The organism is Aeromonas sp. s10, from assembly GCF_040907975.1.
GTDB lineage: Bacteria > Pseudomonadota > Gammaproteobacteria > Enterobacterales > Aeromonadaceae > Aeromonas > Aeromonas caviae.
In genome coordinates, this window is sequence record NZ_JBFOCV010000043.1 from 55,529 (window position 1) to 169,483 (window position 113,955).

Consider the following 113,955-nt stretch of genomic DNA (forward strand, 5'->3'; position numbering starts at 1 on the left):
TGGCCAGGGCAGTGCCGAGGCGATAGTCGGAGACCTGGTGTTGCAGCAGCCAGGCTTTGGCTTCCGGCACGTCCAGGGTTTCCGCCAGCAGATTGGTCAGGAGGAAGACTTCGACATTCTGATCGCGCAGTACCTGAGCGAATTTGTCGTGCTCCTGACCGGCACGTTCCACGGACAGGACGTCGTCAAACAGCAGATCCTGGCAGTTGGAAGGGGTCAGACGCTTCAGACTGAGGTTGGGGCGGTGCAACATGACACGGCGCAACTGGCCAACTTCAGAACCTACATAAAATTTGCTCATGATGATATTCCGTCTAGCAGTGGTCCCTGCGAGTGATTGAATAGATTCCTTCTATTCAGGCTCGTGGCTAAGGCGGGATATTCTTTATGTAGGGTACTCGGCTTGTGTTCTATCCTGCCCTTGCCTTTCGACGCAGAGATTAGGTCTGGCAACTCCACCAAACTTGGACATTGATCACATTCACCCGAGACTGCATAAATTCAGAAGTTAATTTATGATGGAGTTTACATATCTGACATTTCCCTCACCCTCCATCCGGCATAAATACGCAATAAAGCCCCAATATATTCCACAAAGAACGCAATTTCATTCATCCATGATATCCATAAATGGATAGCCATAAATAAAAAACATCAAACAAATCATTACATTAAAATCAAAACGCTCATTTTTTGAATAAAGTTCACCCACCTTTGAATTTATCCTCGCTTATCATCCCGTTTGCTCTCACATAAATAATCACCTGCTCCTTTATCGCTGAATAATCCATCTCTTGTCCCAGATCATGGCGGCCCGTCCGGGCCAGATGGCGAGCCTCATCGCCAAGTCGTGTGCACTATCTCTTTTATATGGATATGCATTTTGCACGCATCCTGATGGCGACTTTTTCACCGACCGGAGTGCAACCGGGATTCAAAGTTTTTTCATTAGTTGAATTTTTTCAGTCACCTTGCGCCGATTTCGGGTTCGCCTTAACTCAAAAAGTGATGCTTGTCACATTCGTTCCCGTCACCAAGGAGATAACCATGAAGATCCCGTCGCTGTTTCTGCTCGTCGCCCTGGTCCTGCCCATGACACCGGCTCTAGTGCATGCCCAGGGAGCCCCCGCCATGCCGCTGGTGGTCTGTCACGTTGACCAGGCACCCCAGATGCTGGTACCCGCCTACCTATGCCAATGGCACGGTGGCAGCCAGCATCCCTGACCCTCTCGCCCAAGGGGAGGCGAGCTCCTCTTGGGTCATCCCCGCTTTACCTCCTTTATCTCCTGAATGGGATCCGGACCACGCCACCAGCATCATGCCCATTGCCCTCCTCCACCCTCATCTGCGATCGACACTGACCGGCCTCCCCGGATTCTGAACCGCAGTTAAACGCCTTGTGAGACATTCGCCATCGACTGCGTAAGCAAAGCACCAATAAAATTCTCGCCATAGTCGGAAGATGCGCGTGAAAAAACAGCATGAGAGATCATTAAAACCATGATTTTAAAAAAGATAACTTCACTATCCTTTCGCGGGAAACCAGTTTGAAAAAAACGTTTTTCAGCATGTCATTGTCGCCCTGCGCGAAATCCTTATAGTTACTCCTGCACGGACGCAATGAAGTCGGTCAGGAAGACTGGCTGCCAGGGTTGGGCAAATGGACTCACCACAGGATGTGGTAAAGGACACCTCCCAGGACGGAGAAAGTGCGACGGGAACGGATGACTCGTCAGGCCATGATGGCTAAAGGACACCCCAAAGGATTGGGAAGGGGAAACCTAAAGGAAGAGGTATAGTCAGGGATTGCAGGGAGCAACTTCGTTCAAGGATATGAGCGATAAGACTATCGGGGGCGACGCAAGTCGCCCCCATCTTTTTTGGGCCTTTTTCACGTCTGCCCGCTGATGGGTCACCCCGGCCACGATATTGCTGGCCAGGGTACCCGGGACTCGCCCAGCCGGCGCTATTCCAGCCGGAAGTGCCCCACTATCTCCCGCAGCCTGTCATAGGTGCGCTGCATGGCGTTCGAGCTGTCCACGGTGCGCTCGCCATTCCCCTTGAGCTGGGTGATCACCTCGGCGATGGCACTCATGTTGCGATTGATCTCCTCGGCAACGGCACTCTGCTCCTCCGCGGCCGTGGCGATATGGCTGATGAGATCGTTGATCTCCACCACTTCTCCTGCCATCAGATCCAGTGACGCATTCACCTTGCTGGTGTTTTCCGCCGCATCCTGGCAACTCTGCCGGGTGTTGCCCATGGCGGCCACCACGGTCTGGGTGCCCCGTTGCAGCCGGGTCAGCATGGTCTGGATCTCGGCAGTGCTCTTCTGGGTGCGTCCCGCCAGAGAGCGCACTTCGTCCGCCACCACCGCAAACCCCCGCCCCTGCTCACCAGCCCGGGCCGCCTCGATGGCGGCGTTGAGGGCCAGCAAGTTGGTCTGCTCTGCGATGCCACCGATGACCCCGAGAATCGAGCCTATCTGCTGCACATCCTGCTGCATGGCTTCGATGGAGTGTGCCGTGGTCTCCACCTCCGTCACCAGCGCAGTGACGCTGGCCATGGCCTGATCCACCACCTGACGCGACTGGTTGGCCAGTTGCTGGCTCTGGCCGGTCAGCTGGGCAGTATTGGCCGCGCTCTCCGATACCGAGACGGCAGTACGGCTCATCTCGTTGATGGCGGTGACCACCTGTTCGGTCTCCCGCACATGCTCCGCCAGCAGGCCCTGGGCTGACCCCGTCTGCCTCGCCAATGCCGATATCCCTTCATTGAGCTGGCCACTCGCTTGTCTCACCTCCCCCATCATGCCCTGCAACTGCTCGATGAAACGGTTGATGCCCGCCGAGATCTGGCCGAGATCATCCTTGCTGGTTACCGTGAGCCGGCGGGTCAGATCCCCATTGCCCTGGGAGAGCTCCTGCACCAGGTCGCGCAGGGAGAGGATGGGTCTATAGGCCAGGTTGAGGGCCACCATGGAGAGGGCCAGTACCAGCGCCGCCACCCCGAGCAGGGCCAGGGTGATCTTGCCGTTGAGCGCCTGGGTCATGGCCCGGATATAGTCGAGATCCACATAACCGGTCAGGGTCCACTCGCTGCCGCGAATATCCAGCTTGTTGGGGCGGCTCTCGCTCTCTCCCTGGGGCTTGCTGCTGTAGAGCACCTGTCCCTGACTGTCGGTGAGGGAGAAGTAACGCCCTTCCCCGCTTACCTTGGTCAGCAGCGTCTTGAACTCGCTCATGTCGAGGTAGTAGAGGTAGGCGGAGTCGGCACCGCGCGGCACCAGGATGGAGATGACGGGTTTGCCGTCCAGCTGCTCCAGCGGGCTGACGGTGATCTGGTTGTTGGCGGCGGGGATCAGCTTGCGCAGGGCGTCAACCCTGGCCTTGTCGTCGATGACCCCGTTCGCGTCGAATGCCATGTCGCCAATGAGCTTGACGATGTTGTGAAAGCCGGTCTCCTGCAGCGCCTTCTTGACGCTGGTCACCCCGAGGTTGAGGTTGGCGGCCAGCAGCACCTTCTGGTTGATGTCACCCGCCAGCTTCTCCCTGACCAGGGTGATCTGCTCGTTGATGTTCTGGGTGGCCTGGGTGCGGATGTAGCCGCTGATGAAGTGGTTGACGCTGAACCAGGCGGTACCGATGGTGACCAGAATGGCGAGCAGCAGCAGCACGTTGATTTTGACTTTGAATGCCATGGTATGGGTCCCTCCAAAGAGAAAGGGCCGGGATGACCCGGCCCTCCCTGCCAATGCTTACTTCTTCTTGGCGTACTTCATGGAGTCCAGGGCTACCGCCAGGATGATGATGCCGCCCTTGATGATGAACTGCCAGTAAGGGCTGACACCGATGTAGGTCAAACCATAGTTGATCAGCGTGAAGATAAGTACGCCGGTGATCACACCCGCGACAGTTCCCACACCGCCGGCAAACGAAACGCCCCCCACCACGCAGGCCGCGATGGCATCCAGCTCATACATGAAGCCGAGGTTGTTGGTGGCACTGCCGATCCGCCCCGCTTCCAGCATGCCGCCGAAGGCGTAGAAGACACCGGCCAGGGCATAGATGACCACCAGGTTGACAGCGACGTTGACGCCGGACACCTTGGCCGCTTCCGGGTTGCCGCCGATGGCGAAGATGTTCTTGCCAAAGCGGGTCTTGTTCCACAGCACCCAGACGAAGACGCTGGCGATGGCCGCATAGAAGGTCAGGTACGAGAGCTTGAACCCGCCAATCCGGATGAAGCCCTGCGCAAAGTTGGAGAAGCGAGGATCAAACCCGGCTACCGGGGAAGCCCCCACGGAGTCGAAATAGAGGGAGTTGATGCCGTAGACGATGATCATGGTGCCCAGGGTGGTGATGAAGGGCGTCACGTTCAGGTAGGCGACGATCAGGCCGTTGACCAGACCAATCAGGGCCCCCACCACGCACACCAGCAGGATCACCGCCGGAATGGGCACCTCCCCCAGGGTGGGGAAGACCTTGTTGACGTTGGTCAGGGCCTGCAGCATGGTGGCCGCGATCAGCGCTGCCAGGCCGACCTGGCGACCGGCCGACAGGTCAGTACCCTGGGTTATGATGATGCCCGCCACCCCGAGGGCGATGATGACCCGTACCGAGGACTGGGTCAGGATGTTGCTGAGGTTGGTGAGGCTGAGGAAGGAGGGCTCCTTGATCACGATGATCATGAGCAACACCAGCAACACCACATAGATGCCGTTCTCTTTGAGCGCCTGCATCAGATTGAAATTTTTAGCCGACTCCATAATGTCTTCCTGTCTTTATAGGTACAGAGATGCCAGGCGCAGGATCTCGCTCTGGTCAGTTTCTTTGGTGTTGACGATCCCCGCGACCCGGCCATTGCTCATGACCATGATGCGGTCCGTGATGCCGAGCAGTTCGGGCATTTCGGAGGAGATGATGACGATGCCCTTGTCCTTCTTCGCCAGCTCCAGGATGAGCTGGTAGATCTCGAACTTGGCGCCGACGTCGATACCCCGGGTCGGTTCATCCAGCATCAGGATCTCGGGCTGGGTCAGCAGCCAGCGACCGATGATCACCTTCTGCTGGTTGCCACCGGAGAGGGAGCCGATCTGGGTCTGCTGGGTCGGTGTCTTGACCCGCATGGAGTCGATGACCCACTGGGTATCGCTCTTCATCTTGTTGTCGCTGAGCAGCCCCATGGATCCCTTGTAGTTGTCCATGTTGGCGATCAGGGAGTTGAAGGCGATGTCGAGGCGTGAATAGATCCCGGTGGAGCGGCGCTCCTCGGTCACCAGGGCGAAGCCGTTCTGGATCGCCTCGTGGGCGTTGTGGTTCGCCACCTCTTTGCCGTGCAGCTTGATGGTCCCTTCGCTGCGATCGCGGATGCCGAACAGGGTCTCCACGATGTCGGTGCGCTTGGCCCCCACCAGACCGGCGATGCCGAGGATCTCCCCCTTGTGCAGGTTGAAGGTCACGTCCTTGATGGAAGGCTGGTTCTTGGCCGTCAGGTGCTCGACCTCGAGGATCACCTCTTTGGGCTGGTTGGTTTTTTCCGGGAAGCGCTGGGTGAGCTCGCGGCCGACCATCATGCCGATGATCTGATCCATGGTCATGCCCTTGAGGGGCTGGGTCGCCACCCACTGGCCATCCCGCAATATGGTGATCTCGTCACAGAGCTGGAAGATCTCTTCCATCTTGTGGGAGATGTAGACGATGCCGCACCCCTTCTCCTTGAGCTTGTTGATGATCTTGAAGAGGTGGTTGACCTCTTTCTCGGTCAGGGAGGAGGTGGGTTCGTCCATGATGACGATCTTGGCGTCATAGGAGAATGCCTTGGCAATCTCGATCATCTGCATCTGGGAAACCGACAGGGTGCCGACCTTGACCCTGGGGTCGATGTCGATGTCCAGCTCCTCGAAGATATGCTTGGTGTCCTGATACATCTTGCCGTGGTCGACAAACAGTCCCTTGGTGGGATAGCGGCCGAGCCACATGTTGTCCATCACGGTGCGTTGCAGTACCAGGTTCAGCTCCTGATGCACCATGGAAACGCCATTCTCCAGCGCCTCTTTGGACGAGGTGAAGTTGATCTCCTGTCCCTTGAAGAAGATCTTGCCCTGATCCTTCTCGTAGATGCCGAACAGGCACTTGAGCAGCGTGGACTTCCCTGCGCCATTCTCGCCCATCAACGCATGCACAGAATGAGGACGGACCCGTAAATTGACATTATCGAGTGCCTTGACGCCAGGAAAGCTCTTACTGACGTCAATCATCTCCAACAGCCATTCTGATTGTTGCCGTGTTGTCATATCAGCCATCACATCTGGTTGAAAAGAGGGCAAGGGGATCTCCCTTGCCCTGAGGGGAGGAATTACTCGAATTGGGACAGGTTGTCTTTGTCTACGCCCACGTAGGCAACGCGGACGACCTTGTTGTCGATCTTCCAGTTGGTGCCTTCACCGGCCGGCTTGCCTTCGGCCAGGTTCTTGGTCAGCTCGAAGGTGGCCTTGGCCTGGTTGGCCGCATCGTTCAGCACGGTACCAGCCATGGCACCGCTCTTGACCATGGCCAGGGCTTCCGGCAGGGCGTCAACACCGAACACCGGGATGGCGGTCTTGCCCTGGGCCTTCAGGGATTCCACGGCGCCCATCGCCATGCCGTCGTTGTTGGCGATGACCACTTCGATCTTGTTGGCGTTCGGACCGGAGATCCAGGCGTCCATCTTGTCCTTGGCCATGGCGGTATCCCACATACCGGTATCCATGTGCAGCTGCTCGGTCTTGATGCCGCCATCGTTCAAGGTCTTGACGACGTAGGTGGTGCGGGCTTCCGCATCCGGGTGACCAGGCTCACCCTTGAGCAGCACGAACTGGATGACGCCATCCTTGTTCAGATCCCACTCGGGGTGCGCTTTCCAGTGCTTGGCGATCAGCTGGCCCTGAATGATTCCGGACTCCTTGGAGTCGGTGCCAACGTAGTAGGCCTTGTCATAGCTGGCCAGGTCAGCCGCGCTCGGTTCCTTGTTGTAGAAGACCACGGGGATCTCGTCCGCACGGGCTTTCTCAATCACGACAGGGGCCGCCGCCGGGTCAACCAGGTTGATGGCCAGGGCCTTCACGCCCTTGGCCAGCAGCACGTCGATCTGGTCGTTCTGCTTGGACTGGTCGTTCTGGGAGTCGTTCATCAGCAGTTCCACACCCGGGGTGGCCGCCGCTTCTTTCTCGATGGCCTTGCGCACCACGGCCATGAAGTTGTCGTCGTACTTGTAGACGGTGACCCCGATACGGGTATCGGCCTGGGCTTGGGCTCCCGCCATCAGTCCCATCAGCAAGGTGGCAACTGTCGTGAGTTTTTTCATTGTTATGCTCCGATCTCTATCTGTTTTTTTGTAGGGAATGCTGTACACCGTTTGAGCTGGCGCCAGCCTAATGTAATCAGTTTGTTGTGAGGCGGTCTGTGATCCTGGCAACAAAATGAAAACGTTTACACTCTGTTACATAGCCGTAATATTGTTAAAAATTAAATAGTTACGTGAGAAACCGCCTTTGAGTCTCGCCATCTCGCGACGGCGGGTCCGGCTAGCTCAGACGGCAGTGCCAGTGATAACGCCCCGGCAACAGCCAGAACTCGGGCCGCACGCTCTGGCTCCAGGAGTCGTCGCCTCCTACCCCCATGTGGAAGCCATCGAGGCACAGGTGCGTGCCCCCCAGAGCCACCAGATCGGTCTGGTGACGGGCTTCGGCCAGCTGCTGCTGACTGTAGCGGCTGACGCTGAAGTGGAAGCGCCCCTCCACCGCCAGATCCCCCAGTTGCAGTGCGCGGGTATCGCAGCGCAGTCCGTTGTCGGTGGGGAAGACATAAGGGGTGTGCAACGCCTCGATGGGCAATTGCCAGCGACCGAGATCGGCGGCGAGCCGTCGATCCGGGTAATTCTCGTGGGGGCCAAGCCCCAGCCAGCTCACCGGGGCACCTTCGGCCGGTTCATCAGCCAGCCAGAGCCGGGCACCGATGCGCGGCAGGGAGGGCATGTCGGCGGCCACCTCCACCTCGATGGCGAGGTGCATGGCGCCCTCCCCGTCCACCCTGTGATGCCAGCGGGTCAGGATCTTCGGTTCGTCACCCACGAAGTAGCCGTGGTGCGCCGTGATGAGACCCAGCTCCGGACTCGCCTCCAGGCCGAGACAGCAGTGCTGCAGATCATTGAGTCCGGCCTCCTGCCAGCGGGCAATCCAGGCGTTGGGATCGGCGTGATCCGCCTCGCTGGTGCCGATATCGTTGTCGAGCGGCGCCCGATAGAAGTGATCGGCGATGGCGTCGCGAAGCCGTTCCCGGCCCTGCTTCTGCCAGCTGACGATGCGACCACTGGCCTTGTCGAGCTGCCACAGGGAATCTGCGGCGCCAAGCACCCAGTGATCGCGCTGCTCGGTCAGGCTGACCGCCGGGCAGGCCGACGGCAGCGCCAGGGGCGCGGGCAACAGGCATTGCTGGCGAGCCACCTCGTGACCCGCTCCGGCCCAGGCCGTGGCGGTGGGCTGCACGATGGCGAGATCCAGCCAGGCGAGCGCCCCCGGCGCAAAGGCCGGCAGTTGCTCCAGCAGGGTCAGCGTCACGCTCCCCCGGGGGGCCAGCTCGAGCGGGCATTCACCCTGGCTCACCACCACGCCGTCTTCACACAGACGCCACAGCAGGCGTTCGTTGTCCGTCTCGCGGAACAGGTATTCGCTGCGGATCTCCACCGTCAGCGGCTGGCGACCCTGCAGGGTCAGAACGAAGGGCTGCTGGGCACGCCGGGCTTCAAACAAGGAGGGATGGGGGGTGCGATCGGGGAACAGCAGGCCGTTGCAGCAGAACTGGCGATCGTTCGGAGTGTCGCCGAAGTCGCCACCATAGGCCCAGAAATGGCGGCCATCGTCGGTCTGCTTGTCCAGCCCCTGATCGACCCAATCCCAGACAAACCCACCCTGCAGCCGCGGATGATCGCGAAATGCCTGCCAGTAATGGGCATAGCCCCCCAGGCTGTTGCCCATGGCGTGGGCGTATTCGCACAGGATCAGCGGCCGGGTCTCTTCCGGCAGGCCGATCCACTTGGTCAGTGCCCACTTGGGCACCGCCGGGAAGGGTTGATCCTGATGGGTACGGGCATACATGGGGCAGATGATGTCGGTGGCCGGGGTGTCGGCCCCGCCCCCTTCGTACTGCACCGGGCGGCTGGGATCAGCCCCCTTCACCCAGCGATACATAGCGTCGTGGGCCGGGCCATAACCTGATTCGTTCCCCAGGGACCAGATGATGATGCAGGGGTGGTTGAAGTCCCGGGCCACCATACGGGTGACCCGCTCCAGGAAGGCGTTGCTCCAGGCGGGATCCCGCGCCAGCCGCCCCATGGGGGTCATGCCGTGGGTCTCCAGGTTCGCCTCGTCCACCACATAGAGGCCGAGCCGGTCGCACAGGCGATAGAGCTCGGGTTGATTGGGATAGTGGGAGCAGCGCACCGCGTTGAAGTTGTGCCGCTTCATCAGCAGCAGATCCTGCTCCATGTCGGCCGGGGTCACCACGTGACCCGTGGCGGGATGGTGTTCATGGCGATTGGCACCACGAATCAGCAGGGGCTGGCCGTTGACCCGCAGCAGGCCGCCACGGATCTCCACCGCCCGAAAGCCCACGTCATGGGCCTCGCTCTCGAGAGCGCTTCCCTGCTCGTCCAGCAGAGTCAAGGTCAGGCGATAGAGGTGCGGGGTCTCGGCGCTCCACTTGTGTGGCGCCGTTACCGTCAGCCACAACTCGGCGCGATCGTCATACACCCCTTTCTCGTCGATGGCCTGGGTGCCGATCCGCTGGCGCAGGGTCGCAACCCGCTCGTCGCCATCATAGAGGTTGGCCTCCACCGACAGACCGGCCCCGTTGGCCGCCTGCAATTCAACCTTGAGGCGGGCATCCCGGTAGCAGGCGTCGAGCTCGGGCGTCACCCGGATATCCATCAGATGACGGGCCGGTTTGTGCAGCAGGCTGACGGAGCGGAAGATGCCGCTCATGCGCCACATGTCCTGATCTTCCAGATAGGAGCCGTCAGACCAGCGCAGCACCAGGACGGCGAGGCGGTTGGCCCCGGCCTGAAGGAAGGGGGTCAGATCGAATTCCGCCGGCAGCCGGCTGTCCTGGGAGTAACCGACCCAGCGGCCGTTGCAGAAGAGGTGAAACGCGCTGTCCACCCCGTCGAAGATGATCCGGGTCTGCCCCTCGGCCAGCCAGTCCGCAGCAACGGTGAACTCGCGGGAGTAGCAACCGGTGGGATTCTCGGCAGGCACCCGGGGCGGGTCGCAGGGAAAGGGGTATTTGATGTTGGTGTAGATGGGCACATCCGTGACGGGCCGCGCCCCCGGATAGGCCGCAGCCAGTTGCCAGTTGCCCGGCACCTTGATGGGGCAGGCATCCGGCAGATCCTCCACCAGCCACTGCTCCGGCACCCGCTCAGGGGCCTCGAACCAGGAGAACTGCCACTCGCCGTCCAGCAGCAGGCGGGAAGGTGACAACCCCCCCATCCTGGCTTCCCCTTCACTGCGCCAACTGGACAAGGGGGTATGGGCTGGCAACCGGTTCACGGCGGTGATCCCCTGGGTCTGCCAATCCTGACGGGCCACTATCTCCCTGAGCATGCTTCACTTCTCCCTGCATTCACGCTGAAAACCACTGCAGTGTAGGAGAGTTTTGCCCGGTGATCGGCGATCCCGCTCACACAGATGTAAACGATTACACTCATTTTGTTAAGTAAAACGGAGTAAAAATCGGATAAATCCGGGTAAATGACCCCATGGGGGAAAAAGCGGACCTTCGGAAGGGCAGAAGATGCCCGGGAGTGTGAAACCGGGAGGCAATGGCCGAACCAGCGGAGCAAGCCATGGCAAAGACCCGACATCGCGCCCCCCTCGCCTCATTAGGTGCTGGAGCGCCTCAACCCGGTTCCGGGCACGCACGCAGCCCGGCCTCTCGAAGGAGTGTGCAGAGGCCACGAGAACCCCTGCCCGGCGCAGAGAAAAGCCATGGCGAGCGTCTGGCAGGATCTGGCTGGAAGTGAGGCTCGGCAGGCCGGGGGAGAGGGGCTCGTGATAGACGAGCGGGAAGAACTGGCGAGTTCGGCAGGCAGGGAGCGTGAGGGGACGGTTATCACTCCTCAGGCAACCCTCTGTGGTCTGCGCTAGCCATGCTCTGAGCTATCTATCGTCTGAGCTATGGGGGCGCTTTATATGCTGCAGCCCGGGTTCGCCAGGTGCAGCGCTTGCGCCGACGGGGCGCAAGCGCTGCGATCAGGACCTGACGGGAGCGACCGAATGGCGGTTGATCAGGGTGGGGGTATAAATGCGACTCTGCACCGATTCGCTCTCCCCTGCGGCGAGTTGCAGCGCCAGCTTGGCCGCCTGGGCCGCCATCAGCTCGATGGGATAGCGCATGGTGGAGAGCTTGGGTCTCAGGTATCTGGCGTAGATGATGTCATCGAAGCCCACCACCGAGACCTCTTCCGGCACCTTGAGGCCGTTGTCCGCCAGCACAGAGATGGCCCCTGCCGCCATGGCGTCGTTGTAGGCCACCACCGCCGTGATGGGCAACCCCTTGGCCAGCAGGTTGAGCATGGCGCGCTCGCCCCCCTCTTCATTGGGCATGCCGCTCTCCACCAGCTCGGGATCGGCGAAGACCTCCGCCTCCGCCAGGGCATCCTGATAGCCCTGGTGGCGCAACAGCGCATCCTCGATGGCGTGATCCGAGCTCAGGAAGGCGATATGGCGGTGGCCGAGATCCAGCAGATGACGGGTGGCGGTCGCCGCACCCTGGCGGTTGTTGAGGGCGATGCAGCGCCCCCTCAGACTCGGAATGTCGCGGTTGATCAGCACCATGCCGGGGGCGCGCAGGGCGTAGTCGACCAGCTCCTCGTCGCCGAGCGCTTTGCTGTGCACCACCAGTGCCTCGCAGCGTTTGCCGATGAGCAGCTCGATGGCCTCCCGCTCCTGCTGGGCGCGGTGAAAACCATTACCCATCAACAGGTGCAAGCCCTGCTCCACCGCCACCGCAGCGACCCCTTTGACCAGGGCGCCGAAGAAAGGATCCGCCACGTCACCCACCACCACTCCCATGGTGTCACAGGTCTGGCTGACCAGGGCCCGCGCGTTGGCGTTGGGGGTATAGCCCAGCTCGGCCATGGCCTTCAGCACCACCTCGCGGGAGGCGGCACTGGCCTTGGGTGAGTTGTTCATCACCCGTGAAACCGTTGCCACTGACACATTGGCCAAACGGGCGACATCCTTGATGGTGCTCATGCTGTTTTCACTTATTTCACGCTGCAACTGGCCGCATTATACCGTTCAATGTCACTGATAACAGGGGGAAAAATCAGAACTTGCCACATTGGTCGATGAAAACAAGTGTAATCGTTTACACGTATTTGTTAAGCAGCTCACAGTTTGCCCGTCAGCCCCTCGGCTAGACTCCTGCTCAGGCTTTCCTGATGCGAGGAGTTGAGGGTGGAACAACGGATGAAAGTACTGGTCACCGGCGGTTGCGGCTACATCGGCAGCCACACCTGTCTGGCCTTGCAGGCCGCAGGCATGGAGCCCGTGGTGGTGGACAACCTCTGCAACAGCAAGGCGGGCGTCCTGACCCGTGTCGCCGCCATCAGCGGGCGCGAGCCCCGCTTCTACGAAGGGGACATCCGTGACCCGGCCCTGCTGGATCGCATCTTCAGCGAGCAGCACATCGACGCCGTGATCCACTTCGCCGCCCTCAAGGCGGTCGGCGAGTCGACCCGCATCCCGCTGGACTACTACGAGAACAACCTGAGCGGCACCCTGGTATTGCTGCAGGCGATGAAACGGGCCGGGGTACGCAATCTGGTGTTCAGCTCGTCGGCCACCGTCTACGGCGATCCCGCCAGCACCCCGATCCGGGAAGATTTTCCCCGCAGCGCCACCAACCCCTACGGCCGATCCAAGCTGATCATCGAGGAGATCCTCGAGGATCTGCAGCGGGCCGAGCCCCACTGGAGCATGACCCTGCTGCGCTATTTCAACCCCGTCGGCGCCCACGAGTCCGGCACTCTGGGGGAGGATCCCCAGGGCATCCCCAACAATCTGATGCCGTTTTTGACCCAGGTAGCCATCGGCCGGCGCGACTGCCTCTCGGTCTTTGGTAACGATTACCCAACCATCGACGGCACCGGGGTGCGCGACTACATCCATGTGATGGATCTCGCCGAAGGGCACGTCAAGGCTCTGGAACACTGCGCCGGACGGGGCGGTGTCCACGCCTACAACCTGGGCACGGGCCAGGGCCAGAGCGTGTTGCAGATGGTCGCGGCGTTCGAGGCCGCCTGCGGTCGGCCCCTTCCCTACCGGATCGAGCCACGGCGCCCCGGCGACATCGCCGAGTGCTGGGCCGATCCCGCCAAGGCCGCTCGGGAACTGGACTGGCACGCCAGCCGGGATCTCGCCGCCATGTGCGCCGACAGCTGGCGCTGGCAGTCCGCCAACCCCAATGGTTACGAGGCGTAGGCCCTGTCCTGCGCCTTCGGATGTATTCAACTCACACACTGGAGTGATGATGTTCAACCCCGTTGATCACCCCCACCGCCGCTTCAACCCGCTCACCGGCCAGTACGTGCTGGTCTCCCCTCACAGGGCCAAGCGCCCCTGGCAAGGCCAGGTCGAGAAGGTGAGCCTGGCGCCGAGCCAGGCCCATGATCCCGACTGCTTCCTCTGTGCGGGCAACACCCGGGTGACCGGCGATATCAACCCCGACTATCAGGGCACCTTCGTCTTTACCAATGACTTCGCCGCCCTGATGCAGGACACCCCGGCCGCCGACGCGGCGCCGGATCCCCTGCTGAAGCTGGAAGCCGCCCGGGGCACCAGCCGGGTCATCTGCTTCTCGCCGGATCACGGCAAGACCCTGCCCGAGCTGCCCCTGCCCGCCATCGAAGGGGTGATCACCACCTGGATGGACCAGGTGGCCGAGCTCTCTGACCAGTGGGAATGGGTGCAAGTCTTTGAAAACAAGGGCGCCGTCATGGGCTGCTCCAACCCGCACCCTCACGGCCAGCTCTGGGGCAGCGACTTCCTGCCCAACGAGATTGCCCGGGAAGAGGCGCACCAGCGCGCCTGGCTGGCCGAACACGGCCGTCCCCTGCTGCTGGACTATGTGGAGCGGGAGCTGGCGGATCGCTCCCGCATCGTGGTGGAGACCGCCCACTGGCTGGCGGTGGTGCCCTTCTGGGCGGCCTGGCCGTTCGAGACCCTGCTGCTGCCCAAGGCCCATGTCCCCTCCATGCTGGATCTCACCCGGGAACAGCAACAGGACCTGGCCATCGCGCTCAAGGAGCTCACCAGCCGCTACGACAACCTGTTCCAGTGCAGCTTCCCCTACTCCATGGGCTGGCACTTCGCCCCGCCCCGTTCCGACTGCCCCGAGGCGTGGCAACTGCACGCCCACTTCTATCCGCCCCTGCTGCGCTCCGCCACGGTGCGCAAATTCATGGTGGGCTTCGAGATGCTGGCCGAGACCCAGCGCGATCTCACCCCGGAACAGGCGGCGGAACGGCTGCGCGCCCTCAGTCCCATCCACTACAACGACCAGAACCAGGCCAACGAGGAGGCCCTATGACCCCGAGCCAGCGCGTCAGCGCCGTGTTTGCCGAGCAGTTTGAGCAACAACCCGACCTGCTGGTACGGGCTCCAGGCCGCGTCAACCTCATCGGCGAGCACACCGACTACAACGACGGCTTCGTGCTGCCCTGCGCCATCGACTACGAGACCTGCGTCGCCATCGGCCTGCGCGGCGACAACCTGGTCGAAGTGATCGCCGCCGACTACGACAACCAGCGCGACCGGTTCAGTCTCGATCAACCCATCGAGCACCACCCCAGCCAGCGCTGGAGCGACTACATCCGCGGCGTGGTGAAACACCTGCAGGCACGGGGCCACGCCCTGAGCGGCCTCAATCTGGTGGTCTCCGGCAACGTGCCCCAGGGGACGGGTCTCTCCTCCTCCGCTTCCCTGGAAGTGGCCATCGGCCAGGCCTTCAAGGAGGCCCAGGGGCTGGCCATCAGCCAGGCGGAAATCGCCCTCAACGGCCAGCAGGCGGAGAACCAGTTCGTCGGCTGCAACTGCGGCATCATGGATCAGATGATCTCCGCGAGCGGCAAGCAGGATCACGCCCTGCTGCTCGATTGCCGTTCCCTGGAGACCCGGCTCATCCCCATGCCCACCGATCTGGCGGTGCTCATCGTCAACTCCAACGTGCGCCGCGGCCTGGTGGACAGCGAATACAACACCCGTCGCCAGCAGTGCGAAACCGCCGCCCGTCACTACGGGGTCAAGGCCCTGCGCGACCTGGATCTGGCGACCCTGGAAGCGGGCAAGGCCGGGCTGGACGAGGCCTGCTATCGCCGCGCCCGCCACGTGGTCGGCGAGAACGCCCGCACCCTGGCGGCGGCTGATGCACTGGCACAGGGCGATCTGGTGCGCCTCGGTGAGCTGATGGGCCAGTCCCACGCCGCCATGCGCGATGACTTCGAGATTACCGTGCCCCCCATCGACGGCCTGGTGGAGATCATCAAGGCCCGGATCGGCAGCGAAGGCGGTGTGCGCATGACCGGCGGCGGTTTTGGCGGCTGCGTGGTCGCCCTGCTGCGCCCCGAGAAGGTGGCCGAGGTGATCGCCGTGGTGGAGGCGGAATACCCGGCCCGTTTCGGCCTCAAGGCGGACTGTTACGTCTGCCGTGCCAGCGCAGGGGCCGGCAGACTGTAACGCACGCCTGACAACGGGTGACGCCCCCTGCCCGGCACTCGCGACGCCAGCAGGGGGCGACGGGATCACGACGGGGAACCGCAAACCATGATGAGATTCGAACTGGAAAACGAGGAGGGACTGCGGCTGCGCGGTCTCGCATACGGGGCCACCCTCACCTCCCTCACCCTGCCGGTGGCGGGAGAGCGGCGGGAGGTGCTGCTGGGTTGCGCCGACGAGGCCTACCTCACCCAGCAGGTATGGCTGGGGGCCGTGGCGGGGCGCTTTGCCAACCGTATCGGCGGCGCCCGCCTTGAGCGGGAAGGCCAGTGCTGGACGCTGGACGCCAACCAGGGGGCCAACTGCCTGCACGGCGGGCGCGACGGGTTCCATCGCCGCACCTGGCAGATCAAGGAGCAGGAGGCGGACAGGGTCAAGCTGGCGCTCCTCTCCCGGGCGGGGGATCAGGGCTTTCCCGGCAATCTGAGGGTGAGCCTGGAGTATCGGCTGGAGCAGTGCGATCTGGTGGTCGACTTCTGCGCCAGCACGGACGCCCCCAGTCCGGTCAGCCTCACCAGCCACGCCTACTTCAACCTGGATGGCGGTGGCGACATCCGCCACCACACCATCAGCCTCGACGCCGACCGCTACCTGCCCACGGATGACCAGAGCCTGCCGCTGGCCATCGCTCCAGTGGAAGGCCCCTTCGATCTGCGCGCCCCGCGCCCCATCGGCCAGGCGTGGCTGGACCACCCCCAGCAGCAGTTGGCCAAGGGGTACGATCACGCATTTCTGCTCAACAACAGCGATTTTGAGCCTTCTGATGAGCCGTTTGGTGGGTTCAATCAGCCATGGGCCGCCCGGGTGATCTCGGGGGATGGCAAGCTGACCATGGAGGTCTACACCAATCAGCCCTCCCTGCAGTTCTACAGCGGCAACTGGCTGACCGGCACGCCGGATCGTCAGGGCCGACCCTACCGGGATTACGACGGCTTCTGCCTGGAGGCCCAGCAATTGCCCGACAGCCCGAACCGGCCCGCCTTCGGCGATCCCTGGTTGCTGCCGGGGCAGCGTTATCGCCACCAGACCCGTTATCGCTTTATTCCTGCCCCCTGACAGCCCTGCTCGGGCAGACGAAGGGGCCCGGGCGCGCCGCCACGTCATGGCGGCCCCGGCCCCGATGGCACCGCCGAATCAGCCGGGGTGAGGCCCGCCGCAGGGCCCGTCGCTCCTCATTGCACACCAGCCCAAGGAACCGCACCGTGATGGATGACAACTACCTCGCCGCCCCCGACCGCTACCAGCGCCAGCCCTACCGACCGGCGGGCCGCCACGGCCTGCGCCTGCCCGGCATCGGTCTGGGCCTTTGGCACAACTTCGGCGCCGGGAGCGATCCCGCCACCGCGAAGGCCATGGTGCATCAGGCGTTCGATCTGGGGATCACCCACTTCGATCTCGCCAACAACTACGGGCCGCCGCCGGGATCTGCCGAACTGACCTTCGGCACGCTGCTGAAGAGGAGCCTGGCTCCCTATCGGGACGAGCTCATCATCGCCAGCAAGGCGGGCTACGTGATGTGGGACGGCCCCTACGGCGATGGCGGCAGTGCCAAGTACCTCTTCGCCAGCCTGCACCAGAGCCTGCGCCGTCTGGGCCTCGACTACGTGGACATCTTCTATCACCACAGGCCGGATCCCCGCACCCCGCTCGAGGAGACCTGCCAGGCCCTGGCCCTGATGGTGCGCCAGGGCAAGGCGCTCTACATCGGCCTCTCCAACTACCCGGCCCCGCTCGCGGCCAAGGCTGCCGCCCGGCTGGCGGAGCTCGGCACCCCCTGCCTGGTCAACCAGCTCAAATACTCCCTGTTCCAGCGCGATGTTGAGCCCGACACCCTGCCGGCCTGCCGGGAGCACGGCATGGGGGTGGTCGCCTTCTCGCCCCTGGCGGGGGGGCTGCTGAGCGATCGCTACCTGGCGGGCATTCCCGCGGATTCCCGCGCCGCCAGTGCCAGCCCCTTCCTCACGGCGGACCAGATCACCGAGGAGAAGCTCGCCACCGTCCGCGCCCTGCATGCACTGGCCCTGCAACGGGGTCAGTCCCTGTCGCAACTCGCACTGCAATGGGTGCTGCGCGACCCCGTGGTGAGCTGCGCCCTGATCGGCGCCAGCCATCCCCAACAGATAAGGAGCGCCGTCGACGCCCTGGGGCAGCCCCCCCTGGACGATGATCTTCAACAGAAAATCCTGTCCATACTGGCCTGACAGCACAAAGAGATCATAAAACAGAGCTCAACATGCGTGACTGACCTGTCAGAACGTGACGGGACAGTCATGGCTTCTGACAGCATGCGGCAAGCCGCGCCCTGCATGGTCCGCCAGCGCCCTTTCCCGACCGGAACAGGGCGCTGAAATCCCCAATATTCACTGGTTGCCCGCGCGATTTTCCGCCATCATTGGCCGCCCCGACCCGTTCGGGGTTGATTTTATCCAGACCCCATAACCAAGAGATCTGCACCATGACCGAATCCTACGCCCTGTTCGTCGCCTTTGTGCTGGGCATAGTGGAAGGCCTGACCGAGTTCCTCCCCGTCTCCTCCACCGGCCACATGATCATCGTCGGCCACCTCCTCGGGTTTGAAGGACCCAAGGCCGCCACCTTCGAGGTGGTGATCCAGCTCGGCTCCATCCTGGCAGTGGTCGTCATGTTCTGGCGCCGCCTGTTCGGACTCATCGGCATTCACTTCGGTCAGAAACCGACCCCGGGCCACGCGACCCTCTCCCTGGTGCACGTCATCCTCGGCATGCTGCCCGCCGTGGTCGTCGGGCTGGCTATCCACAGCTGGATCAAGGCCAATCTGTTCGGGCCGGAAACCGTGATGTATGCCCTGGTGGCCGGTGGCATCCTGCTCATCATCGCCGAAAAGTTCCGCCCCGCCGTGACCGCGGAGACCCTGGACGACATCAGCTACAAGCAGGCCTTCGGCATCGGCCTGTTCCAGTGCCTGGCACTCTGGCCCGGTTTCTCCCGCTCCGGCGCCACCATCAGCGGCGGCATGCTGATGGGCATCAGCCGCCACGCGGCAGCGGAATTCTCCTTCATCATGGCGGTACCCATGATGATCGCGGCCAGCGGCCTGGATCTCTACAAGAGCCGCGATTTCCTCTCCATGGCGGACTTCCCCATGTTTGCGGTGGGCTTCGTCACCGCCTTCGTGGTGGCCATGGTCGCCATCAAGACCTTCCTGGCGCTGATCCGTCGTCTCGACTTCATCCCGTTCGCCATCTACCGCTTCCTGCTGGCCTTCGTCGTCTACCTGGTCTTCGTGGCCTGATGGGCTTCGCCGCCAAGCAACACAAAAGGGACCCGAGGGTCCCTTTTTTCATGCCGTGATACCGCCTCAGTCGCGCGGCAGCCCGCTATCGCCGAGCAGCCGTGAGCCCAACTCAATAGAGGTGCTGACTGATGCCGTTGAGCAACCGTGACAACCCCTTGGTGAACTGCACGGGGGCATCTTGCACCGTGTAGCAGAGGCAGCCGTCCGGGGTGTGGGGGCTGTGGGCGTGGCTGGCGTCGCGCCAGATGAAATCCCCCGCCTGATAGCGGGTGTCGCCATCCTCGATGGTGCCCGCCAGCAGCAGGGTCAGCTCATATCCCTTGTGGGTGTGCTCGGGGATCCGGCCCCCCGCCTCGATGTGGAGCAGGTTGGCCCGCGCCCCCATCTCGTCCAGCGGCAGGCTGACCTGACGGATGGCCCCGAGATGACGCCACCTGGGGGCATGATGCCGTGCCAATGCCCGCGGCAGCCGGTAACTGTGACCCGCCACCCTGAGCTCTGGCCTCGGGCTCTCGGCAAGGGCGAGCGCCGCCTCCGTCGCCACCGGCTGTTGCAGTATGCCCGCCAGCATGGCATCGAATCCGGCGGGCAGCGCCTCGTCCGGCGCGTCAGGGGCGAGATGCTGGCACGCCAGCGCCTCTTCAAATTCCTTCACCCGGGCGGCGCACTCGGGGCAGAACTCGCAATGGGCGGAGACACCGACGGCCAGCGGCAGAGGCAGCTCGTCGGCGGCGAAGGCGCGCAGCATGGGTTCAGTCGGATGGGTCTTAATCATGGCCTTGCTCCACTTGTTCCTTCAGTTTCTGTAGTGCCAGCCGCAGCCGGGACTTGATGGTGCCAAGGGGCACGCCGAGCCGGTCGGCCAGCTCCTGCTGGGAGAGCTCCTGCAGGTAGATGCCGCGCACCACCTGCTGCTGCGGCTCCGGCAGCGTGGCGACATAGTGGGCCATCTGGCGGGTCAGCACCGCGTCTTCACCGCCGCTCAGGTGCTCCTCTTCGGCCCGGAACTCCAGCAACGGCCAGATCTCCTCGGCGCAGAGCTCCTCCTTGCTGGCGCGGCGGCGGCGCAGCATGTCAAAGCTCTGGTTGCGCATCACTGTGTAGATCCAGGTGGTGGCGGCGCCCTTGTCGGGGTGATAGAGCCGTGCCTTCTGCCAGACCAGCAGCATGGTCTCCTGCACCAGTTCCATGGCGTTGGCCTCGCTGCCGAGGTGGCGCAGCCCGTAGCTGCGGATGCGCGGCGCGAAGTGGTGGAACAGGGTGGCAAAGGCAGCCTTGTCGGCACGCTCGGCCACCCGGACCAGCAAAGATGTGAGGTCGCCGTCTGGGTTGTCCATGGGGGGCGATGTCCTGCGTGGAGCCGATTGTGGTTGGCCAGTATATGCCATTGCGCCATCCCTCGCGTGTGGTGTTCACCCCCAATACGGTGAGCGAGGAAAAAGGATCACCGGGAAGGGGAATTCAATGGCTCGCGACCAGTAGACCGCTCAGCAGGGAGAGAGTGGGCTGGTTGTCCTTGGCCGCCACCAGCCACTGTTTTTGCTCCACCGGGATGGGCAGCACCTCCAGCCAGCGCTGGGCGACCCAGCTCGCATCCTCCCAGTCCGGCTCCGGATAGAGGGCCGCGTACTCCGGATAGTCGTTGAACACATCCTGCAACGCCTTGGCCAGGGAGTGCTGATCCGCCTGGAGCCTGCCGCTCTGCCAGGGGGGCAGGGGCTCCACCTCGCCGACCCGCAGACCGTCCTCTTCCTGCCAGAGATCCGTGATGCGCACCCGCTCTACCCCGAGCACCGTGATGCCGAGCAGACCATCGGGCAGCAGATCGAAATCGATGATGCGCACCCGGGTGGCGATGGGGTACATGTTTCGCAGCGCGTCGGGCTGGCGGGGGTCCAGCATGCAGAGCGCGAACTCCCGCTCCCGGGACTCGGCGATCATGCGCTGGTATCTGGGCTCGAAGATGCGCAGCGGCATAATGCCGCCCGGCAGCAGGTGAGCGGAGAGTGGAAACAGTACCAGTGTCATGGGAATCATCCTCCAACGGCGTCCTCAAAGGATACGACCGCCACGGGAAGCGGGATCATTCAGATCGAATCGGTATAAATAACCCTGTCATAATCAGGGGAAAATAGCCTGGACAAGCCGTTTCGTTATGCAGTAGAAATGGATAACCACCACTTACCCAAATCAATATCCTGCAATGTGGTGGAAAACGCAGTGAAATATCCGCCACGCCCACGGGTGCGGGCCGTTCCTATAGTTTTCTCGGCCCGATGCGGGTAAAATTCACGCCCTTATCCAGTCAGTCACTTTTCGACGCGCAACCTCGGTGGTCAGTTATGAAAGAGCATATTCATCATCTACTTGAACAAACGGTAGCCAATCTCAAGTCCGCAGGCGTCCTGCCCGCCGACCTGGAAGCCCGGGTGCAAGTAGACCGATGCAAGGAGAAGGCTCACGGCGACCTGGCCACCAACCTGGCCATGCTGCTGGCCAAACCGGCCCGCAAGAATCCCCGCGAGCTGGCCGCTGCCATCATCGAGCACCTGCCCGCCTCCGATCTGATCGCCAAGGTCGAGATCGCCGGCCCCGGCTTCATCAACTTCTTCTTCGACCCGAGCTGGCTGACCGGTCAGGTGGAAGCCATGGTGACCTCCGACAACGCCAACGTGAAGCTGCCGGCGCCGCAGACCGTGGTGGTGGACTACTCCGCCCCCAACGTGGCCAAGGAGATGGCGGTGCACCACATCCGCTCCACCGTGCTCGGTGACGTGGCCGCCCGCGCCCTCGAATTCCTGGGCCACAAGGTGGTGCGAGCCAACCACATCGGCGACTGGGGCACCCAGTTCGGCATGCTGATCGCCTATCTGGAGAAGATGGCCAACGAGCACGCCTCCGACATGGAGCTCAAGGACCTGGAAGCCTTCTACACCCAAGCCAAGCGTCACTACGACGAAGACGAAGCCTTCGCCGAGCGCGCCCGCAACTACGTGGTGAAACTGCAGGGTGGCGATGAGTACTGCCGCACCATGTGGAAGAAGCTGGTCGACATGACCATGGAGCAGAACCAGCGCAACTACGACCGTCTGAACATCTCCCTGTCCAACAAGGACATCATGGGCGAGTCCATGTACAACGACATGCTGCCGCAGATCGTTGCCGACCTGAAAGCCAAGGGGCTGGCAGTCGAGAGCGAAGGGGCCACCGTGGTCTTCCTGGACGAGTTCAAGAACAAGGATGGCGAGCCCATGGGCGTCATCATCCAGAAGAGCGACGGCGGTTTCCTCTACACCACCACCGACATCGCCTGCGCCAAATACCGTTACGAGAACCTGGGCGCCGACCGGGTCATGTACTTCATCGACTCCCGTCAGCACCAGCACCTGATGCAGGCCTGGACCATCACTCGCAAGGCCGGCTATGTGCCGGAGTCCGTGCCCCTCGAGCACCACGCCTTCGGCATGATGCTGGGCAAGGACGGCCGTCCCTACAAGACCCGCTCCGGCGGCACCGTCAAGCTGGTCGACCTGCTGAACGAAGCGGAAGAGCGCGCCAGCGCCCTGCTGGAGAGCCGCAACAGCGACCTCTCTGCCGAAGAGAAGGCCCAGGTGGTACACGCCATCGCCATGGGTGCGGTCAAGTATGCGGATCTCTCCAAGAACCGCACCACCGACTACATCTTCGACTGGGATCTGATGCTGTCGTTTGAAGGCAACACCGCCCCCTACCTGCAATACGCCTACACCCGTATCCAGTCCATCTTCCGCAAGGCCGGCGTCGATGCCGATACCCTGAGCGGCAAGGTGGTCCTGAGCGAAGACGCCGAAGAGACCCTGGCCCAGAAGCTGATCCAGTTCTCCGACGCGGTCAACGGCGTGGCGGACAAGGGGATGCCGCACCTGCTCTGTACCTATCTGTACGAGCTCTCCGGCAACTTCATGACCTTCTACGAAGCCTGCCCGATCAACAAGGACGGCGTGGACGAGGCGACCCGCCAGAGCCGTCTGCTGCTGTGCGCCGCCACCGCCAAGGTGCTCAAGCTGGGCCTGGGCGTGCTGGGCATCCACACCCTGGAGCGCATGTAATAGATGGCGACCCGGGATTACGTCGGCAACAGCCCGAGACGACGGGCGGGTGGCCGTAACATCAAGAAAGCGGCCCCTCGCCGCTTTCCTGTTATCCCGGCACTGCTGGCCGGGGCCCTGGTCGTCGGTTTCGGCGCCTTCCTCTACCTCATCAACGGCAAGGGCGCCGATGCCCCCACCATCGAAGAGCAGGTGAAGGCCAACAAACCCAAGGCACAGGGCAATACCCTGCCCCAAGAGAAGTGGAGCTACATCGAGCGGCTGGAGAACAAGCAGGTGGACATCATAGAGCCGCCGCCCCAGCCGGGCGTGCTGCCGCCCCCGCCCGCCGAGACCATGACCCTGCAACCGGAGGCACTGCCCAAGCCGGTTGCGACCGACATCCCCCAGCCGGGAACCCCCATCGGTCAGGTGAAGCCCTATCAGCCGCAACCGGTGCAACCGGCCAAGCCGGCCACCGGTGCCCCGGTCGCCAGCGCCCGGGAGCAGGTGATCGACCAGAAGGCCGAGCGTGAGCGGATGGAGCGGGAGATCCGCGCCGAACTGGAGCGGGAGCGTGCCGAGGCCGCCAGGGCCAAGGCGGCGACCCAGACTGCACAGACCGCAGCCGCCGACGGCGGTCGCTACATGATGCAGTGTGCCGCCCTGCGCTCCCAGGATTCCGCAGAATCCCTCAAGGCGCGCATCGCCTTCACCGCCGGGCTCTCCTCCAGCCTGCAGGTAGTGAACGGGGCCGGTGGCGCCGTCTACAAGGTGATGGTGGGCCCCTTCAACGGCAAGGCGGCGGCCGACGCGGCCAACCGCAAGCTGCAGGGCTCGGGCATCAGCGGCTGCATCCCCAAGAAGGGGTGATCGCCGCGTCCATGCACAGGGCCGGGTGGCAACACCCGGCCCTGTTTCTTTTGGCGCCATCCCGCGCCCACCCGATCCCTCCTCCGCGATCCGTGCTCGGCACAGGCTTGAAAAGCCGTTTTGCCATCCCCATCTTTTCCTCCATGCACAGTCAGGCCGTCATTCGGCTCAAGCGAGGTAAGTAAAGTGACTACCATAGTTTCAGTTCGCCGCAACGGTCAGGTCGTCATCGGTGGCGATGGCCAGGTTTCTCTTGGCAACACCGTCATGAAGGGCAACGCCCGCAAGGTTCATCGCCTCTACAACGGCAAGGTACTGGCTGGTTTCGCCGGCGGCACCGCCGACGCCTTCACCCTGCTCGAGCGCTTCGAAGCCAAACTGCAGGCCCATCAGGGCAATCTGGAGCGCGCCGCCGTGGCGCTGGCCAAGGACTGGCGCACCGATCGCGCACTGCGCCGCCTCGAGGCGCTGCTGGCCGTCGCCGACGAGCACAAATCCTTCATCATCACCGGCAACGGTGACGTGGTGCAGCCGGAGCACGATCTCATCGCCATCGGCAGCGGCGGCAACTTCGCCCAGTCCGCCGCCATCGCCCTGCTGGAGAACACCGAGCTCGACGCCAAGAGCATTGTCGAGAAGTCCCTCAAGATTGCGGGCGACATCTGCGTCTTCACCAACGGCAACCACACCATCGAAGTGCTGGATTATTCAGCCAAATAAGCCGGCGAAATAGGGCTGCCAAATAAGGCCGCCAGCCAAACCCCATTTTCCAAGGGGTGGGCCCTGCCCGCCCCGGATACAGGAACGCCATCATGTCCGAGATGACCCCGAGAGAAATCGTCCACGAGCTGGACAGACACATCATTGGTCAGGCCGACGCCAAGCGCGCGGTCGCCGTCGCCCTGCGCAACCGCTGGCGCCGGATGCAGCTCTCCGAGGAGATGCGCCACGAGGTGACCCCTAAGAACATCCTGATGATAGGCCCCACCGGCGTCGGCAAGACCGAGATCGCCCGTCGCCTGGCCAAGCTGGCCAACGCCCCCTTCATCAAGGTGGAAGCGACCAAGTTCACCGAAGTGGGCTATGTGGGCAAGGAAGTGGACAGCATCATCCGCGATCTGACCGATGTCGCCATCAAGCTGGTGCGCGAGACCGAGATGGAGAAGATGAAATTCCGCGCCGAGGAAGCTGCCGAAGAGCGCATCCTCGACGCCCTGCTGCCCAACCCGCGCAACAGCTGGGGTGAGGAAGAGAAAGCCGACAACTCCAACACCCGCCAGATTTTCCGCAAGAAACTGCGGGAAGGTCAGCTGGATGACAAGGAGATCGAGCTGGATCTGGCCGCCTCCCCCATGGGTGTCGAAATCATGACCCCGCCGGGCATGGAAGAGATGGCCAACCAGTTGCAGGGGCTGTTCCAGAACCTGGGCCAGAACCAGAAGAAGAAGCGCAAGATCAAGGTCAAGGAGGCCATGAAGGCGCTGATCGAAGAGGAAGCGGCCCGCCTGGTCAACCCGGAAGAGCTGAAGCAGAAGGCCATCGCCTCCGTCGAGAACAACGGCATCGTCTTCCTCGACGAGATCGACAAGATCTGCAAGCGCGGCGAGAGCTCGGGCCCGGACGTTTCCCGTGAAGGGGTTCAGCGCGACCTGCTGCCGCTGGTCGAGGGCTGCACCGTCAACACCAAGCATGGCATGGTCAAGACCGATCACATCCTGTTTGTCGCCTCCGGTGCCTTCCAGATCGCCAAGCCGTCCGACCTCATCCCCGAGCTGCAGGGCCGTCTGCCGATCCGGGTCGAGCTGACCGCCCTGACCACCGAAGACTTCGAGCGCATCCTGACCGAGCCGAACGCCTCCCTGACCGATCAGTACAAGGCGCTGATGGCCACCGAAGGGGTCAACATCGAGTTCACCCAGGATGGTATCCGCCGTCTGGCCGAAGCGGCCTGGCAGGTCAACGAGCGCACCGAGAACATCGGCGCCCGTCGTCTGCACACCGTGATGGAGCGGCTGATGGAAGACATCTCCTATGACGCCTCCGAGAAGTCAGGCGAGACCTTCGTCATCAACACCGACTACGTCAACGCCCACCTCGGCAAGCTGATTGAAGACGAGGATCTGAGCCGCTTCATTCTGTAACAGGTTGATCGATAACGAGGATCCGAGCGGTTTACTATCCTGCTCAATCCCATAGCAAGACGCCTCCTCTGTGGAGGCGTCTTCGTTTTCAGCGTTCTCCCGACTCGCAGCCGTCCCGGGCCACATCACCCTGCACGGCACGCTCCTCCCTTCCCGCCAACCAGAGCACACTCATCAGCAACAAGGCCGTCAGGGCGAAGGTGACCCGGGTGGCAAACGCCAGCTCGTCCGCCGTCGCGAGGGCGAGATCGGGCCGCCCTACCAGGGCGGCGAACAGGCCCCCCAGCCCCGCCGCCCCCGTGAGCTGGCCCAGGTTGCGCGACAGGGTCAGCAGCCCGGCCACGGCGCCACGGCTCGCCCCCTCCGCCTCCCCCACCACGGCGCTGTTGTTGGCGGTCTGGAACAGGGCATAACCGGCGGTGAGCAGCAGGATGGGCAGCAGGTAGCCGAGGGACCCGAGCGCCCTGTCCAGCAGGGCCAGCAAGACGGCGGCCACCACCATGAGCCCCAGGCCGAGGCGCACCACAGGGGTTGCCCCCACCCTGTCCACCAACCAGCCAGCGGGCATGCCGGACAGCGCCGCCAGCAGGGGGCCCATGGAGATCATCAGCCCCACCGTCCCCATGTCGAGGGCAAAGGCGCCGTGCAGGTAGAAAGGACCGATCAGCAGCGTCGCCACCATGACGCTGGCCACCAGCGCACTGGCGATGATCCCGCCTCTTCGCCTGGACGCCCCCAACAGCGCCAAGGGCAGCAGGGGGCGACGGGCGCCCGAGTCGGCACGCACGAAGAGCGCTATGGCGACGAGCGCCCCTGTCCCCGGCCAGACCCCGAGCGGGCTGCCCCGGGTCAGTGCCAGCCCGTAGCAGAGCAGCGCCGTCACCAGCAGCAACAGACTGGTGAGCGGGAGGCCTCCCTCGGCAGAGCCCGCCTCATCCCGGGGCAGATCCCGCCAGGCACACCCCAGCGCAAGCAACGTCAGGGGGAGCAGCAGCAGGAAGGGAGCCTGCCAGCCAAATCCGCCGATCAACAGGCCGCCAAAGGAGGGGCCGAGCGCCGTGCCGCAGGCCGACAGGGTGCCGAGCAATCCCATGCTCCAGCCCCGTCGGGCTGGCGGCACCAGCTCTCCTGCCATGGCCAGCGAGAGCACCAGCATGCAGGCCGCACCCGCCCCTTGCAGGGTGCGAGCGGCAATGAGCCAGCCGATGGAAGGGGCCAGGGCGCACAGCAGGGAAGCCAGCGCAAAGACCCCGGTCCCCCAGAGCAGCAGGCGACGCCGCCCCAGACGATCCCCGAGCCGGCCCGCCACCACCGTCAGACTGGTGATCCCAAGCAGGTAGGCCACCAGCACCCATTGCAGGCTGGCGAAGGGCACGCCGAAGTCCTGCCCCAGGGCAGGCAGCACCAGGTTGGCCATGCTGCCCGCCAGCATGGGCAGCAGGGTGGCGAGCCCGAGCCCCGCGAGACCGAGACGGCGCGTCACGGGAGGGGAAACAAGAAGTGGTGTGGACATGGCAGTCTCTCCGGCAAGTGATGATGCACCCAGGCTAGCGGGGGGGATGACAAGGCGGAAGACGCACGGATTGCAGCTTATAGTTGCACCAGACGCCATATGAAGAGACGGCAACTCGCGTATCATGAAGGAGTCGGCCCGTCAGGCGCCGCCTGCGAGGAGACGACCATGACCCCGGATTTCAACCTGCTGATCACCCTGGATGCCCTGCTGGAAGAGTGCAGTGTGGCGGGCGCTGCCAAACGGCTAGGCCTGAGTGCTTCCGCCATGAGCCGGGCCCTGGCAAGGCTGCGGGAGACCACGGGGGATCCGCTGCTCGTGCGGGCGGGACGCGGCCTGATCCCCACCCCCCGGGCGCAGATCCTGCGGGATGAGGTCGCCCGCCTGGTTCAGGAGACCCGGGCCGTGCTGCGCCCCCAGCAGGAAGTAGACCCGGCGAGCCTGGAGCGCACCTTCCGCCTGCGATCCAGTGACGGCTTCGTGGAGGCGGTAGGCCCCGCCCTGCTGGCGCGCCTTGCCGTCGAGGCCCCCGGGGTGCGGCTGCACTTTCTGGCCAAACCCGACAAGGAGAGCGGCCCCCTGCGCCGTGGCGAGCTGGACTTCGAGACCGGGGTCATCGGCGCCACCACGGCCCCCGAGCTGCGCACCCAGGCCCTGTTCCAGGACCACTTCGTCGCCGTGGTGCACCCGGACCACCCCCTCTGCGACGGCACCCTGACCGTGGCGCGCTATGCCGCCGCACGCCACGTGCTGGTCTCCCGCCGGGGCCAGCCTCACAGCCCCATCGACGAGATCCTCGCAGGCCAGGGGAGGCGGCGCACCATCACTACCCTGGTCCCCGGGTTTGCGACGGCGCTGGCCCTGGTCAGGGAGAGCAATCTGGTGGCGACGGTGCCGCACCTGCACTGCGCCAGCCTGCTCGGCGATCTGGTCACCCTGCCCCTGCCCTTCGCTCTGCCAGGGATCCGGGTCGCCCTGCTCTGGCACCCCAGTCAGGATGCCGATCCGGCCCACCGCTGGCTGCGCGCCCTGATACGGGACACCTGTGCCCGGCCCCCCTATCACACCGAGGCCACCGACACCCCCTGATCCGGGTCAGGCAGCTCCCGGCTCCATCACCAGCCTCTTGTGGCCCGGGCACCCGCACCCGGGACCAGAAGCGCCTGTCACCACCCCGTCACACCGACATGCCCGTGGCTTGGGCACAAGCGATGGATCCTTCCCCCTGCCGGACGGGGATCACGGCCCCTCAGAGCGGGGCGGATCACATTGCGAGCAAAAAGATCCTGTCGCCCGCTTCCGCATTTTTTATACGGACGTATAATTGCGTACAAAATGCATACACCAGGAGCACCAGCCAGATGCACCCCACCCGTCAGAAACTGCTCGATACCGGCCTCGCCATCGCCACCGAGAAGGGGCTGCGCGGCCTGACGGTGCGCGAGCTGGCGGCGGCGGCCGAGGTGAACCTCGGCTCCTTCGTCTACCACTTCGGCAACCGCGACGCCTTTATCGACGAGTTGGTCGAGCTCTGGTACGCCCCCCTCTATGACGAGCTCAAGGCGGTGGCAGCCAAAGGCTCCTACTCCTCTGCCATCGCCATGTTCGAGGCGACCATGGAGGCGCTGATCGGGCTGGTGGCCCGCCAGCGCGGCTTCATCAACCACCTGTTTGGCGATGCCCTGGCGGGTGAAGGGGCGGCCCAGCGCTTTCTGCTCAGCCTGCCGCGCCGTCACCCCCTGCTGCTGATCGAACAGGTACGGATGGCACAGGCGGAAGGGTCGCTGGTCGCGGGTCACCCGCTCCAGCTGATGATCTTCATCATGGGGTCGGTCGGCCTGCCGCTGGTGATCGCCGGCAGCGGTCGCCAGCTCGGCTGGCTGCCCGAACAGGCCGCCCCTTTTCTCAGCCAGATAGACAACCCCGAGGCCGCCAGACAGCGGCTGGTATGGGCCCTGCGCGGCCTGCTCCCCACCGACATCAAGGAAGGAGAAACGGCATGAAACAACGCATTGCAATCCTGGCCCTGCTGCTAACCGTTATCGGTGGCTACCTCTGGTGGCAGGGGCGCCCGGCCGACGGCTCCATCCTCTACGGCAACGTCGATATTCGCGACGTCAATCTGGCCTTTCGGGTCGGCGGCCGCGTCGATCAGGTGCAGGTCGATGAGGGAGATAGCGTAAAAGCCGGTCAACTGCTGGCACGCCTGGATCCGGCTCCCCTCACCCACAGCCGCGACAGCGCTCGCGCCAATCTGGCTGCACTCACTGCCGCCAACGCCCTGATCCACAAAGGCTATCGCAGCGAAGAGACCGACCGCGCCCGGGCCGCACTGGCCGCAGCCGAGGCCGCTGCGCTGGAAGCCGACCAGCAGTGGCGCCGCCAGAGCGCATTGGCAGCCACCGGCGCCATCTCCCGCGGTCAGCTCGATACCGCCCGCTCCCAGCGAGACCAAACCCAGGCGCAGGTACGCTCCGCCCGCGAACAGCTCGCCCAGCTCGAAACCGGCTATCGCCCGGAAGAAATTGCCCAATCCGATGCCCAGCTGGAAGGGGCCAAAGCGGCGCTCGCCAGTGCCGAGCTGGCGCTGGCAGATGCCAACCTGACCGCCCCCAGCGACGGCATCATCATCAGCCGCGCCATCGAGAACGGCAGCATGGTGCAGAGCGGAGCGACCGCCTTCAACCTCTCCCTGACCGCACCGGTCTGGGTGCGCGCCTATGTGGAGGAGCCCTGGCTCGGCCACTTCCCGAGCGGCGCCAAAGTGACCCTCACCACCGACTCGCGGCCGGACAAGCCCTATCACGGGGTGGTGGGATTTGTCTCGCCGACCGCCGAGTTCACCCCGAAATCGGTGGAGACGCCGGATCTTCGCACCCACCTCGTCTACCGGCTGCGCATCGTGGTGCAGGATCCCGACCCGGCCCTGCGCCAGGGGATGCCGGTCACCGTCAGGTTGGCGCCATGAGCTGCGCCATCTCCCTCGAGGGGCTCACCAAACGCTTTGGCGAGCGGGTCGCCCTCAACGCCATCTCGGCCACCATTCCGGCTGGTGGCATCACCGGGCTGGTCGGCCCCGACGGCGCGGGCAAGAGCACTTTGCTGCGCCTGCTGGCCGGTCTGCTGATCCCCGAAGCGGGCACCATCCGGGTGCTGGGGCTGGATCCGGTGAACGAGGGGGATCTGCTGCGCCAGCGCCTCGGTTACATGCCCCAGCAGTTCGGCCTCTACGAGGATCTCAGCGTGCTGGAGAACCTCACCCTCTACGCTGACTTGCGCGGCGTACTGGAGCCCGAACGCACGCCCACCTTCGCGCGGCTGCTCGCCTTCACCGATCTCGCCCGCTTCACCGCAAGGCCGGCAGGCAAGCTCTCTGGCGGGATGAAGCAGAAACTCGGGCTGGCCTGCGCCCTGCTCGGCACCCCGGATGTGCTGCTGCTCGACGAACCTGGGGTCGGGGTTGATCCCATCTCCCGCCGCGCCCTCTGGCAGATGGTGCGCGAGCTGGCCAAAGGGGGGATGACGGTGCTCTGGAGTACCGCCTATCTCGATGAGGCGGAGCTGTGCGACCACGTGCTGCTGATGGCGGATGGCGAGGTGCGCACCAGCGGCACGCCGGCCGATCTGATGGGGGCCATGGCCAGCCGCTGCTGGCTGCTGGAGGCGGGGCAGCTGGATGGCCGCGAGCGACGCGCCCTGCTGCGCCGGGCACTGGCTCACCGGGCGGTGATGGATGGCGCGGTGGCGGGGGAGCGGGTTCGCCTGCTGCTGCACCCGGGCATGACGCCCCCGCCGCTCCCGGAGCTGCAGTTGGCCAACGGCGCCTTTCAACCGGCCCAGCCCCGGCTGGAGGATGCCTTTATCGATCTGCTGGGGGGCAGCCCCGGCGGTGAGTCGAGTCTGGCAGCCGGGATGCGGGAAGCGGAACTGCCGCAGGGGGTCTCCCCCGAGGCGGTGATCGAGGCGCGCCACCTCACCAAGCGCTTCGGCGATTTTGCCGCCACCGATGACGTCAGCTTTGCGGTGCGCCGCGGCGAGATCTTCGGCCTGCTCGGCCCCAACGGGGCGGGCAAGTCCACCACCTTCAAGATGGAGTGCGGCCTGCTGCGCCCGAGCGAGGGGCAGGCGCTGGTGACCGGCATCGATCTGGCCCACAGCCCCTCGGCGGCACGCCAGCGCCTCGGCTACATGGCGCAGAAGTTCTCCCTCTACAAGCAGCTCACCGTGGCCCAGAACCTCTCCTTCTTCGCCGGTATCTACGGCCTGTTCGGCCGCCACCAGCAGACGCGGATCGATGCCATGGTGACTGCCTTTGCCCTCGCCCCCTGGCTCGATCAGAAGGCGGAATCCCTGCCCCTCGGCCTGCGCCAGCGCTTATCGCTCGCCTGCGCCCTGCTGCACGAGCCGCCGCTGCTGTTCCTCGACGAGCCCACCTCCGGGGTCGATCCGGTGACCCGGCGCGAGTTCTGGTCGCACATCAACGCGCTGGCCGACCACGGCGTCACCGTGCTGGTCACCACCCACTTTATGGATGAGGCGGAGTATTGCGACCGCATTGCCCTCATCTATCGCGGCAAGCTGCTGGCCCTCGGCACCCCGGACGATCTCAAGGGGCTGGCCGCCAAAGAGGCGGCGACCTCTTTGCCAACCGGCTCCTTGCCGACCTGTTCTTTGCCAACAATGGAAGAGGCCTTTATCACCCTGGTCGAGCGGGCCAGCGAGGAGGACGCATGAGCATCAACCGTCGGCGACTGCTGGCCCTGTGTCGCAAGGAGATGCTGCAAATCGTCCGTGACCCGAGCAGCATCCTCATCGCCTTCATCATGCCGGTGGTGCTGCTGGTGGTGATGGGTTACGCCATCAATCTGGATGTGGACCATCTGCGCCTCGGCATCTGGCGCACCGACAGCGGCGCCCCGGCAGTGCGGCTGGAGCAGGCCCTGCGCGGCTCTACCGCGCTGGAGATCCACAGCGGGCCGAGCAAGGAGTCCCTGCTCGCCAGTCTGGCCCGTGGCGAGATCCGCGGCCTTCTGGTGATCGATGACGGCTTCTCCCGCGCGCTGGCCGGTCAGGGCAATGGCACGCCGCAGGCGCTGCTGCTGACCGACGGCTCCGAGCCCAACACCGCCAACTTCGTCACCAACTATGTGCAGGGGATCTGGCAGGGGTGGCTCGCTGGCGAGGGGGTCGCCATGCCGGTGTCGATAGAGAGCCGCGCCTGGTTCAACCCGGCGCTGGTGAGCCGCAACTTTCTGGTGCCTGGCTCCATTGCGGTGGTAATGACCATCATAGGCGCCCTGCTCACCTCGCTGGTGGTGGCGCGGGAGTGGGAGCGCGGCACCATGGAGGCGCTGCTCGCCACCCCGGTCACCAAGGGGGAGCTGCTGCTCTCCAAGCTGCTGCCCTACTATGGCCTTGGCATCATCGCCATGCTGCTCTGCCTGCTCTTCTCGGTGGCGGTGATGGCGGTGCCGTGGCGCGGCTCCCTGCTGCTGCTCTTTCTGGTCACCAGCGTCTTTCTCGGCAGCGCCCTCGGGCTCGGGTTGTTTCTCTCCACCGTGATGCGCAGCCAGTTCAACGCCGCGCAGGCGGCGCTGATCGCTGCGTTTCTGCCCGCGGTGATGCTGTCGGGCTTCGTGTTCGAGATCGCCAGCATGCCGCCTTGGCTTCGGGCCATCACCCACCTCATTCCGGCCCGCTATTTCGCGAGCTCCTTGCAGACCCTCTATCAGGCGGGCAGCGTATTCTCGATCCTGCTGGTCAACGGTTTCTGTCTGCTGCTGCTGGCCGGTTTCTGGCTGGCCCTGACCGCCCGCAAGACGCGGCGCACTCTGGAGTAACCCATGCTGATCCGACTCTGGTGGCTGATCCGAAAAGAGCTGCAGGCCCTGATGGGCAATACCCAGGGGCGCTTTCTGCTCATCATGCCGGTGCTGCTGCAAACCGCCCTCTTCCCGTTCGCCGCCACTCTGGAGGTTACCGGCAACACGCTGGCCATTTACAACCAGGATGGCGGCGCCCAGAGCCGCGAGCTGCTGGAGCGCCTCACCCATATGCCCGCCTTCACCACCATCATTCCGGTGCAGGGCGAGGCGGGCATGACCGAGGCCATCACCGGGCAACGGGCGCTGCTCGGGCTGATTATTCCGGGGGATTTCTCGCGCCGGCTGGCGCGGGGCGAACCGGCCAAGGTGCAGTTGATCATCGACGGACGCCGCTCCAACGGCGGTCAGGTAGCGGCGGGCTACATCAGTCAGGTGATCGCCCGCTGGCAAAGTGAGGGCAAGGGGCAACCCGAGCTGGCGGTACGCAACCTCTACAACCCCAACGTCGAGTTCCACTGGCATATCCTGCCGGCCCTGGTGGCCATCATCACCACCACCGGCTGTCTGATTGTCACCGCCCTCTCGGTGGCGCGGGAGCGGGAAGAGGGCACCTTCGATCAGCTGCTGGTCTCGCCCCTCACCGCAGGCTGGATCATGGCGGGCAAGGCGGTGCCCGGCATCATGGTGGCGGTGGGACAAGGGTGCATAGTCGCGCTGGCCGCCCGTTTTGTCTTTCACCTCCCCTTTGCCGGCAGCCTCAGCCTGCTGATGGCGGGCATGGTCTGCTACGGGCTGGCACTGGCCGGGATCGGGCTCTTCATCTCGTCGTTCTGCTCAACCCAGCAGCAGGCGTTTCTCGGGGTCTTCTCCTTCACCGTCCCGGCGGTGATCCTCTCGGGCTACATCTCACCGGTGGAGAATATGCCGCAGGTGTTCCAGTGGCTGGCGGCCATCGACCCCCTCACCCACTTCATCGTGCTGCTCAAGGGGGTCTTTCTCAAGGGGTTCGGCTGGTCGGCGGCCTGGCCCCTGATCTGGCCCCTGCTCGCCATCGCCGGCGTCACCCTGTCGCTGGCGCTCGCCATGTTCCGCCGCCATATCGTCTGACTCGCCACCTTGCTCAGCTGATGCCCATTGATACCGGTCTCGCCAGTGCGAGACCGGTCTTTTTCCGACAGAAGTTTTCACTCCCCGGCAGTTGGTAAACCGGGCTTTCCCTCCACCATTCCTCACCCCGAGCCAGCCCAGAAATAATCAACTGGCATACCTATTTTTGTATAGTATTGAATTTTCTCGAATTACCCCTGAGGAGATATATAAATAGACACTTGATTTGCATCAATCGCCCACCCCTGCCGACTGGGTAGCCTAGCCCCAGAATGATGTTTTATTACTCCAAACTTGAGGCAACTATGAGCAAAGTCAGACTGGTCGTTGTGGGCAACGGCATGGTGGGGCACCGCTTCATCGAAGAGCTGATCGAGCGGGCCGATCCGGGCCGCTACGAGATCACCGTCTTCGGTGCAGAACCCCGTCCCGCCTACGATCGCGTCCATCTCTCCTCCTACTTCTCCCATCACACCAGCGAAGATCTCTCCCTCGTCAAACCCGGCTTCTACGACAAGCACGGCATCCGCCTGCTGCTCGGCGAAGCGGTGAAAAAAATCGACAGGGCCAACCGCGAAGTGCACTCCAACAAGGGCACTGTGGTCGAGTACGACAAGCTGGTGCTGGCCACCGGTTCCTACCCCTGGGTGCCGCCCATCCAGGGCAGCCAGCACCATGAGTGCTTCGTCTATCGCACCATCGAGGATCTGAAAGCCATCCGCAGCGCCGCCAAGAGCGGCAAGAGCGGGGTGGTGATCGGGGGCGGTCTGCTTGGCCTCGAAGCCGCCGGTGCCCTCAAGGCGTTGGGTCTCGAGACCCACGTGGTGGAGTTTGCTCCTGTGCTGATGGCCGAGCAGCTCGACGGTCAGGGCGGCCAGCTGCTGCGCCGCAAGATTGAATCCATGGGCGTGCAGGTACACACCAGCAAGAGCACCAGCGAGATCCTGATGCATGGCGGCGAGCAGGCGAAACACCGCCTCGCCTTCGCTGACGGCAGCCAGCTGGAAGTGGACGTGGTGGTCTTCTCCACCGGCATTCGACCGCAAGATACCCTGGGCCGTTACGGTGATCTCGCCATCGCCGAGCGCGGCGGCATCGTCATCGACGATCACTGCCTCACCTCAGACCCCGACATCTATGCCATCGGCGAGTGCGCCGCCTGGCAGGGCCGCTTCTTCGGGCTGGTGGCGCCGGGCTACAAGATGGCCCAGATCACCGTCGACCATCTGCTCGGCGGCGACAGCCGTTTCGAGGGGGCGGACATGAGCGCCAAGCTCAAGCTGCTCGGCGTCTCCGTCGGCTCCATCGGTGATGCCCACGGCCGCACCCCGGGCAGCCACAGCTATGTGTTTCAGGACGATCAGGCCGGCGTCTACAAGAAAATCGTGGTGAGCGAAGACAACAGCCGATTGCTCGGCGCCGTGCTGGTGGGTGACGTGGAAGATTACGGCAACCTGCTGCCGATGATGCTCAACGCCCTGCCGCTGCCGAGCCACCCGGACACCCTGATCCTGCCCGCCTACGCCGGTGCCAAGCCGACGCTGGGGGTGGATGCCCTGCCGGAGAGCGCCCAGATCTGCTCCTGCTTCGACGTCTCCAAGGGCGACATCGCCAAGGCGGTGGCCGAGGGCCACACCACCCTGGCAGCCATCAAGCAGCACACCAAGGCCGGCACCGGCTGCGGCGGCTGCGTGCCCCTCATCAGCCAGGTGCTCAACGCCGAGCTGGTGAAGCAGGGCATCGAGGTCAACAACCACCTCTGCGCCCACTTCCCCCACTCCCGTCAGGAGCTGTTCCATCTGGTCAAGGTGGAGGGGATCAAGAGCTTCGACGAGCTGCTGGCCAAACACGGTCAGGGCTATGGCTGCGAGGTGTGCAAACCGACCGTCGGCTCCATCCTCGCCTCCTGCTGGAACGAGCATGTGCTGAGCCCGCTCAACACCCAGCTGCAGGACACCAACGACATCTTCCTCGGCAACATGCAAAAAGACGGCAGCTACTCCGTCATCCCGCGCATGGCCGGTGGTGAAGTGACCCCGGAAGGGCTGCTGGCGGTGGCCGAAGTGGCCCGCGACTACAAGCTCTACACCAAGATCACCGGCGCCCAGCGCATCGGCCTGTTCGGGGCCCAGAAGGATGATCTGCCTGCCATCTGGCGCAAGCTGCTGGCGGCCGGATTCGAGACCGGTCAGGCCTACGCCAAGGCGCTGCGCATGGCCAAAACCTGCGTCGGCAGCACTTGGTGCCGCTTCGGCGTGCAGGACAGCGTCGGCCTCGGGGTCTTCCTCGAGAACCGCTACAAGGGCATTCGCACCCCGCACAAGATGAAGTTCGGCGTCTCCGGCTGTACCCGCGAATGTGCGGAAGCCCAGGGCAAGGACGTCGGCATCATCGCCACCGATGCTGGCTGGAACCTCTATGTGGGCGGCAACGGCGGCATGAAGCCGCGCCACGCCGACCTGCTGGCGTCCGACCTCGACCGCGAGACCCTGATCAAGCTGATCGACCGCTTCATGATGTTCTACGTCACCAGCGCCGACAAACTGCAGCGCACCTCGGTCTGGCTCGGCAACCTGGAAGGGGGCGTCGACTATCTGCGCGAGGTGATCGTCGATGACAAGCTGGGGCTGGCCGAGACGCTAGAGCGCGATATCCAGACCCTCATCGACAGCTACGAGTGCGAATGGTCGCGCACCCTCAACGAAGAGGAAGCGCTCAAGCGTTTCAGCCACTTCATCAACAACGACAAGCGCGATCCGGACGTTCAGTTCGTCGCCGAGCGCGACCAGCACAGACCGGCGACCCCGGCCGAGCGCATCCCCATCTACCAGATCGAGGTGGAAACCAAATGATGAAATTAGCCTGCCAACCCAACGGCATCCTGATGGGCTGCATGGACGTTTGCGCCCTGCTCGATAGCCAGTCCATCCAACTCGAGGTGGAGATTAAGCGATGAAACTTGCCTGCCAACTCAACGATATCCTGCCGGGCACCGGCGTCTGCGCTCTGATCGAGGGTCGTCAGATCGCTCTGTTCCGCCCGAGCGCGGCCGCCGAGGTGTTCGCCATCGACAACCGGGATCCCTTCTTCACCGCCAACGTGCTGTCGCGGGGCCTGATTTGCGAACACGACGGCGAGCTCTGGGTGGCCAGCCCGCTCAAGAAGCAGCGCTTTCGCCTGAGCGACGGCCACTGTTTCGACAACCCTGAGATGTCGGTGCAGAGCTACCCCGTTGAAGTGCGCGACCAGCAGGTCTGGGTCGCCGTCTAACACCAGACCCCACCCCGGCCCTCCCCTTCACAGGAGAGGGAGCAAAAAGCCCCTCCCCCTTGACAAGGGGGAGGCAGGGAGGGGGTTAAAAAACAGTCAGGGCTGCCCGCGGGCGGCCCTCTTGAAGGAAACAAAGATGTATACCGAAACCATCAACAAGTGCGCCGCCAACGCGGCCCGCATCAATCGCTTCGAGCGCAGCGACAAGCTCGGCTTCTGGCTCAGCTCGGCCATGGCGGGGGCCTATGTTGGCCTTGGCATCATCCTCATCTTCACCCTGGGCAACCTGGTGGATCCCGCCATCCGTCCGCTGGTGATGGGGGCCACCTTCGGCATCGCCCTGACCTTAGTTGTCATCGCCGGCTCCGAGCTGTTTACCGGCCACACCATGTTCCTCACCTTCGGGGTGAAGACGGGCAAGATCACCATGGCCGACCTGCTGCGCATCCTGCCGCAGACCTGGGCGGGCAACCTGATTGGCTCCATCGTGGTGGCGCTCATCTACTCCTACGGCGGCAGCCTGCTGCCGGACGCAGGCAGTCTGGCCCACAAGGTGGCGCTGGCCAAGACCCAGGCACCGGCGCTGACCCTGTTTATGAAGGGGATCCTCTGCAACTGGCTGGTCTGCCTCGCCATCTGGATGGCGCTGCGCACCGAGGGTGCCGCCAAGTTCATCGCCATCTGGTGGTGCCTGCTCGCCTTTATCGCCTCCGGCTACGAGCACTCGGTCGCCAACATGACCCTGTTCGCCCTCTCCTGGTTTGGCGCCCACTCGGAGGCCTACACCCTGAGCGGCATCGGCCACAACCTGCTGTGGGTGACGCTGGGCAACACCGTCTCCGGCGCCCTCTTTATGGGCCTCGGCTACTGGTATGCCACCCCCAAGGCTGAGCGCCCGGTCGCGGTGAGCGACACCACCAGCACCGCCAACCAGACCCGAACCGCCTGATCAGGAGGCCCCATGGACTACTTGCCCATCTTTTGCCGACTCGACAACAAACCCGTGCTGCTGGTCGGCGGCGGCGAGGTGGCGGAGCGCAAGGCGCGCCTGCTGCTGGATGCCGGTGCCCAGCTCACCGTGGTCGCGCCCGAGCTCGACCCCGAGCTGGCGGAACTGGCTGCCAACGGCAGCATCGAGTGGCTGGCCGGTGAATTCGCGCCGCAGCAACTGGCGGGCAAGTGGCTGGTGGTGGCCGCCACCGATCGGCGCGAGGTGAATGCGCTGGTCTACCAGAGCGCCAACCGGGCGCGGATCTTTGCCAACGTGGTGGATGACCCGAAACGCTCCAGCTTCATCATGCCGTCGATCATCGACCGCTCACCGCTGATGGTGGCCATCTCCTCCGGCGGCAAGGCGCCGGTGCTGGCCCGCTTGCTGCGGGAAAAACTCGAAGCCCTGCTGCCCCAGCATCTGGGCGCCGTGGCGGCCTTCGCCGGCAGCCTGCGGGAGCGGGTCAAGGCCCGCTTCGCCAGCATGGGGGAACGGCGCCGCTTCTGGGAGCGGCTGCTCGGGGCGGATCGGCTCGGTCAGGCGCTGGCACGGGGCGATAGCGCCTCTGCCAATCAGCTGGCCGACAGCCTGTTTGCCGATGAAAGCCACTCCAGTGGCGAAGTGGTGCTGGTGGGAGCCGGCCCCGGCGATCCGGGCCTGCTCACCCTGCACGCCCTGCGCCAGATGCAGCAGGCGGACGTGGTGGTCTATGACCGGCTGGTCTCCGACGAGGTGATGGCGCTGGTACGCCGCGACGCCAAGCGCATCTTCGTCGGCAAGCAGGCAGGCAACCACTGCGTGCCGCAGGAGGGGATCAACCAGCTCTTGCTGGAGGAGGCGCAGAAGGGGCAGCGGGTGGTGCGGCTGAAGGGGGGTGACCCCTTCATCTTCGGCCGTGGCGGCGAGGAGCTGGAGACGCTGGTCGGCAGCGGCATCGGTTTTCAGGTGGTGCCCGGCATCACCGCAGCCAGCGGCTGCGCCGCCTACGCCGGCATTCCGCTCACCCACCGCGATCACGCCCAGAGTGTTCGCTTCGTCACCGCCCACGGCAAGGGAGGCGCCCGGGATCTCGACTGGCCGCTGCTGGCCAAGGACAAGCAGACGCTGGTGTTCTATATGGGGCTCTCCTCCTGCGCCACCATCCGCGAGCAGTTGCTGGCTCACGGCAAGGCGAGCAACACCCCGGTGGCGCTAATCGAGCGCGGCACCCAGCCCTGCCAGCGGGTCATTCGCGGCACCCTCGATCAGTTGCCCGCGCTGGCGGTGGGGGTCGAGAGCCCGGCCCTCATCATGGTGGGTTCGGTGGTGACCCTGGCGGACCAGCTTGCCTGGTTCGGGCAAGGAGGCGCCACAGACGCGGCCCTGGCTTCGGCCTGATCGCTGCATCCATTCCAACGCCACCCTCGGGTGGCGTTTCTTTTTCTGCATTTACTGTCATAACCTCTTGTTTTGAGTCTGGTATCCTATGGGGACTGTCCGCCGGATCACCGAATTCAGGAATTCTGCTTCATGTCCCTCCCCCCCAAGAACAGCGCCAAACAGCGTGAACACGACAGAGCCCGCATCCTCACGCTGCTGCTGGCTGATGATGCCCTCACCGAGAGCCTGCTCGACCCGCAAGGGGAGCAGGACGCAGAGCTGCGGGACCAGACCAGCGAGCTGACCCGGCTGGTCAACAGCCTGCCCGCCGCCGATATCGCCGATGCGCTGGAGTCCCTGCCGCCGGACGAGCGCCACGTGCTGTGGCAGCAAGTGGATGCAGACAAGCACGGCCAGATCCTGGTGGAAGCGTCGGAGACGGTGTGGGACAGCCTCATCAGCGGCATGAGCGACAAAGAACTCCTGCACGCCCTGAGCACCCTCGACATCGACGACCAGATCTACCTGGGCCAGCACCTGCCCCGCAACCTGATGGGGCGGCTGCTCACCTCCATGGCGCCGGTGGACAGGGACAAGGTGCGGGAGGTGATCCGCTACGGCAAGCACACGGTCGGCGCCATGATGGACTTCGAGCTCATCACGGTGCGGCCCGACGTGACCCTGGCCACCGTCCAGCGCTATCTGCGCCTGCGCGGCCAGATCCCCGAGAACACCGACAAGCTGTTTGTCACCGATCGGCGCAACCGGCTGCAGGGGGAGCTACCCCTCACCGCCGTGCTGCTGCACAAGCCCGAGACCCTGGTGAGCGACGCGATGGAGAAGGATCCGGTCACCTTCGATCCGGAAGACAACGACGAGGCCGCCGCCCGCACCTTCGAGCGGGACGACCTGGTCTCCGCCGCCGTGGTGGATGCCAGGGGCAAGCTGATGGGCCGGCTCACCGTCGCCGAGGTGGTGGATCTGGTCTATGAAGAGAGCGACACCGATCTGCGCCGGATGGGGGGGATCAGCGAGGAAGAAGACGTGTTCGCCCCCGTCTCCAAGGCGGTCAAGACCCGCTGGGCCTGGCTCGCCATCAACCTCTGCACCGCCTTCGTGGCATCGCGGGTGATCGGCCTGTTCGAGCACACCATCTCCCAGCTGGTGGCACTGGCGGCCCTGATGCCCATCGTCGCCGGGATCGGCGGCAACACCGGCAACCAGACCATCACCATGATAGTGCGGGCGCTGGCGCTGCAGCACATCCAGACAGGCAACGTCTCCTTCCTGCTGTGGCGCGAGCTGGGGGTGGCCCTGATCAACGGCCTGGTGTGGGGCGGCATCATGGGCATCGCCACCTTCCTGCTCTATCAGGATGCGGCGCTGGGGGGCGTGATGACGCTCGCCATGATCCTCAACCTGCTGGTGGCGGCCCTGATGGGGGTCATCATCCCCATGACCATGAGCCGGCTGGGGCGCGACCCGGCGGTGGGGGCCAGCGTGATGATCACCGCCATCACCGACACCGGCGGCTTCTTCATCTTCCTGGGGCTGGCGACCCTGTTCCTGCTCTAGGGCCCGAGGCTGACCGTCTGCGGCTCCTGCCATGACGCGGGGCCGCTTTCGCGCAAAAACGGCATTTCCCGCCACTGGGCAAGGAATAGTCGTTGAAATGCCAACCCCACTCCTTATACTGGATCCACCTGTTTCCAGCGGTGGATCTGACACAATGGAATACAACACTTCAGAACTGTGCGACATCTATCAGGACATGGTGGATGTACTCGAACCCATGCTCTGCTCCTTCGGCGGCCGCGCCTCTTTCGGCGGCGTCATCACCACAGTCAAATGCTTCGAATCGAACGGTCTTATCCGTGAACTGGTCAAGGAGAACGGCGTTGGTCGCGTGCTGTTGATCGACGGTGGCGGCTCCATGCGTCGTGCCCTGATCGACAGCGAGATCGCCACCACGGCAGCGGAAAATGAGTGGGAAGGGATCGTCTGCTACGGTTGCGTCCGTGAGGTCGATATCCTGGAAGATCTCGACATCGGCATTCAGGCCCTGGCGGCCATTCCGGTGGGCGCCGACAGCAAGGATATCGGGGAAACCGATCTGCCGGTCAACTTCGGCGGCGTCACCTTCCTGCCGGATGACCACCTCTATGCCGATACCACAGGGGTGATCCTCTCCCCCGATGCCCTCGACATCGAGTAAATAACGCTGAGTGAAAATGGGAGCCCTGGCTCCCATTTTTTATGCCCGCTGATGGCGGAAAAGACGCAAAAAAAAGAGGGCCAGTAAACTACTGGCCCCTTAACTGGAAGCAATGTGAGCAATGTCGTGCCTTCACAAGAAGTCCATCACGTTGGAACAAATGAAGTCTTTCCCGGAAAACAAGGTAACAATAATCATTCTCATTTAACTGTGCAAGCCTTATTTGCGAAGATCGCAAAAAAATTGACCACCCATGGGGGTGGTCAATCTCATCAGGCTTGTCGCGTAGCAGCTTGCAGGTCAGCCAATCCGGCCTCCCCCACCAGCTTGCGGCTGAGATAGCGCAGCAGCACACCGTAAAGCGGCACAAACAACCCCAGACTTATCAGCAACTTGAATACGTAATCCACGGTCGCGATCTCGACCCAGTGCTCGGCCATGAAGGGATCCGTGCTGCGCCAGAAGGCGATGCTGAAGAAGGCGATGGTATCCACCAGATTGCCGAACAGGGTGGAGGCCGCCGGTGCCACCCACCAGGCTTTCAGCAGGCGCAGGCGGTTGAACACCACCACATCCATGAACTGGCCCACCAGATAGGCCATAAAGCTGGCTAACGCGATCCGGGCAACAAAGAGATTGAACTCTGCCAGATTGCCCACCCCCTGGAAGCTCCCTTCGAAGAAGAGCACCGAGAGCACGTAGGACACGGTCAATGCCGGCAGCATCACGGTCTGGATGATCTTGCGCGCCAGGCCGGCGCCGAAGATCCGCACCGTCAGATCGGTGGCCAGGAAAATGAACGGGAAGCTGAAGGCACCCCAGGTGGTGTGGAAGCCAAAGATGGTGATCGGCAGCTGCACCAGGTAGTTGCTGCTGGCAATGATCAGGATGTGGAACAACGAGAGACGCATCAGTGCCGTCTGGTACTGAGCCGGAGTCAGGTTCATATTGTGACCTTTTTGGTTAATGGGGTTAGGGAACCCATATCGCCACCATGGCGATAATCAAGGGGCGAGATTATACGCCCCAAAATTGATAGTTCAATCTTTATGCGGTTATCTCAAGGGATTGACTCGCATCGCACGCCAAGCTCACTCCCGGGACTGCCGAGCCAGCCAGAGCAGCGCCTCCGCGTCGTCCGGCTGCACCGCCGCCAGCCAGCAGCCGCTGTAATGCTCGTACTCGAGCCGAAAGCGGCTGCCTTCAAACTCCAGCAGCCAGCTGTGGCGATCCGCCCCCCACTCCCGCTCGAGGGCCGCCAGCTCCCACTCCTGCAACAGGGCCTCGGCCAAGGTCGGGAAGCTGTCCCAGTCAAGGCCCGGGCAGGTCAGCATCACCACCCCGGCTTCCCTGTCTGTCTGCGTGATACGCCAGTTCATCTGTGGTTCCTCAACTGCTGCACGAGAGCTCGCCCCCGCAATACCAGCCCGGATGCGGAGTGGCGAGATCCTCGTATGCCGGTTGCTCATCATAGGGATGCTGCAGGGCCGCAAACAGCCGCTCGAACGGCGCCATGTCGCCCTGCTCTGCCGCCTCGATCACCTGCTGGGCCAGCGCGTTGCGCAGCACATACTTGGGATTGACTGCATCCATCTGCCCCTTGCGCACGCCATCCTCGCTCCCTTCCCGGGCGAGGCGTGCCCGATAGACCTCAAGCCACCCCTGCCAGACGGCAGGATCCGGCAACAGGGCCAGCAGGCTGGCGGGCCACGCTCCCTCTCGCGTCACCTCACCGAGACGTCGCAGGAAGAGGTGGTAATCCACCTTGTGCGCCGCCAGCAGCCGGAACAACTCGCGGAACAGCGCCGGATCCTCCTCTTCCCACACCGCCAGCCCCAGCTTGGCGCGCATCAGCTCGGAGTAGTGCAACATCAGCTGGTGCTCGTACTGGGCCAGGGCCGACGCGAGCGCGTCGCCATCCACATGGCCGGCCAGCGCCTGTGCCAGCTTCTGCAGGTTCCAGTATCCGACCGCAGGCTGCTGATCCAGCGCATAGCGACCATCCGGATCCGAGTGGTTGCAGACGAAGTCCGGCACATAGGCGTCGATGAAACCGTAGGGGCCGTAATCCAGGGTCAGCCCGAGCAGGGACATGTTGTCGGTGTTCATCACCCCGTGACAGAACCCCGCCGCCTGCCACTTGGCGATGAGCCGCGCGGTGCGGCACACTACTTCGGCAAACAGCTCGGCGCCATCGGCCAGCTCGGGGAAGTGGTAACGCCGCACATAGTCGATGAGGGCGGGGATCTTCTCCCCCTGCCCGCTCCAGGCGAAATACTCGAAATGACCGAAGCGCAGATGGCTCGGCGCGGTGCGCAGCACGGTCGCCCCGCTCTCCACCTGCTCCCGGTAGACAGGCTCGTCACTGCCCAGCAGCACCAGAGCCCGGGTGGTGGGAATGCCGAGGGCATGCAGCGCCTCGGAAGCCAGGTACTCGCGAATGCTGGATCGCAGCACGGCACGGCCGTCGCCAAAGCGGGAGAATGGCGTCTTGCCCGCCCCTTTCAGGTGCAGGTCCCAGCGGCTGCCATCCGGCGCCAGCTGCTCCCCCAGCAGCAGGGCGCGGCCATCCCCGAGGCGCGGGCTGTAACCACCGAACTGGTGGCCCGCATAGACCTGGGCCACCGGCTGCATGCCCGGCAGGGACTGCCCCTGGCCGCAACAAGCGAGCCACTGCGCCTCGCTCACCTCCCCGAACCCCAGCTCACCAAGCAGCGCACGGTTCAGATGCAGCAATCTGGGGCCATGCAGCGGCTGCAGGGCAACGGGCTCGCAAGCCCAAGGGAGTTCGGTGGCAAAAGTGTTGATCAACTTCATGGTGATGGAGGTTGTCCCTGCGTATGCTCGTGTCACTCTTTATACCGCCGTCGGCTCGTCGAGGCTAACAGGCGATCACGATTATTCATTTCAAGGAGAAGACGATGCCAAAGTGGGTCTATACCCTGCCCCTGCTGGCGCTTGCCTGGGGCCATCAGGCCAAGGCGGCCGACATAGACGCAGGCAAGGCCAAATCCGTGGTCTGTGCCGCCTGTCATGGCGCGGATGGCAAGGCGAGCGTCCCGACCTACCCCCACCTCGCGGGCCAGAACCAGGCCTATTTGCTCAAGCAGATGAAAGCGTTCAAGGAGGGTTCCCGTACCGAGCCGCTGATGGTTCCCTTCATGGCGATGCTGACCGAGGCGGACATGGAGAATCTGGCAGCCTATTACGCCAGCCTGAAATAATGCATGGCGCCGACCAACGGGCGCCTTTCCACTGTTTGTTGTGCCAGCCTACCGGCCTGGGCCTGCAGCGGTCGATGACAAGGTCTACCTGGGCCGACCCTACCGGCGGCAGTAGTCGATGATCAGGTCCATAAAGGCCTCACCGAAGCGCTCCAGCTTGCGGTGACCGACACCGTTGACCGCCAGCATTTCCTCCTCGGTCATCGGCATGAGCTGTGCCATCTCAACCAGGGTGGCGTCGTTGAACACCACATAGGGCGGCACCTCTTCATCCTCGGCGATCTGCTTGCGCAGGGCGCGCAGCTCCTTGAACAGCCGCTTGTCATAGTTGGCGTTGTCGAGCAGGCCGTTGCGCTTCTCCTTGCGACTGGAGATGGGCTGCAGGCGGGGGACTGCCAGTTCAAGCTTCATCTCGCCACGCAGCACGGGTCGAGCCGCTTCGGTCAGCTGCAACACCAGATTGCGGGTGATGTTCTGGGTCAGCAACCCCTTGTGGATCAGCTGGCGGATGACGCTCATCCAGTATTCGTGGCTCTGATCCTTGCCGATGCCGTAGGTCGACAGCTTGTCGTGACCGTGATCCTTGATGCGCTGGTTCAGCGATCCGCGCAGCACCTCCACCACATAACCCACCCCGAAATTCTGTCCCACCCGCCAGACGCAGGAGAGCGCTTTCTGGGCGTCTTCGGTGCCGTCATAACTCTGGGGCGGATCGAGGCAGATGTCGCAGTTGCCGCACGGCTTGTCGTTGTACTCGCCGAAGTAGTTGAGCAGCACCTGACGGCGGCAAGTCTGCGCCTCGGCGAAGGCCGCCATCACGTTGAGCTTGTACTGCTCCACCTGCAACTGCTGTGGGTTTTCGATGTTGTCGAGCAGCCGGCGCACCCGACCGATGTCGGCGGGATCGTAGAGCAGCAGCGCCTCGGCCGGGGTGCCGTCGCGCCCGGCACGGCCGGTTTCCTGATAGTAGGATTCGATGTTCTTCGGGATGTCGTAGTGCACCACGAAGCGCACGTTGGGCTTGTCGATGCCCATGCCGAACGCCACCGTCGCCACCACGATCTCGATGTCATCCTTGAGGAAGGCCTCCTGGGTCTGCTGACGCAGCTCCAGCGGCAGACCGGCATGATAGGGTGCCGCCTTGCAGCCGTGACGGGATAGCCGCTCGGCCACCTCCTCCACCCGATTGCGGCTGGAGCAGTAGACGATGCCGCAGTTGCCCTTCTGGCTCTGCACGTAGCGCAGCAGCTGCTCCGCCGCCTTGAACTTCTCCACCAGGCTGTAGCGGATATTGGGCCGATCGAAGCTGGCGGTGTGGATGAAGGGATCGTTCAGTTCCAGCCGGTGCAGCATGTCGCTGCGGGTCGCCTCGTCGGCGGTGGCGGTGAGCGCTACCACCGGCACCTGGGGGAACCACTGCTTGAGCCGTCCCAGCGCCGCGTATTCCGGCCGAAAATCGTGCCCCCACTGGGAGACGCAGTGCGCCTCGTCGATGGCGAACAGGCCGAGGGGCAGCTCCGCCAACCGGTCCATGAACTCGTGCTGCAGCAAACGCTCGGGGGAAACATAAACCAGCTTGATCTCGCCCCGGCGCATGGCGGCGAAGTTCTGGATCATCTCTTCCCGGCTCAGTGCCGAGTTGATGTAGACCGCCGCCACGCCGTTGGCGCGCAGGGTGTCGACCTGATCCTTCATCAGCGAGATGAGGGGGGAGACCACCACACCGAGCCCGGGTCGCAGCAGCGCCGGGATCTGGTAGCAAAGCGACTTGCCGCCGCCGGTGGGTTTGAGCACCAGGGCATCGCGCCCCGCCACTATCTGCTCGATGATCTCGAGCTGGCCCGGCCGAAACTGCTGATAGCCAAACACCGCCTGCAACAGGGCAAGGGGATTCTCTGGCTGAGGGTCAGGCAGGGTTTCGGCAATGACGGTCATGGGCTCTCCTTTGGGGTCGCCATTCTAAAGCAGCCGCCGCCCACAATAAACCTGCCATTGCGAGTGTTAAGGAAGTGTTGCAGACTGGCTGGTGTTTTTACTCGGCTTTGATGACAGGGCGGACTCAAGGAATGAAACAGATGCTCAAGAAGATGGCGCTCAGTGGCATAGCCAACCTGTTCGCCGAAAAGATGCCCTTCAACAAGCTGATCGGCATGCAAGTCACCCACTACGACTTCGATAAAGTGGAGCTGCGCATCAAGATGGAACAGAAGCTCATCGGCAACCCTTTCCACAACATACTGCACGGCGGCGTCACCGCCAGCCTGCTCGACGTGGCGGGCGGCATGATAGTCGCAGCCTCCTGCATCGACGAGCTGGAGGACTTCTCCCCCAGCTATCTCAAGGAGCGCTTCTCGCGGCTTGGCACCATCGATCTGCGGGTGGACTATCTTCGTCCCGGTCGCGGCAACGAGTTCATCGCCACCGCCCACATCATCCGGGCAGGCAGCAAGGTCGCGGTCGCCCGCATGGAGCTGCACAACGAAGAGGGCACTCACATCGCCTTCGGCACGGGGACCTACCTCGTCGGCTAATGGTTTTTATTGCATAAAAAGTGCGCTTCTAAGCTGATTTTAATCATTAGAATTCTTACCCCCTCCTCCGCTCAGGGTCCATACTGAAAGTCGGGATTCTGTGCAGAGGGAGGATTGCAGACGATGAGCGCGATACTGGCTACCCAACCATCCAGAGCCTTGCTGACACGACTTGAGGCCATGCGCGAAGAAGTGCAGACCCCAGAGTGCCGTCACTGGTTGGAACAGGAGCTGGAGGGGTATTCTCTCTGTTCACCCCTGCCCTGGTATCGCATCATTGCCTGTCGGCAACGCGGTCACTTCCTGAATCTGAAGACGGGAAAATATCTGACTTGCCATATCGGCAGCCAAACGCTAAGCCAACGCGACCTGGCCCAAGTTCAGTTCATCTATGCCCGTGAACCCGCCGCCCACTATTTACTGCGTCACGATTCCCATATCGAGCCCTGGCCGGAATCGCTGCTGGAAGCGTATCGAGAGCAGCTGATCCCTGGTCATCTCTGCCTGCAAGCCTGGCATGAGCCCGTGTCTTCGCTGCGTTCACAACTGATGGAGGGAATAGCACATTTCATTAGTGAGTACCCCAAGCATGCGGCCCTGCAAACCCAACACGGTTTCAAGGCATTGCGGCATCAACACTGGCATATCTGAATGAGCGCCTGGGGCGCAAGGAGGGCACCATCGACAAGACCCACAACGAGATTGTCACAATCTAGAGTGCCGGAGTCAGGATCAGACTCCACCAGTGGGGCCACCGAGCGGTGGCCCTTTTAGTTGGGCAAATGAGGAAGATCGGAGCAGCAGCTGCAGCAATCGACAATGGAAATGTCAGCTTTGCTTCAACAGACCAAATGCGAAAAGGCCGCTCATTGAGCGGCCTTTTCAAATGTGGTCGGTGTGAGAGGATTCGAACCTCCGACCCCTTCGTCCCGAACGAAGTGCGCTACCAAGCTGCGCTACACACCGATGTCTGCGGGGCGAGAATTTACCGAAAGCCCCGACCCGACACAAGCCTTTTTTTGCATTCACTCTAAAAAAACGGCTTTACGCTCAATAATTCAGCGAGTCGCAGCAAAAATCGCCACAAGGCATCTTTCCGCCTGCCTTCAGCCCTGTCGAGGCAACCTGAACTCGGTCGGCCCCAGCAAACGCCGGCTCCAATCCGCCACCACTCCATGTTCCAGCCAATGAGCCGCATGCTGGCGCCAATTGGGAGAGAGCGCCGGGTTCTCCAGCAGCAGTTGCAGGTCTTCCTCGTTGCGAACCTGGTTGAACAGGATGTCGGCGGTGCGCTTCACCGTCAGCTCAGGGTAGGGTCTGTCCACCAGTGTCAGCTCCCCCTGCGGCTCCACCCTTCCCTCTTCCAGCACCCGCAGCAGCCAGCCACAGCGACCACTCAGCTGCATCACCTGGGAGAGCTGGCCATAGCCAAAGCGCTGGTTGAGCTTGAAACAGGGGGATCTGGGCTGGCTTATCTGGATCAGCGCCTCCCCAAGTCGATAGACATCGCCGATGCAGGCCTGCGCCTCCGTCAGCCCCGAACCAGAGAGATTCTCGCCAAAGGCGGCAGGCTGCCAGGGTGTGCGTGGTACAGGCAGTTCCAGCGCGGTTTGCCAGGTTTTCCACCAGGCGTAGTGCTCCGCAGGGTAATGGTGCAGGGCTCGATCCGGGCCGCCATGATGGCGTCTGTCGCTCTGCTCATCCCCGCGAAGGCCGAGGAAATCGCACCACAGAGGGACGTCGGCAGGCTGCTTGTGGATGGCACTGATGAGGCCGGGGGCCTGCTCTGGGTTCAGTTCGGCGCTCTGGCCGATGAAGAGGGAGATCCGCATTCCATTCTCCTGACGGATGGGGGAATGCGGATCTTATCACGGGGCAGGTCAGGCAACTGCCTGCATCTGGGTGGTCATGGCGATCTCGGCGCGACGGCGTTTCTCCGCCCGGGCCATCAGATACCAGCTACCGAAGGTGAACAGGGATACCGACAGCAGGATCAGACTCGCGATGGCGTTGATCTCGGGCTTCACGCCGAGACGCACCGCCGAGAACACTTCCATCGGCAAGGTGGTCGAACCCGGGCCGGAGACGAAGCTCGCCAGCACCAGATCATCCAGCGACAGGGCAAACGACATCATGCCACCCGCCGCCAGCGACGGGGCGATCATCGGGATGGTGATCAGGAAGAACACCTTCCAGGGCTTGGCTCCCAGGTCCATGGCCGCCTCCTCGATGGAGAGATCCAGCTCCCGCAGCCGCGCCGACACCACGATCGCCACATAGGCGGTACAGAAGGTGGTATGTGCTATCCAGATGGTCAGCATGCCCCGCTCCGCGGGCCAACCCACCAGCTGGGCCATGGCCACGAACAGCAGCAGCAGGGAGAGACCGGTGATCACCTCGGGCATCACCAGCGGCGCCGTCACCATGCCGCCGAACAGGGTCCGGCCACGGAAGTGAGGGATCCGGGTCAGCACGAAGGCCGCCACCGTCCCCAGCGCCACCGCCGCGATGGCGGTGTAGAAGGCGATCTCCAGGGAGCGGAACACGGACCCGATCAACTGTTTGTTGTCGAGCAGGCCGAAGTACCACTTGAGCGACCACCCCCCCCACACCGTCACCAGCTTGGAGGCGTTGAAGGAGTAGATGACCATGATGATCATGGGCAGGTAGATGAACAGCAGACCCAGCCACAGCATCAGCTTGGCAAAACCGAAACGTCTCATGCCTTGCCCTCCAGCTCTTTGGCCTGGTTGCGGTTGAACAGGATGATGGGAATGATCAGCACCGCCAGCATCACCACCGCCAAGGCGGAGGCCACCGGCCAGTCACGGTTGTTGAAGAACTCCTGCCACAACACCTTGCCGATCATCAGGGTCTCCGGGCCACCCAGCATCTCGGGAATGACGAACTCGCCCACCACCGGGATGAACACCAGCATGCAACCGGCGATGATGCCGTTCTTGGAGAGTGGCACCGTGATCTGCCAGAACCGGGTCAGGTTGCGGGCACCCAGATCGGAGGCCGCCTCCAGCAGGCTCTGGTCGTGCTTGACCAGGTTGGCGTAGAGCGGCAGCACCATGAACGGCAGGTAGGAGTAAACGATGCCGATATAGACCGCCAGGTTGGTATTGAGGATCTGCAGCGGTTCGTCGATCACCCCGATGCCCAGCAGGACGCTGTTGAGCAGGCCGTTGTTGCTGAGGATCCCCATCCAGGCGTATACCCGGATCAGGATCGCCGTCCAGGTCGGCATCATGATGAGCAGCAACAGAACGGTCTGGGTCTCCTTGTTGGCCCGCGAAATGGCGTAAGCCATGGGATAGCCGATCAACAGGCAGAGCAGGGTACTGACCAGGGCTATCTTGAGGGACCCCAGATAAGCCGCGATGTAGAGCTCATCCTCCTGCAGCAGCAGGTAGTTGCCCAGGTTGAGCAGTATGGTGAGCTGATTGTCTGCCCAGCTCACCACGTCCGTGTAGGGGGGGATGGCCACGTCCGCTTCGGCGAAGCTGATCTTCACGACGATGATGAAGGGCAGCAGGAAGAAGAGGAACAGCCAGAAGAAGGGGATGCCGATGACCAGCTGCCGCCCTCCCACCTGTTTGAGTCGTCTCAATGCCTTCATGATTGCAGCACCACGCCGCTGTCATCTTCCCAGTAGAGGAACACCTGGTCATCCCAGGTCGGCCGTTTGCCGTGGCGTTCGGCATTGGCGATGAAAGCCTGAACGATTTTGCCCGAGGGCAACTGGATGTGATACACGGAATGGCCGCCCAGATAGGCGATGTCATAAACCTCGCCCTTGGTCCAGTTGAAGTCCGGATGCTCGATCTCTTCCGGCTTTTGCAGGCTCATCAGCAGTTTTTCCGGACGCAGGGCATAGGTGACCTTCTTGTTCTCCGCCCGGGAGCTGATGCCGTGACCCACATAGATGGGCTGCTCCAGATCCGCACAGGCGATGATGGCGTGGTCCTGCTCATCCTCCACCAGCAGGCCGTCAAACAGGTTGACGTTGCCGATGAACTCGCACACCAGCCGACTGGCCGGGGTCTCGTAGATGTCCATCGGGCTGCCGATCTGCTCGATGCAACCGAGGTGCATGATGGCGATCCGCTCGGCCATGGTCATGGCTTCTTCCTGATCGTGGGTCACCATGACGCAGGTCACGCCCACCCGCTCGATGATCTCGACCAGCTCGAGCTGCATGGTGGAGCGCAGCTTCTTGTCCAGCGCCCCCATGGGCTCGTCCAGCAGCAGCAGTTTCGGACGCTTGGCCAGGGAACGAGCCAGGGCCACCCGCTGACGCTGACCACCGGAGAGCTGGTGCGGCTTGCGGCGGGCGTACTGGGTCATCTGCACCAGCTTGAGCATCTCTTCCACCCGGGCATCGATCTCCGCCTTGGGCAGGCCATCCTGCTTGAGGCCGAAGGCGATGTTCTGGGCCACCGTCATGTGGGGGAATAGGGCATAGGACTGGAACATCATGTTGATGGGGCGTTCATAGGGCGGCATGTCGGTAATGTCGACGCCGTCGAGGAACAGCCGTCCTTCCGTGGGTCGCTCGAACCCGGCCAGCATCCGCAGCAAGGTGGACTTGCCGGAGCCGGACCCACCCAGCAGGGCGAAGATCTCGCCCTTGTGGATGTTGAGAGACACGTTGTCGACCGCCAGCGTTTCGTCGAACTGCTTGCTTACCCTGTCTATTTTGACCAGCACTTCTTTACGCTGCTGGCTGCCCTCGAGGGCTTTCTTGTAGGCACTGGAGGCTATCGCCATTACCAAACTCCCAAAGGTGATTCCGGCCTGGGCCGATCCATCAATACAATCTGGCGCCCCGGGATGGGCGCCAAGGTTAGGTTCCGGATTTGATTTTGGTCCAACTCCGGGTGATCAGGCGCTGCACCGAACGGGGATGTGCTTCCTGCACATACAGACGCTCAAGCACCGCCTGGGGGGGATAGACTGACTCGTCCTCGCGAACGGCCTTGTCCATGAACTCTCCCGCCTTGATGTTCGGGTTCGCGTAACCCACATAGTCGCTCACCTTGGCGATGACCTGCGGTTCGAGAATGTAGTTGATCAGGGCGTGAGCCTCTTTCACGTTGGTGGCATCGGCCGGGATCGCCATCATGTCGAACCAGAGATTGCCACCCTCCTTGGGGATGCTGTAGGCAATATTGATCCCCTTGCCCGCCTCCTCGGCCCGGGACGCCGCCTGCAGGATGTCGCCGGAGAAACCCGCCGCCACGCAGATGTTGCCGTTGGCGAGGTCACCGATGTACTTGGAGGAGTGGAAGTAGGCCACGTAGGGGCGCACCTTGAGCAGCTGCTCTTCGGCCCGCTTGATATCCGCCGGCTCATGGCTGTTGGGGTTGAGCCCCAGGTAGTTGAGGGCAGCCGGGATCATCTCGTCCGCCGAATCGAGGAAGGCCACGCCGCACTGGGAGAGCTTCTTCATGTTTTCCGGCTCGAAGATGGTCGCCCAGGAGTCAATCTTGTCGACACCCAGCACTTCCTTGATCTTGTCGACGTTGTAGCCGATGCCGTTGGTGCCCCAGAGGTAGGGCACGGCGTACTGATGGCCCGGATCCACCTTCTCGAGCTGCTTGAGCAGCATGGGGTCCAGGTTGCTCAGGTTTGGCAGCAGGGTGAGGTCCAGCTTCTGGAAGGCCCCCGCCTTGATCTGCTTGGCCAGGAAATTGTTGGAGGGCACGACCAGATCGTAGCCGGTGCGTCCGGTCAGCAGCTTGCCTTCCAGCGTCTCGTTGGAGTCAAACACGTCGTAGACGGTCTTGATCCCGGTCTTCTGCTGAAAGTCACTGAGGGTGGTCTCGCCGATATAATCGGACCAGTTGTAAAAATGAACCACAGGGGCTGCCTGGGTCAGATTTGCAAACCCCAGGGTCAGGGCCAGCGTTGCCATCTTGGTCATGTGCACTTATCAGTCCTCATTTGTGTGATTTTGCCAGTCGCGCATCCATACGCGCCGTCCAACCTGTCGGGTGGTCACCACCCTCCCGGCCGAACTGCGGACCGGGAGGGGTACTCGTCACTCTTACTTGCCTGACTTGATCTTGGTCCAGCTGCGGGTCATCAGACGCTGCACCTTGGCCGGCAGATCCGGGAAGGTGTAGATCTTCTTGAGGGTATCCGGCGTCGGGTAGATACCCGGGTCGGTACGGATCGCCTCGTCCACCAGCGGCGTGGCCGCCTTGTTGCCGTTCGGGAACTGCACCACGTTGGTGATGTTCGCGATCACGTCCGGCTTCATCAGGTAATTGATGAAGGTGTGGGCCGCCTCGACGTTCTTGGCATCCGCCGGGATGGCGATCATGTCGAAGAAGCTGCCTGCCCCCTCTTTCGGAATGGTGTAAGTCAGGCTGACACCGTTCTTGGCCTCGGCGGCACGCGCCTTGGACTGCTGCAGGTCACCGGAGTAACCGACCGCCACGCACAGGTTGCCGTTGGCCAGATCCGAAATGTACTTGGAGGAGTGGAAGTAGGCAGTATAGGGACGGATGGAGAGGAACAACGCCTCTGCCTTCTTCAGCTCATCCGGCTTCTGGCTGTCCGGCTTGAAGCCCAGGTATTGCAGGGCGGCCGGCAGCATTTCGGTCGGCGAGTCGAGGAAGGAGACACCGCACTCCTTCAGCTTGGCCATGTTCTCCGGCTTGAACACCAGATCCCAGGAGTCCACCGGGGCATCGGCCCCCAGCACGGCCTTCACCTTCTCGGCGTTGTAGGCATAGCCGATGGTGCCCCACAGGTAAGGGATGGAGTATTGGTTGCCCGGATCGCTCGGTTCGAGCGCCTTGAGCAGGTCGACGTCCAGGTTCTGCCAGTTGGAGAGTTTGGACTTGTCCAGCTTCTGGAAGACACCTGCCTTGATCTGCTTGGCCAGGAAGGGGTTGGACGGTACGACGATGTCATAGCCCGACTTGCCTGCCAGCAACTTGGCTTCCAGCACTTCGTTGCTGTCGAACACGTCGTAGACCACCTTGATACCCGTCTCCTTCTGGAAGTTTTCCAGCGTATCCGGCGCGATATAGTCGCTCCAGTTGTAGACGTGCAGCACCTTCTCGTCGGCCATCGCCCCGGTACTCATCATGACCAGCGCCACGGAAGCAGCCATCATTCCCTTTTTAAAAGACATAGTCCTTGTCTCCTAAGCAAATTGTATGCGTAAGCCAACCTGCCCGGTTCCCGCCTATTCCCGCAGCTTTGCAGCCGTCAGGTCCAGACTGAGCCTAGCCAGTTTGACCAATTCATCCACCTGTTCCTCGGTGATCACCAAGGGGGGCGATATGATCATGGTATCGCCGACAGCCCTCATCACCAAGCCATTGTTAAAACAGAACTCCCGACAGGTCATCCCGGCATGGAGCTCGGCCGGGAAGCGACGTTTCGTCTGCTTGTCCTGCACTATTTCCAGCGCGGCGACCAGGCCTTTTCCACGGGTTTCCCCCACCAGCGGATGGTCCGCCAGCTCAGCCCAGCGGCGCTGCAAATAGGGGCCGATACTATCATGAACTCGCTTAACTATGCTCTCCCTTTGCATAAGCTGGATGTTGGCAATGGCCACGGCGCAGGCGACCGGATGACCGGAATAGGTGAAACCATGGTTGAACTCCCCCCCCTCTTCCACCAGCACCCTGGCTACCCTGTCCCCCACCATCACGGCGCCCATCGGCAGATAGCCGGAGGTAATGCCCTTGGCTAGGCACATGAGGTCGGGTTTGATGCCAAAACCTTCACTGGCAAACCAGTGGCCGGTGCGGCCAAAGCCGCAGATCACCTCGTCGGCGATAAGCAGGATGCCGTACTGGTCGCAGATGCGCTGGATCTCGGGCCAGTAGCTCTCGGGCGGAATGATGACCCCCCCCGCACCCTGGATAGGCTCGCCGATGAAGGCGGCTACCTTGTCCACCCCCAGTGCCAGGATCTTCTCTTCCAGCTGGCGGGCACGGGCCAGACCGAACTCGTGGGCGCTCATGCCCTCTCCCTCACCGAAGTGATAGGGCTGGTCGATGTGTACTATGCCGGGAATGGGCAAGCCGCCCTGGGCGTGCATCCCCTTCATGCCCCCCAGACTGGCCCCCGCCACGGTGGAGCCGTGATAGGCATTGTGGCGGCTGATTATCACCTGCTTGTCAGGTTGTCCCTTGCTGGCCCAGTAGTGGCGCACCATACGCAGCACGGTGTCGTTGCACTCCGAGCCCGAGCCGGTGAAGAAGACGTGGTTGAGGTGGGAAGGCGTGATCTCGGCCAGCAGGGTTGCCAGCTCGGCAGCAGGAGGGTGGCTGGTCTGGAAGAAGAGGTTGTAGTAGGGCAGCTGCTGCATCTGGCGAGTGGCGGCATCTACCAGCTCCTGACGGCCGTAGCCCATGTTGACGCACCACAGACCTGCCATCCCGTCCAGAATGCGCTTGCCTTCGGAGTCTTCCAGATAGACGCCTTCGGCCTTGGTGATGATGCGACTGCCCTTCTTGTTCAGGGCCTGAAAATCGGTAAACGGATGCAGATGATGGCTGGCTTCCAGTTGCTGCCACTCACGGGTGGTGTGCTGCATTGCTTGCTCCTCGGTTCCTTCGATTCGGCGAATCTTGTCGCCATTCATGAGGGCACGGGTGGCCTGCCCGGTCACTGCCATTCACGGGGCTGGCACTCTCTTGCCTGCTCGATGCCTTTCCATGGGGCGAACATCGTCGCCAGTTGATTGCAGGTGACCCCCCTCTCCATTGCGAGAGCGGGCCTCACCTTTACTCGGTGCCTTCCGGGTCGCGGGCGCCCCCGCCAGACGGGCCTTCGGCCCCTTGCTTGCGATATGACGGGGAGAGGCCTCGCCTCCCCCGGGGACAGATCAGACGTTCAGCAGCAGGAATTCCCGTTCCCAGCGGCTGATCACGCCGAAATAGGTCTCGTACTCCTTGCGTTTGACGGCCACGAAGGCGCGGATGAAGCGCTCCCCCAGCATGTCCTTGATGGGTTCACACTGCTCCAGGTGGCTCAGCGATTCCTCCAGCGAGCGGGGCAGGCTGTAGGGCAGGTCATAGGCACTCGCCTTCATCTCCTGCATGGGTTCGAGCTTCTCCAGCATGCCGAGGTAGCCGCAGGCCAGGGTGGCGGCCAGGGCCAGATACGGATTGGCATCAGCCCCGGCGAAGCGGTTCTCGACCCGACGTGCGCTCGGTTCGGAGAAGGGGACCCGCAGGCCACAGGTGCGGTTTTCCACCCCCCACTGCACGTTGCGCGGCGCACTCTCGCCAAAGGTGAGGCGGCGGTAGGAGTTGACGTTCGGCGCCAGCAGGGCGGTCACTGCCGGGGTGTATTTCTGCAGGCCGGCGATGAAATGCATGAACAGATCGGAGTTGCCCCCTTCGCTGGTACCAAACAGGTTGTTGCCATCCATGTCTTCCAGGCTCTGGTGGATGTGCATGGCGGAACCCGGTTCGTTGCTCATGGGCTTGGCCATGAAAGTGGCATAGATGCCGTGGCGATGGGCGGCCTCGCGCATGGTGCGCTTGAACAGAAACACCTGGTCGGCGAGATCGATGGCATCCCCGTGCAGGAAGTTGATCTCCATCTGGGCGGCGCCGGATTCGTGGATCAGGGTGTCCACCTCAAGCTCCTGGGCCTCGCAGTAGTCGTACATGTCCTCGAAGATGGGGTCGAATTCGTTCACCGCATCGATGCTGAACGACTGGCGGGCCGTTTCCGGGCGGCCGTTGCGGCCCACCGGCGGTACCAGTGGATAGTCGGGATCTTCGTTGCGGGTCACCAGGTAGAACTCCAGCTCCGGCGCCACCACCGGCTTCCAACCCTGCTTCTCGTAGAATGACAGAACCCGGCGCAGCACGGAGCGGGGAGCGATGTCGATGAGCTTGCCGTTGACGTCAAAGCAGTCGTGGATCACCTGGGCGGTGGGCTCCAGCGCCCAGGGTACGAAACGAATGGTGTTGGGATCGGGATAGAGCTGCATGTCCCGCTCCAGCGGGTCTATCATGCTGTCGTCATCCGGGTACTCGCCGGTCACCGTCTGGGTGAAGATGACCTCGGGCAGCCGCATGCCCCCCTCGCGCAGAAACTTGTTGGCTGGAATGATCTTGCCTCGGGCATTGCCGGTGAAATCCGGAAACAGGCACTCCACTTCCGTGATGCGATTGCTCTCCATCCAGCCCTTGATACTGTCCATGTTAAACCCCGACTTTACGGTTGCCATTGTCAAGGGTGTCTAATATAAGGAACACCCTTGTTAAGAAAATGTAATCGACCACACCATAAAAGCCCGTGATAAAGGCCTTTGTCAAGCAGCGGTGTTTAAAAAACTATAAACAACGGCCTGTATAATGACCAGCGCGGCACCAAATACTAAACACTTTGTGTCACGATCAGCCCACTGCAAGCTCGATGCCAACGGCGGCGGGATCTCGTTCGATACTCAGTCAGACCCTGTCGGAGAAGGCCCATTTCTTTGCAAGGGCGCACACTCCTTATCCAATTTCCTTTGCATGTCTGCGTTTTTTTGGTACAAGGCCCGCCCTGATTTGCACTCTCCTGCATGGATTTGGTGCAAAACGGGATACAAGGGCTTGGTCTGACGACAGACAGCCCCCATCAATGGGTAACATTGGGAAACTGACTGGTAGCAAACCGTATGTGTGATTTCATGACAGAAGACCAACTGACCTTCTACAAAGGCCAGATCGAGCGACAAATCCTTGAGCTCGAAGAACGTCTCAACTCCCAGGCCAGCCAGGCTATCGCCACCGATACCAACGAGATGGCGGATGAAATTGACCGTGCCAGTGTCGAGGAGGCCCGTCGCCTGGAGCTGAACCGCATCGAGCACGACAAGTTGCACCTGCGCAAGCTGAAAGGGGCGTTGAAGCGCATCAATGAAGGGGATTTCGGCTATTGCGAATCCTGTGGCGACGAGATCTCTCTCAAGCGGCTGCAGGCCCGTCCCGAGTCCCGCTTCTGTGTTGAATGCCAGAGCACCAAGGAATTCAACGACACTCACGTGTTCCGTCGCGTCGCCTGATGCGGCGAACAAGCCCGGCCTCGGTACGAGCCGGGCACAGGGCAGGCCATGCCCGAAGATGACGCGGCCGGGTGATCCCCGGCCCCTTTCACAGCAAGAGCGTGACAACTTCTGTTAGACTCCGGGCAAGTCCCGGATCCTACAGGAGATCAAAGCGTGAAATGGCTCATCAGGCTGTGCTTGTGCCTGCCATTGCTGGCACAAGCACAGACGCTCACCGTCAAGGTCCCCAGCCGACCGATCAACGATCTCGACAACGAATACCAGCTCAAGCTGCTGGAACTGGCGCTCAACCACGCCGGGCAGCCCTACAAGCTGGAGCGGGTCGACCTCAATCTCAACCAGTACAGCCTCCAGCAGGCGCTTGCCAAGGGCAAGGTCATCAATGTGTTCTGGATGGGTACCTCCAGCGCGCTGGAATCCTCCCTCACCGCAGTGCCAATCCCGCTGTTTCGTGGCCTGGAAGGGCTGCGCCTCTCCTTCATCCACGCCGATGCCCAGGAGCGGTTCAACCAGATCAACACCCTGGCAGACCTCAAGAAACTGAAAGCCGCCCAGGGGGTGGGCTGGGCCGACAACAAGATCCTGGAACTGGCAGGCATTCCCACCTATGCCGGGCGCTACAGCAACCTGTTTCGCCTGATGAATGACGGCGACAAGCTGGACTTCTTCCCCCGTGGTCTGGTGGAAATCTTCGCCGAACGCAGCGAGCTGGCGGCACAATATCCCAACCTGGTGATCGATCAGCACCTGCTGATCCGCTACCCCTTCGCCGAGTTCTTCTTCGTCAGCCCGGAGTCGCCGAAGCTGGCCAAGGCGATCCAGACCGGCCTCGAGCGTGCCTATGCCGACGGCAGCTTCATGGCGTTCTTTCGGGAGAACCCCAAGATCCGCGAGGCCCTGGCCAGCGCCAATCTGGAGCAGAGAGTCACCATCGCCCTGCCCAATCCCGACATGACCCCCTTGCTCAAAAGCATTCCGGCCCAATATTGGGAATATCCACCGTCGCAGGAGTAAATGGACACGATATCCGGCGTTGAGAATATCCACCGCTGCGAGCGTGAACGGACACGGCCTCCGGTATTGGAAATATCCACCGTCGCAGGAGTAAACGGACACGATATCCGGCGTTGAGAATATCCACCGCTGCGAGCATGAACGGACACGGTATCCCGGCATTGGGAATATCCGCCGCCGGGAGCGTGATCAGCCGCGGGTCATCCCATCCGGTGGGCGCAGCCCGCCGCAGACGCACAGGAACGCGAGGTCGCCCGGCCTCAATACGCGCACCAGGGAGGTGCCATGAAACGACTGGATGACTGGTTTCGCGACTACGGCCAGAGCCATCAACACCCCGTCAATGTGGCCATCCACAAGGTGGCGGTGCCAGGCATCTACCTCTGCATCCTGGCACTGCTCTGGTGCCTGCCCGCCGGTCCCCTGCCAGCGTCCTTCAACTGGGCGGGGCTGGTGACCATCCCGGTGCTGGTCTTCTACCTGCGGCTGTCGTTGACGATCTTTACGGGGATGACGGCCCTGACCGCCCTGGGACTGGCCTTCTGCCACGTCTGGCAGGGGCCGCTGCTGTGGCCTGCCCTCATCGGGTTCGTGCTGTTCTGGATAGCTCAATTCGTCGGTCACCATATCGAGGGGAAACGCCCCTCCTTTCTCACCGACCTGCAATTTCTGCTGGTAGGCCCCGCCTGGGTGCTGGCCAGCCTCTATCGTCGTTTGGGCATCCCTTTCTGAGGGAGGCCAACAGGAGAGACCATGAGACATCTTCAGACCCTTGCTCGCACCCTGCCCCTGCTGCTGGGGGCACTGATGGCCGGCCCGGTGCTGGCCGACAAGGCAGATCCCGTCGGCGAGGTGAGCACCGCCTTCAAGCTGCTCGGACCCAACCACAAGATCCTAGTGGAGGCGTTCGACGACCCTAAAATCGCCGGTGTCGCCTGCTATCTGGCCCGCCCCAAGACCGGCGGCGTCAAGGGTGGACTCGGGCTGGCGGAAGATCCCTCCCACGCCTCCCTCTCCTGCCACCAGATCGGCCCCATCACCCTGCCCGCCAAGCTGAAGGCGGGGGAAGAGGTGTTCGACGTCAGCACCTCGCTGGTGTTCAAGGAGCAGAAGGTGGTGCGTTTTTACGACGAGAAGCGCAATGCCCTTGTCTATCTGACTTACAGCACCAAGTTGGTGGATGGTTCGTACAAGAGTGCGGTCAGTGCCGTTCCCATCATGCCCTGGGGTTGAAACAGCACCACTTATCCCGTGATGACGGTCACTATTTGTTGTAATTTAACCACATCATTATCTACGGAGAGCGCACCATGAGAGTCGCCGTTTTCAGTACCAAGAGCTACGACAAAGAACATTTCCACCAGGCCAACGGCCAGTACGGTTTCGATCTGGAGTTCTTCGACGTGCGGCTGGAGGCCAAGACGGCCCGTCTCGCCCACGGCTTCCCCGTGGTCTGCCTGTTCGTCAACGATGATGCCGACCGCGAAGTGCTGGCCGAGCTGGCGCAGTACGGCACCAGGGTCATCGCCCTGCGCTGCGCCGGTTACAACAACGTGGATCTGGCCGCCGCCAAGGAGCTGGGACTCAAGGTGGTGCGGGTGCCTGCCTACTCCCCCGAGGCCGTTGCCGAACATGCGGTGGGCCTGATGATGACCCTCAACCGCCGCATCCATAAGGCGTATCAGCGCACCCGGGACGCCAACTTCTCCCTGGAAGGGCTGGTGGGCTTCAACATGCATGGCCGTACCGCCGGCATCATAGGCACCGGCAAGATCGGCATCGCCACCTTGCGCATCCTCAAGGGGTTCGGCATGCGCCTGCTGGTGAGCGACCCCTATCCGAACCAGGCGGCCATCGATCTGGGCGCCGAGTACGTGGATCTCGACACCCTGTTCCGTCAGTCCGATGTCATCAGCCTGCACTGCCCCCTGTTCAAGGAGAACTATCACCTGCTGAACAAGGAGGCCTTCGCCAAGATGAAGGACGGGGTGATGATCATCAACACCAGCCGGGGCGGCCTGCTCGACTCCAACGCCGCCATCGAGGCCCTCAAGACTGCCCGCATCGGCGCCCTGGGGCTGGACGTCTATGAGGAGGAGGAAGACCTCTTCTTCGAGGACAAGTCCAACGAGGTGATCACCGACGACGTCTTCCGCCGCCTGTCTGCCTGTCACAACGTGCTGTTCACCGGTCACCAGGCCTTCCTGACCCGGGAGGCGCTGCACGCCATCGCCGACACCACCCTCCGCAACATCCAGGCCATCGAGAGCCAGGGCCGCTCAGACAACGAAGTGGAGTGATCCCTGAGACGTTGTCGCCACGCCATTGATCCCGCCGCCGGGTTGTGAGACCCGGCGGCATCGGGTAGGCTACCAGCCCTTTTTTGTACAGGAGTCTGGCCAGCATGTTCATCGGATTTGATTACGGTACCTCCAACTGTGCCGTCGCCGTGATGGAACAGGGCAGCCCCAGGCTGCTGACCCTCTCCGGTTCCCATTACCTTCCCTCCACCCTGCACGCCCCCCACCGGGACGCCATCGCCGGCCTCCTGGCCGAAGGCCTGGCCCCCGTCCAGCAGAGCGAATACCTCAAGCTGCGCGGTCCCGTGGTGACCCGGGCCCAGGCGGTGCGCCGCCAGATGCGCGAAGAGGGACTCATCGACGAGCTGAGCTTCGGCGGTGCGGCGCTGGCGCGCTATCTGGAAGAGCCGGACGAGGGCTACTACATCAAGTCCCCCAAATCCTTTCTCGGGGCCTATGGCCTCAAGGCTCCCCAAATCGCCCTGTTCGAGGACATTGTCTGCGCCATGATGTTGCACGTGCGCCGGGAGGCGGAGCAGCAGACGGGCAGCACCATCCGCCAGGCGGTGATCGGCCGACCGGTCAACTTCCAGGGACTGGCGGGGGAAGAGAGCAACCGCCAGGCCATCGCCATCCTGAGGGAGGCGGCACGCCTCGCCGGGTTCGAGCGGGTGGAGTTCCTCTATGAACCGGTGGCCGCCGGCTTCGAGTTCGAAGCGCGCCTCACCGAGGATGCGGTGGTGCTGGTGGTGGATATCGGGGGCGGGACCACCGACTGCTCCGTACTGCGCATGGGCCCGAGCCACCGTGACCAGCTGGATCGCAGCGGCGATCTGCTCGGTCACAGCGGCCAGCGCATCGGGGGCAACGACTTCGACATCCGCCTGACCGTGGAGGGCATGATGCCGCTGCTCGGCATGCACGAGACCCTCAAGACCGGCAAGCCACTGCCCCATCCCCTGTTCTGGGACGCCGCCGCCATCAATGACGTCAGTGCCCAGAGCCGTTTCTACAGCCTGGATACCGCACGTCAGTTGCAGGATCTCCAGCTCGACAGCCAGCCGGGCAGCAAGCTCCCGCGCCTCGCCAGCCTGCGGGCCCACAAGCTGAGCCATCAACTGGTGTGGCGCGCCGAGCAGGGCAAAATCGCCCTCTCCGACCACGAGCATAATCACCAGACCCTGAACGAGCTGGAAAAAGGGCTGGAGGCGGCACTCACCCGCCCCCAGCTGGCCAGTGCTTCCGCCCCCTTGCTGGAGAAGATTGGCGAGCTGATGGACGAGGCTATCCTGGCGGCAGGCGTGCAGCCTGACCGGGTCTTCGTCACCGGCGGCAGTGCCCGCTCCCCCCTCATCAAGGCCTTCATCCAGCAGAAACTGCCCAAGGTACCGCTGGAGGGGGGTGATGACTTCGGTTCGGTGGCCTCGGGCCTCGCCCGCTATGCCGAGCGCCTGTTTGCGGACTGAGACGGCCAGGGGAGCCATGGGCAACCGGTAGACAGGTTCGCTCGGGGCGGGTGTTGCCATTTGCCGACACCCCCTCTTCCCCCGGGGCGACAGAAGCGGTCGGGCTCCTCCCCCCTCGCCCTGCCGCCTGGGCCCGGGGACAGGTATGCTTGTCATACCCACCACCGGAGCCCCTTCAATGCCCAGATACCTGCTACTGTTGCTCGCCCTGCTTCTGCTCAGCGCCTGCAGCAGTGCTCCCCGCTTTGCCTCGCAAGACCTGCAACACCATCACTGGGTGCTCGATCGGCTGGATGGCCAGGCCATCGCCAGCCGCCGCAGCAATCCCCCCGACATCGAGATCGGTGAGCACTTCACCGTCAACGGCATCGCCGGTTGCAACCGCTACTTCGGCCAGGGTCACCTCAAGGGGAACAAGCTCTGGGTCACCAGCCTCGGCAGCACCGCCATGGCCTGTCCCCCCGAACTCGATCTGATAGAGCAGGCCGTGCTCGCCACACTGACGGAGGGGGCCACACTGAGCGGTTCCACCCAGACCCTGATCCTCCAGGGAAAACGGCACCGTTTGGAATACAGACTGCAAGACTGGGTGTACTAGGGCTCACAAAACCGCTCGCCAGCAGGAACAACTGGCCAGGCTGTGGCACAATATGAGGCATTGTTAGCAATGGAGGCTGCCTCAGCCATGTCGATGGATCGCCTGTTTGGCAAGATCAAGCAACTGCCCACAATTCCGAAACTGCTGCACGAGCTGATGCAGAGTTTCAACGACGAGAATGCCCGCATCGACGAGATCGCGGCCAAGATCGCCATGGACCAGGTGATCAGCGTCAAGGTACTGCGGATGGCCAACTCCGCTGCCCTGCGCCGTGGCAATGAAATCACCTCCATCGAACAGGCGGTGATCCGCCTCGGTTTCAACCGCCTGCGCTCCGTGGTGGTCGCCTCCGGCATCATCAGCAGCTTCAAGGCCCCTCCCGGCTTTGACAAGCTCCACTTCTGGACCCAGACCTTCCAGGTCGCCACCATTGCCCGCACCCTGGCACAGCAGACCACCTCGGTGGATCCCGAGACCGCCTTCACCTGCGCCCTCATTCACAACATTGGCGAGCTGCTGATCCAGAGCACCCTGCCGGAAGAGGCGGGGCTCATCAATCTGGCCATCGAGAAAGGCAGCAGCCGGGTCGATGCCCAGCGGGAGATGCTGGGTTACGACTATGCCCAGCTCGGCGCAGAGCTGGCGCGGCGCTGGAACCTGTCGCCCGCCTTCGTGGATGCCATCGCCCAGCAGCTCGACCCCCTCTCCCACGATCCGGTCAGCAAGGAGGCCGTGCTCATCCGGCTCGCCGTCTTCGTCTCCTTCGCCTGGCAGGCCGGTGTACCGGCACAGGCCATCATCGCCCGTTTCCCCAGAACCCTGGCTGACCAGCTGGGGCTGGATCCCGCCAGCCTGGCGGATCAGCTGGAGCAGCTCCACGAGCAGGGCAACGCCCTGGCCGATTTGCTGACCCAGTAGATGTACAACGGCCGATCAGCAGGAGCCGGATCCCCGTCTCATTCTGGCGGATCAGCTGGAGCAGCTGCACGAACAGGGCAACGCCCTTGCCGATTTGCTGACCCAATAGCGTCACGGCAGACCGCCCAGCCAAGCCGGAAGCACCGTCTCATTCTGGCCGGTCGTCACATACACACGCCCATGGACGGGATAAGATGGCCTGCGCCCATCCCCCACTCCTGAGCCTCTCTGACACAGTAGATACCATGACCCATCCCTTCCTGTTTCACCCCCAGGCGGCACCCTGGTTCAAAGAGAGTGCCGACACCCTGCAGCTCACCCTGTTCAGCGAGCTGGACGCCCCCATCCGCGAGGTGTGGCTGCGCCACGAGCCGGACAACGAGGAGTATCTGGTCGCCATGACGCCGATCGCCACCCGGGACAGGCTTCAGGTCTGGCAGGTCGAACTGCCGCTGGCCAGGGGGCAGGAGATCCACCTCTACTGCTTCAAGTGCCTCACCGACGAGGAGCAGTGGTGGCTGCACGGGGCAGGCGTCAGCGCCGCCATGCCGCCGCGGGAGCAGCATTTCCGCTTCAACAGCCATCACCAGCCCCCGGCCTGGGTGCAGGATCAGGTGTTCTACCAGATCTTCCCCGACCGCTTCTGCAACGGCGACCCGTTGCTGAGCGTCAAGCATCACGAGTACGAGTACAGGGGCAAGGCGGTCATCAGCAAGGCCTGGGGCGAGCCGGTCAGCCGCCACGAAGAGGGGCACGGCGCCTGTGAATTCTACGGCGGGGATCTGGCGGGCATCGACGCCAAGCTGCACTACCTGCAATCCCTGGGTGTGACGGCGCTCTACCTCAACCCCATCTTCGATTCGCCGAGCAACCACAAGTACGACACCCAGGACTACTTCAAGGTGGATGCGCACCTCGGTACCAATGCCCAGTTTGCCGAGCTGACCCGCAACCTGCACCAGCGCGGCATGAGGATCATCCTGGATGCGGTGGTCAACCACACCTCCACCGAGCACCCCTGGTTCTGCCCACCGCTGGGCGCCCAGAGCAACCCGGACTCCCCCTGGCGCAGCTTCTACACCTTCGATCAGGAAGGGGATTATGTTAGCTGGAAAGGGATCCGCAGCCTGCCCAAGCTGGATTTCTCAAGTGAACAGGTGCAGGACGCCGTTTATCGGGCAGACAACGCCATTCTGCGCTACTGGATGCGCGCCCCCTACCAGATCGATGGCTGGCGCTTTGACGTCATCCACATGCTGGGGGAGCGGGGCACTGCCGAGGGCAATCGCGGCCATGTACGCGCCATTCGCGGCGCGGTGAAGCAGGAGAATCCGGACGCCTACGTGCTGGGCGAGCACTTCTTCGAAGCGAGCCAGTGGCTGCAGGGGGATCAGGAGGACGGCGCCATGAACTACTACGGCTTCGCCCACCCCATCCGCGCCTTCCTGGCGGGGCAGGACATCGCCTATCACCCCATCAAGATCAGCGCCACCGAGCTGGATCACTGGCTCAAGCTGGCGCGGGCCCATATTCCGTTCAAGAACCAGCTGGCCCAGTTCAACCTGCTGGACAGCCACGACACTGCCCGCTTCCTGCACCTGCTGGGGGAAGACAAGCAGCGGATGCGACTCGCCGCCACCCTGCTCATCACCTACATCGGTGTGCCCTCCATCTACTACGGCGACGAGGTGGGGCTCTCCGGCGGCAACGACCCGGACTGCCGCCGCTGCTTCCCCTGGGATACCACCGACTGGGATCACGTGCTGCACGACCACTATCGCCGCCTGATCCAGCTGCGCCGCCAGCGCCCGGCCCTGCGCCGGGGAGACATCCAGACCCTCTACGCCGGCCCCCACAGCTATGTGTTCGCCCGTACCCTGCAAAGCGATCAGGTGGTGGTCGCCTGCAACCGCCACCCCACGGAGCCGCGCACCATCAGCCTGCCCCTGTGGCAGACCGCCAGCCCCGCCAGCCGCTTCACCGACGCCTTCAACGGCGACAAGTTCGAGGTGGTGCAGGGGGAGGTGCAGCTCACGATCCCGGCCAACTCGGCCAGGGTACTGCTGTCGAGCTAGGGATCGCGGCAATAGAAAACCGGCGCTCGGGGCGCCGGTTTTTTTTATGCCTGCACCCACCGAAGTGGCGGATGCTGCCTCATCGCTGTTTTTCGATCCAATAACCCTACGCCGCCATGTGTGATGCGACGAATGCATCAAACATCATCTCTTCATCAGTAGTTGATGCTGACATAGGGGACTTCGGTCACATCCCACGCCTGCTTGAGGTAGACGGTGAGCACGAAGAAGAAGTTGGCCAGCAGGTTGGCGAAGCGATAGAGGATAGGATCGAAGCGCACGCCGCTCTCTTCCAGGCGTACCAGCAGACGCACCACCTTCTTGCTGCCACAGCGGCACAGGTGCAGGGTGGGAATGGGCTGGGGCCCCTGGGGCAGCACGAAGCCGGTCACTCGGCCGCGACTCGCCTCGTTGTAGTGATCGTACCGCCCCTTCAGCCAGTCCAGATCCTCCTCGAAGATGCCGAGCCGTCCCCGCACCGAGCCGTTGAGGTTGTAGATGAGCCGCTGCAGGGTCGCCAGATCCGCCATCACGGGCCGGGTATCCTCATCCGGCATCAGATGAGAGAGCACGGCCCCCACCTGGCAGCAGAGCTCGTCGGTGGCGATCTCGTAGTCGCACTGGAACTGGGTTTCGAAGATGAAGGGGTAGCAGAGCTCGCGCTTGTCTCTTGGCTTCTTGGGGTTCATGGCATCGCCGGGCTGGGGAAAAGGGCAGTGTGCCAGCCCGGGGACGGGCTGGCAAACACCCCGCCCCCGCCGGCATCACGGGGGCGTCGCCAGACTAGCCGGTCGCCATCTGCTGGCCAAGCAGCCTCATGGCTTCCAGCATCCGCTGGTTGAAGCCCATGAAGCCTGCCCCCTGGGTCGCCCCATCCTGACCCCGCGCCGCCAGCACGGTGGGCGTCAGCGCCTCCTGCTGGGAAGGGGGCAGCAGGGCGTCGGCCTGCTGCTGCAACCGGCTGAGCCTCGGCAGGTAGTCCGCCAGGGGCTTGAGGCTCTCCTGCAGGGAACTGGCCCCCTGGTAGGTCTGACTCAACTTGGCCGATTGCTTGAGCTTGAGGGAGTAGGAGACCAGCTGGCTGTCATCCAGTTGCAGCCCGTTCAGCCCGTCAGCCAGAGTCTTGCCGTCGCCCCCCTTGAAGAACTGCCCGGCCAGCTCGTCCAGCCCCTTGACCAGGGTGCCGATGGCATCCATCTCGGCACTGTCGAGATCCCCCTCCAGGGAGAAGTCGAAGCTCTGGCTCGACTTGAGGCTGAACTGGCTGCCGCCCCCATCGCTCTGGGACTTGAACTGCCAGCTGTCGCTGAAGCGCAACATCACCTTGTCCCCATCCCGGGTCTCGATCTCGAGGAGGGCCTGCTGGCGGCTGGCCATCCTGGCATCCCCCAGATCCGTCGTCGACACCTTGCCGAAGAACTCCTTCTCGAACTCGTCTAGCCCCTTCTGGATCAGCTTGTAGCTCTGATCCATGCCGGTCTTGATGTCCTCGTTGTCCGCCCAGTCACCGAGCTGCTTCCTGGCGTCACCGAAGCCCTTGTCCACCCCCTTGCGGGCCTGCTCCATCATCTTGGTCAGGTCGTCGTCGGACTTGCCGTCCGCACGGGCCGCGCCTATCCGCCCGGTGACGAACTGCAGCACGTTGTCCGCCACCGACTGGAAATCGAACAGGGTCTCCGGGGTGATCTCCTGGGGTTCCTGCACCTTGGGTGCCTTGTAGCCCTGGCCGTTGATCTCCAGCGCAAATTGCAGCGCCTGCTGGATCAGCACCTGGGCCCATTTCGGGGGCTTGTTCAGGGAGACCTCATCCCCCTTGTCCGCCGTTTTCGACTCCGTCTGTTGAGGCGATTTGGGAGCAATGCCCACTCCCTTGGGTTGGGCTGCGCCCATGCCATCAATTTGCATCATTACTCTCCCGCCTATAGTGGTGGATCGGTTATCGGCCCGACTGGCCACTTCTTGACCACAAAAAACTTGGACAATCCGCAACGGCCTTTTAAAATCCCCACCCTTTGGTTGGCTGCGGCCTTCCCCCGGTCTTTCCCCGGCTCAGCCCGGTGCATGCGAGGTATCCATGACTCAATCCCAGCCATCTTCCGCCGACGCCCAGGGCAGACGGACTCCTGCCGACTACCAGGCCCAGCTCGACGAGAAGCGCGATCGCCTCACCCAGCTGTTCGCCCCCTTCAATCCGCCCGCGCTGGAGCTGCACGCCTCTCCCGCCCAGCACTACCGGATGCGCGCCGAGTTCCGCATCTGGCACGAGGGGGACGACCTCTTCCACTGCATGTATGCACCGGCCACCAAGGAGATTATCCGGGTCGACAGCTTCCCCACCGCCAGCCTGCTCATCAACCGGCTGATGCCTGTGCTGCTGGCCGGGCTGCGCCCGCACCCCGTGCTGCGCAAGAAGCTGTTCCAGATCGACTATCTCTCCACCCAGTCCGGCCAGATCTGCGTCAGCCTGCTCTACCACCGCAAGCTGGAAGCCGAGTGGCAGCAGGCCGCCGAGGCGCTGCAGGCCGACCTGCGTGCCAAGGGGTTCGAGCTGCAACTGATTGGCCGCGCCCACAAGCAGAAGATCTGCCTGGGGGATGACTTCGTCATCGAACGCCTGACCGTGCAGGGGCGCGAGCTGGTCTACAAGCAGGTGGAAAACAGCTTCACCCAGCCCAACGCCGCCATCAACGAACAGATGCTGGGCTGGGCCCTGGACGTGACCAAGGGGAGCCAGGGGGACCTGCTGGAGCTCTACTGCGGCAACGGCAACTTCTCCATCGCTCTGGCGCAGAACTTTCGCAAGGTGCTGGCCACCGAGATCGCCAAGCCGAGCGTGGACTCCGCCCAGTTCAACATCGCCGCCAACGGTGTCGACAACCTGATCATCCTGCGCATGTCGGCGGAGGAGTTCACCATGGCGATGCGCGGCGAGCGGGAGTTCAACCGCCTCAAGGGGGTCGATCTCGGCGCCTACCAGTGCAACACCATCTTCGTCGACCCGCCCCGGGCCGGTCTGGACGACGCCACCGTCAAGCTGGTGCAGGATTACGACAACATCCTCTACATCTCCTGCAACCCCGAGACCCTGCAGGCCAACATGGCCGTACTAGGTGAAACCCACGAGATCGCCCGCTTCGCCCTGTTCGACCAGTTCCCCTGGACCCACCACATGGAAGCCGGGGTGTACCTGAAGCGCAAGGGCGGCTGATCCGGGCGGTTCCCCGGCTGCCCCATGGCAGCCGGGGCCGCTTTGGCCACTGAAGGGCGCGGATCCTGCCTCATCGGACCGACCCGCCACGGGACAAGTGGGGCGGCCCGATGCCAACCGCTTCATCCTGCCCCCCCATCCCCCCGGGAGAAGGGGCAAAAACCCCCGCATTGATTAGTTATCCCGGTGCAGAGCGCGGACGCAGCCGTTATGCTGGCGACACACCCACTCACGCCATGACCGGGGAACCACGCCACCATGCCACGCGTTCTGTTTGTTGAAGACGATCCCGAGATAGGCCAGCTCATCAGCAGTTGGCTCGGTCGCCACGACATCGAGGTGCTGCTGGAGACCCGGGGTGACCGGGCACTCGACAGGGCCCTGGCCGAGCAGCCGGATCTGGTGCTGCTCGACATCATGCTGCCGGGGCAGGATGGCCTCTCCCTGTGCCGGGATCTGCGCCCGCGCTTTGCCGGCCCCATCGTCATGCTCACTTCGCTCGACAGCGACATGAACCAGATCCTGAGCCTGGAGCTGGGGGCCAACGACTACATCCTCAAGACCACGCCCCCCCCGGTGCTGCTGGCCCGGCTGCGAGTCCAGTTTCGCCAGCAGGGGCAGAGCCAGCAGGCCGTGGTCCCCGCCGCCCCGCCCCAGCGCCTGCAGTTCGGCCGCCTCCAGATAGACGGCCCGGGTCGGGATGTGCGCCTCGATGGGGAGAGCATTCCCCTCTCCACCGCCGATTTCGACCTCCTGTGGGAGCTGGCCTGCCACGCCGGCCAGATCCTGGGGCGGGAGGCGCTGTTTCGCAGCCTGCGGGGGCGCGACTACGACGGCCAGGATCGCAGCATGGACGTGGCCATCTCCCGTCTGCGCCGCCGGCTCGGGGATGACAGCAACAACCCGACCCGCATCAAGACGGTGCGCCAAAAGGGTTATCTACTCGTACCCCAGGCTTGGGAATGAGCTGGTGTCTCACACGCCTGCACACCAGAAGCCAGGGAATGACAGCAACAACTCGATCTGGATCAAGACGGTGCGCCAGAGAAGGTTACCTGCTGGTGCTCCAGGCCTGGGAATAAGCCCCGCCGAATGACCTTGATGCTCTCAGCGCCCTTCTCCCCTTGCGGGAGAAGGGTTGGGGATGAGGGGCAACAAGGCAATGCCCAGACGCAATCCAGGCAAGAGGAGAGCCCCGATGCGACGCCTGTTTATCCAGTTCTATCTGCTGCTGATAGGCTGCTTCACCCTCGCCATTCTGCTCATCGGGCTGGTCTATCAGGTCAGTGCAGAGCGGGCGGGGGACCGTTATCTGGAGCGGATGATGCAAGGCTCCCTCGGCCTGCTCACTGGCGAGCTGGCCCGGCTGCCGCCGGAACACTGGGCCACCCGCACCGGCGAGCAGAGCCGCCAGCTCAATCTGCCGCTGCAGATCGGCGTCCTCGCCAACCAGCCCCTGGCCAGCGAGGATCAGGCCTTCCTCGAGGCGGGCAACATCGTCATCGTCGAGGAGGATGACACCTTCCTGCAGCGCATCCCGAACACCGACAAGGTGCTGATCGTCGGCCCCGTCCCCTACCTCTCCTACCTGCACGAGCTGCACTGGGTGGACGTGGGGCTGCTGCTGCTCATCGGCCTTTCCCTCGGCCTGCCCATCCTGCTCTGGCTGCGCCCCCACTGGCGCGGCCTGCAACAACTCGAACAGACCGCCCGCCGGGTCGGCGACGGGGATCTCTCCTGTCGCACCGGTTTGCCGCCCGGCAGCAGCCTGAGCCGGGTTGGCCGCACCTTCGACCAGATGGCGGAGCAGTTGCAGGCCATGCTGGCCAGTCGCAAACAGTTGACCGACGCCATCGCCCACGAGCTGCGCTCCCCCCTGGTGCGGCTGCGCTATCGCCTCGCCATGCTGGCCGAGCCTCCCTCACCCGAGGAGCAGCAGGGACTGGAGCGGGACCTCGGCGCCCTCGATGCCCTCATCGAGGAGATGCTCACCTATGCCAGGCTCGATCGCCCCGAACTGCCGCTGCAATGCAGCGATCTGGAGCTCGGCAGCTGGGCCGGCAGCCGCCTGGCCGACTGGCAGGCCCTGCGGCCGGACAAGCGGCTCGACTTCGTGCGCCCGGCCATGGCTCTGCCCTGGCGCGGCGACACCCGATTGCTGGACCGGGCGCTGGAGAACCTCATCGGCAACGCCCTGCGCCATGCCACCAGCCAGGCAAGCCTCTGTATAGCGCGACAGGGGGACGACTATCTGCTGGAGGTGGCCGACGATGGCCCCGGCATCGATCCCGCGCTGGCCCCGCAAATCTTCGAGCCCTTCGTGCGCCTGGATCAGAGCCGGGACAGACGCACCGGCGGCGCCGGGCTGGGGCTGGCCATCGTGCGCAGCATCGCCCACCACCACGGCGGCGAGGTGCAACTGCTGCCAAGCCGCAGCGGTGCCCGCTTCTGCCTGACCCTGCCCGTACATTTGGATACAAACCGTCACCAGTCGCTCACTGAACCGCAGGTCGAACAGCCCTAGGATGAAGTCATGGAGAAACGCTCCATGTCATCAAACCGAACGAGGAACTGGAATATGAACAAGCTGATCCCCCTGACTCTGGCCGCTGTCTTCGCCCTGACCTCCGGCTTCACCATGGCCGCCACCCCGACCAAGGCCGCCGCTCCCCACGCCACCCAGACCAAGGTCGTGAAAAAGCATCACAAGGCTGCCCACGCCAAGGCGCCGGCCGTCAAGGTTGCTCCCAAGACCAAGTAAGCCGCCCGCTCCCGCCATGAAAAAGGGGCCCCCGACAGGGGCCCCTTCTGTTTTTTGCGTACTTGCCGTGACTCAACCCAGCATGTAATCCCCTGGCAGTTCGATGCGGGCCACCCCGGAGGCAACCGCCGCCAGCGCCACGGCACGGGCAACCCGCGGCAGCAGGCGGGCGTCCATGGGCTTGGGAATGACGTAATCCTTGCCGAAGGCGAGTTCACTCACGCCAGCGGCGGTCAGCACCTCGGCGGGCACCGGCTCCTTGGCCAGAGCACGGATCGCCTCCACTGCCGCAATCTTCATGGCATCGTTGATGCGGCTGGCACGGGCGTCGAGGGCACCGCGGAAGATGAAGGGGAAGCAGAGTACGTTGTTGATCTGGTTCGGGTAGTCCGAGCGGCCGGTTCCCATGATGAGATCCCCGCGCACACCGTGAGCCAGGGCAGGCTTGATCTCGGGGTCCGGATTGGAGCAGGCGAAGATCACCGGGTTGGGGGCCATCAGGGCCACCGCCTCGGCAGGCAGTACGTCCGGGCCGGAGACGCCGACGAAGACGTCAGCCCCGTCGATGACATCCATCAGAGTGCGCAGAGGGGTGTCGTTGGCGAAACGCTGCTTGTACTGGTTGAGATCGGTGCGGCCACTGTGGATCACACCCTGGCGGTCCAGCATGAAGATGTTGTGCGGCGCAGCCCCGCACTTGATCAGCAGATCCATGCAGGCGGTGGCGGCGGCACCGGCGCCCATGCAGACGATGCGGCTGGTGCCAATCTCCTTGCCCTGTACTTCCAGCGCGTTGAGCAGCCCGGCTGCGGTGACGATGGCGGTACCGTGCTGGTCATCGTGGAACACCGGGATGTCGCAGCGGGCGATCAGCGCCTCTTCAATCTCGAAGCACTCGGGGGCCTTGATGTCTTCCAGGTTGATGCCGCCAAAGGTGTCGGCGATGGCGGCCACCGTATCGATGAACTGGGTGCTGGTCTCGTGCTTCACCTCGATGTCGATGGCGTCGATGCCGGCAAAGCGCTTGAACAGCAGGGCCTTGCCCTCCATCACCGGCTTGGAGGCCAGCGGGCCCAGATTGCCCAGCCCCAGAATGGCGGTGCCGTTGGAGATGACGGCCACCAGGTTGCCCTTGCCGGTGTAGCGGTAGGCATCGGCCGGATTGGCGGCGATCTCGCGTACCGGTTCGGCAACGCCCGGGCTGTAGGCCAGCGCCAGATCGCGAGCGGTCTCGGCGGGCTTGGTGAGGGCGATGGCGATTTTGCCCGGAACGGGTTGGGCGTGGTAGTCGAGTGCCTGTTGGCGGAGATCGTGCTGCTGATCGGACATGGGGGACCCCGATACGGAAATGAATGAGTGATGCGTTGGCTCGCCAGCGGGCGAGGGCTGAGGATCATAAAGAAATCCCCCGCCCTTTCACAGCATAAAATATCGCTGGATAGCAATGACACGCTAGTCAGTAGCATGTCATGCCACCCATAATTACCCAATTAGTTATAGATTCGATTTCAATCCATGACTGGAATGCCGGCTTTTGCCTCTGCCTGCCGGGCGATGGCCTCCGTCATCCCCTGGAAGATGAAGAGGTGAAACGGCAGCATGGCAAGCCAGTAGGCCAGCCCCCAGGCCCCCTGCGGATGCCAGTGGGCCGTCACCCGCAGCCGGGTCAGGCCGGACTCCAGGGGCTGGATGTTGAACTCCAGCCGACCGACGCCGGGGGCCTTCATGTTGAACAACAGATCCAGCCTGCGTCCTTCATCCACCCCGAGGATCTGCCAGGAGTCCAGCATGTCCCCCTTCACGAAGCGATCCGGGTTGGTGCGCCCCCGGGTCCGGGCCGGGCCGCCGATCAGATGATCCATCCATTCGCGCACCACCCACAGCTCGTTCATGTAGAAGTAGCGCTGCTCACCCCCCAGTTGCTGCAACACCTGCCACACCACCTCGGGGGCGGCGAGGCAATCCGCCTCCCCGCTGGCGGTGCGGTCGTAGAAGCCATATTCGGGATGGCGCCAGCGCAGACCAAGGGGCGTCTCCTCCCCGTGCTGCTCGGCACCGAGCCTCTGCTCCAGCGCCAGGCTCTCCGCCAGCGCCTCATCGAAGCTGAGCAGATGCTGGGGCAGCAGGGCGCGCAAGGGGCCGTCATCCGCCGGGATGTCGTGCTTGAGCCCCCCCACCAGCGCCTTGGCGATGGGCTGGGGAACCGAGGTGGCGAACTGCAGCCACCAGGCGGAGAGCCGGGGGCTCAAAAAGGGGATCGGAATGATGGGGCAGCGTTTGCCGATATGGGCGGCGAATTTCTGGAGCTGCTGCTGGTAGCTGAGCAGCTCGGGGCCCGCCGCGTTGAAGATCTGGCCGTCCACCCCGTCGGCTTCCACCAGCCCGCCCAGATAGTGCAAGAGGTTGGAGAGGGCGATGGGGGGCGTGCGGGAACGCACCCACTTGGGCGTCACCATCATGGGCAGGTTGTACACCAGATCCCGCATCACCTCGAACGCCGCCGAGCCGGGGCCTATGATGATGCCGGCACGCAGCTCTACCGTGGGCACGCCGGCATCCCGGAACAGCTCGCCACAATAGCGGCGGGAGTTGAGATGGCGGCTGTTGCAGGGCTCGGGCTGGATGGCGCCGAGATAGACGATGCGGCGCACCCCGGCGGCACGGGCGGCAGCGGCGAAGTTCTTCACTCCCTGCTGCTCCAGCCGGTGAAAACCGGCCCCCGCCCCCATGGCGTGTACCAGATAGAAGACGGTGTCGACCCCCGCCAGCGCAGGGGGCAGGGTGGCAGGCTTGAGGCTGTCGGCGAGGCGAAACGCCACCCCCTCCGGCAGACGGCAGGGACGACGGGCCCCGGCGATGACCCTGTACCCTAGACCCTGCAGATGGGGCACCAGGTAGGATCCTATGTACCCGGCAGCTCCCATCACCAGACATGTGCGCATCGGCTCTTCTCCCTTGGTTGAGCCCACACCATAGGGCAAAGCGGGGAATTACAGAATGGCGGCCAATAAAAAAGGCACCCGATGGGCGCCTTTTTCAGAATTCTTCAGAAGCAAGATTACTTCTTGGAGGTCAAGCCACCGAAACGCTTGTTGAACTTGTCTACGCGGCCGCCGCTAGAAACTTCTTTCTGCTTGCCGGTGTAGAACGGGTGGCACTCGGAGCACACGTCCAGGTTCAGATCTTTACCGATGGTAGAGAAGGTGTTGATGACGTTACCGCAAGAGCACTTGGCGGTGATGGCTACGTAGTCAGGATGGATACCAGCTTTCATGGACAACCTCAATTATCAGGCCGTGTCGCCATCCGATCTCTTGTCGGACACCACACGATTGTTGAACACAGTTTCAAAGGCTGCGAATAATATAGGAAACGCCTGAGATCAGGCAAGTGGCTTCGCAGAAAAAATAGGCAACCCCTGGTGAATTCTTCCCAAACGCTGGATCTGGTTCGTGTGGCTGTGCCGGTGCCGTTACGCCGTCATTTCGACTATCTCTCTCCCCTGCCCTTGCCTGCCCCCGGTTGCCGGGTCGAGATCCCGTTCGGCCCGCAGACCCTGGTCGGTCTGGTGGTGGATCACCCGACCGAGAGCCAGGTCCCCCGCAACAAATTAAAACCCTTGAAGAGGGTGCTCGACAGCGCCCCCGTGCTGGGGCCCGACATTCTGGCGCTGATGGCCTGGAGCGCCGGTTACTACCAGCACCCGCTGGGGGAGGTGCTGCCCCATGCCCTGCCTGTGCTGGTGCGCAAGGGGGAGCCCGCCGCCTATCGGGAGCTGGAGTTCTGGTTTGCTACCGATGCGGGCATGGCCATCGACCTCAACGAGCTCAAGCGGGCGGCCAAGCAGCAGCAGGCCCTCGCCTTGCTGCGCAAGGGGCCGCAGACCCCCTCCGCCCTCAAGCAGGAGGAGATCCAGAGCGCGGCCCTCACCGCGCTGGAGAAGAAGGGACTGCTGGAGAAGCGCTCGCTGGAGCCGAGCCATGATGGCGACTGGGCCACCCGCTTCGAGCCGGGTGAGGGGCTGCGCCTCAACGGCGAGCAGGCGCTGGCGGTGGCCGCCGTCACCAGCCAGAGCAACAAGTTCGGTGCCTTCCTGCTGGACGGCATCACGGGCTCCGGCAAGACCGAGGTTTACCTCAGCATCCTCGAGCCCCTGCTCAAGGCGGGCAAGCAGGCGCTGGTGATGGTGCCGGAAATCGGCCTCACCCCCCAGACCATCAACCGCTTTCGCCGCCGCTTCAACGTGCCCGTGGTGGCGATGAACTCCGCCATGAACGACAGGGAGCGGCTCGATGCCTGGCTCGCCTGCCGCGACGGTGGTGCCGCCATTCTGATCGGCACCCGATCCGCGGTGTTCACGCCGTTCAAGGACCTCGGCATCATCATCATCGACGAGGAGCACGACGGCTCCTTCAAGCAACAGGACGGCTTTCGCTACCACGCGCGGGATCTGGCGGTGATGCGGGCCCATCGCGCCGGCATTCCCATCCTGCTTGGATCTGCCACCCCGTCGCTGGAGACATTGCACAACGCCCGCAGCGGCAAGTATCACCACCTCAGCCTGACCCGGCGCGCCGGCAACGCCCAGACCGCTCGCCAGGTGATCCTCGACATCAAGAACGTGCGGCTGCAGGCGGGGCTCTCCCCCCAGCTGGAGCAGCTGATGGCCGAGCACCTGGCGGCGGGCAACCAGGTGATGCTGTTTCTCAACCGCCGGGGCTATGCGCCGGCACTCATCTGCCACCAGTGCGGCTGGAGTGCCGCCTGCGAGCGCTGTGACGCCTGGTACACCTGGCACCAGGCCGGTCGGCGGCTGCACTGCCACCACTGCGACAGCGTGCGCCCGCTGCCCCACCACTGTCCCGAGTGTGGCAGCAACGAGCTCATCGGCTCCGGGGTCGGCACCGAACAGCTGGAGCAGCTGCTCGGCACCGTGTTCCCCCAATATCCGGTGGTGCGCATCGACCGGGACAACACCCGGCGCAAAGGGGAGCTCGAAACCCACCTCGGCGACATCAAAGCGGGCAAGTACAAGATCCTGATCGGCACCCAGATGCTGGCCAAGGGCCACCACTTCCCGGATGTGACTCTGGTAGGGCTGCTGGATGTGGATGGTGCGCTATTCAGTGCCGATTTTCGGGCTGCCGAGAAGCTGGCCCAGCTCTACACCCAGGTGGCGGGCCGGGCTGGTCGCGCCAGCAAACCGGGGCTGGTGGTGCTGCAGAGCCACCATCCCGAACACGCCCTGCTGCAGGATCTGACCCAGAACGGCTATGGCCACTTCGCCGACACGGCGCTGAAAGAGCGCCGCCTGCTGGGGCTGCCACCGTTCAGCCATCAGGGACTGTTCCGGGCCGAGGCCAACGGCCGCGACGAGGTACAGCTGTTCCTCAGTCGCCTCGCCGATACCCTGCGCAGCGCCCGCTATCCCCAGGTGCAGGTGCTGGGGCCCATCAGCGGCTTTATGGAGCGCAAGGCGGGCAAGTTTCGCATGCAGCTACTGGTGCAGGGGCCCAGCCGGGCACCGCTGGCCCAGTTGCTCGACTGGGCAGTGAAGGAGCTGGAGGGGTGGCCCGAGACCAAGCGGGTGCGCTGGAGTCTGGATATCGACCCCACGGAACTGAACTAGCGCGGCTCTGCCAGCACGGCCTCCGCCAACACCCTGGCCTGTTCCAAAGCCAGGGGCTGCTGATAGCTGTGGGCCATCACCACGGCCCCTTCCAGCAGCAGGCATAATCCGGTGGCCTGCACCTCGGTGCATTCGAGGGCCTCCCTGACCCAGTTCAGCAACGCCCGCTTGTGGGCCACCACCAGCTTGCGCACCGGATGGCGAGGATCGGAGAACTCGGCGCTCGCGTTGATGAAGTTGCAGCCGTAGAAGTCACTGCGACCAAACCAGTCCGCAAAGCCATCGAGCAGCGCCAGCAACCTGGCCTCCCGCCCCGACACCCCATCCATCCTGGCATCGAGCAGGGCAAAGAACTCCGCATCCCGCGCCATCAGCACGGCTTCGATCAAGGCATCCTTGGTGGGGAAGTGGCGATAGAGGGTACGTTTGGTACTGCCCGCCTCGGCCCAGATGCGATCGATGCCGGTGGCGTGAAAGCCGTGACGATTGAACAACCGATAGGCTGTCGTCATCAGCTGTTGCCGTTTTTCGCTCATGGTGACTTTCCTCTTGAAGTACACCGATCTGTCTACCTAATGTCGCAGGCTGGATCAAGTGATCCGGCACAGACAAGGAGACAGGAGATGGAAACAAGACGATGGCGAAGTGCCTGGCTGGCAGGGCTCGGTGCCTGCCTGGCCATAATGTTGCTCGGCTGGCTGGACATGGGCTGGCAGTCAACCCTGTTGATGGCACCGTTCGGGGCAAGCTGTGTGCTGCTCTTTTCCCTGCCGGACAGTCCGCTGGCCCGTCCGCAGAACGTGCTGGGAGGCCATCTGCTATCGGCCACCGTGGGGTTGCTGGTGCAATTGCTCCCGCTACCGATGGAACTCAAGCTGGCGCTGGGTGTGGGCCTGTCCATTGCACTCATGCAGGGACTGGGGCTGATCCACCCCCCCGCCGGAGCCAATCCACTGTTGATCATGCTCACCACCCAGTCCTGGCCTTTCCTCTGGCAAACAGTGCTGCCCGGCGCCTTGCTGCTGATCATGGTGAGTCATTGCGCCAAGCGGCTGCAAACGTCACGGCTCACACCCACATAAACAACGAGGGGGCCTTGGCCCCCTCGTTGTTTAATAGCAAGGCAAAGATGGCTTATTCGGCGACCTGGGAGACCCCGGTCAGGCGCACCTCGACCCGGCGATCCGGGGCCAGGCAGGCGATCATCTGCGCCTTGGCGCCATCAGGGCAGCTGCCCCCGGTCACGGGCGAAGACTCTCCCCGCCCTTCGGCACGCACCTTGTCGGCAAACAATCCCTTGGCGATGAGATAATCCGCCACCGTGCGGGCACGCTGTTCGGAGAGGGACTGGTTGTAGGCCTCCGAGCCGATGCGGTCGGTATGACCGATCACCGTCGCCACCCCGTCTTTCGGATTGGCCGCCAGAATCTGGGCAAACAGGTTGTCGAGGGCCTGACTGGCGGCCGGCTTCAGGGTCGCCTTGTTGAACTCGAACAGCACATCGGAATCCAGGCTGAACTGCTTCTCCACCAGCACGGGGGCCGGGGCGGGCGCAGGTTCGGGCGCAGGCGTTGGTGCCACCGGCTCGTCGCCGATCTGGCCGAAGCGATAGAGCATGCCGACCGACAGCAGGCCGTTGTCCATCTCGATGCCTGACTCGTCGAGGGAAGTCTTGCCAAGGGGTGTGGTGTACTGGTATTCGAGGCGGGCGGCCCAATCCTTGTCGATGGCGTATTCGACCCCCAGCGCCCCGACAAAGGCGGCACCATGATATTTGTTGCCCTCATGGGATTCGGAGAGGCTGCTGGTGCCATCGCTGGCCCTGACGTTGAGTGAGCTCTCGGTCCAGGCATAGGCCCCCCCGAGACGGCCGTAGATATCCAGTGCCGAGGTTGCAGGCAGGATGATCTTCATGGTGGCCTGCACCATCTGGGCCTTGGCCTCGCCATCGAGTGCGAAATCAACTCCGTTGCCCGAGTAGTGCTTGTCCACCTGATACTTGCCGAGCCAGTCATAGCCGAGCTCAACCGCCACGTTTCTGTTCACCTGATAACCGGCAAACAGCCCCAGACCGAGATCATCGCTGTTCTCGTTCACCTTGGTCGCATCGAACAGCTCTTCGACCTGAGCGTTGTAATCCACCCCGTAATAATTTGACCAGCCGGCCTTGCCGCCGACATACCAGGTGTTGTCCTGGGCGGCAGCCTGCACCGTCCCTGTTGCCATCAAAGCGCCGATCAGGACGGCGAGCATAGATCTGTTCATGGATGAGCCCCTGCAATGAATTGTTATGACGCGGCTGCGTCTCTCTTCCCTGACGGGGCCCTGAACCCATGCCCCGCATTCAGATTATCCCATCTGCAACCAGCCTCAAACGACCAGGGACTCAGGAGTGTGATATTGGCGACATTATCAGCCACCGTGCCCCCAATCATGGGGGCCGGCGCGTTGCCCATAAAAAAACGAAGAGCCGGGCTCTTCGTTTTTCATCTGGCAAGGGGATGGCCCCCGCTCACTGACTGCCCTGGCTCGCCAGGAACAGCCGGTAGGCGGGATCCTCGCTCACCTCTTTCCAGCCGTAGCCAATCTCGTGCAGGTAATCGTGGAAAGCCGCCACGTCCTCGTCCGGCAGCTCGAAGGCACAGAGCACCCGGCCGTAGTCGGCGCCGTGGTTGCGGTAGTGGAACAGGCTGATGTTCCAGCGACAGCCCAGGGTCTCGAGGAAGCGCATCAGGGCCCCCGGCTGCTCCGGGAACTTGAAGCTGTAGAGACGCTCACCGAGGGGCCGGGCCGGGCGGCCGCCAATCATGTAGCGCACGTGGTTCTTGGCCAGCTCGCTCTCGGTCATGTTGACCACCGGGTAGCCATTGCCGCCGAGCTGATCGATGATCTGGCCCAGCTCCTCGTCACCGCCGGTGAGGCGCACCGAAACGAACAGCGACGCCTGCTCGGCATCGGCGTAGCGGTAGTTGAACTCGGTCACCATGCGGGGCCCCAGCTGACGGCAGAAGTCGAGGAAGGCCCCCTTGCGCTCGGGGATGGTCACCGCCAGCATGCCCTCGCGCTTCTCACCGATCTCGCAGCGCTCGGAGACGTAGCGCAGGCTGTGGAAGTTGACGTTGGCGCCGGACAGAATGGCCGCCATCCGACCACCCTTGACCTGCTCGCGCTCGCTGTAAGCCTTGAGTCCCGCCAGGGACAAGGCCCCCGACGGCTCGGCGATGGCGCGGCAGTCATCGAAGATGTCTTTCAGTGCGGCGCAGATCTGATCGTTGGAGACGGTCACCACCTCGTCCAGATATTGGTTGCACAGGCGGAAGGTCTCCTCGCCGATGCGCTTGACCGCCACCCCGTCTGCAAACAGGGAGACCCGCTCCAAATTGACCGGCTCGCCGGCCGCCAGCGCCGCCTTGAGGCAGGCGGACCCCTCCGCCTCCACCCCGATCACCTTCACATCCGGCAGCAGCTGCTTGATGTAGACCGCCACCCCGGCGGCCAGGCCGCCGCCCCCCACCGGCACGAAGACGTGGGTGAGGTGAGTGTCCTGCTCCAGCAGCTCCTTGCCGATGGTGCCCTGGCCGGCGATCACCTCGACGTCGTCGAACGGCGGGATCAGGGTGTAGCCCTCCAACTCGGCGAGTCGGCGGCTCTCTCCGTAGGCCTCATCGAAGCTGTTGCCAAACAGCATGACGTTGCCGCCCTGACGGCGCACCGCGTCGATCTTGATGTCCGGCGTGGTCTTGGGCATCACGATGATCGCCTTGATGCCGAGCTTGGCGGCCGACAGGGCGACCCCCTGGGCGTGATTGCCGGCAGAGGCGGCGATGACGCCGCGTTCTTTCTGCTCCTGGGTCAGGGTGGCGATCTTGTGGTAGGCGCCGCGCAGCTTGAAGGAGTGAACCGGTTGCAGATCCTCCCGCTTCAGGCTGACGTGATTGCCGAGCCGCTCGGAGAGTTTCTTCAGGGTTTGCAAAGGGGTGACCCTCGCCGCCTCGTAGACGGGGGAGAGCAGTACCTTGCGTAGATAATCCGCCGCAGAGACCATGGTTTATACCCCCGTCTCGTGGCGAAGGGCGCGCAATGCGCCCATATCATGACAGTTCATCCTCTCACTCCCCCAGCAGGGTGCGATCGCGCACCGCGCCCTTGTCGGCGCTGGTGGCGAACATGGCGTAGGCGCGCAGGGCAAAGGAGACCTCGCGCTGACGATCGACCGGCTTCCAGCCACGGGCAGAGACGGCGGCGCGACGAGCAGCCAGCACGCTGTCTGCCACCTCCAGCACCATGCTGCGGGCCGGGATGTCGATGTTGATGATGTCGCCATCCTCCACCAGACCGATAGTGCCGCCAGAGGCCGCCTCCGGGGAGACATGACCGATGGAGAGACCCGAGGTACCGCCGGAGAAGCGACCGTCGGTGATGAGGGCACACGCCTTGCCCAATCCCATGGACTTGAGATAGGTGGTGGGATAGAGCATCTCCTGCATGCCGGGGCCCCCTTTCGGGCCCTCGTAGCGGATCACCACCACTTCACCGGCTTTCACCGTGCCGTCCAGAATGCCGCTCACCGCGCTCTCCTGGCTCTCGAATACCCGGGCCGGGCCGCGGAAGGTGAGGTTCTCCTCGTCCACCCCGGCGGTCTTGACGATGGCCCCGTTGAGGGCGAGGTTGCCAGCGAGGACCGCCAGGCCACCTTCCTGGCTGTAGGCGTGATCGAAGGAGCGGATGCACCCCTCGGCGCGGTCCAGATCCAGCTCGGGCCAGCGGCAATCCTGACTGAACGCCTTGGTGGTACGGATGCCGGCAGGGCCTGCACGGTAGAAGTCGTGAACCCCCTTGTCATTGCTGCGGCTGACGTCATATTCGGCCAGCAGCTCCACCAGGGAAGTGCCCAGCACGTTGCGGGTATCCCCGTGCACCAGGCCCGCTTTTTCCAGCTGACCCAGGATGGCAACCACGCCGCCGGCGCGGTGCACGTCTTCCATGTGGTACTTCTGGGTGGAAGGCGCCACCTTGCACAGCTGGGGCACCTTGCGGGACATGCGGTCGATGTCGGCCATGGTGAAGTCGACGCCCGCCTCCTGGGCTGCCGCCAGCAGGTGCAGCACGGTATTGGTGGATCCGCCCATGGCGATGTCGAGCGCCATGGCGTTCTCGAACGCCGCCTTGGTGGCGATGTTGCGCGGCAGTGCCGAGGCATCGTCCTGCTCATACCAGCGCTTGGCCAGAGTGACGATGCGCTGGCCCGCCAGCTTGAACAGTTGCTCACGATCGGCGTGGGTCGCCAGCAGGGAGCCATTGCCCGGCTGGGAGAGACCCAGTGCCTCGGTCAGGCAGTTCATGGAGTTGGCGGTGAACATGCCGGAGCAGGAGCCGCAGGTGGGGCAGGCGCTGCGCTCGATCTGATCGCTCTGTGCATCGGAGACCTTGGGGTCGGCGCCCTGGATCATGGCGTCCACCAGATCCAGCTTGATGATCTGGTCGGAAAGCTTGGTCTTGCCCGCTTCCATGGGGCCGCCGGAGACGAAGATCACCGGGATGTTGATGCGCAGGGCAGCCATCAGCATCCCCGGGGTGATCTTGTCGCAGTTGGAGATGCAGACCATGGCGTCGGCGCAGTGGGCGTTGACCATGTACTCCACGGAATCGGCGATGAGCTCCCGGGACGGCAGGGAATAGAGCATGCCGCCGTGGCCCATGGCGATGCCGTCATCCACGGCGATGGTGTTGAACTCCTTGGCGACGCCGCCGGCGGCCTCGATCTCCCGGGCCACCAGCTGGCCGAGATCCTTGAGGTGCACGTGACCGGGCACGAACTGGGTGAAGGAGTTGACCACGGCGATGATGGGCTTGCCGAAATCCTGATCTGTCATGCCGGTGGCACGCCAGAGGGCGCGGGCCCCGGCCATGTTACGTCCGTGGGTGGTGGTGGCGGATCTCAACTTCGGCATTGTCTCTACTCCCTGAATGCCCCTGGGGCGCATTGTCTTTCAACATGAATGTGTGATTCGCGGATCGGGAATCGATCCTGGTGAAGGCACCTCGGGGAGCCTTCACCGGAAGCGACTCGGGGAGGCGTGACGCCTCCCCGCTCTCATCAGTCGTTGACCGGCGTCAGCCAGCCCCACTTGTCTTCGGTCTTGCCGTTGAACAGGCCGAAGAAGGCGTTCTGCAACTGCTCGGTCACCGGGCCACGGCAACCGGCGCCCACCTTCATCCGATCCACCGAGCGCACCGGGGTCACCTCGGCGGCGGTGCCGGTCATGAAGATTTCGTCTGCGACGTACAGCGCTTCACGGGGCAGCGCCTGCTCGCGTACCTCGTAACCCAAGTCGCGCGCCAGCGTCATGATGGTGTCGCGGGTGATGCCGGGCAGGATGGCGGCGGTGGCGGGCGGGGTGAACAGCACGCCGTTCTTCACCAGAAACAGGTTCTCCCCCGCCCCTTCGCTCAGATAGCCGTTCACATCCAGCGCCAGCCCCTCGGCGAAGCCGTTGCGCTTGGCCTCGCGGCTGATGAGCTGGGAAGAGAGATAGTTGCCCCCCGCCTTGGCACCGGTCGGGATGGTGTTGGGAGCGAGCCGGTTCCAGGAGGTGACGCACACATCCACTCCGTTTTTCAACCCCTCTTCACCGAGGTAGGCGCCCCAGGGCAGGGCCGCGACCATGAGGTCGGCCTTGGCATCCAGCGGCGGATGCAGCCCCAGCCCCACGTTGCCGACAAAGGCCAGCGGGCGCAGGTAGCCGCTCTTCAGGCCGTTCTCGCGCACCACGGTGCGGCAGGCTTCATTCACCTCAGACTCGCTGTAGGGGACGTCCATCCAGTAGATCTTGGCGGAGTCGAACAGGCGGCGGGTGTGCTCCTGCAGGCGGAAGATGCAGGTCCCCTTGGGAGTGTCATAGGCCCGCACCCCCTCGAACACCGAGGAGCCATAGTGCAGGGCATGGCTCATGACATGCACCTGGGCATCCTGCCAGGGGACCAGCTTGCCGTTGAACCAGATGTATTGGGGGTGGGCGGCGGATTGGGAAGGCTGTGACATTGGCTTGGCTCCTTAAGCTCTGATCCGGGGTTGCTGTTCCAGTGCATCGACCCGGGAGACATCCACCAGCTTCACCAGCTGGCTCCACAACTGCTGGATGGGACGTACCGATTCGACAGTAACCGTGATCCGCAACTGTTGGCAATCCTGCTCCATGTTGAGGGCGCAGAGATTGAAACCGCGGTGACGGACCACCCGCAGCACCCGTTCCATCACTTCGGGTCTGGGTTGGGCATGGATTTCCAGGGTGCTGGTATTGAGCTGGTTCATGGGCGTTGCTCCATCATCTTGTGGTTGGCGACTCCTGGCGGAACCAGGGGCCAGACATTTTCTTCCTCTGAAATAGCCACATGCAGCAGATAGGCACTCTCGCTCGCCAGCAGGCGATCCAGTGCCGGACCTATCTCTTCCTTGCATGTGATGGTCTCGCCGGGAATGCCGAAGGCGGCAGCCAGGGCGACGAAATCGGGGTTGTCGGACAGATTGGTCTCGCTGTAGCGACCGTCGAAGAACAGCTCCTGCCATTGGCGCACCATGCCGAGGCGCTGGTTGTCCAGCAGCACCATCTTCACCTTGAGCCGGGCCCGGCGGATGGTGCCGAGCTCCTGCACGTTCATCATGAAGGAGCCGTCCCCGCTCACCAGCACCACCTCGTCATCGGGGCGCGACATCTTGGCGCCGATGGCGGCGGGCAGGCCGAAGCCCATGGTGCCGAGGCCGGCACTGGAGAGGTGGTTGCGCGGGCTGTTGAAACGCATGTGCTGGGCCACCCACATCTGGTGCTGACCCACGTCGCAGGCCACCACGCTGGTGTCAGGCAGCTGGCTTGAAAGCTCTTTGAGCAGGGCCGGGGCGTAGATGGCCTGACCCGGATGGTCGTAGCGGAAGGCGTATTCCCGAGCCATGGTGGCGCAGTGCTCGCGCCAGGGGTCGAGGGTCAGCGTCATCGCCAGGGCGGGCAGCACACGCTTGAGATCCGTGGTGATCCCCACATCGGCGGCGCGGCGCTTGCCGAACTCGGCGGCGTCCACATCCAGGTGGATCACCTTCGCCTCGGGGGCAAATTCCTCCAGCTTGCCGGTCACCCGATCATCGAAACGGGCGCCTACCACCACCAGCAGATCGCACTGCTGTACCGCCAGGTTGGCGGCCTTGGTACCGTGCATGCCGAGCATGCCCAGATAAACGGGGCTGTCGGGGTCGAGGGCACCTATCCCCTTGAGGGTGGTGACCGCCGGCATCCCCGTGGTGGCGGCAAAGTCGCGCAGCTGCTGCTCGGCATTGGCCATGCCCACCCCGCCGCCGACGTAGAGTACCGGACGCTCAGCTCCGGCCAGCAGGGTACGGGCGACCGTCAGTTCGGCCGGATTCAGGGGGTCGGGTTCCTCCACGGCAAACAGCGGGCTTTGAGAGGGAACGGCGGCCAGTTGCACATCCTTGGGCAGGTCGATGAGCACGGGGCCCGGACGCCCTTCGGTGGCGATGGCGAAGGCTTCGGCAATGACCCGTCCCAGATCCGCCGGGTCAGTCACCATGAAGGAGTGCTTGGTGCAGGAGAGGGACATGCCGAGCACGTCCACTTCCTGAAAGGCATCGGTACCGACGGCGGCGCAGGGCACCTGGCCGCTGATGGCCACCAGCGGTACCGAATCGAGCAGTGCCTCCGCGAGGCCGGTGACCAGGTTGGTGGCGCCGGGGCCAGAGGTGGCGATGCAGACCCCCACCTGACCGGAAGCGCGGGCATAACCCACCGCAGCCATGGCGGCACCCTGCTCGTGGCGGCAGAGCTGATGGGCCAGGCCACCGTCATACAGGGCGTCATAGACCGGCATGATGGCCCCGCCCGGGTAACCAAACACCTGGGTCACACCCTGTTTTTTGAGAGCCTGTACCAAAAACTGCGCGCCGTTCATGTGGAAAATCCTGTCCTTTGGTCGAAAAAAAACCCCCGGGCCGTGAGGCTCGGGGGTCGCTTGTTTCGTTCTGTCCGGTGGTGGGTCTATCCCTTGTTCCGTGCAGCCAAACGAGCCCCGAGCGGTGAGATAATAATCACCACTAGGACCACAATAATGCTGACGAAACGGGAGGCCATGTTCATAGTTACAACCGGAAATCCTGTGAAATGGGAGCGGAGCTTGCCGCGAATGGCTATTAGAACTAGCACGGTGATTTTTATTGGGCAAGCACTTTTTACCTGACAAGACTCTGATTTTAACTGCTCTGAAACCTGACAACTGGAACAAAAAACTAATAAAAAACGGTTAACCAGCATATACATCAAACCAAGGACGGTATTTATGTCATTAGCTGTTGTTTATAGCCGTGCCAGCCTGGGGATAGCGGCGCCACAAGTCACGGTGGAGGTGCACCTCTCCAACGGCCTGCCCGCCTTCAACATGGTGGGGTTGCCGGAAACCTCGGTGAAGGAGTCGCGGGATCGGGTGCGCAGCGCCCTGCTCAACGGCAATTTCGAATTTCCGGCCAAGCACATCACCGTCAACCTGGCACCTGCGGATCTGCCCAAGGAGGGGGGCCGTTTCGACCTGGCCATCGCCATCGGCATTCTCGCCGCATCCAAGCAGATACCTGCAAAATACCTACTCGATCACGAATTTTTAGGGGAATTGGCCCTGACCGGCGAGATCCGCCCCGTGCTTGGGGTGCTCCCCTCGGTGCTCGCCTGCCGCGACGCGGGGCGCACCCTGCTGGTCCCACGGGAGAACGGTCCGGAGGCTTCCCTCATACAGGATGCCGAGGTGCGCACCGCCCACCAGCTGCTGGCGGTCACCGCCTGGCTGGCGGGCCAGTACGAACTACCGCTGCCGGAACCCCAGAGCGCGGAGACCCTGCCCGACGTGCCGGATCTACAGGACGTGATCGGTCAGTCCCAGGCGAAGCGGGCGCTGGAGATCGCCGCAGCCGGCAGCCACAACCTGCTGTTCATCGGCCCCCCCGGCACCGGCAAGAGCATGTTGGCCAGCCGTCTGCCCGGCATTCTGCCGCCGCTCAGCGAACAGGAGGCGCAGCAGACCGCCGCCATCCACTCCATCGGCGGCCTCACCCCCCGCGCCGGCCACTGGCACCACAGGCCGTATCGCACGCCCCATCATAGCGCCTCGGCGGTGGCGCTGGTGGGCGGGGGTACCCATCCCAGGCCTGGCGAAATTTCCCTCGCCCACAACGGGGTCCTGTTTCTGGATGAACTGCCGGAGTTCGAGCGCAAGGTGCTCGACTCCCTTCGCGAGCCGCTGGAGACCGGGCACATCACCATCAGTCGTGCCGCCCGCCAGGTGGATTTTCCCGCCCGCTTCCAGCTGGTGGGTGCCATGAATCCCAGCCCCTGCGGCCATTATGGCGACGGCCAGACCCGCTCCAGCCCGGATCAGATCCTGCGCTATCTGGGCAAGCTCTCCGGCCCCTTTCTCGATCGGTTCGATCTGACGGTAGAGGTCCCGCTCTTACCCAGGGGGAGCCTGACCGGCAAGGCGGAGCGGGGGGAATCGAGCCAGCAGATACGCGAACGGGTGCTGGGGGCGCGAGAGCGCATGCTGAGTCGCAGCGGAAAACTCAACAACCTGCTGGATAGTCGTGAAATCGAAGATGTTTGCAGATTATCGCCACAGGATGCCGAGTTTCTGGAAGGTGCCATCCAGAAGCTGGGGCTCAGCATCCGGGCCTGGCACCGCATCCTGCGGGTATCGCGCACCATCGCCGATCTGGCGGGGCACGCCACCATCGAGAGAGCGCATCTGATCGAAGCCCTGGGCTATCGTGCCATGGATAGGCTGTTGTCGCGGCTGCGCGGGGGCCAGTGAGCGGGGGAACGGCAGCAGCCACCACCCGACCCGGAAAGGGCGCCACCATGGTCTAGTCGTGGGCCGGCTGATATTATGGCAACAGATCTGACCACTTGGTTGCCATCCACCGATACGAAGACGGATTCCACCATGCCCAACAAGCTGATAGAGCGACTGCGCGGCAGCCTCTCGACCCTGCTCTATTTCATCAACACCCTGTTCTGGTTTGTCCCCGTCCTGCTGCTTGGCCTCATCAAGCTGCTGCTGCCCTTCCAGGGGGCGCGACGTCTCTGCAACACCCTCCTGGACGGCTGCGCCACCCACTGGATAGGTTTTAACAATCTGATCCAGAAAACCATTATCAACACCCCTTTCGATGTGGTCGGAGTGGACAAAGGGCGCCGGAATGAGTGGTATATGGTGATTGCCAACCACCAATCTTGGGTCGACATACTGGTATTGCAGCGGATTTTTAATCAAAAAATCCCCTTCCTGAAGTTTTTCCTCAAGAAAGAACTGATTTGGGTACCTTTTCTCGGTCTGGCCTGGTGGGCGCTGGATTTCCCATTCATGCGGCGTTATTCCCGAAAATTTCTGGAAAAGCACCCGCATCTGAGGGGAAAAGACATAGAAACCACGCGCAAGGCGTGTGCCCGTTTCCGCCATATGCCGGTGAGTGTGATGAACTTCGTGGAAGGGACCCGCTTCACCGTCGGCAAGCACGACAAGCAAGGGGCACCCTATCGTCATCTGCTGCACCCGAGAGCAGGGGGCATCGCCTTCACCCTGGCGGCCATGGGGGATCAACTGCACAAGCTGGTGGATGTGACCATCGCCTATCCCGGCGGCGTCCCCAGCTACTGGGACTTCATGTGCGGTCGGGTCAAGGAGATCAAGGTTCGGGTCCGCTTTCTGCCGATCGAACGCAATCTGGTGGGGGATTACTTCAATGACCCCGAGTTCCAACAAGAGTTTCAACAGTGGTTGAACGGGATCTGGCACGAGAAGGACCAGACTCTGGATAAGCTGCTGGCGGACAAGACGCAGTAAGACACTCATGCCAAACCTGCTCCCGGGCCCCCTGGTGCTGTTCATCAGCGCCGGCCTGACCATACTGTTTACCGCCCTGTGTGCCAGCCTGATCCTGCTGGTTTCTCTGGCCAAACTGCTGCTGCCCGTGCCGGCCTTTGGTCGCGCCTGCAGCCGGCTCAACAATCGCTTCATGGGCCTGTGGCTCGGTTGCAACGCCCTGGTGATCCGCCTCACTACCCGCATCGACTGGCAGATTGAGGACAATACCCGGCTGCGCAAGGATGGCTGGTATCTCATCATCAGCAACCACATGAGCTGGACCGATATCGTGGTGCTAGGCCACCTGTTTCGCAATCGGCTGCCGGTGCCCAAGTTCTTCATGAAGCACGAGCTCATTTACATCCCGCTGCTGGGGCTCGCCTGCTGGGGGCTGGACATGCCCTTTATGCGCCGCTATTCGAGAGAGTTTCTGTTAAGAAATCCGCATCTGCGGGGCAAGGATATCGAGACCACCCGCAACGCCTGCGAGAAGTTTCGCCACATTCCCACCACCGTCATCAACTTCGTGGAGGGGACCCGCTTCACCGATCAGAAGCGCGAGGCCACCCGCTCCCGCTATCGCCATCTCATGCCCCCCAAGGCGGCAGGACTCGCCTTCACCCTGGCAGCCATGGGCGATCAGTTCGACAGCCTGATCAACGTCACCATCAGCTACCCGGACAACCCCGACACCCCCTTCAAGGATTTCCTGATGGGGAAGATGAAGCGCATCCGGGTGCGGATCGAGGAGCTGCCGGTGGACGAGCAACTGGTGGGGGATTACTTCAACGACAAGCAGTTCAAACGCGGTTTCCAGGAGTGGCTGAACGCACGCTGGAAGGAAAAAGACGACATGCTGGCTCAGTGGCAGGCGGCCGATGCGGCGGCTCAGACCGATCCGCAGGCAGCCAAGGCGAGCGCTGAGGCCAGCTCGGGCAGCTGATCCTCGCTGAACACCGCGATGCCATGGCGGCGCAGCAAAGCCGTGGTCTTGCCCTCTCCCGCCAGTGAAACCCCTTCGAAGCTGCCATTGTAGATGCGACCGCTGCCGCAGGAGGGACTCCCCTCCTTCAGAAGGGCGAAGCGAATGTCCTGCTGCTGACAGAGGGCCAGCGCAAGGGCGGCGCCCCGATCGAACTCCTCCGTCACATCCAGCCCGCTTTCGGTGACCACCCGCTCCCCCTGGCGCTCGGCAGGGGGGCGTGGCGTCGGAAGGCCACCCGCCACCTCGGGGCAGAAGGCCAGCGCCCGCCCCTCGGCTCCCAGCGCCTGCAGCCAGTCGCTGACAATCCCCTTGCTCTGGCCGTCGTAACGTACTGGCTGCCCCAGCAGACAGGCGCTCACCAGCACCTTGTGCATTCTCGTCTCTCCCATGCTTTCACTTCCTGTGTGAGGTGCCAGTGCACCAGATCCGCTATGGGGTGACAATCCGGCTTTCGCAGACATCGGCTTATGCTTCCGCACCGTGCATCACCTGATCGAACATGACGCAACAGGGGGTCTCCAGCCGATAGAGGATGGCGGGACGTTGCTTGCCGGTGCGCTTGCGCCCTGTGTCCACCAGGATGTCGGCACGGTGGAGCCGCTTGCGAAATGCGGCCGTGTTCATGGGGGTCTGCAGGACGATCTCGAACGCCCGTTGCACCTCGGAGAGGGTGAATTCTGCCCCCAGCAGATGCAGCGGCAGGGTGCTGTAACGGCTCTTGATGCGCAGCCGCTCCAGCCCCATGGCGACCAGCTTGCCGTGATCGAAGGCGAGTTGCAGGCCGGGCAGATCGTCCAGAGGATGCCAGCGACCGCGCACCGCCCCCCCATCGGGATCCGCCAGACAGAGATAGACGAGGGTGGTGGACCAGCCGCGGGGATCCCGCTCCAGGTTGCCGAGGGTACAGACCTGCTCGCTGTAGCAGTGCTCCAGCCCCCACTCTGCCAACAGGCGATGGCGAGCCGCGTCCAGATCCCGATCCCGGGCCTCGTCGATGCGCAGGGCCGGCAACTGCCAGCAGTGGGCAAAGGGGGGGCGATCCCGGGTCTCGAGAAGCAGCTCGAGCCGCTCCTCGCGCAACCGCAGCACCACCATATCCAGACTCATTCTCGGCATCCTGGTCGACCTGCTCGCCTTCTAATAATGTTTGGTAGATAATATCACAAGAATATTATGTGAAGGAGCCATCCATGGGAATCATCGCCAGCCTGGATATTGATGCGCAGAAGGGATTCACCCCCCTCTGCCCGAACGAGCTGCCCGTCGCTGGCGGGGATACCATAGTGGCGGCGCTCAATGCCCAGGCTGCCCTCGCCACCCTGCGAACCGGCAGCAAGGATGCCCACCCCGCGAACGCCCCCTGGGTGGTGACCGAACCCGGCGCCATGTTGCAACCCCTTGCTCTGGCGAATGCCGATCTCACCTGGCCGGCCCACTGCGTGCCCGGCACACCTGGGTTCGAGCTGCTCGACGGCCTGCCCGCCCCCATCGACTACGACTTCTTCGTCTGGAAGGGGGTCGAGCCGGACCTGCATCCCTATGGCGTCTGCTATCACGACCTGGCGGAACTGCGCAGCACCGGGCTTATCGAGTTTCTGCAAGCCCGCGACGTCACTACCGTGCTGGTCGGCGGCCTCGCCACCGACTACTGCGTCAAGACCAGCGTGCTGCAACTGCGTCGCGCCGGTTTCCGGGTCATCGTCCACCTCGACGCCTGCCGCGGCATCGCCCCCGAGACAATCGACCAGGCCCGCACCCGGATGATCGAGGCCGGCGCCGAGCTGGCCCAGACCCTGGCCGACATTCAACGCCTGCTGGATGCCTGATATGCCTTCCATTTTCCACTGCCCACCCGACACCGGCGCCCACCCGTCACAGATGCAGCCAAAGTGCGTTGCCCGCGCAGCACTCATCACAGGAGCCTGATATGCCTCCCATCCTCCACAGCCTGCTCGACACCGATGCCTACAAGCTGCACATGCAGCAGGCGGTGTTCCATCGCTATCCGGATGCCGACGTCGTCGCCGAGTTCCACAGCCGCAACGAAGAAGATCTGCTGCCCATGATGGGCCAGATCGAGGAACAACTGCGCCTCGCCGGCTCCCTGCGCCTGACCCGGTCCGAACTCGACTTCCTGGCCGAACGCCCCTTCTTCACGCCCGACTACCTGGACCACCTGCGCCGCAAGCCTCTGGACGCCTCCCTGCTCAAGGTGTTCGAGCAGGATGGCCGCATCAATGTGCGGGTCGAAGGCCCCTGGCAGGACGTGATCCTGTGGGAGATCCCGGTGCTCGCCATCATCAGCGAGATGCGTAACCGCTTCCGTTATCCCCAGTTCGGTGTCAGCCAGGCACTGGAGCGGCTCGATCAGAAGATCGACAAGCTGGAGCGGGAACTGAGCCGGGAGGAGATGAGCGAGTTCAACCTCATCGACTTCGGCACCCGTCGCCGCTTCTCCCTCGCGGTACAAGACGCCGTGGTGGGTCGTCTCAAGGAGCGGCTGCCGGCGTTTCGCGGCACCAGCAACTACCTGCTGGCCCAGAAGTACCGGTTGCCCGCGGTGGGTACCCAGGCTCACGAGTGGTTCCAGGCCCACCAGCAGCTCGGCTTCCCGCTGGAGCTCAGCCAGCGCGCCGCCCTCACCAGCTGGCTGGACGAATTCACCAACCACCTCGGTATCGCGCTCACCGACTGCATCACCATGGATGCTTTCCTGCGTGACTTCGACTTCGAGCTGGCGAGCCGCTACCAGGGGCTGCGCCACGACTCCGGTGATCCCGTGGTGTGGGGCGAGAAGGCCATCAGCCACTATCAGCGGCTCGGCATCGACCCTGCCGAGAAGACACTGGTCTTCTCCGACGGGCTCAACCTCGACAAGGCCGTCGAGCTGCTGCGCCACTTCCGCGGCCGCATCAACACCAGCTTCGGCATCGGCACCAAGCTCACCTGCGATCTGCCCGGCGTCAGCCCGATGAACATCGTGTTCAAGCTGATGGAGTGCAACGGCGGCCCGGTCGCCAAGATCTCCGACAGCCCGGGCAAGACCCTCTGCCGGGATGCGGACTTCATTCGCAACCTCAAACAGGCCTTCCACGTCGGGGTCTGAGTCAGGCCCGCGAGACGCCAAACAAAAAGCCCGCCGGTTTGCACCGGCGGGCTTTTGTATCGACTCAGGAATGATCAGTCCTTCTTGGCCAGCAGGAATTTCACCAGCTGGTTGAACTGCTCCTGGGAAGTGATGGATTCAATCTTCACCATGTACTTGCCGTTGACCAGAAAGGCCGGCACACCGCGCACATTGTAGCTCTCGGTGTTGCGATCGAACTGGGAGACCATGCCGGAGACGGCGAAGCTGTCGACGGCACCGTCGAACTCCTCGGCCGGCACGCCATTGTCCACGAAGACCTGCTTCACGTCGGCGCGGCTCTGGGGGATCTGGCGCTGGGTGTGGATCTTGTCGAAGATGGCCGGGGTCAGCTTGCCTTCCACGTTCAGCAGATTGGCGACGGCGTAGGCACGCTGCATCTCGGGGCCCATTTCACGGCCCAGGAAGGCCACCGGGTTCTTCTTCATCGGCACGCCTTCCGGCAGGCTCTTCTTCAGATCCTCGGCAATCGGCTCGAACTTGGCGCAGTGTGGGCAGAAATAGGAGAAGAACTCCATCACTTCCGGCTGGGCGCTGCCGGTCTGGCTGACCACGTCATAGTTGACACCTTCCTTGAATTGCGGGGCGGCGTGAACCATGGGGATCATCAGCATGGCAGCGAGGAAAAATAGTACTTTTTTCATGACGTTTCCTGTTAAGGGATCACTGTGAGGCACGCCCGGCGAACCGAAGCAGTCCAAGCCTATTGCCTCACCCTCGTGCCGTCAATGGCAAAGGCAGACAGGCGGGACCGCCATCCCGCCTCCCACGGGCACCTTGCCGCTGTGGCAATGGTACGGGCGACACCACCAGCGGACGCCCCGTGGCGTGGCGATCTGCCGGGCTCACGCCCCTACCACTGCGGCATCAGGCTGAGCGGCGGGGCCTTCAATGCCTCGAGCTGATCATGCAGGGCCGCAATCTGCTGGCGCCAGTAATGTTCGGTGTTGAACCAGGAGAAGTGGCGGGGGAAGGCGGGATCTTCCCAGCGTCTTGCCAGCCAGGCCATGTAGTGGACGATGCGCATGGCGCGCAGCGGCTCGATGAGCGCCAGCTCCCGCGGGTCGAACTCCATGAACTCCTCATACCCCGCCAGCAGGGTATCGAGCTGGATCTGCTGCTCATGACGCTCCCCGTTCAGCATCATCCAGAGATCCTGGATGGCGGGGCCGGTGCGGCAATCGTCGAGGTCGACAAACAGGGGGCCGTCACGCCACAGGATGTTGCCCGGGTGGCAGTCCCCATGCAGGGAGATGCGCGCCACATCCAGGGTCATGGCGTCGCATACGTGCCGGATCAGCTCGTCCAGCACCCCGAAGAAGGACTTGGCCAGCCCGCTCGGCAACCACTCGCCTGCCGCCAGCAACTGACGCGGCTCGTGCAGCATGCTCTCCACATCCAGCGGAACCCGGTGATGAAAGGCATGGCTGGCACCGACGCTGTGGATGCGACCGAGGTAACGCCCCACCCACTCCAGCTGGTCCAGGTTGTCCACCTCGAACTGACGCCCCCCGACGCTCTGCCAGATGGCAAACGGGTAGCCCTGATGCTCCAGCAGGGTCTCGCCGGCAAAGGCAATGGGAGCGGCGACCGGGATCTCAGCTTCACAGAGGCGAGCGGCAAACGCGTGCTCTTCCAGGATCTGTGCCCGGCTCCAGCGACCGGGGCGGTAGAACTTCACCACGTAGCGACGGCGATCCTCATCCTGGAACTGATAGACGCGGTTCTCGTAACTGTTGAGCTCGATAAGGCCGGAGTCGATGCGCAAGCCGCTGAGATCGATGGCATCCATGATGAGATCGGGATTGAGGTCGGAATAGTTGAAACGCATGTCATCCACCATAGAAAAGGGGCGCTGTTGCGCCCCATTCTATCACCACTGTCTGCCGTTTCCGTGCATGGCGGTGCGCCTTGCCGTCACAACCTGCTGATAAACTTGCTCGGTTGGCGCAAGGTCCCCTTGCTGTCGTCCGGCGCCGCGCCTTCCCGCTTGAGCACGAACTGGACGTCCAGAGTGGGGCGCTTCAGGTTGAAGGGATCCACCGCCAGACTCACCGGCAGGGTATAGATCTCGCCCGCCTTCAGGGTCACCTCGCGGGGTCCGAACCACTGGTACTCCGGCAGCCCTTCCACGTCCAGCCGGTAGGTCTGGGAGTTCAGGGTCTTGTTGAGGATCTTCAGGGTATAGGTGTTCTCGATAAGCCCTTCACTGTTTTCCCGGAACAGCTGGTTGCGATCCCGCAGGATGTCGAGCCCCATGGGCATGATGGACATGGCGTTATAGACGAAGACCCCCAGCATGACGACCATCACCAGGCCATAGCCAATCAGCTTGGGCCGCGCCACCTGGGTTTCACTGTGGGCCAGCTTGTGCTCGGTGGTGTAACTGATGAGCCCTTTCGGATACCCCATCCGCTCCATGGTCTGGTCGCAGGCGTCGACACAGGCGCCGCAGTTGATGCACTCGTACTGCAGACCGTCACGGATGTCGATACCGGTCGGGCAGACCTGCACGCAGAGGTCGCAGTCGATGCAGTCCCCCAGCCCCAGAGCCTTGGGATCGGCCTTGCGACCACGGGCGCCGCGGGTCTCGCCACGCTGGCTGTCATAGCCGACGATGTAGGTGTCCTTGTCGAACATGGCGGACTGGAATCGGGCATAGGGGCACATGTGGATACACATGATGGCGCGCATCCAGCCGGCGTTGCCATAGGTGCAGGCGGCAAAGAACAGCACCCAGAAGATGACCCAGCCTCCCGCCTGCAGGGTGAAGAAATCGGGCACCAGGTGGAAGACATCCTGGAAGTAGGCGACGAAGGTCAGCCCCGTGCCCAGCGACAGCAGGATCCAGGCCAGGTGCTTGGCGCCCTTCCGGGCCAGCTTCTCACCGCTCCAGGGCGCCGCATCCAGCTTGCGACGCTTGTTGGCGGCCCCTTCCAGCTTCTCCTCGAACCAGATGAACAGGAAGGTCCACACCGTCTGGGGACAGAGGTAGCCGCACCAGACCCGGCCCAGGAAGGTGGTCACAAAGAAGAGGGCGAAGGCCGCGATCATGAAGACCCAGGCCAGCAGGGTGAGATCCTGCGGCCAGATGGTGGCACCGAAGATGTGGAACTGCTGGTGCTCCAGATCGAACAGCACCGCCTGACGGCCGTCATAACGCAGCCAGGGCAGGAGGACAAAGAGCGCGACGAAGAACCAGCCCATGGCCTTGCGCACCCGCTGCCAGTAGCCGGTCTGGGAGCGGACATAGATGCGGTTGCCGGGGTTGAACCTGTCATCTCCCGCCTTGAAGGTGTTGGGATTGAAGGTCCCGGTGACGTCACCGGTCACATCCTTGATGTCGATCTTGTCCTTGTCGGCCATTGCAACACATCGCTCCACTCATATTGTTATGAAAGCGATTATATCTTAAACAACCTGCTAATTGTGTGGGTTAAATGTATCTATAGTTCGAGTCCCGTCGCAATTTCAGGCAACAAAAAAGGCCCATAGCCAGTTGACTATGCGCCTTTTCACGGATTCTCTTGAAACCTTTCTCTGATGGCGATGTGACGCCCGGATTACTTGATGCCGCGTGCCTTGAGCAGGGCCTCCTTGAAGTCGGGCACGTGATCCTTGGCCAGCCCCGGGATCATCGCCTGCTTGTCGGATTCCCGCATCTTGAGGTGGTAGATCAGCATGTCGTCGGTCAGTGCGGACAGGGGACCGTCAAATCCCGCCTCCTCGGCCAGTTTGGCAACAAACTGCACCAGGCTGAGATCCTGCTCCTTGATCCAGGCAGGCTGCAGCAGTTCCAGCAGCTCTTCGATACGATGACATTGCATAGACGACCTCTTTAATCTGTCTTGTGAAACTCAGGCAACCTTACCCATCAAGGCTACTTCGATACGATCCCGGCCATTATGCTTGGCCTGATAGAGCGCCGCATCCGCTTTCTGGATAAGCTCGGCAATGGAGTGATGCTGATCCGGCACCAGGGTCGCCACCCCGAAGCTGCAACTGACCCGCCCCGAGACCCGGGATTTGTGGTGGGGAATGCCGAGGGCTCGCAACGAGGTACGCACCTGCTCGGCGATCTGCATGGCCCCCTGCAAGGTGGTGCAGGGCAGCAGCAGGGCGAACTCCTCTCCGCCGTAACGGGCAGCGAGATCGTCTTCCCGCCGCAGCACTTCGGCCAGCAGGCTCGCCACCTGTTGCAGGCACTGGTCCCCCACCTGGTGACCATAGTGATCATTGAACTGCTTGAAGTAGTCCACATCCACCAGCACCAGAGAGAGAGGCGCCCTGGCACGGTGGCAGCGACGCCAGGCGCGCGCCAGGGAGTCGTCGAGATGGGCCCGGTTGGCGATGCCGGTCAGACCGTCGAGGCGGGACGTGAGCTTGAGGTGCTCGGAGACCGCCTTCAGCTCGGCCACCAGATCCGCATTGGAAAAACTGTGGTAGAGAGAGGCCACCTGATCCCGCCGCAGGCGCCGCAGCAGGGTCGGCAGAAAGACGAACAGATACCCCGCCAGCATGCAGGAGACGATACGCTCCTGGGTGTTGCCGCCACTGAGCTCGAACAACATGGCAAACCCGAGGGGCAGCACGGCCCCATAGAGGGTACGACGGCTGCCGAACAGCATGATGGCGCTGCCGGTCAGGATCAGGCTGGAGAGCATCATCATGGCGGCACGATAGGTGTCGGGCAGCTTGTCCATGTAGAGAAGCACGCCCAGTGCCCAGACGATGGAGGTGATGGTCACCCCGACAAAGAGCTCGCGCTCGAGCACCGGCAGCGGAAGCTGTGCCAGCCTGGGCTGGCGCCAGCGCAGATGCCACCAGCGCCCCAGCAACAGCAGCAGGACCAGACCGAGCCAGCCCAGCGACTCGCTGGCCGGCAGGTAATCGTGGAACAGCAGGCTCCAGCTGATCGCCAGCAGCCCCAGGCAAGGCAGGCTGAAGGAGGCATGGGTATAGAGCTGGACCATGATGGCCCGCCGCACCTGATATTTCACACTCTGTGTCAACTGGGTACTCCCTGTACAAGAGCCGCACAGTTTAACACTCCCCTTTCCTGCTCAACAATCAATCGACCGCTATTAAGCTGCCACTCAGCGCGTCCTCTCCCGCACAGGCCCCGACAGACCCTTTTCTGCAGGGTCGAATGGCGCAACCCTCCCTCACCCTTTCTCCAGCTCGTCGAGGATGGGGCACTGGGGATTCGCATCTCCGTGACAGCAGCTCACCACCTCCTCGAGGGCGCTGAGCATGGCTTGCAAACCGGCGATGCGGGAGCGCAGATCGACGATTTTCTCCTGGGCCAGCTTCTTCACCTGGGCACTGGTTCTGTGCTCGTCCCGATAGAGCGCCAGCAGCTCCTGGCACTCCTCCAGATTGAAGCCGGTCTCCCGCGCCCGCTTGACGAAGCGCAACTCCCGCAGGGAGGCATCCGTATAACTGCGATACCCGTTGTCGCTGCGCACTGGCGACGAGATGAGGCCGATGCTCTCGTAGTAGCGGATGGTCTTGGCGGTCAGGCCGGTGGCCTTGGCGACCTTGCTGATGTTCATGAATGACTCCTTTGGGATTCAGATGCACGCAGGCTGCCCGCCCGGGGCTGCCAGCGCTTCAATAACAGGGAATTGCTCAAGACGGTGATGCTGCTCAGGGCCATGGCCGCCCCCGCCAGCTCGGGGCTGAGGTAACCCAGTGCCGCCAGCGGAATGCCGATGATGTTGAACACGAAGGCCCAGAACAGGTTCTGCTGGATGGTGCGCCAGGTGGCCGCCGAGATGTCGATGGCATCGGCCACCAGCCGCGGGTCGGATCGCATCAGGGTGATGGAGGCGGTCTCCATCGCCACGTCGGAGCCGGAGCCCATGGCGATACCCACATCCGCCGCCGCCAGCGCCGGGGCGTCGTTCACCCCGTCTCCCACCATGGCGATCAGCCCGCTGGTTTGCGCCCGCAGCGCTTCGACTTTTTCCACCTTGCCGGCTGGCAGCACGGAGTCAAAGGCCCCGTCCAGCCCCAGCTTGGCGGCAATATGGGCCACCGGCACCGGTCCATCACCGCTCACCAGCCAGCTGGCGATGCCGCGCTGACGCAGGGTGACGATGGCATCCGGACTCTCGGGGCGCAGGGTATCGGCCAGCGCCGCAATGCCGGCCACCACGCCGTCGATGGTCACCCAGACCCGGGTCGCGCCGTCGGCAGGCGGTTTATCCTGCGCGGGCACCTCAATGCCGAGCTGGGCCAGCAAAGAGCCATTGCCGATGGCGACCGTATGACCGGCGACCTGACCGACAATACCGGCACCGACCCGCACCTCCACCGCCTCCGGCTGGGGCAGCGTAGTCTCCTTGTCGACCGCCTCGCGCATGGCCAGCGCCAGCGGGTGTTCGCTCGCCTGCTGCAGAGCGGCAGCGAGGCGCAGTTGCTCATCGTTGCCGCTCCAGCTCGCCAGCACGGGCCGGCCCTGGGTCAAGGTGCCGGTCTTGTCGAAGATAAGCGCCTTGATGGCGTGGGCCTTTTGCAGGGTATCGACATCTTTGATCAGAATGCCGTGGCGCGCCGCCACCCCGGTACCGGTGACGATGGCCGCCGGCGTCGCCAGCCCCAGCGCACAGGGACAGGCGATCACCAGCACGGCCACCGCTGCCAGCAGCGCCTGACCGAAGTCGTTGCTGATGGCGTACCACACCAGCAGGGTGAACAGGGCGATGGCCATCACCACCGGCACGAACACGGCGGAGACCTTGTCCACCAGCTGTTGCAGCGGCGCCTTGCCCATCTGGGCACTCTCCACCAGGGCGATGATCTTGCTGAGGCTGGAGTCCTCCCCCACCGTAGTGGCTTCAATTTCCAGCACGCCGGAGCGGTTGATGGCACCGCCCAGCACCTTGTCGCCCTCACCGCGCGGAATCGGCAGGCTCTCACCGGTGAGGATCGACTCGTCCAGCTCGCTGGCGCCGCTCATGATTTTGCCATCCACCGGCACCCGCTCACCCACCAGCACCAGCAGCCTGTCGCCGCGCAGCACCTCGTCGATGGCGACGCTCTGCCAGCGCTCGCCGCGCCAGACGGTGGCGGTTTCCGGCCGCAGCGCCATCAACTCGCGAATGGCGGACTGGGTGCTGCGTCTGGCTCGCGCTTCCAGCAGTTTTCCGAGGGAAATCAGGGTAATGATGATGGCACTCGCCTCGAAGTAGAGTTGGCCACTGGCGGCCACCCCCAGATTAAGCAGCAGATAGAGGCTGTAGAAGTAGGCCGCACTGGTACCGGTCGCCACCAGCACATCCATGTTGGCGGAGCGGTTCTTGATGGCGAGCCAGGCGCCGCGATAGAAGCGGGCCCCAATCCAGAACTGCACCGGGGTGGCGAGCACCAGCTCCAGCCAGGCGGGCAGATGCCAGGGCAGCAGACCGGCCATGGCCAGCATCCCCACCAGCAGCGGCAGGGTAAGCAAAGCCGAGACGATGACCCGGGTTTGCGCCTGACGGGCGCTGGCGGCCTCCTGCGCTTCCCGCTCCAGCAACTGCTGGCGGCGGCCGCTGGCCGAGCCTTGCGCCAGTTGGGCGCCAAAGCCGAGGGCCTCGATCTGCTCGCGCAGGGCCGCGGGCGTCTGCATCCCGGGTACCAGCACGATACGAGCCTGCTCGATGGAGAAGTTGACGTCGGCGGAGATGACGCCGGGCAGCGCCGCCAGCATCTTGTTCAGGCGGGCCGAGCAACCGGCACAGGTCATGCCGGTGATTTGAAACAGGATGGTCTCACTGCCGTAGTCGTAACCCTGCGCCTTGATGCTCTCCAGCACCGCCGGCAAACGGTCAGAGCTGGCCAGCTCGATGGCGGCTTGCTCCAGTGCGAAGTTGACGGTGGCCGATACCCCATCGAGCTTGTTGAGGGCGGTCGTGATGCGGCCGGCGCAATTGGCGCAGCTCATGCCGCTGAGCGGCAACTGCAGATGAATGGGTGATTGAAGATGAGTGGTCATGTTGTTCCTCCCCGGAACCCGTCGGCACCACAAAACGCCGACCGGCAAACCCTAACCTTTACTGTAAGGGTAAGCTCAAGCCACATGATCCACTTTTTGCAGATGAAAAAACGGCGCCCGTTTGCTGCCAGAGAACAAACGGGCGCCGCCTTCAACTATTGCGCGGTATGCGCGGCGACTCAGATACCGTACTGGGCGCGGTAAGCCTTCATGGCGGCCAGTTGCGCCGCCAGCTCCGGCTGTTCGGCCTGCTTCTCTTCCAGATACTGGATCAGATCGCTCATCTGGATGATGGCGATGATGTGGGCACCGTAGTCACGCTCCACTTCCTGAATGGCGGAGAGCTCGCCCTTGCCCTTCTCCTGACGGTCCAGCGCGATCAGCACGCCAGCCAGCGAGGCGCCGTTGGCCTGGATCAGATCCATGGATTCGCGGATGGCGGTGCCGGCAGTGATGACATCGTCCACCAGCATGATGCGCCCCTTGAGCGGGCTGCCCACCAGATTGCCACCCTCGCCGTGATCCTTGGCCTCCTTGCGGTTGAAGCACCAGGGCACGTCCACGTCGTGCTGCTCCACCAGCTGCACCGCGGTGGCGGAGGCGATGGGGATCCCCTTGTAGGCCGGGCCAAACAGCACGTCGAATTCGATGCCGGCATCCATCAGGGCGGCGGCATAGAAGCGGCCGAGACGGGCCAGATCGCGGCCGCTATTGAACAGGCCGGCGTTGAAGAAGTAGGGGCTTTTACGACCGGATTTCAGGGTAAATTCACCGAATTTGAGGACCTGCTTCTCCAGGGCGAACTCGATAAATTGACGCTGGTAGGCTTTCATTCTGGCTCCTTGCTTGGCTTGTCGTTGTCTTGTGTGGGGGTATAAAAAAACGCGGTCAATGCCGCGTTTTTAAAATCATGCAAGTGACTGCTTCTGCAGCGCAATGATGTCGGCGATGCCGCCCTTGGCGAGGGCCAGCATGGCCAGCAGCTCCTCGTGGGTGAAGGGTTCGGCCTCCGCGGTGCCCTGCACCTCGATGATGCGACCATCTTCGGTCATCACCACGTTCATGTCGGTCTCGGCGGCGGAGTCTTCGATGTACTCCAGATCGCAGATGGCCTCCCCTTCGAACATACCGACGGAGACGGCGGCGATCATCTGCTTGAGCGGGCTCTGTTTGATCAGCCCCTTCTCCATCATCCAGTTCAGCGCATCCACCAGCGCCACGCAGGCCCCGGTGATGGCGGCGGTGCGGGTACCGCCGTCGGCCTGCAACACGTCGCAGTCAACGGTAATGGTGTGCTCGCCCAGGGCACTCAAGTCTACCGCCGCGCGCAGGGAGCGGGCGATCAGACGGGAGATCTCCAGGGTGCGGCCGCTCTGCTTGCCGGAGGCCGCTTCGCGGTTCATCCGGGAGTGGGTGGAGCGCGGCAGCATGCCGTACTCGGCAGTGACCCACCCCTGCCCCTTGCCTTTGAGGAAGCGCGGCACGCTGGTGTCGACGCTGGCGGTGCAGAGCACGCGGGTGTGGCCGAATTCCACCAGCACGGACCCTTCAGCATGCTTGGTGAAGTGGCGGGTGATGGTTACCGGACGCACCTGGGCGGCGCTGCGATCGCTGGGACGGGACATGGGACTGACCTCTGGGCTGGCTGAATTGGCGCAGGAGTATAAGCGATCGCTACTCAAATATCAGCCGCTAAAACCACCTCGTCGGCTGACGGAGCAGGCCTGGCTGAGTATACTGGCCGCACACTTCATCAAGCCCGGAACAATCAATGATTCACAGCATGACCGCCTACGCCCGCAAGGAACTCAAGGGCGACTGGGGCACAGCCGTTTGGGAAATTCGTTCGGTCAACCAGCGCTATCTGGAGACCTACATTCGCCTGCCGGAACAACTGCGCAGCCTGGAGCCGGTTCTGCGTGAGCGCTTCCGCGCCAAGCTGCAGCGCGGCAAGGTGGAGTGCAACCTGCGTTTCGAGGCCGCGCAAGCCGCTGCCAGCCAGCTGCACATCAATGAAGAGCTGGCCAAGCTCATCATCGACAGTGCCAACTGGGTAATGAAGGAAGCGGGCCAGGGCCAGCTCAACCCGGTCGACGTGCTGCGCTGGCCGGGCGTGATGGCTGCCGCCGAGCAGGACATGGACGTGGTCGCCACCGAGCTGCTCGGCGGGTTTGACCTGACCATGGAAGATTTCCTCGCCTCCCGCGCCAGCGAAGGGGCCAACCTCAAGGCGCTGATCGAACAGCGTCTGGCCGGCATCCAGGTAGAAGTGAAGAAGGTGCGGGAGCACCTGCCGCAGATCATCGAGTGGCAGCGCCAGAAGCTCACCGACCGCCTGGCCGAGGCCAAGGTGGAGCTGGATCCTGCCCGCATCGAGCAGGAGATCGTGCTGCTGGCCCAGAAGATCGACGTGGCCGAAGAGCTGGATCGCCTGGAGATGCACATCAGCGAGACCAACAAGATCATGAAGAAGGGTGGCGCCTGCGGCCGTCGCCTCGACTTCATGATGCAGGAGTTCAACCGCGAGTCGAACACGCTGGGCTCCAAGTCGATCAACGCCGAGGTGACCCAGTCCGCCGTCGAGCTGAAGGTCCTCATCGAGCAGATGCGCGAGCAGATCCAGAACATCGAGTGATCTCCCTCATCGATGCACCAGCCCCCGCCACGCGGGGGCTTTTTTATGCTCGTTTCCCGCAGCGCTCAGCCGCCTGACTGATGGTAACCCCTAGCAAAGGGAGCCCGACATGTGCCATCACGCAAAGAGGGTCTGCCATGCAGACCCTCTCGCTTTTCCGAACCACTTAGGTTTTTCGCCCGTTCAGGCTAGACCGGTGACTTCAGCCTTCGGCTGCGCAGCAGAAGGGGGAGCTGGTAGAGCACCAGCGCGCCCAGCACCAGGCCGGCGCCGGCCAGCTTGGCGGGGCCCAGCGGTTCGTCACAGAAGAGGGTGCTTAAGATCAGGGTCCAGACCGGTTCGAGCAGCATCAGCAGGGCGGCGTGGGCCGTGGTCATCCGGCTCAGGGCGTGGGTGAGCAGCCAGTAGCGCAATGTGGTGGCGATCAGGACGCTGGCCGCAAACCAGCCCCAGATGCCAGTGCCGATGCTGGCGGGCCACTGCTCGGTCAGCAGGGAGAGCAGGGTGCCGAGCAGTCCGGTCACCGCCAGCTGGATGCAGGTGAGCCAGGTAGGGGGAATGGACTGGGCGAAGTGGCGGTGTACCGCGAGCTGGACCCCCAGAGTGGCGGCCGCCGCCAGAAACCAGAACAGGGAGAGCGACACGCCCCAGTGGGTGCTGCTGGAGAGCAGCAGCAGACCCGCGACAGCCACGGGCAGAGTCAGCCAGTAGTGGCGGCCGGGTCTGGCCTTGAAGGCGGCCCAGGCGGCGAGCGGCGCCATCAGGGTGGCCACGCTCATGATGAAGGCGCCACTGCCGAGGGCATCGCTCTGGCTGATGGCGGTAACCCAGAACAGCAGGCTGGCCCCGAGCAAAGTGCCGCACCCGGCGGCGCGCAGCAGCTGTGAGCCACTGGGGGGCGGCTCGCGCAACCAGGCGAGCGGCAATAGCAGCAGGGCGGCCAGCAGGAAGCGGCTGCCGATAAAGGCGGCGGTGGGCAGTTCGCGAATCGCCTCTTTCGAGAAGAGCCAGCCAGCGGCGGCCAGCAGGGTGACCAGTATCATCAACAGCAGGGGAGCGCGGTTCATCGGGGCATCACAGGGTCAGGGGCAAAGGGCAGAGCATAAAGGAAAGGGACGCGGATTGTCTCCCGGGGTTTGGCAGACATGCTGGCGGGGCGGCCACCACGCCGCCCCGCCTCAGTCGTCACTTTCCAGGCTGGCGAGGCAATGGGAGAGGGTGCGTGCCAGCGCCCCCTGGTTGCGCAGCACCACGGCGCGGGCCTGCTCCCCCATCTCGCGGCGAGCAGGGGCATCGCCGAGCAGGGTGCTCACCCGGTGGCCGAGCGCCTCGGCGTCCGCCACCACGGCCGCGCCCCCCTGGGCCACCAGCTGGCGGGTGATGTCGCTGAAGTTGAAATAGACGGGGCCGGTCAAGCAGGGTTTGCCCAGCGCCGCCGGTTCCAGCAGGTTGTGACCGCCCACGGGCACCAGGCTGCCACCGACAAAGGCGAGATCCGCCGCCGCCAGCATCAGCGGTAGCTCGCCCATGGTGTCACCCAGGTAGATCTTGTCCCTCTCGCCGACCGCTCTGCCCGCCGTGCGCCGCACGCAACCGTAGGGGGCGCACAGCTCGGCCACCCGATCGAAACGCTCGGGATGGCGCGGCACCAGGATCAGCAGGGCGGAGGGATGGGCCTTGAGCACCCGATCGAAGGCGGCCAGCACCTGCTCGTCTTCCCCCTGGTGGGTACTGGCGGCGATCCAGACAGGTCGTGCCTCCCCCAGTTGCTGGCGCAGGGCACGGCCCCTGGCCTGCACCTCGTCGCCAAACTGGATGTCGAACTTGATGGATCCGGTCACCGCCAGCCGGTTGCGCGCTATGCCCAGCCGATGGAAGCGATCCGCATCGTCCTGATGCTGGCACAGCAGGTGGGTCAGCGGGCGGCTCAAGGCATCGAAGGCCCCCTGGAAGCGACCATAGCGCTGACAGGATCGCTCCGAGAGGCGGGCATTGAGGATGGTCACTGGCAGGTGCCGTGCCTCGCAGGCCGCCAGCCAGTTCGGCCACAGTTCGGTCTCCATCACCCAGAGGGCACGGGGCTTGACGGTGCTCAGAAACGCCGAGATGGCCCAGGGATAGTCGAGAGGCGCATAGCGGTGCACCACCAGATCCCCGAGCTTGGCCGCCTGTTCAGCGCCGGTGCGGGTGGTGGTGGTGAGCAGGATGGGCAGCTCGGGGCGCTCGGCCTTGAGGGCGCGGATGAAGGGGGTGATGGCCAGGGTCTCCCCCACGCTCACCGCATGGATCCAGAGGGGAGCCTCCTGTCCGGTCGGCGGCAATCGTCCCAGATGCTCGGCCCAGCGCGCCCCGAAGCCGGGCTTGCCTTTCTTGGGCTTGTAGAGCGCCAGCAGCGCCAGGGGCAACCCCAGGTGGATCAGCAGGTTGTAGAGCAACCGGTAGATCATGCTAGCTATTACCTGGTTCAGCAGCGGAGGATTCCACCGGCTGCCGCACTATGGTCAGATCTGCCGTTTCCCCACGCTCCAGCCGATTTCCCGCCTCGATGACCTGTTCCGGCATCAGCTCGATCAGGCACTTGAGGTGGCCGAACTTGCAGGTGCGCTTGAAGCAGGGGCGGCACTCGATGTCGGTGTGGACGATCTCGACCCTGTCCGCCAGCGGTGGGGTATAGAGGGGCGAGGTGGAGCCGTAGACGCCGATCAGCGGCCGGTTGAGGGCGGCCGCCACGTGCATCAGGCCCGAGTCGTTGGCGATGACCCGACCGGCCAGCGCCATCAGATCGATCGCCTCGTGCAGGCTGGTCTTGCCCGCCAGCACGTGGCAGTTGGGGCGCGACAGGGGGTTGATCCGATCGCGGATGGTGTTGGCCACGTCCACGTCCTTGCCCGAACCGAAGATCCACACCTGCCATCCCTCGTCGAGGTGCTTTTGCGCCACCACGGCGTAGTGCCCTTCCGGCCAACGTTTGGCCGGGCCGAACTCGGCCCCCGGACAGAGTACCAGCACAGGGCGGGCACGATTCAGGCCGAGCCGCTCCAGCGCCTTGCCCTGGTTGATGAGATCCACGTGCAGGGAGGGATGGGGAATAGCGGGAATGTCGTCCCGACTCTTCATCTGCCCCTTGGGGTAGGCCAGAGCCACATAGCCTTCCACCATCAGCGGGAAGGCCTGCTTGTTGCTGCGCATGTCGTTGAGCAGACCGAAGCGGTGCTCCCCCTTCCAGCCGGTGCGCACCGGGATCCTGGCAAACCAGGGGATGAGGGCCGACTTCATGGAGTTGGGCTGGATGATGGCCTGATCGTACTGCTCCGTGGCCAACTGCTTGCCAAGGCGGCGGCGTGCCCCCAGCTTGAAGTCACCGTGGCCAAGCGGCATGGGGATGGCCTTGTCCACCTCGGGCATGCGCTCCAGCAGCGCAACGCACCAGGCCGGCGCCATCACATGGAGCTCGCTGCCCGGGTGGTTGCTCTTGAGCGCCTTGTAGAGGCTCTGGGACATCACCATGTCGCCGACCCAGGAGGGGCCGATCACCAATATCTTCATCGCGCGTCTTCTCTCGGGACTGGCCCGGCTGTTGATCATTACTGGGCGAGATTATGCCCCAAGAAAGGCCGAAGAAATAACAGAAGATACCCGTCTGCTCCCGCAAACCGCCTCCCTGGCAGGATCGGCTCCCCCGCGCATCCCTCCTGAGGCCCTCTTCGACCCGGACACGGCGTGCCCTGGGCCACCGACTGCCGGGTAGCAGAGATCCCCCTTCCCCCGCATTCAAAAGCGGGCCCACCGGGCCCTCGGGTCATGCCCCGCGCGGGGTTTTAGGCTAGAATGGGCGCCAATCCGAGCATGACCCGCCCGCCGGGCACCAACAAGAGTCCCTTGCCTGTGAAAAAACCGACCCTGGCGGCCGTCCTGATCGTCAAGAACGAAGCCGACAACCTCCGTGCCTGCCTCGCCTCCCTCGAAGGCCTGGCGGATGAAATCGTCATTCTCGACTCCGGCAGTCAGGATGACACTCCGGCCATCGCCGCCGAATTTGGCGCCCGCTTCTTCGTCAACACCACCTGGCCCGGTTTCGGTCGTCAGCGCCGCCTCGCCCAGTCCCATGTCCAGTCGGAGTGGGTGCTGTGGCTGGACGCGGACGAGCGGCTCACCCCCGAACTCAGGGAAGCCATCCAGGGGGTCATGGCCAACCCGGCCAGCGACACCATCTACTCCATCCCGCGCCTCTCCTGGGTGTTCGGCCGCTTCATCCGCCACAGCGGCTGGTACCCGGATCGGGTGCTGCGCCTCTACCCCAAGGCGCTGACCGGCTACAACGAGGCGCTGGTACACGAGAAGGTGGAGGTGCGCGCCAACATGAAGATCGTCAATCTGCAGGGCGACCTCCTCCACTACACCTACCGGGATCTGGAACACTACCTGGTCAAATCCGCCGGCTACGCCCGCGCCTGGGCCGATCAGCGCACCGCCCGCGGCAAGAAGGGATCCCTCGGCCAGGGGCTGGTCCACGCCGTCGGCTGCTTCCTCAAGATGTACCTGCTCAAGGCCGGTTTCCTCGACGGCAAGCAGGGCCTGCTGCTGGCCATCCTCTCCGCCCACTCCACCTTCGTCAAATACGCCGATCTCTGGGTTCGCCAGCAGCCCCAGCAACCGAAATAGGGCATCGCGCCTCAAACATCGCATTAATCACTCACCCCTTGTTCCAGCGGGACAAGGGGCGAACCCCATTGCCATGGAGCGGGCGTAGCCCTCGCCGGGCCGCTCACGGCGCAAACCTGGGCGCCACGGACGAAAACTGGCCGCTATAAGCCGAATGCATGGATATTGGCAACATGACCCGACTCCGGCTTATACCGACAGGTTTCCCCTGCCAGGGGTCCGGACAGGTCCGTCAAGGGGCTGTCGGGAGCCACGCCCGGTCGGCCGGTCTGCCAGCAGGGAGCATCCCCATACAGACAGGGCCCCGCGGGGCCCTGTCTGTATGTTCTGTGTGCGCTCTCAGCGCTCGGCGCGCCAGAAGGGCGGCGCCCAGCGGGCGATCTCTGCCGCCATGGCCTTGGGATCGAGCTGGCTCATGTCCTCCGGGTGGTCGCTGTCTTCCGGCGGGCTGAAGGGCAGATGGCGCCCCTCGCCGTTGAGCGGCCGCCAGCGCAGCGGCGTCGCCGAACGGTGTGCCGGGAAGAAGCCGACCGTCGGCACGTCCATGGCCGCGGCGATGTGCAGGGGCCCCGTGCTGCCCGCCACGAACAGGGCGGCGTTGGCCATCACCTGGCAGAACTTCGGCAGCCCCTCGTCGGAGCGATAGATCCAGCCGTTGCCCCCATGGGCCAGTAGTTCGGCCGCCAACTGCTCCGCCTTCCCCTCCTCCCCCGGGCCTGCCGTCAGCACGCACTGCAACTCGGGACAGGCCTGGTTGAGCTTGATGATGAGGCGCGAGTACTGCTCGATGGAGAGGTTGTTGGCCGAGCCGCCGCTGCCCGCGTGCACCATCAGCCAGGGGCGGCTGGCGTCGAGCCTGAGACGAGCGGCGACCTGCTCGCGCACCTGCAGCAGGCTCTCGGGGTCAAAGCCGAGGTAGGGTCCTTGTGGCTCTACCACGGTCTGATGCTGATCGGCGAGGAAGCGGCGCACCAGATCCAGGTTGTATTCGTACTCCGGCTTCTGGGAGCGGGAGCGGCGCTGCACCAGGCGCTGGTTGTAGAGCACCTGGGCCAGCTTGGTGGCCGGGGCCAGCCGGTAGGGAATGTGCGCCTTCCACACCAGCTTGGCATTGCGGGTGTTGGAGAAGAGGCAGATGGAGGCATCGAAGGCGGCCGCCTTGATGCGCGCCAGCAGGGCGCGTTGCTGCTCCTTGTCGGCCCGGGCACCCGGATCCAGGATGATCTCGTCGATCCAGGGGCAGAGGCGGGCCAGGGGCGCCGTGTAGGCGGGAACCAGGGCAGTCACATGACACTCCATGGAGCGCTTGAGCATGGCAAAGCTCGGCCACGCCAGCATGAAGTCACCAATCTTGTCATTGCGGACTACCAGAATACGTTTCATAAAAAATCCCTATGCTCCCTGTCACCAGCGAAGGAGGCTTGATGCGCGATGCGGGTATTCTTGCCTGATGCAGGGCGATTCTCAAGCGAAGACGCCACGAGGCTCCGATTTGTGCGACCCCGGCCGCCGCTCAGCGCCAGAAATCCGCGCCATCCCGGTCGCGACAAACCGGCAACAGCCCCTATAATGCGACCAGTTTTCCGGTTTCAGGAATCAGCAGCATGACCAACAAGGTAATCTATCCCGGCACCTTCGATCCCATCACCAACGGCCATACCGATCTCATTGGCCGCGCCGCCAGACTGTTCGACGAGGTGGTGGTCGGGGTGGCCAACAGCCCGAGCAAACGGCCGCTGTTCGATCTCGAGGAGCGCGTTCAGCTGGCCCGGCAGGTGACGGCTCACCTGCCCAATGTCAAGGTGGTGGGCTTCTCCGGCCTGCTGGTGGATTTTGCCAGGGAGCAGCAGGCCAACGTGCTGATCCGCGGCCTGCGCGCCGTCTCCGACTTCGAATACGAGTTCCAGCTCGCCAACATGAACCGTCGCCTGATGCCCACCCTGGAGAGCGTCTTCCTTACCCCGGCGGAGGAGAACTCCTTCATCTCCTCCACCCTGGTGAAGGAGGTGGCGCTGCACGGAGGTGACATCCACCAGTTCGTCGACCCCCTGGTGGCTCAGGCCATCGCCGCCAGACAGCAGCGCTAATCCCCTCCCCTGATGGGCAGAAACGAACAAGGGCTACCCGCGGGTAGCCCTTGTTGCATCAACGCACTGCACGCCTAGCTGCGGGCAAACTGCTGGCGGATCGCCAGCTCCAGCTGATCGAGCCACTCGTAACGGCGCCGGTACATGGCCCGCTTCTTGGAGGCGATCTCCTCCAGCGGCTTGCGCACCACGGGTTGCAGCCGCACGAAGTTGGCGTCCTGATCGAGGGCGCCAAACTCCTGCCACAGCTCGTCGTAGTCCGCCTGCAGGCAGGCTTTCTTCTTCTTGCTGTACCGTCTTGCCTGGAAGATGTGGGCCTTCATGCGCACCGCACAGACCCGGTGGGCCCCCATGGCCCCGGCCAGCGCCATCACCAGCATCACCACCAGCGACTTGGGTCTCAGACCCTGACCCGCCCGGGTCAATGCCCGCACCTGCTCCTGGGGCTGCTCGACACAGGGCTCTGGCCCCTGCACCGACCCGATCACCAGGGCCAGCTCCTGTTCGTTGCCCGCCAGGGAGAAGGCACAGCTGTAGAGTCGCTCCCCCCGCGCGTTGACGATGGAGAGGGCCAGCTCCGCCTCCCGGCGGAAGGTGCCGTCGTGACGCAGCACGATGCGCCAGCCGCCATCGGGATAATGGCCCAGCACTATCCCCTCCCCCAGATAGAGCGGGTCGATGAGCTCGGGGTACAGGCCCAGCAGCAGGCGGTAGTGATCCTCCACCATCTTGACCCGCTGGTTCACCGTCGAGCAGGCGAAGCGATAGGGGCGCATCGGCTTGTCGAGCAGCTCGGGGTGGCGGGCGGGAAGCGCTCGCAGGGGGGCGCTCTGGAACAGCTCGAATACCCGGTTCAACTGCGCACGGTAGAGCAGACTGCGCAGCAAAAACTTGCCGCGATTGAAGGTCTTGCGGGCGCTGTCTTCGGGATAGAGGAAGCGGGCCATATCGTGGGCACAATAGTGCCCCTGCCGGGATAAATGTTCCCAGTCTATTGATTTAGCTGTCATTTTATTACCTCGCAGCCTGAACTGGCGAGATAGTAGTCATGGGCTGACGCCGCTTCAACAGACCGGAAATACTCTCTTACAACTTGGCCGGTTCCGGCTCAAAAACCCCTCTTTCAGCGTTGGCAGTGGGAGCAGAACACCGTGGTTCGCTGGCCCATCTTCACCTCGGTGAGCAGGGTGTGGCAGTGGAAACAGGGCTGGCCGCCACGGCCGTAAACCTGCAGCTGCTGCACGAAATAGCCTGGCTTGCCGTCGGCGCTGGTGAAATCCTTGAGGGTGGTGCCCCCCTGGTGAATGGCTTCGGCCAGCACCCGCTTGATCTC

The 113,955-nt window shown here is 63.4% G+C and carries 101 protein-coding genes and 1 tRNA gene (2 of these 102 only partly in view); 49 read left to right on the plus strand and 53 right to left on the minus strand.

The window, feature by feature from the left end:
* Nucleotides 1–301 carry the start of an arginine deiminase gene (gene arcA / locus AB5Y59_RS16105; RefSeq protein ID WP_010676011.1) on the minus strand. It extends 920 nt beyond the left edge of the window, so only the first 301 of its 1,221 coding nucleotides appear in the window; its start codon is at nt 299–301; the stop codon falls past the left edge of the window.
* Between the two features lie 746 nt (nt 302–1,047).
* Here arcA and AB5Y59_RS16110 point away from each other — a divergent pair.
* Nucleotides 1,048–1,224, plus strand: a complete 177-nt coding sequence (locus tag AB5Y59_RS16110) for a hypothetical protein (protein WP_134997205.1) — start codon at nt 1,048–1,050, stop codon at nt 1,222–1,224.
* Nucleotides 1,225–1,966: 742 nt separating this feature from the next.
* On the opposite strand, the gene AB5Y59_RS16115 is transcribed toward AB5Y59_RS16110, so the two are convergent.
* The 6 genes from AB5Y59_RS16115 to AB5Y59_RS16140 form a co-directional block, all read right to left on the minus strand.
* Complete coding sequence (locus AB5Y59_RS16115) at nt 1,967–3,700, minus strand: methyl-accepting chemotaxis protein (protein WP_010676013.1); 1,734 nt, start codon at nt 3,698–3,700, stop codon at nt 1,967–1,969.
* A gap of 57 nt (nt 3,701–3,757) precedes the next feature.
* Nucleotides 3,758–4,768 (minus strand): galactose/methyl galactoside ABC transporter permease MglC, encoded by a 1,011-nt coding sequence (mglC, locus tag AB5Y59_RS16120; protein ID WP_010676014.1) that lies wholly within the window; start codon nt 4,766–4,768, stop codon nt 3,758–3,760.
* A gap of 15 nt (nt 4,769–4,783) precedes the next feature.
* Nucleotides 4,784–6,304, minus strand: a complete 1,521-nt coding sequence (gene mglA / locus AB5Y59_RS16125) for a galactose/methyl galactoside ABC transporter ATP-binding protein MglA (RefSeq protein ID WP_010676015.1) — start codon at nt 6,302–6,304, stop codon at nt 4,784–4,786.
* A 53-nt stretch (nt 6,305–6,357) separates the two neighbouring features.
* On the minus strand, nt 6,358–7,344 hold the full coding sequence (mglB, locus tag AB5Y59_RS16130; protein WP_010676016.1) for a galactose/glucose ABC transporter substrate-binding protein MglB: 987 nt from the start codon (nt 7,342–7,344) through the stop codon (nt 6,358–6,360).
* 220 nt (nt 7,345–7,564) lie between these two features.
* The gene (locus tag AB5Y59_RS16135; RefSeq protein ID WP_368212330.1) at nt 7,565–10,639 is read right to left on the minus strand and encodes a beta-galactosidase; all 3,075 of its coding nucleotides are present in this window, start codon (nt 10,637–10,639) and stop codon (nt 7,565–7,567) included.
* A gap of 648 nt (nt 10,640–11,287) precedes the next feature.
* Nucleotides 11,288–12,292, minus strand: coding sequence for a substrate-binding domain-containing protein (locus AB5Y59_RS16140; RefSeq protein WP_010676018.1), 1,005 nt, complete (start codon nt 12,290–12,292; stop codon nt 11,288–11,290).
* Nucleotides 12,293–12,508: 216 nt separating this feature from the next.
* On the opposite strand from AB5Y59_RS16140, the gene galE reads away from it, so the two are divergent.
* From galE to bacA, 6 genes are all read left to right on the plus strand, one after another.
* The gene (gene galE / locus AB5Y59_RS16145; protein WP_134997206.1) at nt 12,509–13,522 is read left to right on the plus strand and encodes a UDP-glucose 4-epimerase GalE; all 1,014 of its coding nucleotides are present in this window, start codon (nt 12,509–12,511) and stop codon (nt 13,520–13,522) included.
* A gap of 49 nt (nt 13,523–13,571) precedes the next feature.
* Nucleotides 13,572–14,630 carry a UDP-glucose--hexose-1-phosphate uridylyltransferase gene (locus AB5Y59_RS16150; protein ID WP_069784958.1) on the plus strand — a complete coding sequence of 353 codons (1,059 nt, stop codon included), beginning with the start codon at nt 13,572–13,574 and terminating at the stop codon, nt 14,628–14,630.
* Nucleotides 14,627–15,775 carry a galactokinase gene (galK, locus tag AB5Y59_RS16155; protein WP_368212332.1) on the plus strand — a complete coding sequence of 383 codons (1,149 nt, stop codon included), beginning with the start codon at nt 14,627–14,629 and terminating at the stop codon, nt 15,773–15,775. Before AB5Y59_RS16150 ends, galK begins: the two co-directional genes overlap by 4 nt.
* Before the next feature lie 27 nt (nt 15,776–15,802).
* The gene (gene galM, locus AB5Y59_RS16160; RefSeq protein WP_368212380.1) at nt 15,803–16,870 is read left to right on the plus strand and encodes a galactose-1-epimerase; all 1,068 of its coding nucleotides are present in this window, start codon (nt 15,803–15,805) and stop codon (nt 16,868–16,870) included.
* Nucleotides 16,871–17,019: 149 nt separating this feature from the next.
* Nucleotides 17,020–18,015, plus strand: a complete 996-nt coding sequence (locus tag AB5Y59_RS16165; protein WP_128296079.1) for an aldo/keto reductase — start codon at nt 17,020–17,022, stop codon at nt 18,013–18,015.
* A 254-nt stretch (nt 18,016–18,269) separates the two neighbouring features.
* A complete protein-coding gene (gene bacA / locus AB5Y59_RS16170) occupies nt 18,270–19,085 on the plus strand; it encodes an undecaprenyl-diphosphate phosphatase (RefSeq protein WP_010676024.1) in 816 nt (271 codons plus the stop codon).
* A gap of 112 nt (nt 19,086–19,197) precedes the next feature.
* Here the strand turns inward: bacA and AB5Y59_RS16175 are convergent, their stop codons facing one another.
* From AB5Y59_RS16175 to AB5Y59_RS16185, 3 genes are all read right to left on the minus strand, one after another.
* A complete protein-coding gene (locus AB5Y59_RS16175; RefSeq protein WP_053288019.1) occupies nt 19,198–19,863 on the minus strand; it encodes a ChrR family anti-sigma-E factor in 666 nt (221 codons plus the stop codon).
* The gene (locus tag AB5Y59_RS16180) at nt 19,856–20,425 is read right to left on the minus strand and encodes a sigma-70 family RNA polymerase sigma factor (RefSeq protein ID WP_010676026.1); all 570 of its coding nucleotides are present in this window, start codon (nt 20,423–20,425) and stop codon (nt 19,856–19,858) included. The genes AB5Y59_RS16175 and AB5Y59_RS16180 overlap by 8 nt, the downstream gene beginning before the upstream one ends.
* 124 nt (nt 20,426–20,549) lie before the next feature.
* Entirely contained in the window at nt 20,550–21,116 is a 567-nt protein-coding gene (locus AB5Y59_RS16185) for an LON peptidase substrate-binding domain-containing protein (RefSeq protein ID WP_010676027.1), read from the minus strand.
* A gap of 314 nt (nt 21,117–21,430) precedes the next feature.
* On the opposite strand from AB5Y59_RS16185, the gene argS reads away from it, so the two are divergent.
* The 4 genes from argS (at nt 21,431) to hslU (ending at nt 26,169) form a co-directional block, all read left to right on the plus strand.
* Nucleotides 21,431–23,176 (plus strand): arginine--tRNA ligase, encoded by a 1,746-nt coding sequence (gene argS / locus AB5Y59_RS16190; protein WP_223953856.1) that lies wholly within the window; start codon nt 21,431–21,433, stop codon nt 23,174–23,176.
* A gap of 3 nt (nt 23,177–23,179) precedes the next feature.
* Complete coding sequence (locus AB5Y59_RS16195) at nt 23,180–24,028, plus strand: SPOR domain-containing protein (protein ID WP_052815344.1); 849 nt, start codon at nt 23,180–23,182, stop codon at nt 24,026–24,028.
* A 186-nt stretch (nt 24,029–24,214) separates the two neighbouring features.
* Nucleotides 24,215–24,748: an ATP-dependent protease subunit HslV gene (hslV, locus tag AB5Y59_RS16200; RefSeq protein WP_005306539.1), complete on the plus strand. Its 534-nt coding sequence runs from the start codon at nt 24,215–24,217 to the stop codon at nt 24,746–24,748.
* Nucleotides 24,749–24,840: 92 nt separating this feature from the next.
* A complete protein-coding gene (hslU, locus tag AB5Y59_RS16205; protein WP_368212334.1) occupies nt 24,841–26,169 on the plus strand; it encodes an HslU--HslV peptidase ATPase subunit in 1,329 nt (442 codons plus the stop codon).
* A gap of 88 nt (nt 26,170–26,257) precedes the next feature.
* Here hslU and AB5Y59_RS16210 read toward each other — a convergent pair whose 3' ends face one another.
* Entirely contained in the window at nt 26,258–27,682 is a 1,425-nt protein-coding gene (locus AB5Y59_RS16210; protein WP_368212336.1) for an MFS transporter, read from the minus strand.
* A 168-nt stretch (nt 27,683–27,850) separates the two neighbouring features.
* Here AB5Y59_RS16210 and AB5Y59_RS16215 point away from each other — a divergent pair, with 168 nt between their 5' ends.
* The 12 genes from AB5Y59_RS16215 to rraA all read left to right on the plus strand — a co-directional run bounded on the left by AB5Y59_RS16215 (nt 27,851) and on the right by rraA (nt 42,449).
* Nucleotides 27,851–28,771, plus strand: coding sequence for a LysR family transcriptional regulator (locus AB5Y59_RS16215; RefSeq protein WP_368212338.1), 921 nt, complete (start codon nt 27,851–27,853; stop codon nt 28,769–28,771).
* A 272-nt stretch (nt 28,772–29,043) separates the two neighbouring features.
* Nucleotides 29,044–29,685: a TetR/AcrR family transcriptional regulator gene (locus tag AB5Y59_RS16220; RefSeq protein WP_368212340.1), complete on the plus strand. Its 642-nt coding sequence runs from the start codon at nt 29,044–29,046 to the stop codon at nt 29,683–29,685.
* Nucleotides 29,682–30,650, plus strand: a complete 969-nt coding sequence (gene hlyD / locus AB5Y59_RS16225) for a secretion protein HlyD (RefSeq protein WP_368212342.1) — start codon at nt 29,682–29,684, stop codon at nt 30,648–30,650. The genes AB5Y59_RS16220 and hlyD overlap by 4 nt, the downstream gene beginning before the upstream one ends.
* Nucleotides 30,647–32,416 (plus strand): ATP-binding cassette domain-containing protein, encoded by a 1,770-nt coding sequence (locus AB5Y59_RS16230; protein ID WP_368212344.1) that lies wholly within the window; start codon nt 30,647–30,649, stop codon nt 32,414–32,416. The genes hlyD and AB5Y59_RS16230 overlap by 4 nt, the downstream gene beginning before the upstream one ends.
* Complete coding sequence (locus AB5Y59_RS16235; RefSeq protein ID WP_368212346.1) at nt 32,413–33,522, plus strand: ABC transporter permease; 1,110 nt, start codon at nt 32,413–32,415, stop codon at nt 33,520–33,522. Before AB5Y59_RS16230 ends, AB5Y59_RS16235 begins: the two co-directional genes overlap by 4 nt.
* Before the next feature lie 3 nt (nt 33,523–33,525).
* Nucleotides 33,526–34,614, plus strand: coding sequence for an ABC transporter permease (locus tag AB5Y59_RS16240; RefSeq protein ID WP_368212347.1), 1,089 nt, complete (start codon nt 33,526–33,528; stop codon nt 34,612–34,614).
* Nucleotides 34,615–34,919: 305 nt separating this feature from the next.
* On the plus strand, nt 34,920–37,466 hold the full coding sequence (nirB, locus tag AB5Y59_RS16245; RefSeq protein ID WP_368212349.1) for a nitrite reductase large subunit NirB: 2,547 nt from the start codon (nt 34,920–34,922) through the stop codon (nt 37,464–37,466).
* Nucleotides 37,467–37,566: 100 nt separating this feature from the next.
* Nucleotides 37,567–37,884, plus strand: coding sequence for a nitrite reductase small subunit NirD (gene nirD / locus AB5Y59_RS16250; RefSeq protein WP_201888826.1), 318 nt, complete (start codon nt 37,567–37,569; stop codon nt 37,882–37,884).
* 136 nt (nt 37,885–38,020) lie between these two features.
* Entirely contained in the window at nt 38,021–38,833 is an 813-nt protein-coding gene (gene nirC / locus AB5Y59_RS16255) for a nitrite transporter NirC (RefSeq protein WP_368212350.1), read from the plus strand.
* A 12-nt stretch (nt 38,834–38,845) separates the two neighbouring features.
* The gene (gene cysG / locus AB5Y59_RS16260) at nt 38,846–40,252 is read left to right on the plus strand and encodes a siroheme synthase CysG (protein ID WP_368212352.1); all 1,407 of its coding nucleotides are present in this window, start codon (nt 38,846–38,848) and stop codon (nt 40,250–40,252) included.
* A gap of 132 nt (nt 40,253–40,384) precedes the next feature.
* Nucleotides 40,385–41,809: a magnesium transporter gene (gene mgtE, locus AB5Y59_RS16265; RefSeq protein ID WP_045522860.1), complete on the plus strand. Its 1,425-nt coding sequence runs from the start codon at nt 40,385–40,387 to the stop codon at nt 41,807–41,809.
* 154 nt (nt 41,810–41,963) lie between these two features.
* Entirely contained in the window at nt 41,964–42,449 is a 486-nt protein-coding gene (rraA, locus tag AB5Y59_RS16270; protein ID WP_010676045.1) for a ribonuclease E activity regulator RraA, read from the plus strand.
* Nucleotides 42,450–42,721: 272 nt separating this feature from the next.
* On the opposite strand, the gene AB5Y59_RS16275 is transcribed toward rraA, so the two are convergent.
* The 3 genes from AB5Y59_RS16275 to AB5Y59_RS16285 form a co-directional block, all read right to left on the minus strand.
* Nucleotides 42,722–43,396 carry a 7-cyano-7-deazaguanine/7-aminomethyl-7-deazaguanine transporter gene (locus AB5Y59_RS16275; protein WP_103261660.1) on the minus strand — a complete coding sequence of 225 codons (675 nt, stop codon included), beginning with the start codon at nt 43,394–43,396 and terminating at the stop codon, nt 42,722–42,724.
* A gap of 144 nt (nt 43,397–43,540) precedes the next feature.
* Entirely contained in the window at nt 43,541–43,828 is a 288-nt protein-coding gene (locus AB5Y59_RS16280; RefSeq protein ID WP_041211964.1) for a DUF3630 family protein, read from the minus strand.
* Nucleotides 43,829–43,838: 10 nt separating this feature from the next.
* A complete protein-coding gene (locus tag AB5Y59_RS16285; RefSeq protein ID WP_368212354.1) occupies nt 43,839–45,266 on the minus strand; it encodes a YdiU family protein in 1,428 nt (475 codons plus the stop codon).
* Nucleotides 45,267–45,370: 104 nt separating this feature from the next.
* On the opposite strand from AB5Y59_RS16285, the gene AB5Y59_RS16290 reads away from it, so the two are divergent.
* Complete coding sequence (locus AB5Y59_RS16290; protein WP_043153448.1) at nt 45,371–45,673, plus strand: cytochrome c; 303 nt, start codon at nt 45,371–45,373, stop codon at nt 45,671–45,673.
* Between the two features lie 99 nt (nt 45,674–45,772).
* On the opposite strand, the gene recQ is transcribed toward AB5Y59_RS16290, so the two are convergent.
* Nucleotides 45,773–47,608 (minus strand): ATP-dependent DNA helicase RecQ, encoded by a 1,836-nt coding sequence (recQ, locus tag AB5Y59_RS16295; protein WP_039039660.1) that lies wholly within the window; start codon nt 47,606–47,608, stop codon nt 45,773–45,775.
* A gap of 131 nt (nt 47,609–47,739) precedes the next feature.
* Between recQ and AB5Y59_RS16300 the strand changes: the two genes are divergently transcribed.
* The gene (locus tag AB5Y59_RS16300; RefSeq protein ID WP_039039661.1) at nt 47,740–48,204 is read left to right on the plus strand and encodes a thioesterase family protein; all 465 of its coding nucleotides are present in this window, start codon (nt 47,740–47,742) and stop codon (nt 48,202–48,204) included.
* Nucleotides 48,205–48,327: 123 nt separating this feature from the next.
* Nucleotides 48,328–48,855, plus strand: a complete 528-nt coding sequence (locus AB5Y59_RS16305) for a hypothetical protein (protein ID WP_010676052.1) — start codon at nt 48,328–48,330, stop codon at nt 48,853–48,855.
* A 238-nt stretch (nt 48,856–49,093) separates the two neighbouring features.
* Here AB5Y59_RS16305 and AB5Y59_RS16310 read toward each other — a convergent pair.
* From AB5Y59_RS16310 to AB5Y59_RS16350, 9 genes are all read right to left on the minus strand, one after another.
* Nucleotides 49,094–49,170 (minus strand) — tRNA-Pro (locus AB5Y59_RS16310).
* Nucleotides 49,171–49,310: 140 nt separating this feature from the next.
* Nucleotides 49,311–50,036 (minus strand): MOSC domain-containing protein, encoded by a 726-nt coding sequence (locus AB5Y59_RS16315; protein ID WP_200164605.1) that lies wholly within the window; start codon nt 50,034–50,036, stop codon nt 49,311–49,313.
* A gap of 48 nt (nt 50,037–50,084) precedes the next feature.
* The gene (locus AB5Y59_RS16320) at nt 50,085–50,927 is read right to left on the minus strand and encodes an ABC transporter permease subunit (protein ID WP_010676054.1); all 843 of its coding nucleotides are present in this window, start codon (nt 50,925–50,927) and stop codon (nt 50,085–50,087) included.
* A complete protein-coding gene (locus tag AB5Y59_RS16325) occupies nt 50,924–51,829 on the minus strand; it encodes an ABC transporter permease subunit (RefSeq protein ID WP_010676055.1) in 906 nt (301 codons plus the stop codon). The genes AB5Y59_RS16320 and AB5Y59_RS16325 overlap by 4 nt, the downstream gene beginning before the upstream one ends.
* The gene (gene potA, locus AB5Y59_RS16330; RefSeq protein ID WP_010676056.1) at nt 51,826–52,980 is read right to left on the minus strand and encodes a polyamine ABC transporter ATP-binding protein; all 1,155 of its coding nucleotides are present in this window, start codon (nt 52,978–52,980) and stop codon (nt 51,826–51,828) included. The genes AB5Y59_RS16325 and potA overlap by 4 nt, the downstream gene beginning before the upstream one ends.
* 76 nt (nt 52,981–53,056) lie before the next feature.
* Nucleotides 53,057–54,142, minus strand: coding sequence for a polyamine ABC transporter substrate-binding protein (locus AB5Y59_RS16335; RefSeq protein WP_043153440.1), 1,086 nt, complete (start codon nt 54,140–54,142; stop codon nt 53,057–53,059).
* 117 nt (nt 54,143–54,259) lie between these two features.
* Nucleotides 54,260–55,357, minus strand: coding sequence for a polyamine ABC transporter substrate-binding protein (locus tag AB5Y59_RS16340; RefSeq protein ID WP_029314872.1), 1,098 nt, complete (start codon nt 55,355–55,357; stop codon nt 54,260–54,262).
* 54 nt (nt 55,358–55,411) lie between these two features.
* Nucleotides 55,412–56,773, minus strand: coding sequence for an aspartate aminotransferase family protein (locus tag AB5Y59_RS16345; protein ID WP_010676059.1), 1,362 nt, complete (start codon nt 56,771–56,773; stop codon nt 55,412–55,414).
* A gap of 291 nt (nt 56,774–57,064) precedes the next feature.
* Nucleotides 57,065–58,396, minus strand: a complete 1,332-nt coding sequence (locus AB5Y59_RS16350; protein WP_010676060.1) for a glutamine synthetase family protein — start codon at nt 58,394–58,396, stop codon at nt 57,065–57,067.
* A 462-nt stretch (nt 58,397–58,858) separates the two neighbouring features.
* On the opposite strand from AB5Y59_RS16350, the gene AB5Y59_RS16355 reads away from it, so the two are divergent.
* The 9 genes from AB5Y59_RS16355 (at nt 58,859) to malZ (ending at nt 67,619) form a co-directional block, all read left to right on the plus strand.
* The gene (locus AB5Y59_RS16355; protein ID WP_010676061.1) at nt 58,859–59,245 is read left to right on the plus strand and encodes a TraR/DksA C4-type zinc finger protein; all 387 of its coding nucleotides are present in this window, start codon (nt 58,859–58,861) and stop codon (nt 59,243–59,245) included.
* Nucleotides 59,246–59,401: 156 nt separating this feature from the next.
* Nucleotides 59,402–60,262, plus strand: a complete 861-nt coding sequence (locus AB5Y59_RS16360) for a hypothetical protein (RefSeq protein ID WP_010676062.1) — start codon at nt 59,402–59,404, stop codon at nt 60,260–60,262.
* 285 nt (nt 60,263–60,547) lie between these two features.
* Nucleotides 60,548–60,994: a DUF962 domain-containing protein gene (locus AB5Y59_RS16365; protein WP_041211971.1), complete on the plus strand. Its 447-nt coding sequence runs from the start codon at nt 60,548–60,550 to the stop codon at nt 60,992–60,994.
* Between the two features lie 21 nt (nt 60,995–61,015).
* On the plus strand, nt 61,016–61,495 hold the full coding sequence (locus AB5Y59_RS16370; RefSeq protein WP_041214236.1) for a CreA family protein: 480 nt from the start codon (nt 61,016–61,018) through the stop codon (nt 61,493–61,495).
* Nucleotides 61,496–61,572: 77 nt separating this feature from the next.
* Complete coding sequence (locus AB5Y59_RS16375; RefSeq protein WP_368212357.1) at nt 61,573–62,562, plus strand: 2-hydroxyacid dehydrogenase; 990 nt, start codon at nt 61,573–61,575, stop codon at nt 62,560–62,562.
* Nucleotides 62,563–62,666: 104 nt separating this feature from the next.
* Entirely contained in the window at nt 62,667–64,028 is a 1,362-nt protein-coding gene (yegD, locus tag AB5Y59_RS16380; RefSeq protein ID WP_039039669.1) for a molecular chaperone, read from the plus strand.
* 178 nt (nt 64,029–64,206) lie between these two features.
* Nucleotides 64,207–64,626, plus strand: a complete 420-nt coding sequence (locus tag AB5Y59_RS16385) for an META domain-containing protein (RefSeq protein ID WP_010676067.1) — start codon at nt 64,207–64,209, stop codon at nt 64,624–64,626.
* Nucleotides 64,627–64,695: 69 nt separating this feature from the next.
* On the plus strand, nt 64,696–65,544 hold the full coding sequence (locus tag AB5Y59_RS16390) for an HDOD domain-containing protein (protein ID WP_039039670.1): 849 nt from the start codon (nt 64,696–64,698) through the stop codon (nt 65,542–65,544).
* A 245-nt stretch (nt 65,545–65,789) separates the two neighbouring features.
* On the plus strand, nt 65,790–67,619 hold the full coding sequence (gene malZ, locus AB5Y59_RS16395; protein ID WP_368212359.1) for a maltodextrin glucosidase: 1,830 nt from the start codon (nt 65,790–65,792) through the stop codon (nt 67,617–67,619).
* A gap of 155 nt (nt 67,620–67,774) precedes the next feature.
* Here the strand turns inward: malZ and AB5Y59_RS16400 are convergent, their stop codons facing one another.
* Nucleotides 67,775–68,308, minus strand: coding sequence for an ATP--cob(I)alamin adenosyltransferase (locus AB5Y59_RS16400; RefSeq protein WP_042016441.1), 534 nt, complete (start codon nt 68,306–68,308; stop codon nt 67,775–67,777).
* Nucleotides 68,309–68,402: 94 nt separating this feature from the next.
* Nucleotides 68,403–69,524 carry a DUF5610 domain-containing protein gene (locus AB5Y59_RS16405; RefSeq protein ID WP_049636071.1) on the minus strand — a complete coding sequence of 374 codons (1,122 nt, stop codon included), beginning with the start codon at nt 69,522–69,524 and terminating at the stop codon, nt 68,403–68,405.
* A 169-nt stretch (nt 69,525–69,693) separates the two neighbouring features.
* Here AB5Y59_RS16405 and trmA point away from each other — a divergent pair, with 169 nt between their 5' ends.
* The 4 genes from trmA to AB5Y59_RS16425 all read left to right on the plus strand — a co-directional run bounded on the left by trmA (nt 69,694) and on the right by AB5Y59_RS16425 (nt 73,588).
* Nucleotides 69,694–70,827, plus strand: coding sequence for a tRNA (uridine(54)-C5)-methyltransferase TrmA (gene trmA / locus AB5Y59_RS16410; RefSeq protein WP_368212361.1), 1,134 nt, complete (start codon nt 69,694–69,696; stop codon nt 70,825–70,827).
* A gap of 258 nt (nt 70,828–71,085) precedes the next feature.
* Nucleotides 71,086–71,793 (plus strand): two-component system response regulator RstA, encoded by a 708-nt coding sequence (gene rstA / locus AB5Y59_RS16415; RefSeq protein WP_010676073.1) that lies wholly within the window; start codon nt 71,086–71,088, stop codon nt 71,791–71,793.
* Nucleotides 71,794–72,025: 232 nt separating this feature from the next.
* The gene (rstB, locus tag AB5Y59_RS16420) at nt 72,026–73,351 is read left to right on the plus strand and encodes a two-component system sensor histidine kinase RstB (RefSeq protein ID WP_324031885.1); all 1,326 of its coding nucleotides are present in this window, start codon (nt 72,026–72,028) and stop codon (nt 73,349–73,351) included.
* A 54-nt stretch (nt 73,352–73,405) separates the two neighbouring features.
* Nucleotides 73,406–73,588, plus strand: a complete 183-nt coding sequence (locus AB5Y59_RS16425; protein ID WP_010676075.1) for a hypothetical protein — start codon at nt 73,406–73,408, stop codon at nt 73,586–73,588.
* Nucleotides 73,589–73,660: 72 nt separating this feature from the next.
* Here the strand turns inward: AB5Y59_RS16425 and AB5Y59_RS16430 are convergent, their stop codons facing one another.
* The 3 genes from AB5Y59_RS16430 to rpmE all read right to left on the minus strand — a co-directional run bounded on the left by AB5Y59_RS16430 (nt 73,661) and on the right by rpmE (nt 76,862).
* On the minus strand, nt 73,661–74,917 hold the full coding sequence (locus AB5Y59_RS16430; protein WP_219604266.1) for a malic enzyme-like NAD(P)-binding protein: 1,257 nt from the start codon (nt 74,915–74,917) through the stop codon (nt 73,661–73,663).
* Nucleotides 74,918–75,096: 179 nt separating this feature from the next.
* Nucleotides 75,097–76,530: a DUF2867 domain-containing protein gene (locus tag AB5Y59_RS16435; RefSeq protein ID WP_368212363.1), complete on the minus strand. Its 1,434-nt coding sequence runs from the start codon at nt 76,528–76,530 to the stop codon at nt 75,097–75,099.
* Between the two features lie 116 nt (nt 76,531–76,646).
* Nucleotides 76,647–76,862: a 50S ribosomal protein L31 gene (rpmE, locus tag AB5Y59_RS16440; RefSeq protein WP_010676078.1), complete on the minus strand. Its 216-nt coding sequence runs from the start codon at nt 76,860–76,862 to the stop codon at nt 76,647–76,649.
* A 147-nt stretch (nt 76,863–77,009) separates the two neighbouring features.
* On the opposite strand from rpmE, the gene priA reads away from it, so the two are divergent.
* A complete protein-coding gene (gene priA, locus AB5Y59_RS16445) occupies nt 77,010–79,217 on the plus strand; it encodes a primosomal protein N' (protein WP_226044846.1) in 2,208 nt (735 codons plus the stop codon).
* Here the strand turns inward: priA and AB5Y59_RS16450 are convergent.
* Nucleotides 79,214–79,753, minus strand: a complete 540-nt coding sequence (locus AB5Y59_RS16450; RefSeq protein WP_043153422.1) for a TetR/AcrR family transcriptional regulator — start codon at nt 79,751–79,753, stop codon at nt 79,214–79,216. The two genes, priA and AB5Y59_RS16450, sit on opposite strands and share 4 nt — an antisense overlap.
* Before the next feature lie 150 nt (nt 79,754–79,903).
* Here AB5Y59_RS16450 and AB5Y59_RS16455 point away from each other — a divergent pair, with 150 nt between their 5' ends.
* Nucleotides 79,904–80,299 carry an HPP family protein gene (locus AB5Y59_RS16455; RefSeq protein ID WP_368212382.1) on the plus strand — a complete coding sequence of 132 codons (396 nt, stop codon included), beginning with the start codon at nt 79,904–79,906 and terminating at the stop codon, nt 80,297–80,299.
* A gap of 52 nt (nt 80,300–80,351) precedes the next feature.
* Here AB5Y59_RS16455 and ompA read toward each other — a convergent pair whose 3' ends face one another.
* From ompA to ilvG, 6 genes are all read right to left on the minus strand, one after another.
* Complete coding sequence (ompA, locus tag AB5Y59_RS16460; RefSeq protein ID WP_048209598.1) at nt 80,352–81,482, minus strand: porin OmpA; 1,131 nt, start codon at nt 81,480–81,482, stop codon at nt 80,352–80,354.
* A gap of 247 nt (nt 81,483–81,729) precedes the next feature.
* Nucleotides 81,730–83,262 carry a threonine ammonia-lyase, biosynthetic gene (gene ilvA / locus AB5Y59_RS16465; protein WP_041211987.1) on the minus strand — a complete coding sequence of 511 codons (1,533 nt, stop codon included), beginning with the start codon at nt 83,260–83,262 and terminating at the stop codon, nt 81,730–81,732.
* A gap of 64 nt (nt 83,263–83,326) precedes the next feature.
* On the minus strand, nt 83,327–85,168 hold the full coding sequence (ilvD, locus tag AB5Y59_RS16470; RefSeq protein ID WP_043153414.1) for a dihydroxy-acid dehydratase: 1,842 nt from the start codon (nt 85,166–85,168) through the stop codon (nt 83,327–83,329).
* Between the two features lie 146 nt (nt 85,169–85,314).
* Nucleotides 85,315–86,259: a branched-chain amino acid transaminase gene (locus tag AB5Y59_RS16475; RefSeq protein WP_039039680.1), complete on the minus strand. Its 945-nt coding sequence runs from the start codon at nt 86,257–86,259 to the stop codon at nt 85,315–85,317.
* A gap of 12 nt (nt 86,260–86,271) precedes the next feature.
* On the minus strand, nt 86,272–86,529 hold the full coding sequence (gene ilvM, locus AB5Y59_RS16480; RefSeq protein WP_010676086.1) for an acetolactate synthase 2 small subunit: 258 nt from the start codon (nt 86,527–86,529) through the stop codon (nt 86,272–86,274).
* On the minus strand, nt 86,526–88,172 hold the full coding sequence (gene ilvG, locus AB5Y59_RS16485) for an acetolactate synthase 2 catalytic subunit (RefSeq protein WP_368212366.1): 1,647 nt from the start codon (nt 88,170–88,172) through the stop codon (nt 86,526–86,528). Before ilvG ends, ilvM begins: the two co-directional genes overlap by 4 nt.
* Nucleotides 88,173–88,556: 384 nt before the next feature.
* Here ilvG and AB5Y59_RS16490 point away from each other — a divergent pair, with 384 nt between their 5' ends.
* The 3 genes from AB5Y59_RS16490 (at nt 88,557) to AB5Y59_RS16500 (ending at nt 92,070) form a co-directional block, all read left to right on the plus strand.
* Complete coding sequence (locus AB5Y59_RS16490) at nt 88,557–90,074, plus strand: YifB family Mg chelatase-like AAA ATPase (RefSeq protein WP_052815775.1); 1,518 nt, start codon at nt 88,557–88,559, stop codon at nt 90,072–90,074.
* Nucleotides 90,075–90,206: 132 nt separating this feature from the next.
* Nucleotides 90,207–91,106, plus strand: coding sequence for an acyltransferase (locus AB5Y59_RS16495; RefSeq protein WP_045522721.1), 900 nt, complete (start codon nt 90,207–90,209; stop codon nt 91,104–91,106).
* A gap of 7 nt (nt 91,107–91,113) precedes the next feature.
* Nucleotides 91,114–92,070, plus strand: coding sequence for an acyltransferase (locus AB5Y59_RS16500; protein ID WP_323895249.1), 957 nt, complete (start codon nt 91,114–91,116; stop codon nt 92,068–92,070).
* On the opposite strand, the gene AB5Y59_RS16505 is transcribed toward AB5Y59_RS16500, so the two are convergent.
* Nucleotides 92,016–92,501: a DUF523 domain-containing protein gene (locus AB5Y59_RS16505; protein ID WP_261998804.1), complete on the minus strand. Its 486-nt coding sequence runs from the start codon at nt 92,499–92,501 to the stop codon at nt 92,016–92,018. The two genes, AB5Y59_RS16500 and AB5Y59_RS16505, sit on opposite strands and share 55 nt — an antisense overlap.
* Before the next feature lie 76 nt (nt 92,502–92,577).
* A complete protein-coding gene (locus AB5Y59_RS16510) occupies nt 92,578–93,228 on the minus strand; it encodes a DNA mismatch repair protein MutT (protein WP_049636082.1) in 651 nt (216 codons plus the stop codon).
* Nucleotides 93,229–93,302: 74 nt separating this feature from the next.
* Here AB5Y59_RS16510 and AB5Y59_RS16515 point away from each other — a divergent pair, with 74 nt between their 5' ends.
* Both AB5Y59_RS16515 and pncB read left to right on the plus strand, forming a co-directional pair.
* Entirely contained in the window at nt 93,303–93,938 is a 636-nt protein-coding gene (locus AB5Y59_RS16515; protein ID WP_053287994.1) for a nicotinamidase, read from the plus strand.
* 101 nt (nt 93,939–94,039) lie between these two features.
* Complete coding sequence (gene pncB / locus AB5Y59_RS16520; protein ID WP_010676094.1) at nt 94,040–95,218, plus strand: nicotinate phosphoribosyltransferase; 1,179 nt, start codon at nt 94,040–94,042, stop codon at nt 95,216–95,218.
* Nucleotides 95,219–95,292: 74 nt separating this feature from the next.
* On the opposite strand, the gene AB5Y59_RS16525 is transcribed toward pncB, so the two are convergent.
* From AB5Y59_RS16525 to rph, 9 genes are all read right to left on the minus strand, one after another.
* A complete protein-coding gene (locus AB5Y59_RS16525; protein WP_010676095.1) occupies nt 95,293–95,901 on the minus strand; it encodes a thiol:disulfide interchange protein DsbA/DsbL in 609 nt (202 codons plus the stop codon).
* 209 nt (nt 95,902–96,110) lie between these two features.
* Nucleotides 96,111–97,100, minus strand: a complete 990-nt coding sequence (locus AB5Y59_RS16530; RefSeq protein ID WP_368212369.1) for a serine/threonine protein kinase — start codon at nt 97,098–97,100, stop codon at nt 96,111–96,113.
* Nucleotides 97,101–97,174: 74 nt separating this feature from the next.
* On the minus strand, nt 97,175–98,623 hold the full coding sequence (gene ccoG / locus AB5Y59_RS16535; protein ID WP_010676097.1) for a cytochrome c oxidase accessory protein CcoG: 1,449 nt from the start codon (nt 98,621–98,623) through the stop codon (nt 97,175–97,177).
* Between the two features lie 197 nt (nt 98,624–98,820).
* Complete coding sequence (locus AB5Y59_RS16540) at nt 98,821–99,084, minus strand: YihD family protein (protein ID WP_010676098.1); 264 nt, start codon at nt 99,082–99,084, stop codon at nt 98,821–98,823.
* Between the two features lie 30 nt (nt 99,085–99,114).
* Nucleotides 99,115–100,269 carry a diguanylate cyclase gene (locus AB5Y59_RS16545; RefSeq protein ID WP_041211999.1) on the minus strand — a complete coding sequence of 385 codons (1,155 nt, stop codon included), beginning with the start codon at nt 100,267–100,269 and terminating at the stop codon, nt 99,115–99,117.
* 153 nt (nt 100,270–100,422) lie between these two features.
* Nucleotides 100,423–100,812 (minus strand): Cu(I)-responsive transcriptional regulator, encoded by a 390-nt coding sequence (gene cueR / locus AB5Y59_RS16550; protein ID WP_010676100.1) that lies wholly within the window; start codon nt 100,810–100,812, stop codon nt 100,423–100,425.
* Nucleotides 100,809–103,238 carry a heavy metal translocating P-type ATPase gene (locus AB5Y59_RS16555; protein ID WP_319859196.1) on the minus strand — a complete coding sequence of 810 codons (2,430 nt, stop codon included), beginning with the start codon at nt 103,236–103,238 and terminating at the stop codon, nt 100,809–100,811. Before AB5Y59_RS16555 ends, cueR begins: the two co-directional genes overlap by 4 nt.
* A gap of 179 nt (nt 103,239–103,417) precedes the next feature.
* Nucleotides 103,418–104,071, minus strand: a complete 654-nt coding sequence (gene pyrE / locus AB5Y59_RS16560; protein WP_010676102.1) for an orotate phosphoribosyltransferase — start codon at nt 104,069–104,071, stop codon at nt 103,418–103,420.
* A 75-nt stretch (nt 104,072–104,146) separates the two neighbouring features.
* Nucleotides 104,147–104,863, minus strand: coding sequence for a ribonuclease PH (rph, locus tag AB5Y59_RS16565; RefSeq protein WP_162726540.1), 717 nt, complete (start codon nt 104,861–104,863; stop codon nt 104,147–104,149).
* A gap of 146 nt (nt 104,864–105,009) precedes the next feature.
* On the opposite strand from rph, the gene AB5Y59_RS16570 reads away from it, so the two are divergent.
* Nucleotides 105,010–105,873 (plus strand): YicC/YloC family endoribonuclease, encoded by an 864-nt coding sequence (locus AB5Y59_RS16570; RefSeq protein WP_069784594.1) that lies wholly within the window; start codon nt 105,010–105,012, stop codon nt 105,871–105,873.
* A gap of 188 nt (nt 105,874–106,061) precedes the next feature.
* Here AB5Y59_RS16570 and AB5Y59_RS16575 read toward each other — a convergent pair whose 3' ends face one another.
* The 3 genes from AB5Y59_RS16575 to waaF form a co-directional block, all read right to left on the minus strand.
* Nucleotides 106,062–106,940, minus strand: a complete 879-nt coding sequence (locus AB5Y59_RS16575) for a DMT family transporter (RefSeq protein WP_368212372.1) — start codon at nt 106,938–106,940, stop codon at nt 106,062–106,064.
* A gap of 111 nt (nt 106,941–107,051) precedes the next feature.
* Nucleotides 107,052–108,320 carry a lipid IV(A) 3-deoxy-D-manno-octulosonic acid transferase gene (waaA, locus tag AB5Y59_RS16580; RefSeq protein ID WP_139736541.1) on the minus strand — a complete coding sequence of 423 codons (1,269 nt, stop codon included), beginning with the start codon at nt 108,318–108,320 and terminating at the stop codon, nt 107,052–107,054.
* Nucleotide 108,321: 1 nt separating this feature from the next.
* A complete protein-coding gene (gene waaF, locus AB5Y59_RS16585; RefSeq protein WP_113069244.1) occupies nt 108,322–109,419 on the minus strand; it encodes a lipopolysaccharide heptosyltransferase II in 1,098 nt (365 codons plus the stop codon).
* 339 nt (nt 109,420–109,758) lie between these two features.
* On the opposite strand from waaF, the gene AB5Y59_RS16590 reads away from it, so the two are divergent.
* Nucleotides 109,759–110,535 (plus strand): glycosyltransferase family 2 protein, encoded by a 777-nt coding sequence (locus AB5Y59_RS16590; protein WP_010676108.1) that lies wholly within the window; start codon nt 109,759–109,761, stop codon nt 110,533–110,535.
* Between the two features lie 339 nt (nt 110,536–110,874).
* On the opposite strand, the gene AB5Y59_RS16595 is transcribed toward AB5Y59_RS16590, so the two are convergent.
* The gene (locus tag AB5Y59_RS16595) at nt 110,875–111,918 is read right to left on the minus strand and encodes a glycosyltransferase family 9 protein (protein ID WP_010676109.1); all 1,044 of its coding nucleotides are present in this window, start codon (nt 111,916–111,918) and stop codon (nt 110,875–110,877) included.
* Between the two features lie 221 nt (nt 111,919–112,139).
* Between AB5Y59_RS16595 and coaD the strand changes: the two genes are divergently transcribed.
* Entirely contained in the window at nt 112,140–112,622 is a 483-nt protein-coding gene (coaD, locus tag AB5Y59_RS16600; protein WP_010676110.1) for a pantetheine-phosphate adenylyltransferase, read from the plus strand.
* Between the two features lie 74 nt (nt 112,623–112,696).
* Here coaD and AB5Y59_RS16605 read toward each other — a convergent pair whose 3' ends face one another.
* Both AB5Y59_RS16605 and mutM read right to left on the minus strand, forming a co-directional pair.
* The gene (locus AB5Y59_RS16605) at nt 112,697–113,569 is read right to left on the minus strand and encodes a VirK/YbjX family protein (protein ID WP_103260972.1); all 873 of its coding nucleotides are present in this window, start codon (nt 113,567–113,569) and stop codon (nt 112,697–112,699) included.
* 176 nt (nt 113,570–113,745) lie between these two features.
* On the minus strand, nt 113,746–113,955 hold the 3' end of the coding sequence (gene mutM / locus AB5Y59_RS16610; protein ID WP_049636089.1) for a bifunctional DNA-formamidopyrimidine glycosylase/DNA-(apurinic or apyrimidinic site) lyase. Its footprint extends 603 nt past the window's final position; 210 of the gene's 813 nt are visible here — the last part of the coding sequence; its start codon lies beyond the right edge, outside the window — the gene reads right to left on this strand; its stop codon occupies nt 113,746–113,748.

What these genes read in the sequence shown, in the direction of transcription:
- AB5Y59_RS16490 (WP_052815775.1), top strand. Translation starts at nt 88,557, where the DNA reads ATGTCATTAGCTGTTGTTTATAGCCGTGCCAGCCTGGGGATAGCGGCG.
- trmA (WP_368212361.1), top strand. Translation starts at nt 69,694, where the DNA reads ATGACTCAATCCCAGCCATCTTCCGCCGACGCCCAGGGCAGACGGACT.
- mglC (WP_010676014.1), bottom strand. Translation starts at nt 4,768, where the DNA reads ATGGAGTCGGCTAAAAATTTCAATCTGATGCAGGCGCTCAAAGAGAAC.
- waaA (WP_139736541.1), bottom strand. Translation starts at nt 108,320, where the DNA reads ATGATCTACCGGTTGCTCTACAACCTGCTGATCCACCTGGGGTTGCCC.
- AB5Y59_RS16345 (WP_010676059.1), bottom strand. Translation starts at nt 56,773, where the DNA reads ATGCAGCACACCACCCGTGAGTGGCAGCAACTGGAAGCCAGCCATCAT.
- AB5Y59_RS16110 (WP_134997205.1), top strand. Translation starts at nt 1,048, where the DNA reads ATGAAGATCCCGTCGCTGTTTCTGCTCGTCGCCCTGGTCCTGCCCATG.
- hslU (WP_368212334.1), top strand. Translation starts at nt 24,841, where the DNA reads ATGTCCGAGATGACCCCGAGAGAAATCGTCCACGAGCTGGACAGACAC.
- AB5Y59_RS16370 (WP_041214236.1), top strand. Translation starts at nt 61,016, where the DNA reads ATGAGACATCTTCAGACCCTTGCTCGCACCCTGCCCCTGCTGCTGGGG.
- AB5Y59_RS16235 (WP_368212346.1), top strand. Translation starts at nt 32,413, where the DNA reads ATGAGCATCAACCGTCGGCGACTGCTGGCCCTGTGTCGCAAGGAGATG.
- ilvA (WP_041211987.1), bottom strand. Translation starts at nt 83,262, where the DNA reads ATGGTCTCTGCGGCGGATTATCTACGCAAGGTACTGCTCTCCCCCGTC.
- hlyD (WP_368212342.1), top strand. Translation starts at nt 29,682, where the DNA reads ATGAAACAACGCATTGCAATCCTGGCCCTGCTGCTAACCGTTATCGGT.
- coaD (WP_010676110.1), top strand. Translation starts at nt 112,140, where the DNA reads ATGACCAACAAGGTAATCTATCCCGGCACCTTCGATCCCATCACCAAC.
- AB5Y59_RS16500 (WP_323895249.1), top strand. Translation starts at nt 91,114, where the DNA reads ATGCCAAACCTGCTCCCGGGCCCCCTGGTGCTGTTCATCAGCGCCGGC.
- AB5Y59_RS16365 (WP_041211971.1), top strand. Translation starts at nt 60,548, where the DNA reads ATGAAACGACTGGATGACTGGTTTCGCGACTACGGCCAGAGCCATCAA.
- AB5Y59_RS16510 (WP_049636082.1), bottom strand. Translation starts at nt 93,228, where the DNA reads ATGCCGAGAATGAGTCTGGATATGGTGGTGCTGCGGTTGCGCGAGGAG.
- AB5Y59_RS16210 (WP_368212336.1), bottom strand. Translation starts at nt 27,682, where the DNA reads ATGTCCACACCACTTCTTGTTTCCCCTCCCGTGACGCGCCGTCTCGGT.
- galE (WP_134997206.1), top strand. Translation starts at nt 12,509, where the DNA reads ATGAAAGTACTGGTCACCGGCGGTTGCGGCTACATCGGCAGCCACACC.
- ilvM (WP_010676086.1), bottom strand. Translation starts at nt 86,529, where the DNA reads ATGAACCAGCTCAATACCAGCACCCTGGAAATCCATGCCCAACCCAGA.
- AB5Y59_RS16555 (WP_319859196.1), bottom strand. Translation starts at nt 103,238, where the DNA reads ATGACCACTCATCTTCAATCACCCATTCATCTGCAGTTGCCGCTCAGC.
- AB5Y59_RS16375 (WP_368212357.1), top strand. Translation starts at nt 61,573, where the DNA reads ATGAGAGTCGCCGTTTTCAGTACCAAGAGCTACGACAAAGAACATTTC.
- AB5Y59_RS16475 (WP_039039680.1), bottom strand. Translation starts at nt 86,259, where the DNA reads ATGTCACAGCCTTCCCAATCCGCCGCCCACCCCCAATACATCTGGTTC.
- AB5Y59_RS16185 (WP_010676027.1), bottom strand. Translation starts at nt 21,116, where the DNA reads ATGACACTGGTACTGTTTCCACTCTCCGCTCACCTGCTGCCGGGCGGC.
- AB5Y59_RS16405 (WP_049636071.1), bottom strand. Translation starts at nt 69,524, where the DNA reads ATGCAAATTGATGGCATGGGCGCAGCCCAACCCAAGGGAGTGGGCATT.
- ccoG (WP_010676097.1), bottom strand. Translation starts at nt 98,623, where the DNA reads ATGGCCGACAAGGACAAGATCGACATCAAGGATGTGACCGGTGACGTC.
- AB5Y59_RS16450 (WP_043153422.1), bottom strand. Translation starts at nt 79,753, where the DNA reads ATGAGCGAAAAACGGCAACAGCTGATGACGACAGCCTATCGGTTGTTC.
- mglB (WP_010676016.1), bottom strand. Translation starts at nt 7,344, where the DNA reads ATGAAAAAACTCACGACAGTTGCCACCTTGCTGATGGGACTGATGGCG.
- AB5Y59_RS16540 (WP_010676098.1), bottom strand. Translation starts at nt 99,084, where the DNA reads ATGCAATGTCATCGTATCGAAGAGCTGCTGGAACTGCTGCAGCCTGCC.
- AB5Y59_RS16140 (WP_010676018.1), bottom strand. Translation starts at nt 12,292, where the DNA reads ATGAGCACCATCAAGGATGTCGCCCGTTTGGCCAATGTGTCAGTGGCA.
- AB5Y59_RS16570 (WP_069784594.1), top strand. Translation starts at nt 105,010, where the DNA reads ATGATTCACAGCATGACCGCCTACGCCCGCAAGGAACTCAAGGGCGAC.
- AB5Y59_RS16530 (WP_368212369.1), bottom strand. Translation starts at nt 97,100, where the DNA reads ATGGTGGATGACATGCGTTTCAACTATTCCGACCTCAATCCCGATCTC.
- rph (WP_162726540.1), bottom strand. Translation starts at nt 104,863, where the DNA reads ATGTCCCGTCCCAGCGATCGCAGCGCCGCCCAGGTGCGTCCGGTAACC.
- galK (WP_368212332.1), top strand. Translation starts at nt 14,627, where the DNA reads ATGACCCCGAGCCAGCGCGTCAGCGCCGTGTTTGCCGAGCAGTTTGAG.
- malZ (WP_368212359.1), top strand. Translation starts at nt 65,790, where the DNA reads ATGACCCATCCCTTCCTGTTTCACCCCCAGGCGGCACCCTGGTTCAAA.
- AB5Y59_RS16300 (WP_039039661.1), top strand. Translation starts at nt 47,740, where the DNA reads ATGAAACAGATGCTCAAGAAGATGGCGCTCAGTGGCATAGCCAACCTG.
- AB5Y59_RS16180 (WP_010676026.1), bottom strand. Translation starts at nt 20,425, where the DNA reads ATGGACAACCCAGACGGCGACCTCACATCTTTGCTGGTCCGGGTGGCC.
- rstB (WP_324031885.1), top strand. Translation starts at nt 72,026, where the DNA reads ATGCGACGCCTGTTTATCCAGTTCTATCTGCTGCTGATAGGCTGCTTC.
- AB5Y59_RS16505 (WP_261998804.1), bottom strand. Translation starts at nt 92,501, where the DNA reads ATGGGAGAGACGAGAATGCACAAGGTGCTGGTGAGCGCCTGTCTGCTG.
- argS (WP_223953856.1), top strand. Translation starts at nt 21,431, where the DNA reads ATGAAAGAGCATATTCATCATCTACTTGAACAAACGGTAGCCAATCTC.
- waaF (WP_113069244.1), bottom strand. Translation starts at nt 109,419, where the DNA reads ATGAAGATATTGGTGATCGGCCCCTCCTGGGTCGGCGACATGGTGATG.
- AB5Y59_RS16240 (WP_368212347.1), top strand. Translation starts at nt 33,526, where the DNA reads ATGCTGATCCGACTCTGGTGGCTGATCCGAAAAGAGCTGCAGGCCCTG.
- AB5Y59_RS16525 (WP_010676095.1), bottom strand. Translation starts at nt 95,901, where the DNA reads ATGAAAAAAGTACTATTTTTCCTCGCTGCCATGCTGATGATCCCCATG.
- AB5Y59_RS16325 (WP_010676055.1), bottom strand. Translation starts at nt 51,829, where the DNA reads ATGAAGGCATTGAGACGACTCAAACAGGTGGGAGGGCGGCAGCTGGTC.
- AB5Y59_RS16195 (WP_052815344.1), top strand. Translation starts at nt 23,180, where the DNA reads ATGGCGACCCGGGATTACGTCGGCAACAGCCCGAGACGACGGGCGGGT.
- pyrE (WP_010676102.1), bottom strand. Translation starts at nt 104,071, where the DNA reads ATGAAAGCCTACCAGCGTCAATTTATCGAGTTCGCCCTGGAGAAGCAG.
- nirD (WP_201888826.1), top strand. Translation starts at nt 37,567, where the DNA reads ATGAAACTTGCCTGCCAACTCAACGATATCCTGCCGGGCACCGGCGTC.
- AB5Y59_RS16165 (WP_128296079.1), top strand. Translation starts at nt 17,020, where the DNA reads ATGGATGACAACTACCTCGCCGCCCCCGACCGCTACCAGCGCCAGCCC.
- AB5Y59_RS16280 (WP_041211964.1), bottom strand. Translation starts at nt 43,828, where the DNA reads ATGAACTGGCGTATCACGCAGACAGACAGGGAAGCCGGGGTGGTGATG.
- recQ (WP_039039660.1), bottom strand. Translation starts at nt 47,608, where the DNA reads ATGACCGTCATTGCCGAAACCCTGCCTGACCCTCAGCCAGAGAATCCC.
- AB5Y59_RS16495 (WP_045522721.1), top strand. Translation starts at nt 90,207, where the DNA reads ATGCCCAACAAGCTGATAGAGCGACTGCGCGGCAGCCTCTCGACCCTG.
- AB5Y59_RS16150 (WP_069784958.1), top strand. Translation starts at nt 13,572, where the DNA reads ATGTTCAACCCCGTTGATCACCCCCACCGCCGCTTCAACCCGCTCACC.
- AB5Y59_RS16515 (WP_053287994.1), top strand. Translation starts at nt 93,303, where the DNA reads ATGGGAATCATCGCCAGCCTGGATATTGATGCGCAGAAGGGATTCACC.
- ompA (WP_048209598.1), bottom strand. Translation starts at nt 81,482, where the DNA reads ATGAACAGATCTATGCTCGCCGTCCTGATCGGCGCTTTGATGGCAACA.
- yegD (WP_039039669.1), top strand. Translation starts at nt 62,667, where the DNA reads ATGTTCATCGGATTTGATTACGGTACCTCCAACTGTGCCGTCGCCGTG.
- AB5Y59_RS16135 (WP_368212330.1), bottom strand. Translation starts at nt 10,639, where the DNA reads ATGCTCAGGGAGATAGTGGCCCGTCAGGATTGGCAGACCCAGGGGATC.
- ilvD (WP_043153414.1), bottom strand. Translation starts at nt 85,168, where the DNA reads ATGCCGAAGTTGAGATCCGCCACCACCACCCACGGACGTAACATGGCC.
- cueR (WP_010676100.1), bottom strand. Translation starts at nt 100,812, where the DNA reads ATGAACATCAGCAAGGTCGCCAAGGCCACCGGCCTGACCGCCAAGACC.
- AB5Y59_RS16115 (WP_010676013.1), bottom strand. Translation starts at nt 3,700, where the DNA reads ATGGCATTCAAAGTCAAAATCAACGTGCTGCTGCTGCTCGCCATTCTG.
- AB5Y59_RS16350 (WP_010676060.1), bottom strand. Translation starts at nt 58,396, where the DNA reads ATGGACAGTATCAAGGGCTGGATGGAGAGCAATCGCATCACGGAAGTG.
- mgtE (WP_045522860.1), top strand. Translation starts at nt 40,385, where the DNA reads ATGTCCCTCCCCCCCAAGAACAGCGCCAAACAGCGTGAACACGACAGA.
- AB5Y59_RS16230 (WP_368212344.1), top strand. Translation starts at nt 30,647, where the DNA reads ATGAGCTGCGCCATCTCCCTCGAGGGGCTCACCAAACGCTTTGGCGAG.
- AB5Y59_RS16315 (WP_200164605.1), bottom strand. Translation starts at nt 50,036, where the DNA reads ATGCGGATCTCCCTCTTCATCGGCCAGAGCGCCGAACTGAACCCAGAG.
- pncB (WP_010676094.1), top strand. Translation starts at nt 94,040, where the DNA reads ATGCCTCCCATCCTCCACAGCCTGCTCGACACCGATGCCTACAAGCTG.
- AB5Y59_RS16320 (WP_010676054.1), bottom strand. Translation starts at nt 50,927, where the DNA reads ATGAGACGTTTCGGTTTTGCCAAGCTGATGCTGTGGCTGGGTCTGCTG.
- AB5Y59_RS16595 (WP_010676109.1), bottom strand. Translation starts at nt 111,918, where the DNA reads ATGAAACGTATTCTGGTAGTCCGCAATGACAAGATTGGTGACTTCATG.
- AB5Y59_RS16400 (WP_042016441.1), bottom strand. Translation starts at nt 68,308, where the DNA reads ATGAACCCCAAGAAGCCAAGAGACAAGCGCGAGCTCTGCTACCCCTTC.
- nirC (WP_368212350.1), top strand. Translation starts at nt 38,021, where the DNA reads ATGTATACCGAAACCATCAACAAGTGCGCCGCCAACGCGGCCCGCATC.
- potA (WP_010676056.1), bottom strand. Translation starts at nt 52,980, where the DNA reads ATGGCGATAGCCTCCAGTGCCTACAAGAAAGCCCTCGAGGGCAGCCAG.
- AB5Y59_RS16385 (WP_010676067.1), top strand. Translation starts at nt 64,207, where the DNA reads ATGCCCAGATACCTGCTACTGTTGCTCGCCCTGCTTCTGCTCAGCGCC.
- AB5Y59_RS16305 (WP_010676052.1), top strand. Translation starts at nt 48,328, where the DNA reads ATGAGCGCGATACTGGCTACCCAACCATCCAGAGCCTTGCTGACACGA.
- AB5Y59_RS16390 (WP_039039670.1), top strand. Translation starts at nt 64,696, where the DNA reads ATGGAGGCTGCCTCAGCCATGTCGATGGATCGCCTGTTTGGCAAGATC.
- rpmE (WP_010676078.1), bottom strand. Translation starts at nt 76,862, where the DNA reads ATGAAAGCTGGTATCCATCCTGACTACGTAGCCATCACCGCCAAGTGC.
- cysG (WP_368212352.1), top strand. Translation starts at nt 38,846, where the DNA reads ATGGACTACTTGCCCATCTTTTGCCGACTCGACAACAAACCCGTGCTG.
- nirB (WP_368212349.1), top strand. Translation starts at nt 34,920, where the DNA reads ATGAGCAAAGTCAGACTGGTCGTTGTGGGCAACGGCATGGTGGGGCAC.
- ilvG (WP_368212366.1), bottom strand. Translation starts at nt 88,172, where the DNA reads ATGAACGGCGCGCAGTTTTTGGTACAGGCTCTCAAAAAACAGGGTGTG.
- bacA (WP_010676024.1), top strand. Translation starts at nt 18,270, where the DNA reads ATGACCGAATCCTACGCCCTGTTCGTCGCCTTTGTGCTGGGCATAGTG.
- AB5Y59_RS16430 (WP_219604266.1), bottom strand. Translation starts at nt 74,917, where the DNA reads ATGTCCGATCAGCAGCACGATCTCCGCCAACAGGCACTCGACTACCAC.
- AB5Y59_RS16175 (WP_053288019.1), bottom strand. Translation starts at nt 19,863, where the DNA reads ATGATTAAGACCCATCCGACTGAACCCATGCTGCGCGCCTTCGCCGCC.
- AB5Y59_RS16275 (WP_103261660.1), bottom strand. Translation starts at nt 43,396, where the DNA reads ATGAACCTGACTCCGGCTCAGTACCAGACGGCACTGATGCGTCTCTCG.
- AB5Y59_RS16355 (WP_010676061.1), top strand. Translation starts at nt 58,859, where the DNA reads ATGTGTGATTTCATGACAGAAGACCAACTGACCTTCTACAAAGGCCAG.
- AB5Y59_RS16220 (WP_368212340.1), top strand. Translation starts at nt 29,044, where the DNA reads ATGCACCCCACCCGTCAGAAACTGCTCGATACCGGCCTCGCCATCGCC.
- rstA (WP_010676073.1), top strand. Translation starts at nt 71,086, where the DNA reads ATGCCACGCGTTCTGTTTGTTGAAGACGATCCCGAGATAGGCCAGCTC.
- AB5Y59_RS16285 (WP_368212354.1), bottom strand. Translation starts at nt 45,266, where the DNA reads ATGAAGTTGATCAACACTTTTGCCACCGAACTCCCTTGGGCTTGCGAG.
- mglA (WP_010676015.1), bottom strand. Translation starts at nt 6,304, where the DNA reads ATGGCTGATATGACAACACGGCAACAATCAGAATGGCTGTTGGAGATG.
- AB5Y59_RS16215 (WP_368212338.1), top strand. Translation starts at nt 27,851, where the DNA reads ATGACCCCGGATTTCAACCTGCTGATCACCCTGGATGCCCTGCTGGAA.
- AB5Y59_RS16340 (WP_029314872.1), bottom strand. Translation starts at nt 55,357, where the DNA reads ATGTCTTTTAAAAAGGGAATGATGGCTGCTTCCGTGGCGCTGGTCATG.
- rraA (WP_010676045.1), top strand. Translation starts at nt 41,964, where the DNA reads ATGGAATACAACACTTCAGAACTGTGCGACATCTATCAGGACATGGTG.
- AB5Y59_RS16435 (WP_368212363.1), bottom strand. Translation starts at nt 76,530, where the DNA reads ATGCGCACATGTCTGGTGATGGGAGCTGCCGGGTACATAGGATCCTAC.
- AB5Y59_RS16605 (WP_103260972.1), bottom strand. Translation starts at nt 113,569, where the DNA reads ATGGCCCGCTTCCTCTATCCCGAAGACAGCGCCCGCAAGACCTTCAAT.
- AB5Y59_RS16290 (WP_043153448.1), top strand. Translation starts at nt 45,371, where the DNA reads ATGCCAAAGTGGGTCTATACCCTGCCCCTGCTGGCGCTTGCCTGGGGC.
- AB5Y59_RS16425 (WP_010676075.1), top strand. Translation starts at nt 73,406, where the DNA reads ATGAACAAGCTGATCCCCCTGACTCTGGCCGCTGTCTTCGCCCTGACC.
- AB5Y59_RS16575 (WP_368212372.1), bottom strand. Translation starts at nt 106,940, where the DNA reads ATGAACCGCGCTCCCCTGCTGTTGATGATACTGGTCACCCTGCTGGCC.